The 110,994-nt window shown below is 67.4% G+C and carries 111 protein-coding genes, 1 tRNA gene and 1 riboswitch (2 of these 113 cut by a window edge); of the genes, 67 read left to right on the top strand and 45 right to left on the bottom strand.

Translation table 11 applies throughout. From position 1 onward, the window contains the following. The 7 genes from VVD47_RS10820 to VVD47_RS10850 form a co-directional block, all read right to left on the bottom strand. Positions 1–441, bottom strand: partial view of an SDR family NAD(P)-dependent oxidoreductase gene (locus VVD47_RS10820; protein ID WP_327603474.1) — the 5' portion only. 354 nt of this gene lie to the left of the window's left edge; only the first 441 of its 795 coding nucleotides appear in the window; its start codon is at positions 439–441; the stop codon falls past the left edge of the window. 15 nt (positions 442–456) lie between these two features. Next, on the bottom strand, positions 457–861 hold the full coding sequence (locus VVD47_RS10825) for a VOC family protein (protein ID WP_327603475.1): 405 nt from the start codon (positions 859–861) through the stop codon (positions 457–459). Positions 862–899: 38 nt separating this feature from the next. Then, positions 900–1,442, bottom strand: coding sequence for an SRPBCC family protein (locus VVD47_RS10830; protein ID WP_327603476.1), 543 nt, complete (start codon positions 1,440–1,442; stop codon positions 900–902). An 80-nt stretch (positions 1,443–1,522) separates the two neighbouring features. Continuing rightward, the gene (locus VVD47_RS10835) at positions 1,523–2,053 is read right to left on the bottom strand and encodes an SRPBCC family protein (protein ID WP_327603477.1); all 531 of its coding nucleotides are present in this window, start codon (positions 2,051–2,053) and stop codon (positions 1,523–1,525) included. A gap of 60 nt (positions 2,054–2,113) precedes the next feature. After that, positions 2,114–2,476: a GFA family protein gene (locus VVD47_RS10840; RefSeq protein ID WP_327603478.1), complete on the bottom strand. Its 363-nt coding sequence runs from the start codon at positions 2,474–2,476 to the stop codon at positions 2,114–2,116. A gap of 40 nt (positions 2,477–2,516) precedes the next feature. Then, positions 2,517–3,029, bottom strand: coding sequence for an SRPBCC domain-containing protein (locus tag VVD47_RS10845; protein ID WP_327603479.1), 513 nt, complete (start codon positions 3,027–3,029; stop codon positions 2,517–2,519). A gap of 67 nt (positions 3,030–3,096) precedes the next feature. Continuing rightward, positions 3,097–3,447 (bottom strand): ArsR/SmtB family transcription factor, encoded by a 351-nt coding sequence (locus VVD47_RS10850; protein WP_327603480.1) that lies wholly within the window; start codon positions 3,445–3,447, stop codon positions 3,097–3,099. Between the two features lie 140 nt (positions 3,448–3,587). Between VVD47_RS10850 and VVD47_RS10855 the strand changes: the two genes are divergently transcribed. The 4 genes from VVD47_RS10855 to VVD47_RS10870 are packed head-to-tail and all read left to right on the top strand — an operon-like array spanning position 3,588 to position 4,996. Then, positions 3,588–3,860 (top strand): DUF2277 domain-containing protein, encoded by a 273-nt coding sequence (locus tag VVD47_RS10855; RefSeq protein ID WP_327603481.1) that lies wholly within the window; start codon positions 3,588–3,590, stop codon positions 3,858–3,860. Positions 3,861–3,885: 25 nt separating this feature from the next. After that, positions 3,886–4,164, top strand: coding sequence for a DUF2164 domain-containing protein (locus tag VVD47_RS10860; protein WP_327603482.1), 279 nt, complete (start codon positions 3,886–3,888; stop codon positions 4,162–4,164). Positions 4,165–4,166: 2 nt separating this feature from the next. Continuing rightward, entirely contained in the window at positions 4,167–4,406 is a 240-nt protein-coding gene (locus VVD47_RS10865; RefSeq protein WP_327604640.1) for a DUF3820 family protein, read from the top strand. A 41-nt stretch (positions 4,407–4,447) separates the two neighbouring features. Further along, on the top strand, positions 4,448–4,996 hold the full coding sequence (locus VVD47_RS10870; protein WP_327603483.1) for a hypothetical protein: 549 nt from the start codon (positions 4,448–4,450) through the stop codon (positions 4,994–4,996). Between the two features lie 54 nt (positions 4,997–5,050). Here VVD47_RS10870 and VVD47_RS10875 read toward each other — a convergent pair whose 3' ends face one another. Next, positions 5,051–6,586 carry an NAD(P)-binding protein gene (locus tag VVD47_RS10875; RefSeq protein ID WP_327603484.1) on the bottom strand — a complete coding sequence of 512 codons (1,536 nt, stop codon included), beginning with the start codon at positions 6,584–6,586 and terminating at the stop codon, positions 5,051–5,053. A 111-nt stretch (positions 6,587–6,697) separates the two neighbouring features. Beyond that, a complete protein-coding gene (locus tag VVD47_RS10880; protein ID WP_327603485.1) occupies positions 6,698–8,209 on the bottom strand; it encodes a polyamine aminopropyltransferase in 1,512 nt (503 codons plus the stop codon). A gap of 180 nt (positions 8,210–8,389) precedes the next feature. On the opposite strand from VVD47_RS10880, the gene VVD47_RS10885 reads away from it, so the two are divergent. Genes VVD47_RS10885 through speD form a run of 5 tightly spaced genes read left to right on the top strand, consistent with a single transcriptional unit; the run spans position 8,390 to position 11,904 of the window. Continuing rightward, positions 8,390–8,782 carry a DUF350 domain-containing protein gene (locus VVD47_RS10885; RefSeq protein WP_327603486.1) on the top strand — a complete coding sequence of 131 codons (393 nt, stop codon included), beginning with the start codon at positions 8,390–8,392 and terminating at the stop codon, positions 8,780–8,782. Between the two features lie 57 nt (positions 8,783–8,839). Continuing rightward, positions 8,840–9,874: an SPFH domain-containing protein gene (locus tag VVD47_RS10890; protein ID WP_327603487.1), complete on the top strand. Its 1,035-nt coding sequence runs from the start codon at positions 8,840–8,842 to the stop codon at positions 9,872–9,874. 7 nt (positions 9,875–9,881) lie between these two features. Then, positions 9,882–11,378, top strand: coding sequence for a DUF4178 domain-containing protein (locus VVD47_RS10895; protein ID WP_327603488.1), 1,497 nt, complete (start codon positions 9,882–9,884; stop codon positions 11,376–11,378). Beyond that, positions 11,378–11,533, top strand: a complete 156-nt coding sequence (locus VVD47_RS10900) for a hypothetical protein (protein WP_327603489.1) — start codon at positions 11,378–11,380, stop codon at positions 11,531–11,533. The genes VVD47_RS10895 and VVD47_RS10900 overlap by 1 nt, the downstream gene beginning before the upstream one ends. Continuing rightward, positions 11,530–11,904, top strand: coding sequence for an adenosylmethionine decarboxylase (gene speD / locus VVD47_RS10905; protein WP_327603490.1), 375 nt, complete (start codon positions 11,530–11,532; stop codon positions 11,902–11,904). Before VVD47_RS10900 ends, speD begins: the two co-directional genes overlap by 4 nt. A gap of 12 nt (positions 11,905–11,916) precedes the next feature. Here the strand turns inward: speD and VVD47_RS10910 are convergent, their stop codons facing one another. Further along, positions 11,917–13,890, bottom strand: a complete 1,974-nt coding sequence (locus VVD47_RS10910; protein ID WP_327603491.1) for a TonB-dependent receptor plug domain-containing protein — start codon at positions 13,888–13,890, stop codon at positions 11,917–11,919. A 383-nt stretch (positions 13,891–14,273) separates the two neighbouring features. Here VVD47_RS10910 and VVD47_RS10915 point away from each other — a divergent pair, with 383 nt between their 5' ends. The 6 genes from VVD47_RS10915 to VVD47_RS10940 all read left to right on the top strand — a co-directional run bounded on the left by VVD47_RS10915 (position 14,274) and on the right by VVD47_RS10940 (position 18,250). After that, positions 14,274–15,104, top strand: a complete 831-nt coding sequence (locus tag VVD47_RS10915) for a BPSS1780 family membrane protein (protein ID WP_327603492.1) — start codon at positions 14,274–14,276, stop codon at positions 15,102–15,104. Positions 15,105–15,138: 34 nt separating this feature from the next. Next, complete coding sequence (locus tag VVD47_RS10920; protein WP_327603493.1) at positions 15,139–15,921, top strand: BPSS1780 family membrane protein; 783 nt, start codon at positions 15,139–15,141, stop codon at positions 15,919–15,921. Continuing rightward, positions 15,914–16,576, top strand: a complete 663-nt coding sequence (gene nadD / locus VVD47_RS10925) for a nicotinate-nucleotide adenylyltransferase (protein WP_327603494.1) — start codon at positions 15,914–15,916, stop codon at positions 16,574–16,576. The genes VVD47_RS10920 and nadD overlap by 8 nt, the downstream gene beginning before the upstream one ends. 15 nt (positions 16,577–16,591) lie before the next feature. Next, entirely contained in the window at positions 16,592–16,963 is a 372-nt protein-coding gene (gene rsfS, locus VVD47_RS10930; protein ID WP_327603495.1) for a ribosome silencing factor, read from the top strand. A 43-nt stretch (positions 16,964–17,006) separates the two neighbouring features. Then, on the top strand, positions 17,007–17,477 hold the full coding sequence (gene rlmH, locus VVD47_RS10935; protein ID WP_327603496.1) for a 23S rRNA (pseudouridine(1915)-N(3))-methyltransferase RlmH: 471 nt from the start codon (positions 17,007–17,009) through the stop codon (positions 17,475–17,477). Between the two features lie 149 nt (positions 17,478–17,626). Next, a complete protein-coding gene (locus tag VVD47_RS10940) occupies positions 17,627–18,250 on the top strand; it encodes a Maf family protein (protein ID WP_327603497.1) in 624 nt (207 codons plus the stop codon). Between the two features lie 115 nt (positions 18,251–18,365). Here VVD47_RS10940 and VVD47_RS10945 read toward each other — a convergent pair whose 3' ends face one another. From VVD47_RS10945 to VVD47_RS10960, 4 genes are all read right to left on the bottom strand, one after another. Further along, positions 18,366–18,824, bottom strand: a complete 459-nt coding sequence (locus tag VVD47_RS10945) for an Hsp20 family protein (RefSeq protein ID WP_327603498.1) — start codon at positions 18,822–18,824, stop codon at positions 18,366–18,368. Positions 18,825–19,042: 218 nt separating this feature from the next. Further along, complete coding sequence (gene prfA / locus VVD47_RS10950; RefSeq protein WP_327603499.1) at positions 19,043–20,125, bottom strand: peptide chain release factor 1; 1,083 nt, start codon at positions 20,123–20,125, stop codon at positions 19,043–19,045. Beyond that, the gene (gene hemA / locus VVD47_RS10955) at positions 20,122–21,414 is read right to left on the bottom strand and encodes a glutamyl-tRNA reductase (RefSeq protein ID WP_327603500.1); all 1,293 of its coding nucleotides are present in this window, start codon (positions 21,412–21,414) and stop codon (positions 20,122–20,124) included. The genes prfA and hemA overlap by 4 nt, the downstream gene beginning before the upstream one ends. Positions 21,415–21,549: 135 nt before the next feature. Continuing rightward, positions 21,550–21,625, bottom strand: a tRNA-Phe gene (locus VVD47_RS10960). A gap of 68 nt (positions 21,626–21,693) precedes the next feature. Between VVD47_RS10960 and pepN the strand changes: the two genes are divergently transcribed. Continuing rightward, on the top strand, positions 21,694–24,399 hold the full coding sequence (gene pepN / locus VVD47_RS10965; RefSeq protein WP_327603501.1) for an aminopeptidase N: 2,706 nt from the start codon (positions 21,694–21,696) through the stop codon (positions 24,397–24,399). Positions 24,400–24,484: 85 nt separating this feature from the next. Here the strand turns inward: pepN and VVD47_RS10970 are convergent, their stop codons facing one another. The 5 genes from VVD47_RS10970 to VVD47_RS10990 all read right to left on the bottom strand — a co-directional run bounded on the left by VVD47_RS10970 (position 24,485) and on the right by VVD47_RS10990 (position 28,455). Next, positions 24,485–25,411 (bottom strand): hypothetical protein, encoded by a 927-nt coding sequence (locus tag VVD47_RS10970; RefSeq protein ID WP_327603502.1) that lies wholly within the window; start codon positions 25,409–25,411, stop codon positions 24,485–24,487. A 71-nt stretch (positions 25,412–25,482) separates the two neighbouring features. Continuing rightward, positions 25,483–26,064, bottom strand: a complete 582-nt coding sequence (locus VVD47_RS10975; RefSeq protein WP_327603503.1) for a YqiA/YcfP family alpha/beta fold hydrolase — start codon at positions 26,062–26,064, stop codon at positions 25,483–25,485. A gap of 26 nt (positions 26,065–26,090) precedes the next feature. Continuing rightward, positions 26,091–26,975, bottom strand: a complete 885-nt coding sequence (locus VVD47_RS10980) for an undecaprenyl-diphosphate phosphatase (protein ID WP_327603504.1) — start codon at positions 26,973–26,975, stop codon at positions 26,091–26,093. 65 nt (positions 26,976–27,040) lie between these two features. Continuing rightward, positions 27,041–28,207 (bottom strand): benzoate/H(+) symporter BenE family transporter, encoded by a 1,167-nt coding sequence (locus tag VVD47_RS10985; RefSeq protein WP_327603505.1) that lies wholly within the window; start codon positions 28,205–28,207, stop codon positions 27,041–27,043. Continuing rightward, positions 28,204–28,455 (bottom strand): YkgJ family cysteine cluster protein, encoded by a 252-nt coding sequence (locus VVD47_RS10990; RefSeq protein ID WP_327603506.1) that lies wholly within the window; start codon positions 28,453–28,455, stop codon positions 28,204–28,206. Before VVD47_RS10990 ends, VVD47_RS10985 begins: the two co-directional genes overlap by 4 nt. Before the next feature lie 313 nt (positions 28,456–28,768). Between VVD47_RS10990 and ccmA the strand changes: the two genes are divergently transcribed. From ccmA to VVD47_RS11045, 11 genes are all read left to right on the top strand, one after another. Further along, a complete protein-coding gene (ccmA, locus tag VVD47_RS10995) occupies positions 28,769–29,395 on the top strand; it encodes a cytochrome c biogenesis heme-transporting ATPase CcmA (protein WP_327603507.1) in 627 nt (208 codons plus the stop codon). Then, positions 29,392–30,057 carry a heme exporter protein CcmB gene (ccmB, locus tag VVD47_RS11000; protein ID WP_327603508.1) on the top strand — a complete coding sequence of 222 codons (666 nt, stop codon included), beginning with the start codon at positions 29,392–29,394 and terminating at the stop codon, positions 30,055–30,057. Before ccmA ends, ccmB begins: the two co-directional genes overlap by 4 nt. 265 nt (positions 30,058–30,322) lie before the next feature. Beyond that, a complete protein-coding gene (locus VVD47_RS11005) occupies positions 30,323–31,090 on the top strand; it encodes a hypothetical protein (protein WP_327603509.1) in 768 nt (255 codons plus the stop codon). 97 nt (positions 31,091–31,187) lie between these two features. After that, positions 31,188–31,943 (top strand): heme ABC transporter permease CcmC, encoded by a 756-nt coding sequence (gene ccmC, locus VVD47_RS11010; RefSeq protein WP_327603510.1) that lies wholly within the window; start codon positions 31,188–31,190, stop codon positions 31,941–31,943. Continuing rightward, positions 31,940–32,149 (top strand): heme exporter protein CcmD, encoded by a 210-nt coding sequence (ccmD, locus tag VVD47_RS11015; protein WP_327603511.1) that lies wholly within the window; start codon positions 31,940–31,942, stop codon positions 32,147–32,149. The genes ccmC and ccmD overlap by 4 nt, the downstream gene beginning before the upstream one ends. Further along, positions 32,146–32,592, top strand: coding sequence for a cytochrome c maturation protein CcmE (gene ccmE, locus VVD47_RS11020; protein ID WP_327603512.1), 447 nt, complete (start codon positions 32,146–32,148; stop codon positions 32,590–32,592). The genes ccmD and ccmE overlap by 4 nt, the downstream gene beginning before the upstream one ends. A 49-nt stretch (positions 32,593–32,641) precedes the next feature. After that, positions 32,642–34,606 (top strand): heme lyase CcmF/NrfE family subunit, encoded by a 1,965-nt coding sequence (locus tag VVD47_RS11025; protein ID WP_327603513.1) that lies wholly within the window; start codon positions 32,642–32,644, stop codon positions 34,604–34,606. A gap of 19 nt (positions 34,607–34,625) precedes the next feature. Beyond that, positions 34,626–35,156 carry a DsbE family thiol:disulfide interchange protein gene (locus VVD47_RS11030; protein ID WP_327603514.1) on the top strand — a complete coding sequence of 177 codons (531 nt, stop codon included), beginning with the start codon at positions 34,626–34,628 and terminating at the stop codon, positions 35,154–35,156. A 7-nt stretch (positions 35,157–35,163) separates the two neighbouring features. Beyond that, positions 35,164–35,667, top strand: a complete 504-nt coding sequence (locus VVD47_RS11035; RefSeq protein WP_327603515.1) for a cytochrome c-type biogenesis protein — start codon at positions 35,164–35,166, stop codon at positions 35,665–35,667. Beyond that, positions 35,664–36,869 carry a c-type cytochrome biogenesis protein CcmI gene (ccmI, locus tag VVD47_RS11040; protein WP_327603516.1) on the top strand — a complete coding sequence of 402 codons (1,206 nt, stop codon included), beginning with the start codon at positions 35,664–35,666 and terminating at the stop codon, positions 36,867–36,869. Before VVD47_RS11035 ends, ccmI begins: the two co-directional genes overlap by 4 nt. A 342-nt stretch (positions 36,870–37,211) precedes the next feature. Next, complete coding sequence (locus tag VVD47_RS11045) at positions 37,212–38,810, top strand: hypothetical protein (protein ID WP_327603517.1); 1,599 nt, start codon at positions 37,212–37,214, stop codon at positions 38,808–38,810. A 97-nt stretch (positions 38,811–38,907) separates the two neighbouring features. Here VVD47_RS11045 and phoR read toward each other — a convergent pair whose 3' ends face one another. Then, positions 38,908–40,233, bottom strand: coding sequence for a phosphate regulon sensor histidine kinase PhoR (gene phoR, locus VVD47_RS11050; protein ID WP_327604641.1), 1,326 nt, complete (start codon positions 40,231–40,233; stop codon positions 38,908–38,910). Between the two features lie 49 nt (positions 40,234–40,282). Continuing rightward, positions 40,283–40,993: a phosphate regulon transcriptional regulator PhoB gene (gene phoB / locus VVD47_RS11055; protein WP_327603518.1), complete on the bottom strand. Its 711-nt coding sequence runs from the start codon at positions 40,991–40,993 to the stop codon at positions 40,283–40,285. A 165-nt stretch (positions 40,994–41,158) separates the two neighbouring features. Between phoB and VVD47_RS11060 the strand changes: the two genes are divergently transcribed. The 4 genes from VVD47_RS11060 to fba all read left to right on the top strand — a co-directional run bounded on the left by VVD47_RS11060 (position 41,159) and on the right by fba (position 43,795). Further along, positions 41,159–41,572 (top strand): DUF971 domain-containing protein, encoded by a 414-nt coding sequence (locus VVD47_RS11060; RefSeq protein WP_327603519.1) that lies wholly within the window; start codon positions 41,159–41,161, stop codon positions 41,570–41,572. Positions 41,573–41,582: 10 nt separating this feature from the next. Continuing rightward, positions 41,583–42,350: a bifunctional demethylmenaquinone methyltransferase/2-methoxy-6-polyprenyl-1,4-benzoquinol methylase UbiE gene (gene ubiE / locus VVD47_RS11065; RefSeq protein ID WP_327603520.1), complete on the top strand. Its 768-nt coding sequence runs from the start codon at positions 41,583–41,585 to the stop codon at positions 42,348–42,350. Positions 42,351–42,357: 7 nt separating this feature from the next. Next, positions 42,358–42,552: a hypothetical protein gene (locus tag VVD47_RS11070; RefSeq protein ID WP_327603521.1), complete on the top strand. Its 195-nt coding sequence runs from the start codon at positions 42,358–42,360 to the stop codon at positions 42,550–42,552. A 178-nt stretch (positions 42,553–42,730) separates the two neighbouring features. Then, positions 42,731–43,795 carry a class II fructose-bisphosphate aldolase gene (fba, locus tag VVD47_RS11075; protein WP_327603522.1) on the top strand — a complete coding sequence of 355 codons (1,065 nt, stop codon included), beginning with the start codon at positions 42,731–42,733 and terminating at the stop codon, positions 43,793–43,795. Between the two features lie 88 nt (positions 43,796–43,883). On the opposite strand, the gene VVD47_RS11080 is transcribed toward fba, so the two are convergent. Further along, the gene (locus VVD47_RS11080; protein WP_327603523.1) at positions 43,884–44,597 is read right to left on the bottom strand and encodes a DVUA0089 family protein; all 714 of its coding nucleotides are present in this window, start codon (positions 44,595–44,597) and stop codon (positions 43,884–43,886) included. Between the two features lie 220 nt (positions 44,598–44,817). Between VVD47_RS11080 and VVD47_RS11085 the strand changes: the two genes are divergently transcribed. Further along, on the top strand, positions 44,818–45,603 hold the full coding sequence (locus tag VVD47_RS11085; protein WP_327603524.1) for a 3-hydroxybutyrate dehydrogenase: 786 nt from the start codon (positions 44,818–44,820) through the stop codon (positions 45,601–45,603). Between the two features lie 40 nt (positions 45,604–45,643). Here VVD47_RS11085 and VVD47_RS11090 read toward each other — a convergent pair whose 3' ends face one another. Next, complete coding sequence (locus tag VVD47_RS11090) at positions 45,644–46,678, bottom strand: LacI family DNA-binding transcriptional regulator (RefSeq protein ID WP_327603525.1); 1,035 nt, start codon at positions 46,676–46,678, stop codon at positions 45,644–45,646. Between the two features lie 367 nt (positions 46,679–47,045). Between VVD47_RS11090 and VVD47_RS11095 the strand changes: the two genes are divergently transcribed. Then, positions 47,046–49,058, top strand: coding sequence for a hypothetical protein (locus tag VVD47_RS11095; protein ID WP_327603526.1), 2,013 nt, complete (start codon positions 47,046–47,048; stop codon positions 49,056–49,058). Positions 49,059–49,201: 143 nt separating this feature from the next. Further along, on the top strand, positions 49,202–51,082 hold the full coding sequence (locus VVD47_RS11100) for an ABC transporter substrate-binding protein (RefSeq protein ID WP_327603527.1): 1,881 nt from the start codon (positions 49,202–49,204) through the stop codon (positions 51,080–51,082). 91 nt (positions 51,083–51,173) lie between these two features. On the opposite strand, the gene VVD47_RS11105 is transcribed toward VVD47_RS11100, so the two are convergent. Both VVD47_RS11105 and ppk2 read right to left on the bottom strand, forming a co-directional pair. Then, positions 51,174–52,859: a SulP family inorganic anion transporter gene (locus VVD47_RS11105; RefSeq protein ID WP_327603528.1), complete on the bottom strand. Its 1,686-nt coding sequence runs from the start codon at positions 52,857–52,859 to the stop codon at positions 51,174–51,176. A gap of 33 nt (positions 52,860–52,892) precedes the next feature. Next, a complete protein-coding gene (gene ppk2, locus VVD47_RS11110; protein WP_327603529.1) occupies positions 52,893–53,750 on the bottom strand; it encodes a polyphosphate kinase 2 in 858 nt (285 codons plus the stop codon). Positions 53,751–54,014: 264 nt separating this feature from the next. Here ppk2 and VVD47_RS11115 point away from each other — a divergent pair, with 264 nt between their 5' ends. Together VVD47_RS11115 and VVD47_RS11120 are read left to right on the top strand one after the other, a co-directional pair. Further along, entirely contained in the window at positions 54,015–55,130 is a 1,116-nt protein-coding gene (locus VVD47_RS11115; protein WP_327603530.1) for an AIR synthase-related protein, read from the top strand. 51 nt (positions 55,131–55,181) lie between these two features. Continuing rightward, a complete protein-coding gene (locus VVD47_RS11120; RefSeq protein WP_327603531.1) occupies positions 55,182–55,454 on the top strand; it encodes an oxidative damage protection protein in 273 nt (90 codons plus the stop codon). An 86-nt stretch (positions 55,455–55,540) separates the two neighbouring features. Here the strand turns inward: VVD47_RS11120 and VVD47_RS11125 are convergent, their stop codons facing one another. After that, entirely contained in the window at positions 55,541–58,153 is a 2,613-nt protein-coding gene (locus VVD47_RS11125; RefSeq protein ID WP_327603532.1) for a beta-glucosidase family protein, read from the bottom strand. A 253-nt stretch (positions 58,154–58,406) separates the two neighbouring features. Between VVD47_RS11125 and VVD47_RS11130 the strand changes: the two genes are divergently transcribed. The 3 genes from VVD47_RS11130 to trhA all read left to right on the top strand — a co-directional run bounded on the left by VVD47_RS11130 (position 58,407) and on the right by trhA (position 61,415). Continuing rightward, a complete protein-coding gene (locus VVD47_RS11130) occupies positions 58,407–59,318 on the top strand; it encodes a LysR substrate-binding domain-containing protein (protein ID WP_327603533.1) in 912 nt (303 codons plus the stop codon). After that, the gene (locus VVD47_RS11135) at positions 59,315–60,691 is read left to right on the top strand and encodes a glycoside-pentoside-hexuronide (GPH):cation symporter (RefSeq protein ID WP_327603534.1); all 1,377 of its coding nucleotides are present in this window, start codon (positions 59,315–59,317) and stop codon (positions 60,689–60,691) included. Before VVD47_RS11130 ends, VVD47_RS11135 begins: the two co-directional genes overlap by 4 nt. Positions 60,692–60,770: 79 nt before the next feature. Continuing rightward, positions 60,771–61,415 carry a PAQR family membrane homeostasis protein TrhA gene (gene trhA / locus VVD47_RS11140; protein ID WP_327603535.1) on the top strand — a complete coding sequence of 215 codons (645 nt, stop codon included), beginning with the start codon at positions 60,771–60,773 and terminating at the stop codon, positions 61,413–61,415. 125 nt (positions 61,416–61,540) lie between these two features. On the opposite strand, the gene VVD47_RS11145 is transcribed toward trhA, so the two are convergent. Beyond that, positions 61,541–62,128 carry a PEP-CTERM sorting domain-containing protein gene (locus tag VVD47_RS11145; RefSeq protein ID WP_327603536.1) on the bottom strand — a complete coding sequence of 196 codons (588 nt, stop codon included), beginning with the start codon at positions 62,126–62,128 and terminating at the stop codon, positions 61,541–61,543. Between the two features lie 40 nt (positions 62,129–62,168). Then, positions 62,169–63,737 carry an alkaline phosphatase PhoX gene (locus VVD47_RS11150; protein ID WP_327603537.1) on the bottom strand — a complete coding sequence of 523 codons (1,569 nt, stop codon included), beginning with the start codon at positions 63,735–63,737 and terminating at the stop codon, positions 62,169–62,171. Positions 63,738–63,969: 232 nt separating this feature from the next. Here VVD47_RS11150 and VVD47_RS11155 point away from each other — a divergent pair, with 232 nt between their 5' ends. Next, entirely contained in the window at positions 63,970–64,608 is a 639-nt protein-coding gene (locus VVD47_RS11155; protein WP_327603538.1) for an acetate uptake transporter, read from the top strand. Positions 64,609–64,663: 55 nt separating this feature from the next. Next, positions 64,664–66,070: an amino acid permease gene (locus VVD47_RS11160; protein WP_327603539.1), complete on the top strand. Its 1,407-nt coding sequence runs from the start codon at positions 64,664–64,666 to the stop codon at positions 66,068–66,070. Positions 66,071–66,226: 156 nt separating this feature from the next. Here VVD47_RS11160 and kdgT read toward each other — a convergent pair whose 3' ends face one another. After that, on the bottom strand, positions 66,227–67,231 hold the full coding sequence (gene kdgT, locus VVD47_RS11165; RefSeq protein ID WP_327603540.1) for a 2-keto-3-deoxygluconate transporter: 1,005 nt from the start codon (positions 67,229–67,231) through the stop codon (positions 66,227–66,229). Between the two features lie 367 nt (positions 67,232–67,598). Here kdgT and VVD47_RS11170 point away from each other — a divergent pair, with 367 nt between their 5' ends. From VVD47_RS11170 to VVD47_RS11180, 3 genes are all read left to right on the top strand, one after another. After that, positions 67,599–68,159, top strand: a complete 561-nt coding sequence (locus VVD47_RS11170) for a cytochrome b (protein WP_327603541.1) — start codon at positions 67,599–67,601, stop codon at positions 68,157–68,159. A 17-nt stretch (positions 68,160–68,176) separates the two neighbouring features. Next, positions 68,177–68,755: a YceI family protein gene (locus VVD47_RS11175; protein ID WP_327603542.1), complete on the top strand. Its 579-nt coding sequence runs from the start codon at positions 68,177–68,179 to the stop codon at positions 68,753–68,755. 82 nt (positions 68,756–68,837) lie between these two features. Continuing rightward, positions 68,838–69,404, top strand: a complete 567-nt coding sequence (locus VVD47_RS11180) for a YceI family protein (RefSeq protein ID WP_327603543.1) — start codon at positions 68,838–68,840, stop codon at positions 69,402–69,404. 402 nt (positions 69,405–69,806) lie between these two features. On the opposite strand, the gene VVD47_RS11185 is transcribed toward VVD47_RS11180, so the two are convergent. Then, positions 69,807–71,018 carry an MFS transporter gene (locus tag VVD47_RS11185; protein WP_327603544.1) on the bottom strand — a complete coding sequence of 404 codons (1,212 nt, stop codon included), beginning with the start codon at positions 71,016–71,018 and terminating at the stop codon, positions 69,807–69,809. A gap of 127 nt (positions 71,019–71,145) precedes the next feature. Here VVD47_RS11185 and VVD47_RS11190 point away from each other — a divergent pair, with 127 nt between their 5' ends. Beyond that, entirely contained in the window at positions 71,146–72,081 is a 936-nt protein-coding gene (locus VVD47_RS11190) for a LysR family transcriptional regulator (protein WP_327603545.1), read from the top strand. Between the two features lie 12 nt (positions 72,082–72,093). On the opposite strand, the gene VVD47_RS11195 is transcribed toward VVD47_RS11190, so the two are convergent. Next, positions 72,094–72,948 carry a DUF3883 domain-containing protein gene (locus VVD47_RS11195; protein ID WP_327603546.1) on the bottom strand — a complete coding sequence of 285 codons (855 nt, stop codon included), beginning with the start codon at positions 72,946–72,948 and terminating at the stop codon, positions 72,094–72,096. A 102-nt stretch (positions 72,949–73,050) separates the two neighbouring features. Then, positions 73,051–74,964, bottom strand: a complete 1,914-nt coding sequence (thiC, locus tag VVD47_RS11200; protein ID WP_327603547.1) for a phosphomethylpyrimidine synthase ThiC — start codon at positions 74,962–74,964, stop codon at positions 73,051–73,053. Between the two features lie 52 nt (positions 74,965–75,016). Further along, a riboswitch (TPP riboswitch) is annotated at positions 75,017–75,140 on the bottom strand. A gap of 166 nt (positions 75,141–75,306) precedes the next feature. Between thiC and VVD47_RS11205 the strand changes: the two genes are divergently transcribed. Together VVD47_RS11205 and VVD47_RS11210 are read left to right on the top strand one after the other, a co-directional pair. Continuing rightward, positions 75,307–75,879, top strand: coding sequence for a hypothetical protein (locus VVD47_RS11205; RefSeq protein ID WP_327603548.1), 573 nt, complete (start codon positions 75,307–75,309; stop codon positions 75,877–75,879). Positions 75,880–76,016: 137 nt separating this feature from the next. Continuing rightward, complete coding sequence (locus VVD47_RS11210; protein ID WP_327603549.1) at positions 76,017–77,633, top strand: carbonic anhydrase; 1,617 nt, start codon at positions 76,017–76,019, stop codon at positions 77,631–77,633. A gap of 154 nt (positions 77,634–77,787) precedes the next feature. Here the strand turns inward: VVD47_RS11210 and VVD47_RS11215 are convergent, their stop codons facing one another. Both VVD47_RS11215 and VVD47_RS11220 read right to left on the bottom strand, forming a co-directional pair. After that, positions 77,788–78,261: a MarR family winged helix-turn-helix transcriptional regulator gene (locus VVD47_RS11215; RefSeq protein ID WP_327603550.1), complete on the bottom strand. Its 474-nt coding sequence runs from the start codon at positions 78,259–78,261 to the stop codon at positions 77,788–77,790. Between the two features lie 143 nt (positions 78,262–78,404). Then, positions 78,405–79,805 carry an aminotransferase-like domain-containing protein gene (locus VVD47_RS11220; RefSeq protein WP_327603551.1) on the bottom strand — a complete coding sequence of 467 codons (1,401 nt, stop codon included), beginning with the start codon at positions 79,803–79,805 and terminating at the stop codon, positions 78,405–78,407. Positions 79,806–79,966: 161 nt separating this feature from the next. Here VVD47_RS11220 and VVD47_RS11225 point away from each other — a divergent pair, with 161 nt between their 5' ends. From VVD47_RS11225 to VVD47_RS11240, 4 genes are all read left to right on the top strand, one after another. Then, positions 79,967–80,485 (top strand): hypothetical protein, encoded by a 519-nt coding sequence (locus VVD47_RS11225; RefSeq protein ID WP_327603552.1) that lies wholly within the window; start codon positions 79,967–79,969, stop codon positions 80,483–80,485. Between the two features lie 41 nt (positions 80,486–80,526). Continuing rightward, positions 80,527–80,943, top strand: a complete 417-nt coding sequence (locus VVD47_RS11230; RefSeq protein WP_327603553.1) for a tautomerase family protein — start codon at positions 80,527–80,529, stop codon at positions 80,941–80,943. 23 nt (positions 80,944–80,966) lie between these two features. After that, entirely contained in the window at positions 80,967–81,596 is a 630-nt protein-coding gene (locus VVD47_RS11235) for a LysE family translocator (protein ID WP_327603554.1), read from the top strand. A 203-nt stretch (positions 81,597–81,799) separates the two neighbouring features. Beyond that, positions 81,800–83,680, top strand: a complete 1,881-nt coding sequence (locus VVD47_RS11240; RefSeq protein WP_327604642.1) for a B12-binding domain-containing radical SAM protein — start codon at positions 81,800–81,802, stop codon at positions 83,678–83,680. A 28-nt stretch (positions 83,681–83,708) separates the two neighbouring features. Here VVD47_RS11240 and VVD47_RS11245 read toward each other — a convergent pair whose 3' ends face one another. Continuing rightward, complete coding sequence (locus tag VVD47_RS11245) at positions 83,709–84,560, bottom strand: GNAT family N-acetyltransferase (protein WP_327603555.1); 852 nt, start codon at positions 84,558–84,560, stop codon at positions 83,709–83,711. Between the two features lie 146 nt (positions 84,561–84,706). After that, a complete protein-coding gene (locus VVD47_RS11250; RefSeq protein ID WP_327603556.1) occupies positions 84,707–86,902 on the bottom strand; it encodes a patatin-like phospholipase family protein in 2,196 nt (731 codons plus the stop codon). A gap of 175 nt (positions 86,903–87,077) precedes the next feature. On the opposite strand from VVD47_RS11250, the gene VVD47_RS11255 reads away from it, so the two are divergent. Next, positions 87,078–87,491, top strand: coding sequence for a hypothetical protein (locus VVD47_RS11255; RefSeq protein WP_327603557.1), 414 nt, complete (start codon positions 87,078–87,080; stop codon positions 87,489–87,491). On the opposite strand, the gene VVD47_RS11260 is transcribed toward VVD47_RS11255, so the two are convergent. Further along, a complete protein-coding gene (locus VVD47_RS11260; RefSeq protein ID WP_327603558.1) occupies positions 87,471–88,313 on the bottom strand; it encodes a toll/interleukin-1 receptor domain-containing protein in 843 nt (280 codons plus the stop codon). The genes VVD47_RS11255 and VVD47_RS11260 overlap by 21 nt on opposite strands. A gap of 181 nt (positions 88,314–88,494) precedes the next feature. Beyond that, complete coding sequence (locus tag VVD47_RS11265; protein WP_327603559.1) at positions 88,495–89,958, bottom strand: cryptochrome/photolyase family protein; 1,464 nt, start codon at positions 89,956–89,958, stop codon at positions 88,495–88,497. Positions 89,959–90,074: 116 nt separating this feature from the next. Between VVD47_RS11265 and VVD47_RS11270 the strand changes: the two genes are divergently transcribed. Genes VVD47_RS11270 through pyrR form a run of 3 tightly spaced genes read left to right on the top strand, consistent with a single transcriptional unit; the run spans position 90,075 to position 91,582 of the window. Further along, positions 90,075–90,626, top strand: coding sequence for a YqgE/AlgH family protein (locus tag VVD47_RS11270; RefSeq protein WP_327603560.1), 552 nt, complete (start codon positions 90,075–90,077; stop codon positions 90,624–90,626). A gap of 6 nt (positions 90,627–90,632) precedes the next feature. Continuing rightward, a complete protein-coding gene (gene ruvX / locus VVD47_RS11275) occupies positions 90,633–91,073 on the top strand; it encodes a Holliday junction resolvase RuvX (RefSeq protein ID WP_327603561.1) in 441 nt (146 codons plus the stop codon). Then, positions 91,070–91,582 (top strand): bifunctional pyr operon transcriptional regulator/uracil phosphoribosyltransferase PyrR, encoded by a 513-nt coding sequence (pyrR, locus tag VVD47_RS11280; protein ID WP_327603562.1) that lies wholly within the window; start codon positions 91,070–91,072, stop codon positions 91,580–91,582. The genes ruvX and pyrR overlap by 4 nt, the downstream gene beginning before the upstream one ends. Before the next feature lie 40 nt (positions 91,583–91,622). On the opposite strand, the gene VVD47_RS11285 is transcribed toward pyrR, so the two are convergent. Further along, a complete protein-coding gene (locus tag VVD47_RS11285) occupies positions 91,623–92,984 on the bottom strand; it encodes a serine hydrolase domain-containing protein (RefSeq protein ID WP_327603563.1) in 1,362 nt (453 codons plus the stop codon). A 344-nt stretch (positions 92,985–93,328) separates the two neighbouring features. Between VVD47_RS11285 and VVD47_RS11290 the strand changes: the two genes are divergently transcribed. Both VVD47_RS11290 and VVD47_RS11295 read left to right on the top strand, forming a co-directional pair. Further along, positions 93,329–94,288 (top strand): aspartate carbamoyltransferase catalytic subunit, encoded by a 960-nt coding sequence (locus VVD47_RS11290; protein ID WP_327603564.1) that lies wholly within the window; start codon positions 93,329–93,331, stop codon positions 94,286–94,288. 5 nt (positions 94,289–94,293) lie between these two features. After that, positions 94,294–95,571, top strand: coding sequence for a dihydroorotase (locus VVD47_RS11295; protein ID WP_327603565.1), 1,278 nt, complete (start codon positions 94,294–94,296; stop codon positions 95,569–95,571). A gap of 135 nt (positions 95,572–95,706) precedes the next feature. Here VVD47_RS11295 and VVD47_RS11300 read toward each other — a convergent pair whose 3' ends face one another. After that, complete coding sequence (locus VVD47_RS11300; RefSeq protein ID WP_327603566.1) at positions 95,707–96,312, bottom strand: DUF922 domain-containing protein; 606 nt, start codon at positions 96,310–96,312, stop codon at positions 95,707–95,709. 203 nt (positions 96,313–96,515) lie between these two features. Between VVD47_RS11300 and VVD47_RS11305 the strand changes: the two genes are divergently transcribed. Then, positions 96,516–96,941: a hypothetical protein gene (locus tag VVD47_RS11305; protein WP_327603567.1), complete on the top strand. Its 426-nt coding sequence runs from the start codon at positions 96,516–96,518 to the stop codon at positions 96,939–96,941. Positions 96,942–97,036: 95 nt separating this feature from the next. On the opposite strand, the gene ahpF is transcribed toward VVD47_RS11305, so the two are convergent. Together ahpF and ahpC are read right to left on the bottom strand one after the other, a co-directional pair. Then, positions 97,037–98,614: an alkyl hydroperoxide reductase subunit F gene (gene ahpF, locus VVD47_RS11310; RefSeq protein ID WP_327604643.1), complete on the bottom strand. Its 1,578-nt coding sequence runs from the start codon at positions 98,612–98,614 to the stop codon at positions 97,037–97,039. A 250-nt stretch (positions 98,615–98,864) separates the two neighbouring features. Next, positions 98,865–99,428, bottom strand: coding sequence for an alkyl hydroperoxide reductase subunit C (gene ahpC, locus VVD47_RS11315; RefSeq protein ID WP_327603568.1), 564 nt, complete (start codon positions 99,426–99,428; stop codon positions 98,865–98,867). A 359-nt stretch (positions 99,429–99,787) separates the two neighbouring features. Here ahpC and VVD47_RS11320 point away from each other — a divergent pair, with 359 nt between their 5' ends. Further along, on the top strand, positions 99,788–100,006 hold the full coding sequence (locus VVD47_RS11320) for a hypothetical protein (RefSeq protein ID WP_443080982.1): 219 nt from the start codon (positions 99,788–99,790) through the stop codon (positions 100,004–100,006). A gap of 2 nt (positions 100,007–100,008) precedes the next feature. After that, complete coding sequence (locus tag VVD47_RS11325; RefSeq protein WP_327603569.1) at positions 100,009–100,638, top strand: class I SAM-dependent methyltransferase; 630 nt, start codon at positions 100,009–100,011, stop codon at positions 100,636–100,638. Positions 100,639–100,659: 21 nt separating this feature from the next. On the opposite strand, the gene VVD47_RS11330 is transcribed toward VVD47_RS11325, so the two are convergent. Then, positions 100,660–101,385: a trypsin-like peptidase domain-containing protein gene (locus tag VVD47_RS11330; protein ID WP_327603570.1), complete on the bottom strand. Its 726-nt coding sequence runs from the start codon at positions 101,383–101,385 to the stop codon at positions 100,660–100,662. 386 nt (positions 101,386–101,771) lie between these two features. On the opposite strand from VVD47_RS11330, the gene VVD47_RS11335 reads away from it, so the two are divergent. Beyond that, positions 101,772–102,146, top strand: a complete 375-nt coding sequence (locus VVD47_RS11335; RefSeq protein ID WP_327603571.1) for a hypothetical protein — start codon at positions 101,772–101,774, stop codon at positions 102,144–102,146. A 19-nt stretch (positions 102,147–102,165) separates the two neighbouring features. On the opposite strand, the gene VVD47_RS11340 is transcribed toward VVD47_RS11335, so the two are convergent. Continuing rightward, positions 102,166–103,155 carry an LLM class flavin-dependent oxidoreductase gene (locus VVD47_RS11340; RefSeq protein ID WP_327603572.1) on the bottom strand — a complete coding sequence of 330 codons (990 nt, stop codon included), beginning with the start codon at positions 103,153–103,155 and terminating at the stop codon, positions 102,166–102,168. A gap of 317 nt (positions 103,156–103,472) precedes the next feature. On the opposite strand from VVD47_RS11340, the gene VVD47_RS11345 reads away from it, so the two are divergent. The 6 genes from VVD47_RS11345 to VVD47_RS11370 all read left to right on the top strand — a co-directional run bounded on the left by VVD47_RS11345 (position 103,473) and on the right by VVD47_RS11370 (position 110,180). Beyond that, entirely contained in the window at positions 103,473–104,981 is a 1,509-nt protein-coding gene (locus VVD47_RS11345) for a TldD/PmbA family protein (RefSeq protein ID WP_327603573.1), read from the top strand. Between the two features lie 2 nt (positions 104,982–104,983). Next, the gene (locus VVD47_RS11350; RefSeq protein WP_327603574.1) at positions 104,984–106,330 is read left to right on the top strand and encodes a TldD/PmbA family protein; all 1,347 of its coding nucleotides are present in this window, start codon (positions 104,984–104,986) and stop codon (positions 106,328–106,330) included. Positions 106,331–106,414: 84 nt separating this feature from the next. Further along, complete coding sequence (locus tag VVD47_RS11355) at positions 106,415–107,806, top strand: ethanolamine ammonia-lyase subunit EutB (RefSeq protein WP_327603575.1); 1,392 nt, start codon at positions 106,415–106,417, stop codon at positions 107,804–107,806. A gap of 10 nt (positions 107,807–107,816) precedes the next feature. Beyond that, positions 107,817–108,641 carry an ethanolamine ammonia-lyase subunit EutC gene (eutC, locus tag VVD47_RS11360; RefSeq protein ID WP_327603576.1) on the top strand — a complete coding sequence of 275 codons (825 nt, stop codon included), beginning with the start codon at positions 107,817–107,819 and terminating at the stop codon, positions 108,639–108,641. Between the two features lie 141 nt (positions 108,642–108,782). After that, positions 108,783–109,265 (top strand): hypothetical protein, encoded by a 483-nt coding sequence (locus VVD47_RS11365; RefSeq protein WP_327603577.1) that lies wholly within the window; start codon positions 108,783–108,785, stop codon positions 109,263–109,265. Between the two features lie 81 nt (positions 109,266–109,346). Next, positions 109,347–110,180, top strand: a complete 834-nt coding sequence (locus VVD47_RS11370) for an aldo/keto reductase (protein WP_327603578.1) — start codon at positions 109,347–109,349, stop codon at positions 110,178–110,180. A 27-nt stretch (positions 110,181–110,207) separates the two neighbouring features. Here VVD47_RS11370 and VVD47_RS11375 read toward each other — a convergent pair whose 3' ends face one another. Further along, positions 110,208–110,994: the end of an ankyrin repeat domain-containing protein gene (locus VVD47_RS11375; protein ID WP_327603579.1), read on the bottom strand. 971 nt of this gene lie beyond the right edge of the window; 787 of the gene's 1,758 nt are visible here — the last part of the coding sequence; the start codon falls outside the window, past its right edge — the gene reads right to left on this strand; its stop codon occupies positions 110,208–110,210.

A 110,994-nucleotide genomic window follows, 5' to 3' on the forward strand; every position in this document is an offset into this window, starting at 1 on the left:
AGCCAGGCGCGCACCCGGCGTGGACAGCGACAACATGACACCGCCACGCGGCATGTAGCGGGCCGCCGCCTGCGCGGCGATGAAGTGGCTGCGCACGTAGCCCTCCACCGGGTGCATGAAGTCGGCCAGCGACAGGTCCGCGAAGGGCGTGCCCTGCACGTGCAGGATGCCCACGGCATTGACCAGCACATCGATGCGTCCGGCACGCGCTGCCAGCTCTTCCGCATGGGCCTGCACCCTGGCTTCGTCCAGCAGGTCGAGCTGTGCCCACGAAGCCTGGCCACCACCGGCCACGACGTCGGCGGCCACCGCCTCCAGCTTTGCCGGCGTACGGCCGGTGAGATGGACGCGTGCGCCTTCGCGGCCGAAGCAGCGCGCGATCGCCCCGCCGATGGCGCCGCCGCCACCGTGAATCACCGCCACCCTGTCACGCAGAAACATGCCGGCGCTCCTGGCTCACTGCACGTGGGACGGGTCCATGTACAGCGTCTCCCAGATGTGCCCGTCGAGGTCCTGGAAGGAGCGGTAGTACATGAAGCCGTAGTCCTGCGGTTCCTTGATCTCCTTGCCGCCGAGGCTCAGCGCCTTGTCCACCAGCTTGTCCACGTCGGCACGGCTGTCGGTGGACAGGGCGATCAGTACCTCGGTGCTGTCGTGTGCATCGACGATCTTCTTCGGCGTGAAGTCACGGAAGCGCGGCTCGGTGATCAGCATCGCGAAGATCTGCTCGGAGATGACCATGCAGGCCGCGTTGTCGTCGGTGAACTGGGCGTTGAAGCTGTAGCCGAGGCCGCTGAAGAAAGCCATGCTCTTCTTCAGGTCCTTGACCGGCAGGTTCACGAAAATCTGCTTGGATGACATGTGGGTTCCTTTCGCGTGATGTTTTGGTGGGGGCGCCGTCACTGTTCGGCGATCTGTTTCAGGGCGGCGAGCCCGGCTTCGAAATCGCGGCCGATCATGTGGTCGAAGTCCATGAACACCTGCATCACCTTGGCGATGTAGGGGTTAGACCCCTGCATGGCCCAGGACACGCGGGTGCCGCCCGCTTCCGGGCGGAAGCTGAACTCGGCGAGGTTGCGCGCCGCGAAGGGTTCGATGAACTGCAGGTCGATGGCGATGCGCGAGGCCGCCTGCGATTCGATGATCTCCATGCGTCCTTTGCCAGCTTGGTCGTTGCCTTCCCAGGCATAGGTCGCGCCCTTGCCGCGGTCCGCGCCGCCGAATTTGCGCTGCATGGCCGGGTCCAGCTTCTCGTAGGGCGACCACTTGCCCCATTGATGGAAGTCGTTGACCAGCGGAAAGATGCGTTCCGGCGCGGCCTGGATGAGCAGGCTGCGCTCCACGCGGAATGCGTCCGGCCGGGTGGCGGCGTAGGCAAGGATGACGACCAGCGCGGCGACGATCAGCGCACCGGCGATCTTCAGGGTTTTCACGACTCGCATGTGGGTTCTCTTTTTGTGTGGGCCAGGAATGAAATGGGGCAGGTTTCGCGGGACAGGCTTTGCGGAGCAGGCGCAGCGGTTCAACCGCCGGCGAGGTAGCTGTCGAGGCGCGCCGCGGCCTGGCTCCAGCCCGGCACGAAGCCGCCCTGCACCACCGCCTCGCACATTCCGGCGGAGTTCACGCGGGCATTGATGGTCAGGCGCGTCTTGCCGGCGCCGTGCTCCACGAAGTGCACCGTCACCAGGCTGTGGGGCGGAATGCCGCAGCCGCAGGGGTGACGGTCGTCGGTCATGCCGCTGTAGACGATGCGCTCGTTCGGCACGATCTCGTGGTAAGTGCCTTCGCAGGGATAGTCGATGCCGTCCGGGCCGCGCAGGTTGAGGTTGAAGCGGCCACCGACGCGCAGGTCCACTTCGCACACCATGCCCTGGAAGCCGTCCGGCCCCCACCAGCGCTTGATGTGCTCCGGCTGGGTCCAGGCCGCGAACACCAGTTCGCGCGGCGCGTTCAACACACGCGTGATGACGATTTCATGATGGCTGGGCGGCGTCAGGACGATGCGCGACTCGGTGAGGGCGTCACTGAACTGCGGGTCGAGGAAGGCGGACATGGCGGGCGTCTGTGTGGGTTGTCGTTACGGCTTGTCGTTGTGAGAGCGCTCTGTGGCGCGTCACATCGCACGGCCGTCGAAGTGCGTCACCGGCACGGCATCGAGGTCGATGCCTTCCAGGCAGCGGATGTTGATCGCCGCCCTTGACTGCCCGTCCGGATCGGTGGCCTCGCCGAAGACGTGGATGCCGCATTCCGGGCAGAAGCGGTGCGCGATGACATGCTTGTTGAAGGTATAGCGGGCGCAGTCGCCGGCATCCGTCAGCAGGCGCAGCTGCGGGCGTGGCACGAACCACAACAGCGAACCGCGGCGCTGGCACATGGAGCAGTTGCAGGCCATTGCGCTGTCGATGTCGCCGCTGACTTCGATGGCGACGCGTCCGCAGTGGCAACTGCCGCGATAGGTGGTGGAAGCTGCGTTCATGGCGATGGTCTCCGTATCGGGTTTGCGCGGGCCGCGTCGTTCAGCGTCGTCCGCCGAGGAAGTCGCCGAGGCGTTCGAAAGCCTCCGTCCAGCCACCCATGTGGCTGTCGCGCTCGCTGACCGACTGGAACGGTGCCTGCACGAAGTGCATGCGGGTACGGCCGCCCTGTTCGGTGAACTCCAGGCTCACCAGGTTTTCCATGCCGCGCTCGCCTTCTTCTTCCCACGCGAAGGTGAACACCAGTCGTGCGGGGGCTTCGATCTCGCGGTACTCACCCCGGAACCAGTATTCCTGGCCTTCCGGCGAGCGGATGCCGGTGCGGTAGCGCCCACCGACCCGCAGGTCGATCTGGCAATCGAGCACCGTGAAGTCCTTCGGGCCCATCCAGCGGAACTGGTGGCGGGCTTCGGTCCACGCTGCGAAGACGAGGTGTCGCGGTGCGTCGAACTCGCGGGTGATGCTCAGGGTGTCGTCGGGGCGCGCCTGTGCGCCGCCCAGCACTGCTGCAATCATCTTCTCGATCTCCTGCAGGGTCATTGCAGCCGTGACCACGCACGACTGCGCTTGCGGCGGGCACCGGTCCGCGGCCGCCTCCCGGGGTGTGGGTCCAGCCCGGCGCTCAGGGTGCGTCCGGGCCCTTCTTTTCCATCGCCTGCAGTTCGCGCAGGTATTCCTCCAGCCGGTCCAGGCGCTGCTCCCAGAACTGGCGGTACTGCTCGATCCACGCCGAGGCTTCCTGCAGCGGCTTCGCCTCCAGCTTGCAGGGGCGCCATTGCGCATGCCGGCCCTGGGTGATCAGGCCGGCGCGCTGCAGTACCTTGAGGTGCTTGGTCACCGCCGGCAGGCTGATCTCGAAGGGTTCGGCCAGTTCCTTCACCGAGGTCTCCCCCAGCGCCAGCCGGGCCAGGATGGCGCGACGGGTCGGGTCGGCAAGGGCGGAGAACGTTGCGCTGAGGCGGTCCGGGCTCATAAAACCAAAAAGTTAATTAACTTGTTGGTAAATTAGTTGGCGCCGTTTTGCCTGTCAACCCGTTTTTTGATCTCCCCGCTGGCTTGCCCCGACGGGCACGAGCCACTACCTTGCGCAGACCCCGCCAGCGGAGAGCCCCCATGTGCCGGAACATCAAGACGCTGTTCAACTTCGACCCACCCGCCACGGACGAGGAAATCCACGCCGCCGCACTGCAGTTCGTGCGCAAGCTGAGCGGCTTCAACAGCCCGTCGAAGGCGAACGAAGCTGTCTTCGCGCAGGCCATCGAACAGGTGGCGGCCAGCGCACGACAGTTGATCGACTCGCTGGTGACTGCCGCCGAACCGCGCTACCGCGAAGTCGAGGCTGCCAAGGCCCGCGCCCGCAACGCCCAGCGCTTCGCGCGCCACTGATCACCCACCCGCTGAACATCGAGCCATGAGTATCGAAATCTCCCGCGAAGCCCGCGCCGAAGCCATCGCCTCCATCGAGCGCTACTTTCGCGAGAACATGGAAGAGCCCATCGGCAACATCGCCGCCGGTGCGCTGCTCGGCTACTTCCTCGAAGAGATCGGCCCGCTGGTGTACAACCAGGCCGTCGCCGACGTACAGGCGCACCTGCGCACCCGCATCGACGAAGTGGACATCGAAGTCCAGCAGGACGCCTTCGGTTACTGGCGCAGGTTCGATCGTCCGGCGGCAAAGAAGGGCAAGTGACGATGGACGCCGGGCAACTGGAAAAGCTGGTCACCCTGCAGATGCCCTACGGCAAGTACAAGGGCCGCCTGCTCGCCGACCTGCCCGGCCACTACCTCGGCTGGTTCGCCCGCGAGGGCTTCCCGAAAGGCGAACTCGGCAGGCTGCTGGCGCTGATGTACGAACTGGATCACAACAACCTGAAGGGGCTGCTGGATCCGCTGCGCGGACAGCCTCCCGGCCGACCCGGCAAGCCATCGTGACGGACAGGAAAAGAAACTCGCTGCGGGCGACGTTCAGCCGCATGAGCATCGAGGAGATCGACCGGCGCATCGACGAAGGCCAGCTCACGCCGCTGGCCCGCGCGGTGGCAGAGGAGGAAATCCGCCATCGCACGGAGGATCCGGTGGGTTACGCAACCAGCGGATTGCCCCGTAGCGCACTGGGTCAGACCCTGCTGGTGTGCAGCCTGGGCGGCGCAACCGTTGCCGTGCTGCTGTACCTCGGACATCCGGTTGCTGCCTTGGCGGTGGCCGGTCTCGCTGTGACAGCCCTTGGCGCCCTGTTCCCGCTCATGGGCCGCTTCCTCGGCATTGGGCTGATGCTGGTGCCGGTCGGTGTCCTGCTGTGGCTCGCCATGCGCGGCGGGCTCGACCGGCCTCGCCACGACTGGGGCTCGCTGGAACTGCTGATCAACTACGGCGCACTGTTCCTATTGTCCATGCTGGCGCTGGGCCTCGGCGGCTTCCTGCTGAAAGGCGCGCAGACTGCGGAACGTACCGGACGCAGGGGTCTGGCAGCGATGGTCGCCGACGAAACAGGCAGCGACACCTCACCCGACGCCGGCAACTGAAACAGCCGCCGGTGCGCTGACGCTTCAACGCTGACACGTGCGCTCCGTCCTGCACTAGCTGCGCTTGCCCAGCACATCCAGCGCTGCACGCCAGCCCCACCACGCGGCCTCCTCGAATACCGAGTAGCCGGACAGGTCGCTGTGCGCGAAGCGGATGTGGCCGTCCAGCTCGCGCAGGGCCGCGAGCCCGGCATTGGACAGGAAGCCCGGCACCGGAATGCTAATTGCATGGGCGCGCACGGTGATCGCGACACGTTCGACCAGCGGCCATAACGCGTCGCCATAAGCCAGCAGCAGATCCTCGGACACTTCGTCCAGCAGTTCATCAGGACGGGCACTCGCCAGCCTGCGCCGCGTCGCATGCGTGGCGTCGAAGGGCAACGCCTTGTAGGCCGTGAACACGGTGTGCTCGGGTCTGGCCACACGGATCAGCTGGTGCGTGGCCACCACGTAGCCCAGGCCGCGGCCTTCGCGCAGCACATTGTCCCAGGCCAGCGGTGGCACATACTCGTGCTCGCTGCGCGGCAGGGGCTCGCGCGGAAAGCGCCGCAACTGGAAGTTGGCAACCAACCAAGAGGAATGCGGCAGGAGATCCCGGCGCACGTCGAAGCCGAAGTCCTGCATGCCTTCCACCACACGCGCGGCGACAAACAGCGGCATGGCAACGATGACGCGCCGCGCGCGGATGCGCAGGCTGCGCCCGCCCTCCTGCAAAGCGATCACTTCGCCACGCCCGCTGCGCTGGCGGACCTGCACCGCGGAGCCGGCCAGGCGACGCGGCCCGCCTGCCTCATCCGCGAAGGCAATCTGGCCAAGCATGGCCTGCACCGGCGTGTGGAGGCCATCGGGCCAGGTGAGCAGACTGCCGGTGTCGGCGTTCGCCGCTTCGCCTGTGCGGCTCACGAAGTAGTGCAGCCCGGCCCAGGCCGAGACGTGCTGCGAGCCGGCACCGTAGTCGTCGCGACAGCAGTAGTCGGCGTACCAGTGCAGGCGCGCATCACGATAGCCCTCGCGCTGCAACCATTCGCGGAAGCTGAGGGCGTCCAGTGCACGCCATTCACTGTCTTGCGAGGAGGATGCAGCAGGCATGGCGAAGAGCAGGCGGCCGTCGCGCCCCTTCCTGCCGCGTAGCCCGGCAACCGCTTGCTGGAAGCGAGTGCGCTCGGCAGCGTCCATGCCCTCGGCCGGCAGCAGCTCGTCATGCCAGCGACCGCCGTCGAACAGCCGCTCCTGCAGCGGGTGCACGAGACTCATTTCGTCGTAGTGCGGACGCGCGGCCTGCGGATCGCCCTGCAGGATGCCCAGCGCATGGAGTATCTCGCGCACATGCACCGACTCGCGCGACGGCAGCGGCAGGTAGTGCGCACCGGTCGGGTGGCGCAGATCCCCTTGGCCGCCACCCGCGGTATTGCCACCCGGCTCCGGCCCGCTCAACAGCACGAAGTTGCGATGCCCCTCACGCGCGAGCTTCCATGCGGCCGTCACGCCGGCGACTCCGCTGCCGAGGATCGCCACGTCGCAGTCGAGCTCACCGGACGGCTCCGGCCAGCTGCGCGCGCCCTGGTCGCGCAAGGCATGGCCGGCCTGCATGCCGGGATGGTGCACCGTGACCGGCGGACGCGCTGGCGACGGAAATGGCTCGCAAGCGGCCAGCGAAAGGCCGCCCAGGCCGGCGCCGAGAAAATCGCGCCGCCGCATCGTTCAGCGGATCACGCGCGCCCAGTCGCGCTCGAAGTAATGCACCAGCGCCTGGTTGTTGAGACGGTTGGGCTCCACCTCCGGCACCTGCATGTCGGCCGGGAAGCTGAACATCGCACGGGTGGTGTCGGCATCGAGGAAGCGGGTCGGCACACGGTAGGACTGCGGCGGCGTGAAGCGCATGTGCTTCGCAGCCAGCACGAAGCCCCATTCGCCGAAGGAGGGCACGTGGGCGTGGTACGGCCAGGTGTTGAAGCCGGCTTCTTTCAGCGTCGCGACCACGCACCAGTAGGCGTTGGGGGCAAACCACGGCGAAGTGGCCTGCACTGCAAGGTAGCCACCCTCCGCCATATGTCGGGCGATCTGGCGGTACATCGGCACCGAGTACAGCTTGCCGAGCGCGAAGTTGGACGGGTCGGGCAGGTCGACGATGACCAGGTCGAAGACCTCGCGGCTCTCTTCCAGCCATTGCGCCGCGTCGGCGTTGACGATGCGCACCCGCGGGTCGCGTAGCGCCCCGCCGTTGAGCGCAGTGAGGGCCGCGCTCTCGGCGAACAGCGTGGTCATCTCGGCGTCGAGGTCCACCAGCGTGATGCGCTCGATCTGCGGATAGCGCAGCAGCTCGCGCAAGGCCAGGCCATCGCCGCCGCCCAGCACCAGCGCCGAACGCGCCGCAGGCAACGACTCCGCTGCCGGATGCACCAGCGCTTCGTGGTAACGGTGCTCGTCGCGCGAGGAGAACTGCAGGTTGCCGTTCAGGTACAGGCGCAGGTCGTCCTGCCAGCGTGTGATGACGATACGTTGATAGGGGGTGGTTCGCGCATGCACGATCTGGTCGCCGAACAGCCCCTGCTCCGCCCACAACGTGAGACGGTCCGCCGTGAAGAACCCTGCCGTCAGCACCACGATGCTGACCATGCCTCGCAGCCACAGACCACGCAGCCCGCGGATCTGCGCGCGGAAGATGTGGGCGGTGAACAGTGCAATGCCGACGTTGAGCAGGCCGAACACGAAGGCGGTGCGCGCCAGCCCGAGCTTGGGCGCCAGCACCAGCGGGAACAGCAGCGACACCGCCAGCGCACCGAGGTAGTCGAAGGTCAGCACGCGGGCGACCATGTCACGGAACTCCGCATGGCGCGCGTTGAGCACCCGCATCACCAGCGGGATCTCCATGCCCACCAGGGTGCCGATGATCAGCACCAGCGCATACAGCACGCCACGGAAAGGTGCCGACAGCCAGGCGAAGACGATGAACAACAAGGTGGCCGAGATACCCCCGATGAGGCCCACCAGCAACTCGATGTCGATGAAGCGGTTGAGCACGTCTTCGTCGCGCACGTAGCGCGACAGGTGGGAGCCGATGCCCATCGCGAACAGGTAGGCGCCGATGATCGACGAATACTGCAGCACCGAGTCACCCAGCAGGTAGCTGGCCAGCGCACCTGCGATCAGCTCGTAGGCGAGGCCACACGAAGCGACGATGAAGACCGAGAGGATGAGGATGCGGTCGAGCATGGTTAGGAAGTGCGCGGAGACGCCAGAGCCCCTTCGGCATCGGGCCAGGCACCGACACTGACCAAATGGGCGACAAGCGGAGTGCTGCTGCAGAAGACCTTGTGATGCACGATGCTGCTTGCTAGGCTGCCCGGCCTGCATGACGAACAGAAATCGACAACACGGGGAGCACGCGGCGGCATGGTAATACAGTCGATCTACAACTACGCCATTCACCTGCTGTCGGGTCTCGCGATGGTTGGCGTCTTCGTGGCGCTCTACCTGCGCGTCACGCCCTTCTGCGAGCTGACCCTGATCCGCCGCGGTTGCGTGGCAGCCCTGTTGTCCCTGGGCGGCGCCACACTCGGCTTCTCGCTGACGGTGGCCTCCAGCATCCTGTTCAACACCAGCTTTGTGATGTTCCTCGTGTGGGGCATCAGCGCCATGCTGGTCCAGCTGCTGACCTACGTCATCGTGTCGCGTGCACTGCCGCACATGAACGAGGCGCTGGAGACCAACAACGTCGCGATGGGCGGGCTGATGGGCCTCATCGCCGTGGTGGTCGGCATCGTCAACGCCGCCTGCCTTTCCTGATCCGCTCCCGGGTCGACTGACCCGTTCTCCCTGCTCAACTCACGCGCGAGGATTGCCATGGGCCTGACCGATTTCATCAAGAAACAGTTTATCGACGTCCTGCAATGGACCGAGGACGAGGATGGCGTGCTGGCCTGGCGCTTTCCCATGGACGGCATGGAAATCCAGAACGGTGCCAGCCTGACGGTGCGCGAATCGCAGATGACGGTATTCGTGAACGAAGGCAAGATTGCCGACGTGTTCGGGCCGGGCATGTACAAACTGACTACCCAGACCCTGCCGGTGCTGACCTACCTGCAGAACTGGGACAAGCTCTTCGAATCCCCCTTCAAGAGCGACCTGTACTTCTTCAGCACCCGCATCCAGCTCGGCCGCAAATGGGGCACGCCGCAACCGCTGACGATCCGCGACAAGGACTTCGGCATGGTGCGCCTGCGCGCCTTCGGCATGTACTCCTATCGTCTCGCCGATCCGACGAAATTCCACACCGGCATCAGCGGCACGCGCGACACCTACACGGTGGACGAGCTGGAGCAGCAGCTGCGCAACCTGGTAGTGACCGCCCTGTCCAGCACCCTGGGGGGCTCGGACGTGCCCTTCCTCGACATGGCAGCCAACCAGCTGCTGCTGTCCGAAAAGATGAAAACCGGCATGCTGCCGGTATTCGAGCAGTACGGTCTGGCGCTGGACAACTTCGCGGTGGAGAGCATCTCGCTGCCGGAAGAACTGCAGAAGGCCATCGATACCCGCATCTCCATGGGCATGGTGGGCGACCTCGGCAAGTTCACCCAGTACCAGGTGGCCAACAGCATTCCACTGGCGGCGCAGAACGAGGGCGGCCTGGCCGGCATCGGCGCCGGGCTGGCGGCTGGCGTCGGCATGGGCCAGATGATGACCGACGCGATGCGCAGTTCGCTCGCGGGCAGCGCCGCCCCGGCAACACCGACAACGCCGGCCGAAGCGCCCGCTGCGCCACAGGAATCCGCCGAAGCCCGCCTCGGCCAGTTGAAGGGCCTGCTGGACAAGGGACTGATCTCGCAGGCCGACTACGATTCGGCGAAGGCCGAAGTCCTCAAGAAACTGATCGGCTGATTCCCGGATGTTCCAGTCTGCCTGCCCCGCCTGCGGGGCACCGGTCGCGTTCCGCTCCGCCACGTCGGTGATGGCGGTGTGCGCCTATTGCCAGAGCACGCTGCTGCGCGATGCGGACAGCGTGCGTGACGTCGGCAAGATGTCGGCCGTGCTGGAGGACTATTCACCGATCCAGATCACCAGCGAAGGGCGCTTCGAAGGCCAGCACTTCAGCGTGGTGGGACGCATCCAGTTGCGCTACGACGACGGCTTCTGGAACGAGTGGTACCTGTGGTTCGACGATGGCAGCACCGGCTGGCTGTCCGATGCATCCGGCCAGTACGTCGTCACCCGTGCGACCACGCAGGCGCCGGAACACATTCCGCAGTTCGACCGCAACCACCCCGGCGACCGCCTCGGCTTCGACCGCGCCACCTGGACCTGTGCCGATGTACGCGAAGCGCGTTGCACCGGCGGCGAAGGCGAGCTGCCGATGCGGGTCGGCGAAGGCTGGCTGGCGCGGGTGGCGGACTACCGCAGCGGCCATCGCTTCCTGACGCTGGATTATTCGGACGGCGACAAGCCGACGGTGTATGCCGGCAAGAGCATCACGGTGGACGCGCTGCAGAAGGAACGCCTGCGCAGACCGGAACAGATCGCCGAGAAGGCCGGCCGCCTGCCGGGCAGCCTCAACGCCGTGGCGTGCCCGAGCTGCGGCGCGCAGCTCAACTACCTGGCCGCAGCAGCGCAACACATGGTGTGCCCGCAATGCCAGGCGGAAGTGGCGGTGGAAGGCGACAAGGCCGCGGTCCTGGCCACCCATCGCAGCGTGGAGGCTGTCGAGACCACGCTGGAGCTCGGTGCGGTGGGCTCCATCAACGGCACCAAGTGGCAGCTCATCGGCCTGATGCGTTGCCGGGAAGACGCCTCCGACGGCGAGAGCTGGACCGAGTACCTGCTGCACCACGCCCACAAGGGCTTCAAGTGGCTCGTCGAGACCACGGACGAATGGCACATCGTCAGCGTGCTGGACAACTGGCCGGATGCCGCCACCTCGCAGGTAAGGGTGGACGGCCGCGTCTACACGAAGATGTACGACTACCGCCGCACCGTGACCTTCGCCGCCGGCGCCTTCAACTGGCGGGTGAAGGTGGGCGACCGGGCCAACGTCTCCGAGTACAAGAGCAGCAACCAGAACGTCACCGCGGAGCGCACCGCCAACGAACTGAGCTGGAGTTATGGCAGCCAGGTTTCATCGCAGACGGTTGCGCAGTGGTTCAAGGATCCGTCCATTGCGGCGGGCTTCGTGGACGGCACGGCCAGCACACTGGCTGCCACCCACCGTGCCCGGGTGAAGGCGGAAGGTGGCTGGACGTCGAGAGGCTTTGCCTGGATCTTCACGGTGCTGCTGCTGGTCCTGAATGTGCCGCTGCTGATCGCCGGTTACGGCGAGATGGGCGTCACCTTTCTGGGCCTGCTGGCGCTGTGGGCTCCGGTCGAAACCAGCCTTTGGGAGAGTGACTGATGGGGCGGGTGCTCTACGTCATCTGGGCCATCGTGGTCACTGCAGTCGTCACCGGTATCAACGCCAGCCAACCCACCGACAACAGCGGCAGTGGCAGCTATCGCTCCTGGGGCTCGGGCAGCGGCTACACCGGCGGCGGGGGCTCGCACAAATGACACGGGCAACCATGCTGGGCCAGCACATCCTGCTCGACCTGTCCGGCGTCGACACGACGCTCAGCTGCAACACGACCCTCATCGAACGCCTGCTGCGTGACGCTGCCGATGCCGCAGGAGCGACGCCGATCCACGCCCACTTCCATCCCTTCGGCGAAGGCCAGGGCGTCACCGGCGTACTGCTACTGAAGGAGTCGCACATCAGCATCCATACCTGGCCCGAGCATGGCTACGCTGCGGTGGATATCTTCATGTGCGGAACGGCGCAGGCCATGCTGGCGGCCCGGTGCATCACCGACGGGCTGCGCGCTGCACATGTGTGCCAGCGCAACCTGGGCCGCAGCGCCGAAAAGGTACAGCACCCCGCCTGAGCGGGGCGCGCCTCAGAACTCCAGCTGCGCCGAGAAATACACCATCGGCGACACCGGGTTGGCCGGCACGCCGGGCGGGTAGTTGGCCTGCTGGGAGCGGTCGGCGATTTCCTGGTGGTGCTCGCCGAGGTTGATGGCGTTCAGCGAGAACTCCGCCTGCTTGCCACCGATGCGCGTCAGGTAGGCGATGCGCGCATCGAAGGTGGTGTAGGCGCGTGCCTCGTAGGGGTACAGCGGAACGAATCCGTCACCGCCGGACATCGGCCCCATGCGGAAGGCGGTCAGCACCGTGCGCCAGGACGGCGCCCAGCGTTGCTGCCAGGACAGGGAGGCGGCGTAGGGGGCGGTCCGCGCTTCGATGTCTTCGTTGGCGGCATCGCGATCGATCAGCGTGTGGGTGAAGGTCCACTGGCTGCCGCCCCAGGGCACGAACTTCAGCTCGTACTCCAGCCCGCGCAGGCGTACCCGTTCGCCATAGTTGGTGTACTGCGCGGACCCCAGGGTGCCGCCCAGGATGGGCGCGGGATTCTGCGGCGTGGTGTAAGGGCGACGCACGATGTAGCCGTGGATGCGCTCGTCGAACAAGCGCACGTCGGCACTCAGGTTCCAGGGGCGGAAGCGGCCGATGTAGCCGATTTCGGCACTGTCGACGCGGGGTTGCTCGACATCCGGGTTGGGCACGTAGGGCCGTACCAGCAGCGTGCCGGTGGCCGGGTCGATGGCGCGGACGTCACCTTCTTTCTCGAAGGTCGGCCGTTGCGCCCAGCTGCGCGCGTAGCCGATGCGGAAGGTGTCCGTCGCCGTCGCCTTCCAGTTGGCGAAGGCCCGTGGGGCGAAGTTGAGCGGTTCGCCGGAATAGCGTTCGAAGGCGCCACCGAAGTTGAAACTCAGCGGTCGCAAAGGGCGCCACTCGACGTTGGCGAACAGGCGAGACATGTCGACGGGGCTGGTGCCACCGGCATACAGGAAGGGCGACTCGATCTCGTCGCGACGCAACTCGGCGCCCCACACCATCTGCGATGAGGTCGCGAAGCCGAAACGGTGCTGGAACTCCAGGTGGTCGCGGGTGCTTTCGCGGTTACGGTTCAGCGGCACCACCGGGTAGCCGGGTGCGCTGCCGTTCCACTCATCGGTCAGGCGCTCACGGTTGCGGTAATAGTTGAGCTTGAATTCGGTGCCGGCACTGGGCGCACGCGTCCACTGCAGGTTGAGCGTGTAGTACTGGCCACTGGCGTCGCGCTTGGCGTTGTTGCCGAAGGTCGAGCCGTCGTAGCCCTCGCCGCGGCGGAAGCTGCTGGCGCCGAGGCGGAACATCAGCTCGTCGATGTTGGTGAGGCGCAGGTCGCCGCGCAGCGAGCCGACGTTGACGTGGTGGGCGTCGTACATCTCCTCCCAGCCGGAGTCGTGCTTGGTGACGGCGGACAGGCGCATCGACAGCGGGCCGTTGACGAAATTGCCGCTGGCCATGCCATCGCCGATCTTCTGGTTGCCGGCGTTCACGCGTGCCACGCCGCCGGGTGCCTCGGCACTGTGACGGGTGATGATGTTGATGACGCCCAGGAAGGCATTGGCCCCATACGTGGCGGAGTTGGTGCCGCGCAGGATCTCGATGCGCTCGATCTCGTCCACCGACAGCGGCAGCGCGCTCCAGTCCATGCCGCCGAAGGCGCTGGGCGAATAGACGGAGCGACCGTCGATCAGCACCTGCATCTCGGACGGGTAGTTGTTGCCCATGCCGTGGTAGGTCACCCAGTGCGAATGGCCACGCTCCTGCCCTACCTGCATGCCGGGCACCAGGCGGAACAGGCGGGCGATGTCACGGTAGCCGGTGGCACGGATCAGTTCGCGGTCGATGATCGTCACCGCGCCTGGCGCCTCGTCGATGGGTTGCGGCAGGCGCGAAGCCGTCAGCACCGTGGGCAGCTCTTCGAGGAAAGGGTCCTCGGGACCATCGGCCGCCCGGGCCGGGCCCAGGGTGCCCAGCACGGCAACGCCAAGGACGGCCAGTCTGAGGGGGGCAAGCGGATGGATCAACGACATGTGCAGGGACGGACAGGTCTCACAAAACGCTCGGGGATCGGCAGCGAGATGCCACGCGGGCTGCGCCCGCCGGACATTGCTGGATGACAGCGCCGCCCGGCTGAAAAACGTGACATTTGCGCGCCGATTGCGCAAATCGGCAGCGATTCTCGCACCACTCGGGCACTTTCAGCGCAATTTCCCCGCCATATGGTCATGTCCTTCGCCCGTTGGGGCAGCAAGACCCTGCAGGGACATGATTTGAACTGGCCCGGCCCATCGGCTAGCATTGCCGCGCCGCGGCCGGTGCCCGCCAACCGTCCCGCCCTGCCTGCCACACCCCGTCCCGCATGAACCCCACGCCCCCCAACGCCCCTGCCGGCAGCCATCACCGCCCGCACTCCTTCCCGTTCCGCCGGGTGACTGCCGGGCGCTGCCTGCACTGGCTGGCCGAGGGCTGGCGCCTGTTCGCCGCCGCGCCGGTGCAATGGTTGTTGATGGCATTGCTGGCCTTCCTGCTGCTGTTCCTCGGCGCCCTGCTGGCGCCGATTCCGCTGCTCGGCCCGATGGTGGGGCCGGTGGTGATGGTGTTCGTGGTGGCGGGCATGCTGGAAGCGGCTGCACGCGTGCAACGCGGCGAAGCACCGCGGGCACGCGACCTGTTCGCCGGTTTCGACCGCCACCCCGCCCACCTGCTGCTGCTCGGCCTGTTCTTCAGCATTCCGCTGGTGCTGGTGTCGCTGCTCACCCTGCTGGCCATCGGCGGCGGCCTGCTGGTCGGCCTGCTCGGCGCGGCGCTGGGCGGCGCCCTGCATGGCTTGCTGAGCGGGCTGACCGCCTTCGCGGCCTTCCTGTTCGGCACCTGGACGGTGTTCCTGATCGTATGGGGCATCATGCTGCTGGCGCTGCTGTTCGCCCCGGCTCTGGTGATGTTCGACAGCGCCAGCCCGCTTGACGCCATGCGTGCTTCGCTGAAGGCCAGCCTCGCCAATCCGGGTGCTACCCTGCTGTGCGGCCTGCTGCTGTCCCTGCTGTTCGCCCTGGCGCTGATGCCAGCCGGGCTGGGCGTCCTGGTGCTGCTGCCCGTGGCGATCGGTGCGCTGTACACCGCCTGGCGCGAGGTGCTGGCAACCGACAGCATGACCGAGCCGACGGCCTTGCCGCCGCCCGCCCAGGATTGACCTGACCCACCCCGAAACTGCCGGAAACGATTCGATGCAAGCCAACAAGCTGCCTGCCGCCCGTGGCTGGGTATGGATCCAGGAGGGCGGACGCCTGTGGAAGCGCGACCCGCGCCTGCTCGTCGCCATCGGCTCGCTGATCCTCAGCACCGGCCTGTCCACCATGGTGTTCGGCACCATCGTGGGCGTGCTGCTGAGCATCACCGTGATGCCGGTACTGGGCCTGCTGATCTTCTTCGCCTGCGAGGCACTCGACCAGAAACAGCAGGCCAGCATTCCGGCGCTGTTCGCCCGCGTCACACCCTTCTTCCTGCGCATCGTGGGGCTGGGCGTGATCCGCACCGTGGCGCTGTTCGGCGTCACCCTGCTGGCGGTGCTGTTGTCCGGCATAGAGGGCGCTACCGGGCTGCAGCCCGGCCAGACGCCGACCAATGCGCAGATGCTCGACGTGCTGGGCCTTCTGATCTGGGCCTTCGCGCTGGCGACGCCGATCGAGATGGCCGCCTGGTTCGCGCCGGTGCTGATTGCCCGCCACGACCTGCCGGTGCTCAAGGCCATGCTGTTCAGCCTCGTCGCCACCTGGCGCAACCTGCGGCCGCTCACCGTCTTCATGTCCACCGGCCTGCTGCTGATCCTCGTCAGTGTGTCGCTGCTGAATGCGATCGCCAGCGCCATCCTGCCGCTGCTGGGGGTCGTGGTGACGGTGCTGGCCGGCGTCATCTGCGTATCGCTGTTCCACGCCGCCTTCTACATGTCAGTGACCGACGTCTTCGCGCCCGCCAGGGCGCCCGCGGAACCCGAGGCGGTTCGTGAGTGAAGCACGCGAGGCGCCGCTGGGCCTGCTCGGCGGCACCTTCGACCCGATCCACCACGCCCACCTGCGGCTGGCCCTGGAAGCGCAGCAAACCCTCGGCCTCCACACGGTCCGCCTGATACCGGCCGGCCAGCCGAAGCACCGCGACACGCCCGGCACCAGCCCGGAACACCGCCTGGCCATGGCCCGGCTGGCCGTCGCGGGCGTGCCGCAACTAGAGGTGGATGCCGCCGAGGTGCTGAGCGACGCCCCCAGCTACACCGTGCCGACGCTGGAACGGCTGCGTGCCGACCTGGGCGCCACCCGACCGCTGGTACTGTTGATGGGGGTGGACGCCTTCCAAGGCCTCGCCCGCTGGCATCGCTGGCAGGCGCTGCTGGACCTGGCGCACATCGGCGTGGCCACCCGTCCCGGCTACACGCTGGGCGAAGCCACGCTGGAGCCTGCCCTGGCGGCCCTGCTCAGGCGAAGCCGGACGGACGACGCAGCCGCATTGGCGACCACGCCCGCAGGAATGATCATTCCTTTTGACATCACCGCGCTTGATATTTCCGCCACCGCCATCCGTGCGCAATTTGCCCGCGGCGCCAGCCCCCGCTTTTTGCTGCCCGATGCGGTTGTCGACTATATTGACCTGCACCATCTCTACCAGAACTGACCACCCCGCCCACGCATGGATATCCGCAAGCTGCAGAAAATCGTTGTTTCGGCCCTCGAAGACATCAAGGCCAAAGACATCGAAGTCATCAACACCACCCGCCTTACCGCCCTGTTCGACCGCGTTGTCATTGCCAGTGCCGACTCCAACCGGCAGACGCGCGCGCTTGCCCGCAACGTGCAGGAAAAAGTGCGCGAAGCCGGCGGCGACGTGGTGAGTACCGAAGGCGAAGACAGCGGTGAATGGATCCTGGTGGACCTCGGCGACATCGTGGTCCATGTCATGCAGCCCGCCGTGCGCAGCTTCTACAACCTGGAAGAACTGTGGGCCACCACACCCTCCCAGCGCCGCAAGCTGATCGCCGCCAACGAGGCCGCCCAGGGTTGACCTGTCCCCCGGCCCGTCACGCCAGCCGGCGTGGCATCGCCCCATGAAGCTCTACATTGCCGCCGTCGGCACCCGCATGCCCGGCTGGGTGAGCGAGGGGTACGCCGAGTTCGCCAAGCGCTTTCCGCGCGAGCATCCGCTGGAACTGCTGGAGGTGCGCGCCGAACCGCGTACCACCGGCAAGACGCCCGCCGCCATGATGGCGCTGGAGGCCGATCGCCTGCGCAGCGCCATTCCGGCCCGCGCCCGCAAGGTGATCCTCGACGAGCGTGGCGACGCACCGACCACCAGGGAACTGGCGGAGCGCATGACGCGCTGGATGCAGGACGGTCGCGACGTCGCCTTCGTCATCGGTGGCCCGGACGGCCTGGACCCCGCGCTGAAACAGGAGGCCGACGAGCGCGTCCGCCTGTCCAGCCTGACGCTGCCGCACGCGCTGGTGCGCCCGCTGCTGGCGGAGGCGCTTTACCGCGCCTGGAGCCTGATGAACAATCATCCCTACCATCGGGAATGAACGGGCATCCAGGAGCAGCCGCGAGAAAACGGCGTGGCGCGCAGCGACACGGTTCTGGCCAGGCGAATCACCGCAGACGGTACGCGTAGTACGACAAGGCGATGCAACAACGCCAGAACCATTTTGTTGCAGCTTCCGAGAAAGCACTGATGATCCCCGGCACCCTTCCCACGCGAATCTACCTGGCATCGCGCAGCCCGCGCCGACGCGAACTGCTGCACCAGATCGGCATCGATTTCGACACCCTGATCTTCCGCACGCCGCCGCGCGACGACGCCGACGTGGCCGAGGACGTGCTGCCCGGCGAAGACCCGGTGAGCTACGTGCAACGTGTCGCCGTCGCCAAGGCCGAGGGCGGCGTGCGTCGCCTGGCCTGGCGCAACCTGCGTCGTCAGCCGGTGCTGTCGGCCGACACCACGCTGGACCTCGACGGCGAGATCATCGGCAAGCCGGAGAGCCCGGAGCACGCCACCGAAATCCTGCGCAAGCTGTCCGGTCGCCGCCACCGCGTGCTCACCGCCGTGGCGATCGGCGACGACAGCCGGCTGGAGCACCGCCTGTCCATCAGCACCGTGCAGATGCGCGAGCTGAGCGACGACGACATCCGCCGCTACCTCGCCACCGGCGAGCCCTTCGACAAGGCCGGCGCCTACGGCATCCAGGGACGCGCGGGTGCCTTCGTGTCGGAGATCCACGGCTCCTACACCGGCATCATGGGCCTGCCGCTATTCGAAACCAGCGAGCTGCTGCGCGAGTTCGGCGTCGTCGCCTGAGCCATCCTCCCCGATGAAAAAAGCCGCGGAGATCGCTGGCCGCGGCTTTTTTGTCTGAGGCGCTCACGCGCCCGTCATGCGTCCATCACGCCTGTGTCACCCGGGGTGGGCCGCTTCAGGCCGCCTTGCGCTCCTCGACCAGTTGCGGCGACACCACGCCACCGATGTTGATCTTGCGCGGCTTCAGGGCTTCCGGTACTTCGCGCACCAGCTCGATGTTCAGCAGGCCGTTGTCCAGGCTGGCGTCGACCACGCGGACATGGTCGGCAAGCTGGAAGCGGTGCTCGAAATCGCGCGCGGCGATGCCACGGTGCAGGTAGCTGCGCTGGCCTTGCTCGGTCTGCTTGCGGCCGGTGACCTTGAGGGTTTCGTTGGCGAACTCGATTTCCAGTTCGGTGCGTTCGAAACCGGCCACGGCCATCGTGATGCGGTATTTGTCTTCCGACACCAGTTCGATGTTGTAGGGCGGGTAGCTCGGGGTGCTGTCACTGCGCAGGGCGGTGTCGACGAGCTGGGCAAAGCGGTCGAAGCCGATGGCGGAGCGGTACAGCGGGCTGAGATCGAAAGTACGCATAAGTCATATCCTCCAGGATCAAGCGATACGTGGGTTGAGCGGGCCTCGACGTGAGCACCCGCACTCCCGATCTATGGCCGCTGGAGCCGCGTTTCAAGGCCTTGAAATTGCGGTGGCGTGCCCCAACTACGCGCGCCCGTCCACTGGAGCCAACGCAAATCAGGGCATGAAAAAGGGCCGCCGTGGCGACCCTGTTCCTGTGTCGATGCGCGTAACCCTCAGCTCTCGCCGGTCAGCGCCGCCAGCTGCTCCGCCTGGTGCTCGGCGATCAGGCCGTCCACCAGTTCGCCGATGTCGCCATCCATCGCCGCGTCCAGCTTGTACAGCGTGAGGTTGATGCGGTGGTCGGTGATACGTCCCTGCGGGAAGTTGTAGGTGCGGATGCGCTCGGAGCGGTCGCCGCTGCCGATCAGGCTCTTACGCGTCGCCGCCTCCTTCGCCTGCGCCTCGCGCAGTTGCCCGTCCTTGATGCGCGCCGCCAGCACGCTCAGCGCCTGCGCCTTGTTGCGATGCTGCGAGCGGTCGTCCTGGCATTCGACGACGATGCCGGTCGGGATATGCGTGATGCGTACCGCGGAGTCGGTCTTGTTGATGTGCTGGCCACCCGCGCCGCTGGCGCGGAAGGTGTCAATGCGCAGGTCGGCCGGGTTGATTTCCACCTCGCCGACTTCGTCGGCTTCCGGCATCACCGCCACCGTGCAGGCGGACGTGTGGATGCGGCCCTGCGTTTCGGTCACCGGCACGCGCTGCACGCGGTGGCCGCCGGACTCGAACTTCAGTTTGGAGTACGCGCCACTACCCACCACGCGGGCGATGACTTCCTTGTAGCCGCCGAGGTCGGACTCGTTGGCGGACACGATCTCCACCCGCCAGCCGCTGCGCTCCGCATAGCGGGTGTACATCCGCAACAGGTCGCCGGCGAACAGCGCGGCTTCGTCGCCGCCGGTGCCGGCGCGCACTTCCAGGAAGAGGTTGCGGTCGTCGTTCGGATCGCGTGGCAGCAGGGCGAACTGCAGTTCCTGCTCGGCGCGCGTCTGGGTGGCGCGTGCGGTCTCCAGCTCGCTCTGCGCCAGCTCCTTCATGTCGGGGTCGGCCAGCAGTTCCTGCGCGGTGGCCTCGTCGTCCTCGGCCTGGCGGAACTGGCGGAACAGCTCGACCACCGGCGTGATCTCGGCATGCTCGCGGGTGAGCTTGCGGTACTGGTCCATGTCGCTGGTGACCGCTTCGGTCGCCAGCAGGCGGTCGAGCTCTTCCAGGCGCTCGGTCAGTTGCACGAGCTTGCTGCGGATGCTGTCTTTCATGCGGGGTCGTCGTTGTGCGCGTCGCGGCTGGCGTCGTCCGCGCGGCCATCAAGCTGATCGAGCTGGAAGAGGCGCTGCACGGTGTCCACCGCCTGCACGCCTTCGGCGCTGCGCAGGAACTGGGTGGGGCCGTGCAGCAGCTTGTTGGTGAGGCCCTGGCTCAGCGCTTCGAGCACGGCCTGCGGATCGTCGCCACGCGACAGGGCACGCAGGGCGCGTTCCATCTCCGTCTGGCGCAGGGATTCCGCCTGTTCGCGCAGCGCGCGGATGGTCGGCACCGCGTCGCGGTTGGCGACCCACTGCAGGAAGCCGGAGACGCCGGTGTCGATGATCGCCTCGGCCTCTTGTACGGCGGCATGACGGGACTCGACGCCGGCGGAAACGATCTGGGCAAGGTCATCCACGGTGTAGAGGAATACGTCGGAAATCTGGGCGGCCTCGGGTTCGATGTCGCGCGGCACGGCCAGGTCCACCATCACCATGGGGCGGCGTCGGCGGGCCTTGATGGCGCGCTCCGCCATGCCACGGCCGATGATGGGCAAGGGGCTGGCGGTGCAGCTCACCACCACGTCGTAGTGCGACAGCCGCTCCGCCACCGCCTCCAGCGGCAGCACGTCGGCACGCACCCGCAGCGCCAGCGCCTCGGCACGCGCGACGGTGCGGTTGGCGATCGTCATGCGGCGCGGGTTGGCGCCGGCAAAATGCGCCGCGCACAGGTCGATCATCTCGCCGGCGCCGATGAACAGCACCGAGCAATCGTCAACGCGCTCGAAGATGCGCTCCGAGAGGTGCACCGCCGCTGCAGCCATCGACACGATGTTGGCGCCGATGGCGGTGGTGGAACGCACTTCCTTGGCCACCGCGAAGCTGTTCTGGAACAGCTTGTGCAGCAGGCTGCCGAGCGTACCGGCGGATTCGGCGTGACGCGCCGCCTCCTTCATCTGGCCGAGGATCTGCGGTTCGCCCAGCACCATCGAGTCCAGCCCGCTGGCGACCCGGAAGATGTGACGCACCGCCTCGCGGTCGGGGTAGGTGTAGAGGTAGGGGGCGATCTCGGCCAGCGACAGGCCGTGATAGCGCGCCAGCCAGGCCGCCGCATGTTCCGGCGCATCAGTCGCGCAGACCAGCTCGGTGCGGTTGCAGGTGGACACGATGGCCGCCTCCATCACCGCACCGCCGCCACTCAGATCCGCCAGCGCGGCGCGCAGGCGCTCCGGCTGGATGGCCACGCGCTCGCGGATAGCGACCGGGGCAGTCTGGTGGTTGAGGCCGAGGGCAAACAGCGGCATGGATCGGGCTTGTCTGGGAACCGCCCGGTTATGACACGAAGCCCGGAGCTTTGCAAAGTCTCCGGCCGCCGCGCAACCGGCGCCCAAAATGGAAACGGGCCGACGATTCGAAAGAAAAGTCGGCCCGCCGAAACTTGGTGGCCTGGGGCGGAATCGAACCACCGACACGCGGATTTTCAATCCGCTGCTCTACCAACTGAGCTACCAGGCCACAGAGCCGGCGATTATAGTCATAGAATCGTTCGATATCAAGCCACCGCGAACCTACAGGGGAAATCCATGGCCGACGCTTCCACCGCCAACACTACGCCCAACGCCACACCCAGCACGATCTACCTGCAGGACTACACGCCGCCGGCTTTCCTGGTCGAAACGGTGGATCTGGACATCGCCATCCTGGACGACAGCGCGCAGGTGAGCGCCCGCCTGGCGATGCACCGCAACCCGGCTGGCACCGGTGGCGCGCTGGAGTTGGACGGCGAGGAGCTGCAGCTGCTGGCCATCGCCATCGACGGCCGCGCACTGGTGGAGGGCGAGTACGAGATCACCCCGCAAGGCCTGCGCATCGCGCAGGTGCCGGAGCGCTTCGTGCTGGAGACGCGCGTCGCCATCAACCCGGACGGTAACACCCAGCTGTCCGGCCTGTACCGCTCCAAGGATGGCTACTTCACGCAGTGCGAGGCGCAGGGCTTCCGCCGCATCACCTTCTACCCGGACCGGCCGGACGTGATGGCGGTGTTCAGCTGCACGGTGCGCGCCGACAAGGCGCGCTTCCCGCAACTGCTGTCCAACGGCAACCCGGTCGCTCACGGCGATGATGAAGGTGGCCGCCACTGGGCGAAGTGGGAAGACCCCTTCCGCAAGCCAGCCTACCTGTTCGCGATGGTGGCGGCGAAGCTGGACATGGTGGAGGACTGGTTCACCACCGCCAGCGGCCGCCGCGTGCGCTGCGCGGTGTATGTGGAGCCGGGCAAGCTGGACCAGTGCGACCACGCCATGGCCGCCATCAAGAAGAGCATGAAGTGGGACGAGGACGTCTTCGGCCTGGAGATGGACCTGGACCACTACATGATCGTCGCGGTGGGCGACTTCAACATGGGGGCCATGGAGAACAAGGGCCTCAACATCTTCAACACCAAGTACGTGCTGGCCCGCCCGGACACCGCCACCGACATCGATTACCAGAACATCGACCGCGTGGTGGCGCACGAGTACTTCCACAACTGGACTGGCAACCGCGTGACCTGCCGCGACTGGTTCCAGCTGTCGCTGAAGGAAGGCCTCACCGTCTTCCGCGACCAGCAGTTCGGCATGGACATGCACTCGCGCGGCGTCACCCGCATCCAGGAGGTGCGCACCCTGCGTGCCGCGCAGTTCCCGGAGGACGCCGGCCCGATGGCCCACCCGATCCGCCCGGCCAGCTACGCGGAGATCAACAACTTCTACACTGCCACGGTGTACGAGAAGGGTGCGGAAGTGATCCGCATGATCCACACGCTGATCGGCGCCGAGGCCTTCCGCAAGGGCATGGACCTGTACTTCCAGCGCCATGATGGCCAGGCGGTGACCTGCGAGGATTTCGTTGCGGCCATGCAGGATGCCTCGGGCCTCGACCTCAGCCAGTTCAAGCGCTGGTACAACCAGGCCGGCACGCCGCGCCTGTCGGTGCAGGGCCACTACGACGTCGCCACGAAGCGCTTCACGCTGGACGTGCAGCAACGCTACCCGGCCACTGCCTACGAAGAGCGTCTCGCCCGCGAAGGCCGCCCGCAAGAGCGCGGCCCCTATCACCTGCCGCTGGTCATCGCCCTGCTGGATGCGGAAGGTCGCGAGATCCCGTTGCGCCTCGCCGGTGAAGCGGCTGCGTCCGGCACCGAACGCGTGCTGTCGGTGACGCAGGATGCACAGCAATTCGTCTTCGAGGACGTACCCTCGGCCCCGGTGCCCTCGCTGCTGCGCGGGCTGTCGGCCCCCGTGGTGCTGGACTACGACTACAGCGACGCAGCGCTCACCCTGTTGCTGGCCCATGACCGTGACGCCTTCAGCCGCTGGGAGGCCGGCCAGCGGCTGGCCTCCGGCATCCTCGCCCACGGCATCGCCGCGAAGGGCGCCGGCACCGACTGGATTCCGGCCAGCTACGCCAGCGCCGTGGAGAACCTGCTGGCGTCCGCCTTCACGCCCGGCGGTGACCCGGCACTGGTCGCCGAGGCGCTGGCCCTGCCGTCCGAATCCGTGCTGGCCGAGATGCAGGACGGCGACGTCGATCCCGATGTCATCCACGCCGCCCGCCTGCAACTGCGCCGCCACCTCGCGCAGCAGCTGCAACGCCCGTTGCGCGAAGCCTATGCCCGCCTGAAGGTGGAAGGAGCGTACTCGCCGGACGCGCAACAGGCCGGCGCACGCGCGCTGCGCAACACCTGCCTGGGCTACCTCGCCGAATTGCAGGACGACTCTGCCGCGCAACTCGTACAGCACCACTACCAGCGCGCCGGCAACATGACCGACGGCATCGCCGCGCTGTCGGCGGTCGCCCAGCTCGACATCCCGCAGCGCACGCAGATGCTCGACGCCTTCCATGACAAGTGGAAGAGCGAGGCGCTGGTGGTCGACAAGTGGCTGCAGGTGCAGGCCACCTCGCGCCTCACCGACGCCGCCGAGGTGCGCCGCCTGATGCAGCACAGCGCCTTCGACATCCGCAATCCGAACAAGGTGTATTCGCTGGTCCGCGCCTTCTGCGGTGCCAATCCCAAGCACTTCCATGCGGCGGATGGCAGCGGCTACGCGCTGGGTGCGGATGCCATCCTGCAACTGGATGCGCTCAATCCGCAGGTCGCGTCGCGGATCGCCCGTACCTTCGACCGCTGGCGGAAAGTGGACGCCGGCCGCCGCGCCTTGGCGCGTGCGCAACTGGAACGTGTCGCCGCCCACCCGGGGCTGTCGGGCGACGTGGCGGAAGTGGTGGGCAAGGCGCTGGAAGGCGCCTGAGCAAAAAAAGCCGCCCCTTGCGCTCACGCAGGGGCGGCCCTGTCACACGAGCAGCAAGCGCGCCGGTGAATGGCGCTTCGCTTCGTCAGAACTCCAGCGAGACGTTGCGCTTGATCTCGAAGAAGCTGTTGCCGTCCGCGTCGATTTCCAGGTCGGCGCTGTTACCCCCCAGTGCGGTAACACGCAGGCTGCTGTTGTTGCCGATAGCAAGCACGGCGCCGCCAGCGACTACGACACCCGACGCATTCCACTTCAGCGGCTTGCCGACCTCGGTACCGGTCTGCATACGGCCGATCAGACCACTGCTGGCCCACGTCCCGCGCACCACCTGATTGCTATCCAGCGTCATATCGCCCCCGCTGAGCAAGGTGCTGGCGCGTGTCGACCCGCTTTCCAGCGTGCCATCGGCAATGGCGGTCGAGCCCCGGGACACGCGGTAGCGGAGATTGTTCGGCGCGAGGATCACTTCCACAGCAGTGGCCGAGCGCAGCAAGGACAGCGCGCCGACACCATCTACCTGCAGCGTATCGCCTCCGGTGTAGGCGGCCCGGTAAGCAGTGAAGGTCAGGGCGAGGGCGCCGGAAGAAACGTTCTGACCCTGCATCTGGAGGGACGAAAAGTTCAGGCTCAGCGTTCCGCTCTGTACCGCGCCACCTTCGTTGCAACTGTTGAACAGCACGCTGGCGGTTTCGCCCTGGTCCAGCCTGACGTTGCCGTTGCGGTCATCGAGGGTGATCACGACAGTGCCGCCGCTGGAGCAACTCCTTGTTGTCTGCACCGCAGTGATGCCCGCGACGGCATTTGCCACGAGGCCCATTGCAACCGCACTGGCGCCGGAATAGCTGACCACGTCCACCGCCGCCTGCGCCACCGCGTTGCCATTATTGTTGCTCACCACAACCGGCGTCGTGGTCGGGTCCGGCGTGGAAGGTGCGGAGTCACCACCACCGCCGCCCCCGCATGCAGCAAGGCCAAACAGGAGCGACAGGGAAACAGCCGGCAAAGTACGCATGAGAACCTCTTCGGAAAAATCGTTACGGGCGCGATTATGGCCGCGCCCTGCGGCGCCACTGTTGTCCTTGATCAGGGCACGAGCCCCGCAAAGCGGCAGATGTCGTCGAGATAGTCCGTCCACCGCGTGAAACTGTGGTCGCCGCCCGGCAACACCGTCTGCCGGGCTCCGGCATAGCGCGCCACGGCATGGAGGGTGTCCAGCACCTCATCGTTCTCCTCTGCGAGCAGCCACAGGTTCTCCGGCCGTGTCGGGCGTGGCAGGTCCATCGCGGCGATCTGGGCCACGTGCTCGCGGGTGAAGTCGAAGACGCTGCCGTCGTAGAGATTGGTGTGCTGTCCGATGAACAGCTCGCCGTCGAAACCTTCGTGCGGCACGAAGGGATTCACCAGCACCGCGCGCAGTCCGTGCCGTTCGGCCAGCCAGGTGGCGTAGAAGCCGCCCAGCGAGCTGCCGACGAGCGTAGGCACTGCGCCGCGGGCAATCGCGGTGGCGATCTGCTGTTCGGCCAGCGCGATCGCCTCGGTCGGCACCGGCGGCAACTGGTCGCACCACAACCGGTCGCCCATGCCGCGCGCCTGCATGTGCGCCATCAACTGCTGTGCCTTGGCCGATTGCGGGCCGGAGCGGAAGCCGTGCAGGTAGATGATCATGCGGTGCTCGATGTCCTCGTCGTGCCTCAATGCGACACGTTGCCCCAGTCCACCCAGCCGAACTGCCAGCTGGCCAGCACGATGAGGCCGAACACGATGCGGTACCAGGCGAAGGGCACGAAGCTGTGGCGGGACACGAAACCGACCATGAAACGCACGGTGAAGAAGGCGACGATGAAAGCCGCGGCGAAGCCCACGGCGATGATGCCGAAGTCATCCATCGAGAGGATCGCGCGGTTCTTGTACACGTCGTAGACAGTCGCCGCCAGCATGGTGGGAATGGCGAGGAAGAACGAGAACTGCGTGGCCACCGGACGCGCCACGCCGAACAGCATGCCGCCGATGATGGTGGCACCGGAGCGCGAGGTGCCGGGGATCATCGCCACCGCCTGCGCGAGGCCCACCTTGAAGGCGTCGCGCGGGTGCAGCGCGTCCAGCTCCATCACCCGCGCCGTGTGCTGGCGACGCTCTGCCCACAGGATCACGAAGCCGCCGAGGACCAGCATGGTGGCCACGGTGATCGGGTTGAACAGCACGGTCTTGATGGTGCCGTGGAACATCACGCCCAGCACCATGGCCGGCACGAAGGCGCACATCAGGTTCAGCAGCAGGCGCGTGTCCGGCTGCGCCAGCAGGGCCGCGCCGCTGCCGCGCAGGCCGGCTCCGGCGACGATTCCGGGCACGGCGAACAGGCCGCGGATCAGGCCCGCCACGCGCTCGCGGTACAAGGTCATCACGGCGAGGATGGCGCCGAGCTGGATGACGATGGCAAACACCGTGGCGCTGTCGCCGGTGAAACCGAGCAGGGATTCCGCGATGATCAGGTGGCCGGTGGACGAGATCGGCAGGAATTCGGTCAGGCCTTCCACCACACCGAGGATGGCGGCCTTCAGCAACAGCAGGAAATCCATGGGAGATGCGACGCGCGGCGAATGGGGGAGGCCCGATTATACGGGCCGCTGATTTCGCGCCCGGGTCAGGCCTTGCGGAAGGTCAGCACCCCGCGCACCAGCACGCCGGCGAGCAGGCCCCAGAAGGCCGAGCCGATGCCCAGCAGGCTGAGGCCGGAAGCAGTGACCAGGAAGGTGATCAGCGCCGCTTCGCGCTCGCCCTCGTTGGCCAGTGCGGCGACCAACCCGTTGCCGATGGTGCCCAGCAGGGCCAGGCCGGCGAGGGTGACCACCAGCTCCATCGGGAAGGCCGCCATCACGCCGGCCACGGTGGCGCCGAAGATGCCCGCCAGCAGGTAGAAAAAACCGGCGGACACCGCCGCCACGTAGCGGCGCTGTGGGTCCTCGTGCGCCTCCGGGCTCATGCAGATGGCCGCGGTGATCGCCGCCAGCCCCAGCGAGAAAGCACCGAACGGTGCCAGCATCACGTTCACCGCGCCCACCCAGCCCAGCACCGGCGACAGCGGCGGCTGGTAGCCGGCCGCGCGCATCACCGCCACGCCGGTCATGTTCTGCGAGGCCATGGTCACCACGAACAGCGGCAGGGCAATGCCCAGCAGTGCGCCGAAGCTGAACTGCGGCATCACGAACTCCGGCACGGCGACGGCCAGTCGCACGTGCTCCGTGCGCAACAGGCCCTGCGCGGCGGCGATCGCCACCGCCACGACCAGCGTCACGACGACCGCATAGCGCGGCGAGAAGCGCCGCATCGCCAGGTAGGTGGCAAACATGCCGAAGCACAACCACCACTGCGTCTGCATGGAGCGGAAGGCGTCCAGCCCGAAGCGCAGCAACACGCCGGCCAGCATCGCGGACGCCACCGGCACCGGGATGTGACGGGTGACCCGCTCGAACAGGCCGGCGAAACCGCAGACGGCCATCAGCAAGGCGGCGACCACGAAGGCGCCGATCGCCTCGCCCATCGGCACGCCGGCCACCGCCGTGATCAGCATCGCCGAGCCCGGCGTCGACCACGCGGTGGCCACCGGCACCCGGTAACGCAAGGACAGGCCGATGCAGGTGACGCCCATGCCGATGCCCAGCGCCCACAGCCAGGACGTCACCTGCGCGGGCGTCGCGCCCAGCGCCTGGGTGGCCTGGAAGATCAACGCCACCGAACTGGTGTAGCCCACCAGCACGGTGACGAAGCCGGCAGCGATGGCGGACAGGGACGCGTCGCGCAGCAAGCTCATGCGGTGGCCCGCTCCAGATCGGTGATCCAGTGCAGCGCGTGCTGCCGGGTGCTGCCGCACATATCCAGCGAAGGCTGCAGGCCGCCGCACACCGCCGGCCGCCGCGGGTCGCCGAAGATGCGGCAGCCCAGCGCCTCGTCGAGCTGCACGCAGGCGACACCCGCCGGCTTGCCGTGTGGCATGCCGGGAATCGGCGAGGAGATGGAAGGCGCGATGCAGCAGGCAGCGCAGCCGGGGCGGCAATCCATGGAGTGAGGTGTATCGGGGGGCAGAGGCGCCGCGCATTTTACGCTGCGTCACCAGCGGCTCGGCGGTGGCGGATGCGGGAGCCGTTGGCTGAGCTTGTCGAAGCCAACCACGCACAGCAAAGCACCTCGGCAAGCTTGCCACGCCATGGAACAGCGCTTCGTTCATACGAGTACTCGCAACCCCGCGGCTCCGGCGAGTTGGCTTCGACGGGCTCAGCCAACGGCTTGCCCGGTTCTCACCGGTCGCCCCCGATCCGCAGACCTCGAAGCGAGCCCTAGCCCCTCGCGCCCATCCCCGCCACAATGCCGCCCCATGCTCGATGTGCGCCAACTCGCCTGCCTGCGCGGCGACCGCCTCCTCTTCCGCCGGCTCGACCTGCACTGCGCGCCCGGCAGCCTGACCCGCGTGGCCGGTGCCAACGGCATGGGCAAGACCAGCCTGCTGCGGCTGGTGGCAGGGCTGGCACGGCCGGAGGCCGGCGACATCCTGTGGCAGGGCACGCCCATCGGCGATGGCCGCGATGCCTGGCACGCCGCCTTGCTGTATCTCGGCCATGCGCCCGCCCTCAACGAATTGCTGACGCCGCTGGAGAACCTGCGCTTCGCCTGCGCGCTGGGCGGTGACGCCGCGGACGACGCGGCCTGCACGGAAGCGCTCACCCGCATCGGCCTGGCCCGCCAGATCGGCCTGCCCTGCAAGCTGCTGTCGCAGGGCCAGCGCCGCCGCGTCGGGCTGGCGCGCCTCTACCTCGGCCACACGCGGCCGCTGTGGGTGCTAGACGAGCCGTTCACCGCGCTCGATGCCGCCGCGGTGACAGCGCTGTCGGCCCATATCGACGGTCACGTCGCAGCGGGCGGCGCGGTGCTGTTCACCACCCACCAGGACGTGCCGTTCCGCCACGCGGTGCACACGCTGGACGTGGAGGCCTTTGCACGATGAACGGCTTTCTGGCCGTATTGCGGCGTGACCTGCTGGTGGCCTGGCGTGGCCGTGGCGACCTGCTGGTGGCGCTGGCCTTCTTCGTCATCGTCGCCAGCCTGTTTCCCTTCGGCGTCGGCGCCGAGCCCAACCAGCTGCGCGCCATCGGCCCCGGCGTGGTGTGGGTGGCGGCGCTGCTGGCCAGCCTGCTGGCGCTGCCACGCCTGTTCGCCCAGGACCACGAGTCCGGTGTGCTGGAACAGATGCTGCTGTCGCCGGAGCCGGCAGTGAGCTGGGTGCTGGCCAAGATCACCGCGCACTGGCTGGCCACCGGCCTGCCGCTGGTGCTGGTCGCACCGGTGCTGGGCCTGATGTACGACCTGGAGGGCGGCGCCATTGGGGTGTTGTGCCTGGCCCTGCTGCTGGGCACGCCGCTGCTGTCGCTGCTCGGTGCCATCGGCGCCGCCCTGACGCTCGGGCTGCGCGGCGCGGGCAGCCTGCTCGCGCTGCTGGTGCTGCCGCTGTGCGTGCCGGTGCTGGTGTTCGGCGCCGGTGCGGTGGACGCCTGGCTGGGCGGCATCGGCCTGCGCGCCCACCTGCTGCTGCTGGGTGGCGGGTCGCTGGCGGCGCTGGCGCTGGCGCCCTGGGCCTGCGCCGCGGCGCTGAAGCTGGCGGTGGAATGACCGCCGCCGGGGCAACCGGCGCAAATGAAGCAGCTGACTGCAGATGGCGCGAAGCGCTCCCTCACGGCGCCGGAACGTGCGCTATTTCTCGCCAAACCATTGGCGAAACAAGAGTTTTTTGCAATTCCCGGGCAAGCTGGCGTATATCTTAAGTAATAGCCCTGCAAGCGACCGGAGGCCACCCCTCGGGTACGACGCATGGTTGTGGGTCTGAAGCGCCGTTGCGATCGGCGCGGCGGCCCCTGTCCTGGTTCCAGCTCGCCCGATGTCCGTTCTCCTGTTCCTCGCCCGCCTTTGCCAGCTTGCGTCCTGTGCCCTGCTGGCCAGCCTCGCCGCGCCCCTGCACGCGCAGGAGCTGCTGATGCTCTACGACGAGCGCGTGCCGCTGCTGGAACAGCGCGACGGCCGCCTCACCGGCGCGATGGGCGAGCGCCTCCAGCAGGTGCTCGACGCCCTGAACACGCCGTACAAGCTGCAGGCGGTGTCGCTCGCCCGCCAGCTGGCCATCATCGAGCGCAGCAACCAGCCGATCTGCGCCCTCGGCCGCGTCCGCATCGCGGATCGCCAGGGCGGCTACTTCAGCGCCACCGTCTATCTTGCCCGCCCTTACGTGGCCCTGGTGCGCCGGGACGCGGCCTTTGCCGGCTCCACGGCACGCCTGCGGGACCTGGCGGCAAAGCCCAGCCTGCGCTGGGGCATGCGCGAGGGCTACGTGTACAGCAGCTACATCGCGGAACTGCTGGGCAACGCCCGCGCCTACAAGCACAGCTTCCCGCAGGAGCATGTGGCCGCAGTCGGCATGCTGCTGAACAAGCAGATCGACTTCGCCCTGTTCCACCGCGAAGAGGCCGAGTACGCCCTGGCCCGGGTGCCCGGTGCCGCCCGGGGCCTGCGCGTGCTGCGGCTGGACGACACCAGCGAAACCGTGCCGCGCTACATCCTGTGCAACCAGCGCGTGCCCGACGCGCTGCGCATGCGCATCGACCAGGCCATCGCCGCCCTGCCACCCCAGCCGGCGCCCGCAAGTCGTTGAGCGGGCGCAACAAGTCGCCGCCGGCCGCGGGTCGGGCGGGCGCTTTTTGCGTATCATCCGCTGCCGGTACGGCCTCGACGCCGCACCGGCAGCCACGATGAACCTATTCCACTACGCCTCGCCGCAGACCTTCTATCCGCTCGCCGGCCGCCTCGTGCCGGTGTTTGCCGTGCTGGCCGCGCTGCTGGCCGTGGCCGGGCTGTATCTCGGCTTCTTCGTGGCCCCCACCGACGCGCAGCAGGGCGAGGTGTACCGGATCATCTTCATCCACGTGCCGGCCGCCTGGATGAGCATGTTCATCTACCTCGTGATGGCCTTCTGGTCCGCCGTGGGACTGATCTTCAACACCCGCCTGTCGCACATGATGACGCGGGCACTGGCGCCCACCGGCGCGCTGTTCTGCTTCGTCGCGCTGTGGACCGGCGCACTGTGGGGCAAGCCCACCTGGGGCACCTACTGGGTGTGGGACGCACGCCTCACCTCGCAACTGCTGCTGCAGTTCCTGTACTTCGGCTACCTCGCGCTGGTGCATGCCATCGAGGACCCGCGCCGGGCCGACCGCGCCGGCGCCATCATCGCGCTGGTCGGGGCGGTGAACGTGCCGGTCATCTACTTCTCCGTGCAATGGTGGAACACCCTGCACCAGGGCGCTTCGGTCAGCCTCACCAAGGCGCCGAGTATGGCCAGCACCATGCTGCTGGGCATGCTGCTGATGGCGCTGGCCTCGTGGGCCTACACCATCGCCGTCTGCCTGACGCGGGTGCGCGGCATCATGCTGGAACGCGAGCGGCGTACCGACTGGGCGATGGCCGAGATCGCGCGTGCCGGCGCAGCCACCGGAGCGCACGCATGAACTGGGCTTCGCTCACCGAGTTTCTCGCCATGGGTGGTCGCGGCGCCTTCGTGTGGGGCAGCTACGGCATCACCCTGCTGTGCGTCCTGCTGGAACTCTGGTTTCTGAAACAGGGTCGCAGGCAGGGTCTGCGTGCGCTGTGGCGCCGCCAGCAAATCGATGTCGACGAGGCGGCCGCCATGCCAGCTTCGCAGGAAAGATCATGAAAACCCGTCACAAACGCCTGGCCTGGGTGCTGGGTGCGCTCACCCTGCTGGGGGCCGCCACCGCGCTGGTGCTCAACGCCTTCCAGGACAACCTGGTGTTCTTCCATACGCCCAGCGAAGTCGCCGACGGCAAGGTGCCGCAGGGCCGCAATTTCCGCGTTGGCGGCATGGTGGAGGCCGGCTCGCTGCAACGCTCGGCCGACGGCCTGTCGGTGACCTTCCGCATCACCGATACTGCCAAGGCCATCCCGGTGTCCTATCGCGGCCCGCTGCCGGACCTGTTCCGCGAGGGCAAGGGGGCGGTGGCGCAGGGCACGCTGAACGGCGATGGCAGGTTCGTCGCCACCGAGATCCTCGCCAAGCACGACGAGAACTACATGCCGCCGGAAGCGATCGACGCCATCGACCGCGCCCACAAGACGGCCACCACCGTGGCGCAGTAAGGCCCGCCGCAAGACCACCACGCGCCGACCGGCCGCCCAACGAGACGCCATGATCCCCGAACTCGGCCACTTCGCCCTCATCCTCGCCCTCGTCGTCACCACGCTGCAGGGGGTGCTGCCGCTGGTGGGCGCCCATCGCGGCCATGCCGGCCTGATGGCCTTCGCACGACCGGCCGCCGCCCTGCAGTTCGCGCTGGTGCTGCTGTCCTTCCTGTGCCTGATGCAGGCCTTCATCGTCCACGACTTCTCGGTGCAGTACGTGGCGATGCATTCCAATTCCGCCCTGCCGCTGATCTACCGCATCACCGCGGTGTGGGGCAGCCACGAAGGCTCGCTGCTGCTGTGGGCGCTGATGCTGGCGTTGTGGACGCTGGCGGTGGCGCTGACGAAGAGCCTGCCGGAAGAGTTCGTGGCCCGCGTGCTGGGCGTGCTCGGGCTGGTGAGCGTCGGCTTCCTGTCCTTCATGCTGTTCACCTCCAACCCCTTCGACCGCCTGATCCCCGGCGCGCCGGACGGCCGCGACCTCAACCCGCTACTGCAGGACCCGGGGATGATCATCCACCCGCCCCTGCTGTACATGGGCTACGTGGGCTTCTCGGTGGCCTTCGCCTTCGCCATCGCCGCGCTGCTGGGCGGGCGTCTCGATGCGGCCTGGGCGCGCTGGTCACGGCCGTGGACCACGGCGGCGTGGATCTTCCTCACCATCGGCATCGCGCTGGGTTCCGGCTGGGCCTACTACGAACTCGGCTGGGGCGGCTGGTGGTTCTGGGACCCGGTGGAAAATGCCAGCTTCATGCCCTGGCTGGTCGGCACCGCGCTGATCCACTCGCTGGCCGTCACCGAGAAACGCGGCGCTTTCAAGAGCTGGACGGTGCTGCTTGCCATCGCGGCCTTCTCGCTGTCGCTGCTCGGCACCTTCCTCGTGCGCTCCGGCGTGCTGACCAGCGTGCACGCCTTCGCCACCGACCCGCGCCGCGGCGTGTTCATCCTCTTCCTGCTCATCCTCGTCATCGGCGGCTCGCTGCTGCTGTATGCCATCCGCGCGCCGAAGCTGGCCGGTGGCGGCAGCTTCGATACGGTGTCGCGCGAGACCATGCTGCTCACCAACAACGTGCTGCTGTCGGTGGTCGCGGCCACCGTGCTGCTGGGCACGCTGTACCCGCTGTTCCTCGACGCGCTGAAGCTCAACAAGATTTCCGTCGGCCCGCCGTACTTCGAGGCGGTGTTCATGCCGCTGATGGTGCCGGTAGTGGTGCTGATGATGGTCGGCCCCTTCTTGCGCTGGAAGGGCCATGCGCTCACACCGCTGCTGAAGCAGTTGCTGCCGGGTTTCGGCGCCAGCATCCTGCTCGGCCTGCTGCTGGCCTTCATCGCCGGCCACATCACGCCGCGTACCGTCATCGGCCTGGCGATGGCCGCATGGGTGTTCATCGCCAGCGGCCACCTGCTGTGGGACCGTCTCGGCGGTCGCCGGGCGCGCATCGCGGACAAGCTCGGCGAGATTCCGCGCGCATGGTGGGGCATGTGGCTGGCCCACCTGGGCATCGGCGTGTTCATCGTCGGCGTGACGCTGGTGAACAGCCTGGAGAGCAATCTCGACGTGACCCTCAAGCCCGGCCAGTCGGCCGAGCTGGCCGGCTACAGCTTCCTGCTGAAGGACGTGCAGGACATCCAGGGGCCGAACTACACGGCGGGCCAGGCGGACATCGCGCTGTCGCGCAACGGCGTGCAGGTCGGCAGCCTGCACCCGGAGAAGCGTTTCTACACCGCGCAGCAGATGCCGATGACCGAGGCCGCGATCGACAACGGCCTGTTCCGCGACGTGTATGTGTCGCTGGGCGAGAAGCTGGAAGACGGCAGCTGGATCGTGCGCCTGTACTACAAGCCCTTCATCAGCTTCATCTGGTTCGGTTGCGTGCTGATGGCGCTGGGCGGCATCTTTGCCGCCACCGATGCGCGCTACCGCCGTCAGGCACGTCGCGAATCCACCGCGGCGGCCACGGCCGCAGCCTGACCCCGCAGGGCATCAAGACATGAAGACCAAGTTCGCCGTCCCGCTCGCCCTCTTCCTCGGCCTCGCCGTGTTCTTCGCCATCGGCCTGACCCACGATCCGCGCGAGATCCCCTCGCCGCTGATCGACAAGCCGGCGCCGGACTTCACGCTGCCCCAGCTGCACGCGCAGGACAGGACGCTGTCGCTGGCCGACATGAAGGGCAAGGTGTGGCTGCTCAACGTGTGGGCATCCTGGTGCGCGGCCTGCCGCGAGGAACACCCGCTGCTGGTGGCGATGAGCAAGGCGAAGCTGGTGCCCATCATCGGCCTCGACTACAAGGACCAGACCCCGGACGCGCTGGCCTGGCTGCAGGAACACGGCGATCCGTATGACGTATCGATTGTCGACGCCGAAGGCCGCGTCGGCATCAACTTCGGCGTGTATGGCGTGCCGGAGACCTTCCTCATCGACCAGCAAGGCCGCATCCGCTTCAAGCACATCGGCCCGCTGACGAGGAAAGTCGTGGACGAAACGCTGCTGCCGCAGATCAAGGCGCTGCAGAATGGCTGAGCGCGCAATGCCTGATCGTGTCATCCGCCGTCTCCTGCTGGCACTGGCCTGCGCAGGCATTGCGCACGTCGCGATCGCCGCATCCGCGCCACTCGCCGCCGATCCGGCACGCGAAGCGCAGGTGATGCACATCGCCGAGAAGCTGCGTTGCCTGGTGTGCCAGAACCAGTCGATCGCCGAGTCGAGCGCCGACCTCGCCAACGATCTCAAGCGTGAAGTGCGCGAGCAGCTGGCCGCCGGCAAGAGCGAACAGGACATCCTCGACTTCATGGTCGAACGCTACGGCGACTTCGTGCTGTACGAGCCGCCGGTGCGCAACAGCACCCTGCTGCTGTGGGGCGGACCGCTGACACTGCTGGTCGCGGCCGGCGCCGGTTTCGCGTGGACGCTGAAGCGCCGTCGCGCCACCCACGCAACGCCGCCCGCCGCGCAGGACGATGCCGACGCCCGGGCACGGGCCCGCGCCCTGCTGGAAGACCAGCCCGAGCGCCGGCCGGAGAACCACGCATGACCGCCTTCCTCTTTCTCGCCCTGGGCCTGATCGTCGCCTGCCTGATCCTGCTGCTGCCGCCGCTGTGGCGTGCCCGCGAAGGCAGTCATGCCGCCGAACCGGAAGGCCTGCTGGTGTTGCGCGAACAGCGCCGCGAACTGGCGGCCGACCGCGACGCCGGCCGCATCGACGAGGCCAGCTACCAGCGCAACCTCGACGAACTGGCCCAGCGCGCGCTCGACGAGGGCCTCACCGATGCGGAAGCCGCCCCGGCACCCATCCGTCATGCACGTCCCTGGGGCATCGCGGTGGCCGTGGCGCTGCCGGTCGCAGCGCTGGGCTTCTACCTGATACTCGGCAATCCCGAAGGCCTGGACCCGGCAAAGACCGCGGCCCACTCGCCGGAAGAAATGCAGATCGACGCCATGGTCGCCCAGCTGGCCGAGCGCGTACGCGCCAACCCGCAAGACCTCGAAGCCGCCCGCATGCTGGGTCGCAGCTACATGGTGCTGGGCCGCTTCAAGGACGCCGAAGCCGTCTTCGCGCCGCTGGCGAAGCAGCACCCCGACGACGCCCAGGCGCTGGTCGACCTCGCCGAGGCCATGGCCAGCGCGCAGGGCCGTCTGCACGGCGGCGAACCGGAAGCCCTGGTCGAACGTGCGCTGAAGCTCGATCCGCGCAACCCGAAGGCCCTGGTGCTGGGCGGGACGCTGGCCTACGGTCGTGGTGAATACGGCGTCGCGGCCGAACGCTGGGAGGCGATGATCGCCGCGCTGCCCGCGGACACCAGCGCCGAAGTGCTGGCACCCGTGCGCGAGCGGATCGCGCAGGCACGCGCCCAGGCAGGCATGCCAAAGGGCCCGGACAGCCCGGCGCCCGTGGCGGTCGAGGGCATCCCGGTGGCGGGCCGCATCGAGCTGGCAGCGGCATTGTCCGCACAGGCCCGCCCCGACGACACGCTGTTCATCTTCATCCGCCCGGCCAACGGGGGACCGCCGCTGGCCGGCCTCAAGCATCGCGTGGCCGAGCTGCCGCTGGCCTTCGATTTCAGCCAGGTACAGCGCATGAATCCCGGCCCGCTGCCGGAGCGCATCATCGTCGGCGCTCGCGTCACCCGCAGCGGCCAGCCGCGCGCACAGAAAGGCGACCTGGAAGGCCTGTCCAGCGAGATCGCCGTGGACACGCGCGACCTCAGGCTGGTGATCGACCGCGTGGTCGAGTAAGCCGCGCCCCGCCTGCCCGGAAGGACAGCAGCTCGCCCCGAGGCCGTCGATACCGGGGATTCAGGGGAACTGTCATACTCGGCGGTCTGACAAATCAGGGCGCCGGCCTCCACCACCGGCGCCTGCATGCAGGTACCGGCAGGGTTCTTGCGTTCCTGCCGACGGCCCCAGGACGACATTGACCAGCATGAGCCTTCACCCAGACCGTCTATCGCGGATTACCTGCCACATTTGCACGCCACCGCAGCAGGCGGAACGGGCAGCATGTGAGCGGGACGGACCCACGGTCGTCGGCGGCAACGACGCACCCACTGGCCTGGCCTCATTCGGAGACATCGCAGCATGAACAGCGTGAGCCCCCGCATCGCAGACTTCGCGGACACCAGCCAGTGCCTGGCCCTCATCCAGTCACTGAACCCGACCGACCTGGACGACACCCAGGCGGCGATCGCCGCGGTGCTGGAAGGCATGCTGAGCCGCCCGCCCGAGCCCGCCGGCCACCTGCAGGTGCTGGAGCAGATCCGCCCGACGCTGGATTTCGTGCAGTCGCAGGCCGCCCAGCGCTATGCCTCGCGCCCGCTACCTCCCGCCAGCGGCGAGGAGGACACCCTGCAGCGCGTGGTGCGCCTGTGGGAGCTGATGCAGCACAACTACGCCCAGGTCACCCAGCGCTCCGCGCTGGACCCCGGCTTCAACGAACGCCGCGCGCTGATCGCCCAGCGCCGCCTGCAGTACCACGCGCTGTGCATGATGGAGTTCTTCCGCGCCCGCCGCGAAATGCAGCCGGGCATGTGGCACACCCTGCACCAGGTGTACCTGAGCGCGGAACGTGCCGGCGCTGCCGACGTGCGCGTGGCCGACCCGCTCAACGAAGTGTGGGGCGCGCAGAGCGCCAACGAGTGCTACGTCGCCATGCTGCTGATCGACGCCGCCAGCCCCTACAGCCGTACCCCGCGCGAGTTCGCCTGGCTGGCGCGCTGGGCGCAGCGCTTCGCGCCCTACTGCCTGTTGCTGAAAGAGGTCGAGCCCGGCAAGGGGTCGCAATACGCGCTGGACCTGGAAGCCGACCACGGCCTGCGCCCGGTGGGCACGCTGTTGCCGGGTGCGCAGGCCCGCGGCCTCGACACCCGCAAGCTGGCCAGCCACATCCATGCCGTGGTCAGCCAGTTGAAGAAGGGCGTCGCCGCCGCATCGCTGGGCCTGGGCGACGACTGCGTGCAGCCGGCCTGCGCGCGCCTGCTGGTGTCGCTGTACCGCCCCTGGGGCCTGGCCTCGGCGGGCCGCAAGTTTCCGCGTCGCGCGCTGCGCGGCCAGGTGCAGATCGCCACCGACCCGATGGCGGTGGCCTTCTTCCTCGAAGGCCGCGAGTTCGCCCAGCCTTTCGACGCACGCCGCTCCAGCTTCACCGACACGATGGTGATCCGTACCTTCGGCGAGCGTGCCGAGCAGACCGACACCGAACTGATCCACCGCGCCATGCAGCTCGGTTTCGTGCAGGAATCCTGGGACGTCATGGACCAGTCGGTGGCCGGCTACCGCCTGACCCGCCACCAGGGCGACTCGCGCGTCGAACACCGCCAGCTGATCGGTCTGCGTGCCACCAGCAACGACAAGATGCTGCTGGCCGAAGTGAGCTGGCTGCAGTACCAGCAGGCCGGCGCGCTGTATGCCGGCGTCAGCCTGATGCCCGGCCCGCCGCAGGTCTCGGCCGTGCGCCTGCACCTGAACGAGCGCTCCGCCCGCGACCGTTACCGCCTGGGTTTCATCGTGCCCGGCGTGCCCGCCCTGAAGACGGATGCCACCCTGATCCTGCCCGCCGGCTGGTTCCTCGCCGGTCGCCGCGTCGAGGTGTACACCGACCAGAGCTGGTTCGCCCGCCTGGTGAAGCTGGTGGCCCGCGGCAGCAACTTCGACCGCGTCAGTTTCTCGCGCGAGTCCTGACAGACCGCGCGGCAGGCTTTACCCGCGCACATGACAAGGGCCGCGATCGCGGCCCTTGTCATGTGCGGAATCCCTCCGCGCAGATACTGCCCGTCGCTCAGGCGGCAACCGCCTGCCGCAACACCCGGCGCGCCGGAAAGCGCATGGTGAAGCGGCTGCCTTCGCCGGATTCGCTGCGCACGTCGAGCTGCGCCTGGTGGCGGGTCAGGATGTGCTTGACGATGGCCAGACCCAGCCCGGTGCCGCCGGTTTCGCGCGAGCGGCCGCGATCCACGCGGTAGAAGCGCTCGGTCAGGCGCGGGATGTGTTCGGCCGGAATGCCGATGCCGTTGTCCTCGACCCAGAACTCGCCGCCCTGTTCGTCGGCCAGCCAGCCGAGACGGATGGTGCCGCCGTCGGGCGTGTAGCGCACCGCGTTGCTGGCGAGGTTGCTGAGCGCCGAGTGCAGCTCCTTGTGCGCGCCCACCACGCTGGCCGCCGGCCCGGAATGCAGCTCGATGCGGTGACGGCCGCCAGAAAGCAGCTCGGCCTCCTGCAGCACGATGCGCAACAGGCTGTGCGCATCGATCGGCTCCTCGCCTTCCATGGGGCCGGCCGTCTCCAGGGCCGACAGGGCCAGCAGGTCGTCGATGAGGCGCTGCATGCGGCCCGACTGGTCGAGCGCGAGCCGCAGGTAGCGACGCGAATCTTCGGCGGAGAAGTCCTCCAGCCCGTCGTGCAGCATCTCGACGAAACCGCTGACGACCGTGAGCGGCGTCTTCAACTCGTGCGACACGTTGGCCACGAAATCGCGGCGCATGGTCTCCAGGCGATCGATCTGGGTGATGTCGCGGGACAGGATCATGTGCTGGTCCTCGCCGAAGGGCACGATCTGGATCTGCAGCGTGGTGCCGGTCTGGCGCAGGGACCGCAGGATCAGCGGCTCGCTGTAGTCAGCGGTCTCGATGTACCGCACGAAGTCGGGCTGGCGCACCAGGTTGGTCACCGGCTGTCCTTCGTCACGCTCGCCGTCGAGCTCGAAATGGGTCTCGGCCGCGATGTTGATCCACTCGATGGTGTTGTGGTGCGACAGGTACACCACGCCGTCCGGCATCGCCTGCGAGGCTTCGCGGAAGCGCGACAGCGCCTGCGACAGGCGCTCGCGCTGGTCGTAGCCGACGCGGGCACGGCGGCTCAGGTTGGCGAACACGTAGTCCCACAGGCCCAGCCCGTAAGGCGTCGGGGTGCCGATCGGATCGCGCGTCCAGTGCACCAGCGCCACCAGCTTGCGCAGGTGGTAGGCAAACACCAGCAACACGCTCGCCAGCAGGCAGAGCAGGCCCCATTTCAGGTCCGCCGCCGCCCACACGATGGCGGCAGGCAGCAACAGGGCAGCGAGCACCGCCAGCGCGGCGCTCCAGATATAGCGACTCGGATGAATGATGCTTACCTCCTGGGCGGCAGGCGTTCCAGAAACACGCGCCGCCCAGCGTTCAGCGTGCCAGCGCGACGGCCTGGGTATCGGTCGAGAAGCGGTAACCGCTGCCGCGCACGGTCTGGATCAGGCGTTCGTGGCCACCGGGCTCCAGCGCGCAGCGCAGGCGGCGGATATGCACATCCACCGTACGCTCCTCGACGAAGACGTGGTCGCCCCAGACCTGATCGAGCAACTGCGCCCGCGAGTGTACCCGCTCCGGGTGGGTCATCAGGAAATGCAGCAGGCGGAATTCGGTCGGCCCCAGCGCCAGCGCCTCGTTGCCGGCGGTGACGCGGTGGGTGGCCGGGTCCAGGCGCAGGCCGCCCAGCTCGACGGCATCTTCCGTCACTTGCGGCGCACGCCGGCGCAGCACCGCCTTGATGCGGGCCACCAGCTCACGCGGCGAGAAAGGCTTGGTGATGTAATCATCAGCACCTATCTCCAGGCCCAGGACCTTGTCCTGTTCCTCGGAACGGGCGGTGAGCATGATGAGAGGAATGCTGCGGGTACGTTCCTCGGCACGCAGGCGGCGGGCGAACTCGACACCGGAGATTCCCGGCAGCATCCAGTCCAGCAGCACGAGATCGGGCAGGGCGTCGCGCACGATGCGCTGGGCGGTTTCCGCATCGGCGGCACGGACCACGGTATGGCCGGCGCGCGTCAGATTGGCGGCGATCAGCTCCTGGATGGCGGGTTCGTCTTCGACGAGCAGGATATTGGCGGGCATGGCTCACCTCTTTGCAGGTAACGGCCGTAGTTTATTGCTGCGAGTTGAAGGATTTATGACACGTCATCGGCCTGCAATACAAGGACGTTGAACGGAGGCGGGTATCATGGCGGGCAGACTTCGCCCCTGCGGCGTCCCCGTTCCACGATCGCGACCAACTGCCTCATGTCCGGCCTTCGCCCCGACACTCCGCTGCCCACCGACATCGTCCTGCACCAGGCCTCGCGCTGCCTGGAAATCGCCTTCGACGACGGTACGCGCGCCAGGCTGGGCTGCGAGTTCCTGCGGGTGCATTCGCCCTCCGCCGAGGTCCGTGGCCACGGTGCCGGCCAGGAGGTCCTGCAGACCGGCAAGCGCGACGTGACGATCACCGCCGTGCAGCCGGTCGGCCACTATGCGCTGAAACTGGTGTTCTCCGACGGCCACGACAGCGGCCTGTACTCCTGGGACTATCTCTACGAACTCGCGCTGCATCACGAAGCGATGTGGGCGCAGTACCTCCAGCAACTCGAAGCCGCCGGCGCCAGCCGCGACATCGCCACGCCTGCCGCCGCCACGCATGGCTGTGGCAAACACTGAGAGCACGCACATGAGCAAGGAAATGCCCAACACCGGTTCCGGCGCGGAAGGAAGTACCCACTTCGGCTTCGAGCAGGTGCCGGAAAGCGAGAAGGCCCAGCGCGTGCGCGGCGTCTTCTCGTCGGTCGCGCAGAAATACGACGTCATGAACGACCTGATGTCCGGCGGCCTGCACCGGCTGTGGAAGCATTTCACCATCCAGCTCGCCGCGGTGCGCCCCGGCGAGCGCGTGCTGGACGTGGCCGGAGGCACGGCCGACCTGTCGCTGGCCTTTGCGAAGAAAGTCGGCCCGACCGGCCAGGTATGGCTGACCGACATCAACCACGCGATGCTCTCCGTCGGGCGCGACCGCACGGTGGACCACGGCCACCTGCTGCCCACCGCCCAGTGCGACGCCGAGAAACTGCCTTTCCCGGACAACCACTTCGACCTCGTCACCGTGGCCTTCGGCCTGCGCAACATGACCCACAAGGACGCCGCGCTGGCCGAGATGCGCCGCGTGCTGCGCCCGGGCGGCCGCCTGATGGTGCTGGAGTTCAGCAAGATCTGGCAGCCCCTGTCGAAGGCCTACGACCTGTACTCCTTCAAGGTTCTGCCCTGGCTGGGCAACAAGGTGGCGGGTGACGCCGACAGCTACCGCTATCTCGCCGAGTCGATCCGCATGCACCCCGACCAGGACACCCTGGCCGGCATGCTGCGCGCCGCCGGACTGGATCGCGTGGAGTACTTCAACCTCGCCGCTGGCGCGGTGGCCCTGCATCGCGGCTACAAGCTGTAAGCCTGCGATGAGGCTGCTGGGCCGCTTCCTGACCGGACTCGCCTACTTCGGCGACAAGCTCGGCAGCGTGGGCATGCTGTGGGGCGTCGGGGTGGGGGCCGCCATTGCGCTCTTCCACGGCAAGATGTTTGCCGGCCTGCTGCTGGCCGCGCTGGCGGCCGGCATCTTCATGCGCCTCAAGCGTGGACGGACCCGGCGCTAGCGCTGCATACCGCGCTGTACGAGGGGTGATGACGGTCATTCATGCGCATTTCGTGAAGAACCCCTGCCCATGTAGGACATGGACGACACTTTGCTGCACTGCAAAGCGGTAAACTCCGACCCAGCCAGAAGAACCCTGAATAACCCACCCCCCGTTCTGCCCAATCTCGGAGCCCAAAATGGCCCTCGTTTCCATGCGTCAGCTGCTGGACCATGCAGCAGAAAATGCCTACGGCCTGCCGGCCTTCAACGTGAACAACCTCGAACAGGTCACTGCCATCATGGAAGCGGCCAACGAGCTGGACAGCCCGGTGATCATGCAGGCCAGCGCCGGGGCACGTAAGTACGCCGGCGAAGCCTTCCTGCGCCACCTGATCTCGGCGGCCGTCGAGGCCTACCCGCACATCCCGGTGGTGATGCACCAGGACCACGGCCAGAGCCCGGCGGTGTGCATGGCCGCCATCAAGAGCGGTTTCTCGTCCGTGATGATGGACGGCTCCCTGCTGGAAGACGGCAAGACCCCCTCCGACTACGACTACAACGTGGCCGTGTCGCAGGAAGTGGTGAAGTTCTCGCACTCCATCGGCGTCACCGTGGAAGCCGAGCTGGGCTGCCTGGGTTCGCTGGAAACCGGCATGGCCGGCGAGGAAGACGGCATCGGTGCCGAGGGTGTGCTGGACCACAGCTCCCTGCTGACCGACCCGGAGCAGGCCGCCGACTTCGTGCGCCGCACGCAATGCGACGCGCTGGCGATCGCCATCGGCACCAGCCACGGCGCCTACAAGTTCACCCGCAAGCCCACCGGCGACATCCTGGCGATCAGCCGCATCAAGGAAATCCACGCCCGCCTGCCCAACACCCACTTGGTGATGCACGGCTCGTCCTCGGTGCCGCAGGAGCTGCTGGCCGAGATTCGCGAATTCGGCGGCGACATGAAGGAAACCTACGGCGTGCCGGTCGAGGAGATCGTCGAAGGCATCAAGTACGGCGTGCGCAAGATCAACATCGACACCGACATCCGCCTGGCGATGACCGCCGCGATCCGTCGCTACTTCGTCGAGCATCCCGCTGCCTTCGATCCGCGCGAGTACCTGAAGCCGGCCCGCGAGGCCGCCAAGAAGGTCGTCAAGGCCCGCTTCGAATCCTTCGGTTGCGCCGGCCAGGCCAGCAAGATCAAGCCGGTCGCGCTGGACAAGATCGCCGCGAAGTACAAGAGCGGCGAACTGGCGCAGACCGTCAAGTAAGCCGGCGCCCACCACGCAAAACAAAAGGCCCCTCACGGGGCCTTTGTTTTTTGCCGTTCTTTGCGGCGGCGGGGGCAGCGGCCGGCTGCTACGCCTTGCGCGCTCCCGCATGCCGTCCATACCGGCTGGCCAACACCAGCAAGCCGAGTCCCACCAGCGCGATGCTGCCCGGCGTCGGCACCGGAGAGGGTGTCGGATCCTCAGGCCCGACGGTGGGGCTGAAGCTCACGACATACGAGCCCGGCTGCACACCCGAGTCTTCCGCCGCAGGGCCGACGGACCAGCCGGCCAGGGGCTGGCCACCGCCCGGCCAGGTCGGGAAGTCCACCGGTTGAAAGCAGCAGTGCGTGTAGTCCGGGAAGATGAAGCCGTCGGCGCTGAACGGGTCCATGGAGTAGACCGAGACCGCCAGGAAGTAGACGCCGGGGGTCAGCAGCGCCTGGATGAACGACTTCTGCGTGCCACCGAAGGGCTCGTCATCGTTGGCCACGATACCCATGCCCGCCTCGTTGAACAGGAACAACTGCGTGTCTGATCCAAGGCCGCAACAGGCGGGGCCCGGCAAAGTCGTCGCACTGAACAAACCACCACCCAGCACCAGGCGGTACAGGTCGACGTCGAAGCCGTTGTCAAGATTTCCGACAATGCTGTCGACACCGCCAGCGATGCTCTGGGCGCTGCCCGGGAGCTGGCCCGCATCGCCGATCTCGAACACCGGCGCGGCTTGCGCGGTCGACAGCGTGACCACCGCAAACAACGCAGCAAGGCCGTTCCACAGGCTGCGGGTGTATCTGGAATCCACTTCTCGTCTCCTTTTTCTTGTCGTATCGCCCGCGTTTCGTCGCACCTGGGGGAGGCACGCGCAGCGAATGCCGGAGGCATCATTGCCCGGGCAAAAGCTGATGGCAGGGTGATCAAGCAAGCTCCCTGCCAACGCCTCGCTTCGGTGATCGTCATGGACACTGTTGCAGTCGCTGGCTAAGCTCATTCGGACCGGAATGACTCTCGACCAGACGGAGGACATGATGCTTCAAGGCAGGAATGCAATCGTTACCGGATCCACCAGCGGCATCGGGCTGGGCATAGCGGAGGCGCTGGCGAAACAGGGTGCCAACATCCTGATCAACGGCTTCGGCGACGCGGCGCAGATCGAGGCGACGCGCGCGAAGCTGGCGGCGGATCACGGAGTGAAGGTGATCTACTCCGGCGCCGACATGAGCAAGCCGGACCAGATCGTCGGCATGGTGGAGCAGGCCACCAAGGAACTGGGCAGCGTGGACATCCTGGTGAACAACGCCGGGATCCAGCATGTGTCGCCGATCGAGGAATTCCCGGTGGAGAAGTGGGACGCCATCATCGCCATCAACCTGTCGGCGAGTTTCCACGCCATCCGCGCCGTGGTGCCGCAGATGAAGGCACGCAAGAGCGGTCGCATCATCAACCTGGCCTCCGCCCACGCGCTGGTGGCCTCGCCCTTCAAGAGCGCCTACGTGGCTGCCAAGCACGGCGTGGCAGGGCTCACCAAGACGGTGGCGCTGGAGCTGGCGGAGTTCGGCATCACGGTGAACGCCATCTGCCCTGGCTACGTGCTGACGCCGCTGGTGGAAAAGCAGATCCCCGACACCATGAAGGCACGCAACATGACGCACGACCAGGTGGTGCGCGACGTGCTGCTGCATGCGCAGCCCACCAAGCGCTTCGTGACGGTGGAGGAGATCGGTGCCCTGGCGGTGTTCATGGCCAGCGAAGGCGGTGCGTCGATGACGGGCGCCATCGTGCCCATGGACGGCGGCTGGGTGGCCCAGTAGCCCTTCCGCGCGCTCGAACGCCCGCGCAATCCTGCCCGGATCAGGTCGCGGAGCTTTCGCGCACGATCAGGGTGTGGCCCAGCTCCTCAGCCGTGCGCTGCGCGGGCGGCTTGCCGGACAGGCGCGCCTCCACTTCGCGCGCCAGCGTGGCGATGGCGATCTCGCCGTGATGCCGCTTGTCCTGCAGCACCGTCGTCAGCGGTGGATGGAAGCAGGCGCTTTCGATGATGTTGTCGAAGCCGATCAACGCCAGTTGTTGCGGCACCCTGATGCCGCGGCGGTGCGCCGCCAGCAGTGCGCCGAGCGCCATGCGGTCGTTGGCGACAAACACCGCGTCGATGTCGCGGCGGGCATCGAGCAGGCGTCCCATGGCCTGCTCGCCGGCGGCGGGTGACCAGTCGCCTTCCACGATCAGTCCGTCGTCGGCCGGCAGGCCCGCCCCGGCCAGAGCAGCGCGCCAGCCGCGCACCCGCTCGCGCGCCACCCACCAGTCCAGCGGACCGCTGAGGTGGGCAATGCGCGTGTGGCCGCTGTCGATCAGGTGCTGCGTGGCCAGCCGCGCGCCGGCCTGGTTGTCGAAGCTCACCGTGACGATGCCCTCGCGCGGCTCGCTGGACATGAACACCAGCGGCAGCGGGACGCGTGACAACAGGCCGCTGTCCAGCCAGGCACGGTTGCCGCCGACGTCCGGAATCGCCCACAGCACCCCGTCCACCTGCAGGTCCAGCAGCGACAGCAGCAGTGCTTCCACCTGCTCCAGGCTGGAATCGGCGAGCGTGCGCAACAGCAGGCCGTAGCCCATGCCTTCGGCCTGCGCGGCCGCGCCCTGGTAGAGGTCGGTGGCCAGGAAGCCGAGGTTGGATCCCACCACCGCCAGCGTGTAGCTGCGGCCCTGGCTGAGGTTGCGGGCGGTCGCGCTGGGGCGGAAGCCGAGCCGGGCGATGGCCTCCATGACCCGCTCGCGGGTTTCCTTCGCGACGCTGGGGCTGGCGTTCACGACCCGCGACACGGTCTGCTTGGAGACGCCGGCGAGCGCTGCGACCTGGCTGATGTTGACGCGCTTTTCCGGCAGCACGTGCTTGTCCTTGTTGTCGGTGCAGGCACCGGAATGGCGCCTGTCGCCATCGTACCGGCATATCCCGCGGCTTGTTCGACGCCGACGGATGCTGCGAGGCATCGACCCCTGCACGGCACCACTGCGACCGGCCTGCGTTGCAGTGCAGTACATCTTGTCCTTGCTTTGGCGTGCATCGCTGCTTAGTATTACAACTTGTTACCGGTAACAATCGATTTGCAGGACGATGTTGCCGCATCGTCAGCTTGCCGGGCGCCGCTCTTCCCCCGTCCTCCAAACGCATGCCGGGGCGGCGTTTCGATCGGAAATGTTACCGGTAACATTTTTTCTTCCACGTCTTGCACCGGCAATGGCAACAGGTCGCTCCATGATTCAGATCTTCTCCGACAGCTTCAGCCAGTTCTCCATTGGCCCCTTTCCCTACGACCCGAAGCACTCGGCCATCGGCGAGTACCACTACTGGCCCGTGCAGGGTTTCAAGGGCGCCTGGCATGACCCGATCGTCTATTACGGGTGGCTGGGGCCGAGCTGGATCGTCACCGAGGACGAAGGCCGCAAGTTCATGGAGCAGACGCGGCCGCAGGTGGCGATCACCGACCACTGGCCGCTGATGGTGGCCGGCGACACGAGCTGGCGCGACTACCGTTTCGCCGCCAGCGTGCGGCCGCTGTCCACCGCCTCGCACGTCGGCATCGTGTTCCGCTACACCCACGGCCGCCGCTACTACTTCCTCGGCTTCGAAGGCGGCCACCTGCGCCTGCTCAAGCGCGACCAGGAAGACATCGTCGAACTGGCCGCCGTGCCCTTTCCCTGCGATTGCGACCGCCACTATGTGCTTGGCATCGACTGCATTGGCGACAGTCTGCGCGCCAGCGTCGACGGCAAACCGGTGCTGGAAGTGCGCGACGGCAGTTACCTCGACGGCAAGGTCGGCCTGTCCGCACGCATGCCGGCGCAGTTCACCGACGTATCGGTAGAAATGAACAAGGCTGCGCACGTGGCCTGGATCAAGCAGCGCGACGGCGCCGCCATCGATCTCGCCGCCGAACGCGCCCTGTACCCGCAGCCACGCCTGTGTAAGACCATCGACCTCAAGAACTTCGGCACCGGCCGCCAGATCCGCTTCGGCCACCTCACTGGCGGCGACACGATGCACATCGTGCTGGCCCAGCACCAGAAGCGCGGCTACAAGGATGCCTACGCGCACATCAGCTGCCTGACCGCCATCGATCTCGACGGCAATGTGCTGTGGCAGCGCGGCGAGCCCAGCAGCGAGCCGGACCACGCCATCGTGTCCTGCGACATGCCGCTGCAGCTCTACGACATCGATGGCGACGGTGCCGACGAAGTCATCGTCGCCCGCGACTTCAAGCTGATGATCCTCGACGGCGCCACCGGCGCAGTGCGCAGGAGCATCCCGACGCCGCTGTCCACCGCCGAGGACAGCAGCCTGTGGAGCCTGCCGCACAAGAAGCACGCCTTCGACCGCGTGAACGTCGATGCCATCCGCATCGCCAACTTCCGCGGCCTGCCGCAGCCGCGCGACATCCTCATCAAGGACCGCTACAGCCGGTTGTGGGCGTATGACGACCAGCTGAACCTGCTGTGGCACTTCCACGAGGGCATCACCGGGCACTTTCCCTACACCGCCGACGTGAATGGCGACGGCCGCGACGAGACCTTCGTTGGCTATCACCTGGTCGATGCCAACGGCAAATTGCTGTGGACGCTGCCGGTGCCCACCGACCACACCGACGAGATCCTGATCGGCCGCTGGAACCCGGAAGTGCGCGCGCAGCAGATCGGCATCGCCTCCGGCGACGAAGGCTTCATGATCGCCAGCCTGGAAGGCGAGATTCTCAAGAAGCACATGATCGGCCACGTGCAGCGCATGAGCGTGGGCAACTACCGGCCGGACCTGCCGGGGCTGGAGATCAGCGTCACGACCTACTGGGGCTACCAGGGGATCGTGTACCTCTTCGACTGCAAGGGCGAGCTGCTGGATGCCTTCGAGCCCACCAGCAACGGCCATCTCATCACGCCGGTGAACTGGAGCGGCGACGGCCACGACCTGCGCCTGCTCAACGGCAGCGTGAAGGACGGCGGCCTCGTCGACGGCCACGGCCGCGTCGTCGTGCGGTTTCCGGACGACGGCCACCCGGCGCTGTGCGCCGAGGTGCTGGACCTCACCGGCGACGCCCGCGACGAGATCGTCCTGTGGGACACGCAGCGCATGTACATCTACACGCAGGACCGCCCGGCCAGCGTGGCCGAGGCCAGCCGCCCCCTGAAATACCCCCATTACAACGCGTCCAACTACCGCGGCGAGTTCCACTATCCGGCAGACGGAAGCCTGCCGGCAGGACAGCCACGGAGATAGGACGCAGGACAGGAACGACGCTCGCCCATGCGCGCGTTCCCGGTGCGTGCGTCTCTCATGCACGCATTCCCGTTCCACATCCACGCTTCGCTCAACGAGGAGACATGATGAACAGGTATCCACGACCAGGACGTCGTTCCACTGTGCCAGCCGTCCTGTGCGGTCTGCTGCTGGCCGCCACGCCGCTCGGCGCATCCGCCTACAACCAGGCGCCGGCACTCGCCAGCGCCGGCCTGCCGCCGGTCGACAAGCGCCTGCCGGACAAGCCGGAAGTCATCAAGCCGCTGCAGCGCGTCGGCAGCTACGGCGGCACGCTGCGCACCGCCATCCGCGCCAGCGGCGACCACAACGCCATCCTGCGCCTGGTCGGCAACCAGGGGCTGGTGCGCTGGTCGATGGACTTCAATGACGTGGTGCCCAACGTCGCCGAGAGCTTCAGCCTCAACCACGACGCCAGCGAGTACACCTTCAGGCTGCGCAAGGGCATGAAGTGGAGCGACGGCTCGCCCTTCACCGCCGACGATGTGCTGTTCTCGATGAACGATGTGGTGGGCAACAGGGAGTTCCTGTCCAACCCGCCGGCCGCCTACGTCACCAACGGCAAGTTCGCCGAGGTGACGAAGATCGACGATCACACCGTGCGCTTCAGGTTCGCCGGCCCCTACCTCGGCTTCGGCGAAGCCCTGGCGCTGCCGATCAACCAGCACGCCACGCTGTACCAGAAGAAGTACTGCGGCCAATTCCACCCCAAGTACAACCCGAAGGTGACCGAGCAGTTCGGCAACGCCAACGTCAAGGACTGGGCCTCGCTGATGCGCATCAAGTGCGGGGACATCGAGGTGCCAACGCGTTGGGGCAACCCGGACAAGCCGACGGTGGATCCGTGGATCATCAAGGAACCCTACGGTGGCGGCGTCACCCGCGTGGTGATGGAACGCAACCCGTACTTCTGGCAGGTCGACACCGCCGGCAACCAGCTGCCCTACATCGACCGCCTGCAGATCAACATCATTTCGGAAGTGGAGTCCATCGTGCTGGCGTCGATCAACGGCCAGCTCGACTTCCAGCACCGCCACATCTACGCCATCCAGAACCGGCCGGTGCTCGCCGAGAACCAGCAGAAGGGTGGCTACAAGCTGATGTCCTTCACGCCGCTGGGCGCGAATTCCGTCGGCATGTACCTCAACTACAGCACCAAGAACGCCACGCTGCGCAAGTACATCCGCCAGCGTGACTTCCGCGTCGCGCTGTCGCTGGCCACCGACCGCAAGGAGGTGAACGACATCGTCTTCCTCGGCCAGGGCACGCCGTGGCAGATCGGGCCGGCCAAGGAGTCGAAGTGGTACAACGAGAAACTGGGCACGCAGTACACCCAGTACGACCTGAAGACCGCCAACGAGCTGCTCGACAAGCTGGGCCTGAACAAGCGTGACGGCAATGGCTACCGCCTCTACCCGGAAGGCGGGCGCGTGTCGATCAACGCCATCGCGTCCATCCAGCTCGCGCAACAGGTGGAGTCGCTGGAGCTGGTGCGCAAGCAATGGGCGAAGGCGGGCGTCGAGCTGGTGATCCAGGCCTCCGAGCGCTCGCTGTTCTACGACCGCGCGATGAACAACGACTACGACCTGAGTGCGGACCTCGTCGCCGGTGGCCTGGACATCACGCAGAACCCGCGCGCCATCCTCGCCGTACATCCGCAGGAGTCGCGCCAGAGCCTGCCCTGGGTGCAGTGGTACACCTCCGGTGGCAAGAGCGGTGAAGAACCCAGCGACAACATGAAGAAGCGCCTCGCGTTGTACGACCGCTGGAAGGCCGCCGGCAACGCTGCGGAAGCCGACCGCCTGTTCAAGGAGATCCTGCAGCTGGCGGCCGACGAGTTCGAAGTACTGGGCCTCGTCAAGCCACCGCGCGATCCGGCCATCCGCAACGCGAAGTTGGTGAACGTGTTCGAGTCCATGCCGGCGGGCTGGTCCTGGCCGACGCCGGGGCCGTCCCTGCTGCAGCAGTGGGCCTTCACGAAGTAGGCCGCCACAACGCAGTTTTGCGACCGGGCGGCGCCATCCCCTTTCCTGGCCCGCCCTTTCGAAGCCACCCGGCGCTGCCGGGTGGCTTTTTTCATTGCGTGGGTGTCGACGCGGCGGCGTCGTCGCGCGCCAGCAGCGCCTGGTAGCGCTCGATCACAGCGCGCGCATTGAACAGCAGTCGCTCCGGGCCGAGCCGGTCGGCCAGGCCAGACGCACGCACCATCTCCAGCACCGCCGGGTTGAGCGCCGCCAGCCACAGGATGCGGCCGGCAGCGGTCGCGTTCTTTTCACCCTCGATCAGCATCTGCAGGGCCGAGTACTCGATGTCCGGCACGCGGCTCATGTCCAGCGCGACCACGCGCGGATCATGTTCGGCGACCAGGGCCTGCATCTGCTCGGCAATGTTCTGCGCGTTGACGAAGAAGATGCGCCCTACCGGACGCATGATCAGCAGCCCCGGGAAGGTCTCGTCGTCCGGGTGCAGTGGCGACACCGGCCGCAACACGTCGGCATCGCGCTTGCGGCCAACCACCAGCACCGGCGGATTGGCCGTCTGGCTCGCCAGCGCGATCAGCGACACGATGATGGCGATGACGATGCCATCCAGCGTGCCGAACACCAGCACGCCCAGGCAGGCCACCAGCGCCCAGGCGAACTCCATGACGCGCACCTTGCGGATGGCGCGGAATTCAGCGGGCTGGATGAGCCCCACGGAGTACACGATCACCACCGCCGCCAGCGTGGCGTTCGGCAACAGGCCCAGGACCGGCGCCAGCACCAGCATGGTGGCCAGCGCCACGGCAGCGGTCACCAGCGAGGCCTTCTGCGTGCGCCCGCCAGCCGCGCGCACCAGCGCGGTCTGCGAGGTGCCGCCGCCGGCCGGCATGGCGCCCAGCAACGCGCCGCCGATGTTGGCGACGCCGGTGGCCAGCAGCTCGCGGTTGGGCTGGATGCGCGGATCGTCGCTGGCCGCGAAGGCACGGCCAGCCGCGATCGTCTCGGTGAAGCTCATCAGTGCGATGCCGACCGCGCCGGGCAGCAGCACCGCCACCATGTCGGCGTCCGGCAGGCTCAGCGAGGGCAGGCCCTGGGGAATGCTGCCGACGATGGACACGCCCATCGCCTGCAGGTCCAGCCCCCAGGACGCGAGGATGGCCAGCCCCATGGCCACCAGTGGCGGCGCGGCCTGCGGCCACCAGCGCTCCATCGCCACCAGTACCAGCAGGGTCAGCACGCCGATCGCGAGGATCAGCAACGAGGTCTGTGACAAGTGCTGCACCAGGCTCAGCAGGTCGGGAAAGAAGCCGGTCTTCTCGATCTTCACGCCGAGGAACTTGGGCAGCTGGTCGAGCACGATCACCAGGCCGATGCCCGCCTTGAAGCCCGTCAGCACCGGCGCGGAGATGAAGTTGGCGACGAAGCCCAGGCGCAGCGCCCCGGCCAGCAACAGGATGGCGCCGACCAGCAGGCCCAGCGTGGCCGCCGCGACGATCAACTGCGCCGGATCGCCGTCCGGCACCGCCAGCGCGAGGTCGGTACCGGCGAGGATGGCGATGGTGGTCGTCGAGCTGACGCTGAGCACCCGCGAGCTGCCGAGCAGGGCATAGATGATCATCGGCACCAGCGCGGTGTACAGGCCGACGGCGACCGGCAGGCCGGCCACCGTCGCGTAGGCCATGGCCTTCGGCAGCACCACCGCCGCGGCGGTCAGGCCGGCGATCAGGTCAGGGCGCCAGCCTGCCCGCCCCGGCTGAAGATCTTTCGCGACTTCGCTCAAGGCTGGCCCCTCCGGTGGGTGCGCCGACGTGTTTCAGAAGCGTTCCGGCACGTAGTTGTAGGTGTGCGTGCTGGCCGACTTGTAGGTCTTGCCGATCTTGCGCTTGGGGAACCTGACCCGCGGAACCGGCAGGTCTTCGTAGGGCACGTGTTCCAGGACGTGCTGAAGCACGTTGAGCCGCACCCGTCGCTTGTCCTCGGAGCGCGCCACGAACCACGGCGCCCAGGGTGTGTCGGTGGCGGCGAACATCTCGTCGCGCACCCGGGTGTATTCGTCCCACATCGTGAAGGAGCGGATGTCCATCGGCGACAGCTTCCAGGTCTTGCGGCCGTCGTCGACGCGGTCGCGCAGGCGGCGCTCCTGTTCTTCCGGGCTCACCTCCAGCCAGTACTTCAGCAGGATGATGCCGGACTCGACCATGGACTTCTCGAACACCGGCGTCTGGTCCAGGAAGCGCTGTGCCTGCTCCTCGGTGCAGAAGCCCATCACGCGCTCCACGCCGGCGCGGTTGTACCAGCTGCGGTCGAAGATCACGATCTCGCCCGCCGCCGGAAAGTGGGCGAGGTAGCGCTGCAGGTACATCTGGCTGCGCTCACGGTCATTGGGAGCGGGCAGCGCCACGACCCGGAAGATCCGCGGGCTCACCCGCTCGGTCAGGGCCTTGATGGTGCCGCCCTTGCCGGCGCCGTCGCGCCCCTCGAAGACGATGCATACCTTGAGCCCCTGGTGCACCACCCAGCGCTGCAGCTTCACCAGTTCGACATGCAGCTTGCGCAGTTCCTTGAGGTAGGCCTTGTTGCTGAGCTCCTCCAGCGGGGCGCCGTCTGCCGCCGCGGTTTCCTCGCTGTGGCTGGCGGTACGCGAGACGCTTTTCTGTTTCTTCTTGGTCATACGCAAACTCCTGTCGTGGTGGGATAGCGCAAATACCTTGGTGGCCGCGGGAATACCTTCGTCATGTCCGGTGGTGCATTTCCCATGGTAGGGCCGCGACGCCGCGGGCTCCAGCAGTTTCTGTGCGAGGGGCCGATTAGCGGGCTCTTGAAGGGCTCCTGGCGGGCATGCGGCCCAGCGGCGGCAGGCGGGGTAAAATGCCGGCTTTTCCCGCCCGCCCGACCGCGCGCCCCGCGGCCGGCAGCATTCGCCCCGAATCCGCCGATGTCCTCCCAGAACACCCCGCTCGACTACACCGCCGCCGGCGTCGATTACAGCAAGATCGACCCGCTCAAGATCCTCGCCCAGCAGGCCGCCAGCGCCACCCGCGGCAACCTGGCCGGCCACGGCGTCAGCGAGATTGCCGCCTCGCGCGGCGAATCCGCCTACGTCATGGACATCGGCGGCACGCTGATCGCATCCATCACCGAATGCCTGGGCACCAAGGCCCTGGTCGCCGACGCAGTGCGCCCGCTGACCGGCCGCACCCACTACGACAGCATCGCGCAGGACACCATCGCCATGGCAGTGAACGACCTGGTGACCGTGGGCGCCACGCCGCTGTCGGTGCACGCCTACTGGTCGGCCGGCGGTAGCGACTGGTTTGCCGACGAGCAGCGCATGCGCGACCTGGTGGCCGGCTGGCAGAAGGCCTGCGACGTGTGCAAGGTGAGTTGGGGCGGCGGCGAGACACCGGCGCTGGCCGGCGTGGTGGAAGCCGGCCGCATCGACCTGGCGGCGTCGTCGGTCGGCGTGATTCCCTCGCGTGATCGCCTCACGCTCGGCGACAAGCTGGCGGATGGCGACGCCATCGTGCTGCTGGCCTCCAGCGGCATCCACGCCAACGGCGTGAGCCTCGCCCGCAAACTGGCCGAGCGCCTGCCCGAGGGCTACGCCACGAAGATTTCCGACGGCCGCCTGTACGGCGAGGCGGTGCTGGACCCGACCGTGCTGTACGTGCCGGTCACCGAGGCGCTGTTCGCCGCCGGCATCGTGCCGCACTACAGCGCCAACATCACCGGCCACGGCTGGCGCAAGGTGATGCGTCATCCGGGCAGCTTCACCTACCGCTTCAACATGGTGCCGCCGGTTCCGCCGGTGCTGGGCTTCATCCAGCAGCACGCCGGCATCGACGACCGTGAAGCCTATGGCAGCCTGAACATGGGTGCCGGCTTCGCGCTGTTCGTCGCCGCCGGGCAGGCCGAGGAAACCGCGCGCATCGCCCGCGCCGCCGGCGTGGACGCCTGGGTGGCCGGCCGCGTCGAAGCCGGGCCGAAGCAGGTCGTCATCGAACCGCTGTCGCTGACTTTCGCGGCAGACGAACTCCATCTGCGCGCCTGACCCTCGTGGCCACGCACGCACACCGCATCATCAGGTAACAGGGACACAGACATGGCACGTACCGTCAAATGCATCAAGCTCGGCGTCGAAGCCGAAGGCCTGGACTTCCCGCCGGTTCCCGGCGAAATGGGCAAGAAGGTCTATGAGAACGTTTCCAAGGAAGCCTGGGCACAGTGGCTGCGCCACCAGACCATGCTGATCAACGAGAACCGCCTGAACCTGATGGACGCCCGCGCCCGCAAGTACCTCATGGAACAGATGGAGCGCCACTTCTTCGGCGGCGGCGCGGATGCCGCTGCCGGCTACGTACCGCCCAGCCAGTAAGCTGGCCCATGTAATGAGAAAAAGGCCGCGCTGCGTGAGCAGCGCGGCCTTTTTGTGGTCCGTAGGAATCGCTTCCCCGGCCCTGCCTAGAGGGTGCCCGCCAGCTGCAGATCCTTCGGCGAAGAAGAGTTGCCCAGCCACACCTTGAAGGTGCCGCTCGGCCTTTCCCACTTCTTGCTGGACTGGTTCCACACGCTCAGCGGGTGATTGGACGCATTCGGGTCAATGGTGATCGTGCCCGACACCGTGCCATTGGCAGCCACCGTCACCTTCTTGAAGCCGACCAGACGCCGGGGGGGCTGGGTGATCGTGGCGCCGGTCTGCTCGCCCACCGACGAAGCCACGGCCGGCAACTCCACATACACCTGAACGACTTCTTCACCCGCCCTGGCGGTCTGGTTCGTGACCTGGAAGCTGACGTCATATTTGCCGCTGCTGCTGGCAAGTGCGGACGGCGTAACGCCGAAGCTGGTGTAGGACAGGCCGTGGCCGAAGGGGAAGGCCACGCAGGGGTTGGCCGCCGAGGCGCTGCCGGTGTAACAGGCGCTCGACGCGTCCTTCTGCTCGGCGTCGTACCAGCGATAACCGATGTGCAGCCCTTCGGTATAGGCGACCTTCGACTTGGGCTTGGCCGTGGTGCCGGTAGATACGCCGGGGAATTGCAGCGCAGTGACGTCATCCAGGAAGCTCCTGCCCGCAAACGGGAAGGTGACCGGAAGCTTGCCCGACGGGCTCCTCTTGCCGAACAGCAGGTCGGCGACGATGTTGCCGTCCTCCTGGCCCGGGAACCACGCCTCCAGAATCGCCGGGCCGCCGGCTCCCACGAGGGCGGCATCCAGCGCGACGCCAGCATTGTCCTTCAGTACCAGCGCAGTCTTCTGCACCATGGTTCTGGCGGTGGTCGAAGTCAGCCCCATGATCGAGCTGATCATCGCAACGGTGTTGCTGTTGGCCGGCGCGTTGCTGGCGGCATAGGAGTTCGCACTGGGCTTGGCTACGTACCAGTCCAGACTCATGCCCGCCGCTTTGTCCGCCACACCCGGCACGATGCTCGTTGCCGGACTCAGCAAGGTGTTGTCGGTGAATGAAGCGCGATCCGCACCCTCTTCGGAGATGGTGCCGGCCATGACGATGACGGCATCCGCGGCAGCGATGGCGGCCTGCGCAGCGGCGAAACTCGTGGAGGCACCGTCGATCGTGGCTGTAGCGTTGGCGTCATCCACGAGGATGAGCCTGACGTTGGCGGAGGCATTGCCAAGGCTGCTCAGCGCATTCTTGATGCCCGCCAGCGGCGTCACGCTGTAGCTGGGCACCACGTCGGAGCTGCCACCACCGCCGCCGAAGGCCACGCCCACCATCGCACCGCCGGCCACGGCCTGCTGCGCATAAACCTGCGTAGCCTTACCCACCAGCACGACGTTCTGCACACTCGTGCCATCGAACGGCAACGCGCCGTTGTTCTGCAGCAGCACGGCGGACTTCACGCCGATGTCGCGCGCCTTCACGCCACCCGCCGCGAAGTCGATGCCGGTCTGCACCAGCTTGCGGTCGAAGATGCCGTACTTGAAGGCCTGGGTGTAACGACGCTCGAGCGCGAGGTTGACCGCATCGACCGAGATCGCGCCACTGCTCAGCGCAGTATTCAGGGCGCTCGCCGACCAGCTGATCGGGATCGGCATCTCGTGATCCAGCCCGGCGTTCAGGAGAACGCCAGCGCCGACGCCGAAAGTGGCATAGAAGTCGGACTGGACATAGCCGGTGAAGCCCCAGTCCGTGCGCAGGACGTCGGTGAGCATCTCCTTGCTGCCACACGACTGTTCGCCGTTGATGTGGTTGTAGGCGCACATGATCGAAGCGACCTTGCCATCCTTGACCGACATCTCGAACGGGATCATGTAGATCTCGCGCAGCACCTGCCTGTCGACCAGGGTATCGACACCCAGGTTGGTCAATGCCATGCGGTTGGTTTCCTGCTCGTTGGCCACGAAGTGCTTGGCCATGCCGATCAGGCCCCTGGCCTGGATCGCCTTGATCTCCGCCACCGCCATCGTGCCCGTGAGGTACGGGTCCTCACCGAAGTATTCGAAGTTGCGGCCGAGGGTCGGCAGGCGCGCCATGTTCACGCCCGGCGCTTCGAACACGTGCAGCGCCAGGTTGTTCATCTCGTCGCCGATCACTTCGCCATACGTTCCCGCCACGGCAGGATCGAACGAGGCCGCCGCGGCAATAGCCGACGGCAAGGCTGTCGCCTTGGCGGAGCTGGCATCGGTATAGGGGCTTGAGGAGCCCGGGGCCACGCAGTCGTTCTGACCCAGACCCACCGGGCCGTTGGTAATGCGGAAGGTCGGGATGTCCAGCTCCCGAATGGCCGACACGTGGCGCGCGCCATAGCACTCCGGCAGTTCGGGGATGACTTCCGGGCCTTTGCCGACCAGTTGTGCCAGCTTCTGGTCCAGCGTCATCGCGGCCAGCAGCAGCTTCGCGCGCTGGTTGGCGACCGCTTCCTTCGCGCTGTCGGTGGTCGCCGCGGCCTGCCGGGCGATGATGGCCTGGGTCATCCACGGGTTGACGCTGGCGGCCGGCGGCGTGGTGGTGGTCGGGGGCGGGCTGTCGTCACCGCCGCCGCCACAGGCGACGAGGCCGACACTCAGCACGAGACTGACCGCCAGGGCGAGGCGGTGCTTCCTGAAAACCTGCATGTGTTTGCTCCTCTGTTCTTGTCGATGACCGGCTCGTCCCCCGGCAAGTGATGGCGAGGGTGCTGAGGACATTTTTCGTAGAGGAGCAGGGCAGCGTCCAATGCCGAGTACTCATCACGGCGATGCCGGACGCTGATAGGGGTTTACCGGGTGGCCGGCTTTCCGGGGTGATCAGGGGAGGCCCGGACAGGCGCGGCGCAGATGGCGCGCTAAACTTGTATGGCAGTTACCGACCCGCCTCCAGGAGCCTTCGTTGGATACCCGTTCGCTCATGTACTTCATTGCCGTCGCCGAGGAGCGGAACATCGGGCGCGCGGCGGCCCGCCTGCACATCACGCAGCCTGCGCTGACGCGCCAGATCCATTCGCTGGAGGAGGAGATCGGCGTCCCGCTGTTCACCCGCACCGTCAGCGGCATGGAGATCACCGCGGCAGGGTCGGCCCTGCTGAACCACGCGCGCATCATCAAGGCCGAACTGGCGCAGGCGAAGCTCGCGGCGCAACAGGCCGAGCAACTCGCCCACCAGACGCTGAGCATCGGCGTGTACGGCTCGGCCATCTTCAGCATCGTGCCCCTGGTGCTCAAGCGCTTCGCGGAGAGCCATCCGCGGGTGGACTTCGTGCTGCACAACGCGCGCAAGGACCAGCAGGTCGAACTGCTGCGGCAGGGGACCATCCTCGCCGCCTTCGACCGCTTTCCGCTGCAGCAGCCGGACCTCGCCTACGAGATGGTCTATCGCGAGACGCTGCAGGTCGCGCTGCACAAGGACCACCCGCTGGCCGCACGCAGCACCGTCACCGCGGCCGACCTGGAAGGCGAGCCGCGCATCGGTGCCAGCTTCGATACCAGCATGGCCGCCGGGCTGGCGCAGGCACACGGCTCGACGAGCCGCGTGCGTCACCGTGCCGACGACATGCTGACCTCGCTGGCACTGGTCAGCCAGGGCTTCGGCATCGCCTTCGCACCGCCGTCCATCCACGCATTGCAGATTCCCGACGTGGTGTTCCGCCCCTATGCCGACGGGCCGGCGATACCCTTCAACGTGCAGTGCATCTACCGGCAGAACGAAAGTTCTCCGCTGCTCCACGCGCTGCTCGCCACGGTACGGGCCTTCTGTGCCGAACAGTCCGCCGGCAAGCCCACCGCACTACCGGTCGCGGCGTGACCGTAGCATCGCCGCCCCTGCGCTGGCGGCAGGTCCTGGGATACGGGCTGGGCGACGCGGCCAACAACTTCAGCTTCGCGCTGGGCCTGCTGTTCCTGCTGCACTACTACACCGACATCGCGGGCATTCCGGCCGCCGCGGCCGGTACGCTGCTGCTGGCCGTCCGCATCTATGACGCATTCATGGACCTGCTGGCGGGCCGGATCATCGACCGCTGGCGCGGCCACGGCCGCTGGGGACGGCTACGGCCCTGGCTGCTGTTCGGTGGCGTGCCGGTACTGGCGCTGAACGTCGCCGTCTTCTCCGTCCCCGCCGGCCTGAGCGTCGGCCAGAAGATCGCCTACGCCACGCTCACCTACGCCCTGCTCGGCACCGCCTACGCCTTCGTCAGCATCGCCTACGGCTCGCTCGCCGGCGCCATGACGCAATCGCCCACGGCGCGGGCGCGACTGGGCGCGGCCCGCAGCTGGATGAGCGGGGCCACGTTCTTCGTGCTGGCCATCGTCGTCTCCCGCGGCGTGCTGGGTGGCGACATCGACACCATGCAGGCACGGCTGACGACGCTGACCCTGGTGCTGTTCGTCGCCGGAGTGCTGCTCTACGGAAGCTGCTTCCTCACCGCACGCGAGGCCGTCCCGCGCCGCGCCGAGGCCCTGCACTGGCGGGACTGCGTGCCGGTGCTGCGCGACAACCTCCCGCTGCAACGCCTGTGCCTGACCACCTTCGCCACCCTCGCCAGCAGCGGCTGTGCGAGCGCCAGCGGCATCTTCTTCGCGCAGTACGTGCTGGGCAACGCCAGCCTGTTCCCGTCGATGGTCATCGCCAGCAGTCTTGCCGGACTTGGCGTCGCGGTACCGCTCGCCCCCTGGGTCGCCGCCCGCCTCGGCCGGGCGCGCGCCTTCCAGGCCGGCATGCTGCTGGCCGCCGCGGGTCATGCTGCGCTGTGGTGGGTGCCGGCTGGCAACGTCGCTGCCGTGCTGGCCTGCATGGCGACCGCCGCGGCGGGCTCGTCGCTGGGCATGGCCCTGCTGTGGGCCCTCGAAGCAGACACCGTGGAGTACGGCGAGTGGCGGCATGGCCTGCGCCTGGAAGGGCTGAACTACGCGCTGTTCTCGCTCACCCGCAAATGCGGGCTGGCCATCGGTGCCGCCCTGCCCGCCTTCCTGCTCGCCGGCAGCGACTACGTGCCCAATCTTGCCGAGCAGGGCGCCCTCGCGCGCCAGGTCCTCCGGCAAGCCATGAGCGTGCTGCCGGCATCCGGCTTCGGCCTGGCCGCCCTGCTGATGCTGCGCTACCCGCTGACCGACCGGCATTACCTCGCGGCACTGGGCGACATGCGCACACGCGGCGCGACAGATAGCGGCGGGAGCTGACCCAGCGCAAGGCAGGCCAACCGGGCCTGCGCCATCCTCTCCGGGTGGAGCGCGCACCTGTCGCGCGGAAGGATCCAGGATGAAGCCGCACAAACGCCCGCAGACCCGTGGCGAGGAGATCGCCAACAGCCTCAGCCACGGCGCCGGGCTGGTGTTCGCGCTCGCCGCGGCGCCGGTGCTGATCGTCGCCACCGCCCGCGACGGCGGGCTGGGCAACATCGTGGGCGCCTGCGTGTTCGCGCTGGCGATGGTGCTCACCTACCTGAACTCGACGATCTATCACGCGGTGCGGCCGGGCCGCGCCAAGCAGGTGCTGCGCAAGTTGGACCACGCAGCCATCTTCCTGCTCATCGCCGGCACCTACACGCCGTTCACGCTGGGCGTGCTGAGCGGGGGCTGGGGCTGGACCCTGTTCGGCCTGGTGTGGGGCATGGCAGGACTGGGCCTGCTGCTGATGTTCAGCAACCGGCTGGCCAACCCCTGGTTGTCGAACGGCCTCTACCTGTCGATGGGCTGGCTGATCGTGGTGGCGCTGGTGCCGATGCTCACGCGCATGGACGCGGCCGGACTGCTGTGGCTGCTGGCAGGCGGGCTGTTCTACAGCGGGGGCGTGGTGTTCTACGCGCTCGATGCGCGGCTGCGCTACGGCCACTTCGTGTGGCATCTGTTCGTGCTGGCCGGCACGGTGTGCCATTTCTTCGCGGTGCTGTGGCACGCGGGTTGAAGAGGCGGGTGGGCACAGGAAAAAAAGAAACGGGCCGCAGGAGCGGCCCGTTTCATTTGCGGTCGTGCGGCCGTCGGGCGCGGCAGGCGCACTCGACGACCGACGAGGTACAGCTCAGCCGCGCCTCATTTGCCCGACTGCTTGCGACGTGCCAGCCCCAGCATGCCCAGCGCGCCCAGCATCAGCGCCAGCTGGCCGGGTTCCGGCACGGCCTGCACGCTGAAGTCGTAGGCATTGCCGGCCACCAGACCCGCGGTGCTGATCTGCCAGTCGCTCAGGCCGCCGAGGAACGGGTCGCCCACCAGCAGGCCGAAGTGTTCGACGACGAACGCCGGGTGGCTGGCGGAGAACTCGCTGCCGTCACCGTTCACCTTGTAGGCACCGCTGGCGCTGCCGTTGAAGGCGGACTGCACGGTCCCGGCGGTCACCAGCAGGTTGCCGAAATCCAGGCGCAGGCCGGGGATGCCGGCGGCGATGAAGTTGTTGATGACGGCGTTGAAGCTGACCGAACCGGCAGCGATCTCCGCAGCGCTGAAGCTGACGCTGAAGTTCATCACCGCGTTGTTCACGGCGTTGATGTCCAGTGCCACCAGGCCATCGGCCGAGTAGTCGAGGTAGTCGTTACCGTTGAGTTGGCTGGCGGACAGCACGGCGCTCATGGCCGGCAGCGAGGCGGAGGCCGACAGCAGGGCTGCGACGAGAAGTTTCTTCATGATCTTTCCTTGATGGTTTGAGTGATTCGCGCCGCGACGCTTACAGCGTGCCGCTGCCCCAGGGGCCGGTGATGGCCACGGTGAGGCCGGGCGACTGCAGGTTGGCGAACAGCACGCGGCCATCCGGGCTGAAACAGGCGCCGCACCATTCGGTGTTGCGCAGGTTGCCGGTGGCAGCGCCGGCCTTGCCGGCAGCGGCCAGTTGCACCGCGTTGAAGTTGTAGTTGTTGGCGGCGAAGACATAGGAGCTGCCGTCCGCCCGCAGGGCCATCATGCGTTGCGCCGGCACCGAGATGGTCTCGCCATTGGCGTTGCGACCGGTGCCCGAGCCGTCCTCGTTGAACAGCAGGCCGCCGCGCGGGCTCACGCAGATGTTGTCCGGCGAGTTGCCGACGGTGATGTCGTTGCTGACGAAGATCGCCTTCAGCGTGCCGGTGGCGACGTCCAGCGCCCAGATGCGACCCGCGCGCAGCGGGCTGGAGCTCACTTGCTTGTCAGTGAAGTACACCACGCCGTTGGCGACCCAGCAGCCTTCGTTGGCGCCGAAGATCGCCGCGCCGCGTGCGTAGGCCTGGCGGTACGGGCCGCTGGCGGTGACGTTGCCCAGCACGGTGGTCAGCGAGCCGCCGTCCATGTCCGGGTTGGCGATGTCCACCCACTCGGTGGCGTACTCCTGGCACAGCGTCGGGTTGCGCAGGTCGGCGTTCATCACGCCACGCACCTTCAGGCCCTGCATGCGGCCACCGGCGTGCAGCGAGTTCAGGCCGCCGTTGGCGTTATTCGGCAGGAAGCGGTACAGCGTGTTGGCGTTGCCCTGGTCTTCGGTCAGGTACCAGATGCCGGTCTGCGTATCCAGCGCGCTGGCTTCGTGCGCCATGCGGCCCATGTCGACGATGGGGTTGGCGTTGGTCGGCGTCGCGGTGGGATCGGCCGGCACCTCGAAGATGTAGCCGTGCTTCTTGCCGGTGTTGCTGACGCTGTTGGAGAGGATCTCCTCGTTGGTCAGCCAGGAACCCCAGTTGGACGAGCCGCCGGCGCAGTTGCGGTAGGTGCCGCCGAAGGAGGCGAAACTCTCCACCCAGTTGCCGTCGCGCCACACCAGGTTGGTGGTGCCGCCGATCTGGTAAGCACCGTTGGTGGCGCCCACGTCGTGCTTGGCCACGTTGGCGCGGCTGGCGCCGATGATGTTGTTGGCGTTGCTGGAGGTGGACTGCTCGTGGTTGCGCACCAGCACCACTTCGCTGCTGCGGCCGACCTTGCGGGTCAGCACCACGCCCATGCCGTCGTGGGTGCCCGGCGTGGGCAGGCCGTCGCTCATGATGTCGCCGCGCCAGCCGTAGGACTTGTAGCTGAATCCCGGCGGCAGCGAGATGAGCGGCAGGCCGGTGGTCAGGTCGTTAACCGGACGGATCTCGCCGTAGGGGCTGATGCCCTGCAGCGAGGCGCCGGCCGGCTGGCAAGCGGCTTCCGCAACGCGGCTGGCCATCGCGGCGATGGGGCCGGCGAAGGCCGCGGCGATGGCGGCGGAGCCGCCCTTGAGGAGACCCCGGCGGGTCTGGGACACGTCAGTGGCGGACGCGTCGTCGAAATCGTGTTCGTGGGATTGCATCGTTTTCTCTCCGTTTTTTAGGCTGCCTTGTTCGGCGGCAGAGAGGATGGCGACGCAGGGTTACGGGCGTGTGTGGGTCCGGTTACACGGCCGGCGCGGCCGCGGACTTCGGCCACTTTGGTTGACGTGGATGAAAACGCCGATTCCGGAACTCCCGCAGCATGCGCACTGTGCCGGCAACCGTCGGCCAGTATCTACAACCTGCCCACTGACCTGCCCACTGGAGTCCCTGATGGCGAACCATGCCCTGCCGGCTCACCCCGCCGCCCACCAAGATCGCACCGCCAACCCCGCGCCGCTCGGCCTGCTGGGCTTCGGCATGACCACCATCCTGCTCAACCTGCACAACGCCGGCCTGTTCGAACTCGGCGCCATGGTGCTGGCGATGGGCATCTTCTACGGCGGCATGGCGCAGGTCTGCGCCGGCCTGATGGAGTGGGTGAAGGGCAACACCTTCGGCACCGTGGCCTTCACCTCCTACGGCTTCTTCTGGCTGACCCTGGCCGCGCTGATCATGCTGCCCGCCACCGGGCTGGCCGCCGCGAACTCCGCCGGCGCGATGACCGCCTTCCTCGCCATGTGGGGCCTGCTCACCGCCGTGCTGTTCGTCGGCACGCTGAAGCTCAACCGCGCCACGCAGATCGTCTTCGCCTCGCTCACCGTGCTGTTCTTCATGCTTGCGCTGGCCGACGCCACCGGCAACCATGCGCTGAAGGTGCTGGCAGGGTGGGAAGGGCTGTTCTGCGGTTTCGCCGCGGTGTACGTCGCGGCTGCGCAGATCCTCAACGAGATGTATGGTCGCGTCATACTGCCGCTGGGCGAGCAGGTGCGCAGCGCACCCGCCGCGGTGCTGACGCGCAAGGCGGCCTGACGAAGCACACTCCGCGCCCGCGGAGACGGGCCGGTTACAACAGGAGGAGGCAGGGATGGACACGACGCGGCACGAGAACGCCCACGACACCGGCCTGCAGCGCGGCCTGAAGAACCGCCACATCCAGCTCATCGCGCTGGGCGGGGCGGTCGGCACCGGCTTGTTCCTCGGCTCGGCCGGGGTGCTGCAGCTGGCGGGGCCGTCGATGATCCTGGGCTACGCCATCGGCGGCTTCATCGCCTTCCTGATCATGCGCCAGCTCGGCGAGATGATCGTGGAAGAGCCAGTGGCCGGCTCCTTCAGCCACTTCGCGCACGCCTACTGGGGCCGCTTCGCCGGCTTCCTGTCCGGCTGGAACTACTGGGTGCTGTACGTGCTGGTCGGCATGGCGGAGCTGACGGCGGTGGGCAAGTACGTGCACTTCTGGTGGCCGGAGATCCCGACCTGGGCCACCGCGGCGGTCTTCTTCCTGTTCATCAACGCCATCAACCTCGCCAACGTGAAGATGTTCGGCGAGGCGGAGTTCTGGTTCGCCATCATCAAGGTGGTGGCCATCATCGGCATGATCCTGCTCGGCCTGTACCTGCTGTTCTCCGGCCGTGGCGGCGAGCAGGCCGCGGTAAGCAACCTGTGGTCGCACGGCGGCTTCTTCCCGAAAGGCATAGGCGGGCTGGTGATGGCGATGGCCTTCATCATGTTCGCCTTCGGCGGGCTGGAGCTGGTGGGCATCGCCGCCGCGGAGACCAGCGAGCCGCGCACGGTGATTCCGCGCGCGATCAACCAGGTGGTGTACCGCATCCTGATCTTCTACATCGGTGCACTGGCCGTACTGCTGGCGCTGTACCCGTGGGACGCGCTGCTCACCTCGCTGAACGCGGCGGGCGATGCCTACAGCGGCAGCCCCTTCGTGCGCATCTTCTCGCTGCTGGGCAGCGACATCGCGGCGCATGTACTGAACTTCGTGGTGCTCACCGCCGCGCTGTCGGTCTACAACAGCGGCGTGTATTGCAACAGCCGCATGCTCTACGGCCTGGCGAAGCAGGGCGACGCGCCCGCCGCGCTGGCGCACACCGACAAACGCGGCGTGCCGGTCGCGGCCATCGCCGCGTCCGCGCTGGTCACCTTGCTGTGCGTGCTGGTGAACTACCTGCTGCCGCAGCAGGCGCTGGAGATCCTGATGTCGCTGGTGGTGTCCGCGCTGGTCATCAACTGGGCGATGATCAGCCTGGCGCACCTGAAATTCCGCAAGGCCATGAGCGCGCGCGGGGTGACGACCGGCTTCCCGGCCATCTGGCATCCGCTCGGCAACTACCTGTGCCTGGCCTTCCTCGCGCTCATCCTCGTGGTGCTGGCGCTGACGCCGGGCATCCGCATCGCGGTGTGGCTGATTCCCCCCTGGCTGCTGCTGATCTGGGCAGGCTACCGGTTGCGGATGCGCGGCCGGACGGCGGCAGCGGCCTGAGACGGTCTTCCATCACCGACTGAAGACCGCGGCGGCGCAAGCATGATCGCGCGTGTTCCATCGTTCCGGCGAAGGCAGGCATGAGGAAACGGATGAAGAAATGAACAAGGGCCGCATATGCGGCCCTTGGTCATGGGATCTACCGCCGAGGCGGGATCAGAGGCTGGTCGCCACCGGCCCCTCGTCCGGATGCGCCTTCTTGTAGGCCGGCGACAGGATGCCCCACTTGTGCGCCCACCACGAGGTGAGGATGGGCGTGATGATGGCCGTCACCACCACCGAGGTTGCGATCAGCGCGGTGGCGCTGGCGGCAACCGGCGCGAACTGCGGCTCGATGCTCGCCACCACGCTCGGCACCGTGACCGCCGCCCCCGCCGTCGACGCCGCGGCGATCCCCGCCGTGCCATTGCCCTTGGCCAGGAAGATGTCGGCGATGACCAGCACGGTGCCCGTCACCACGATGACGAACAGGCCCAGCAGGATGCCCAGCGCGCCGGTGTGCGCGATGACCTTGAAGTCGATGGTGTTGCCCAGCGCGAAGGCGAAGAAGGGCACCATCGCCGGCACCGCCGCGGTGAACAGCTTGCGGAAGTCGGGGTCGAGGTTGCCCAGCGCGAAGCCGGCCAGGAAGGGCAGCAGCGCGCCGACCATGGTCTGGAACGGGAACACCGCGAGGCCGGCGACGCCCAGCGTCACCATGGTCATGAAGGGGCCCGACTCCAGGCTCATCAGGCAGAAGGCCGCCGCTTCCTCCTTGGTGCCGTACTGCTGCATCAGCGCCATGTAAAGGCCGCCGTTGGTGTCGTTCATCGACGCGATGATCGCCAGCACCGACAGGCCGGCGAGCAGGCCGGCAGTGACGCCTTCCGGCGGGATGAAGTGCGAGGCGATGATGCCTACGGTGGCCGCGGTGGCGATCTTGGTCAGCACCAGCACGCCGCTCTTGCGCAGCACCGTGGGCGTGGCCTGGATGCTGATGCTCGCGCCCATGCAGAAGAACCACACCGACAGGATGGGCAGGGTGCCGGTGATCAGGCCATTGGTGAAGGAGCCGAAGTAGGCGCCGGCGCCGGGCGCCAGGGTGTGCAGCAGGGCGCCGAGGAACAGCGGCACGATCATGATGCCGCCGGGGATGCGTTCGATCGTCTTCTTGATTTGCATGATCAATCTCGTAGTGGGCGATGGCGCGATCCGGGCGGTCCGGCTGGACTGCCTGCGGAATCGACCCAAGGCTCGGTCGAAGCGCCGCAAGCACAGGTATACCACCGGGATAGGGCCGGAAGAAGACATTCATCAAGTCCGGCCACGCACCCGGATCGTTTGTCGGCATGCCTGCATTCGCGCGGCTTATCGCCCGCGGCAATGCCGGATTGTGCCGGAAGCCGGAAAAGTTCCGCCTTTATTGTTGCGTATCCTGCAATTGTCATTTGCGCCCGGGCGCCTTACGGGCTGGCGGGTCGCTCCGCTAGATTGCGCGGCTGGATTCCCGCCCCCGCCTTCACGACGCCGTCTCGCCACGCGCCGCGCCATGGTTCCTCCCCACCCGCTCCACCGTTCCCCATACACCCGCACTGCGATCAGCCTGCACTGGCTGGTCGGGCTCGGCCTCGTCGGCACCTTCGCGCTCGGCTTCTACATGACCGGCATGCCGTTCTCGCCGGCCAAGCTGCAGTACTTCTCCTGGCACAAGTGGGCCGGCGTCACGCTGTGGCTGCTGATCGTCGCCCGCCTCAGCTGGCGTCTCGCCAAGGGCGCGCCCGCCGCACCGGCCGGCATGCCCGGCTGGCAACGCGCCGCCTCCGAATGGACCCACCGGCTGCTGTACCTGCTGATGCTGACGATTCCGGTCAGCGGCTGGCTGATGAGCTCCGCCAAGGGCGTGCCCACCATCTACTTCGGCGTGCTGCCGCTGCCCGACCTGCTGGCGCGTGACAACGAGCTGGGCAACAGCCTGGCCAGCCTGCACCTCGCCCTCAACTACGGCATGGCGGGGCTCGTCGTGCTGCACGTGGCCGCCGCACTGAAGCATCACGTCATCGACCGCGACGAGGTGCTCGCCCGCATGCTGCCCTTCCTCAGAAGAACCTGATCTCCCGGAGACACCCGATGACTTCCACGTCCCTGCGCAGCGCGTTTGCCGCGCTCGCCCTGCTCGCCGCCACCCTCGCCAGCCACACCGCGAGCGCCGTCGACTACACCCGCCTCGTCACCGACAAGAGCGCGCTGAGCTTCACCTACAAGCAGATGAACGCGCCCATGGAAGGCAGCTTCAAACGCTTCAAGGGCACCATCGCCTTCGACCCCGCGCAGCCGGCCAAGGGCAGCGCGTCCTTCGACATCGAAGTCGCCAGCATCGACGTGGGCTCTCCCGACGGCAACGGGGAGATCGGTGGCAAGCAATGGTTCAACGCCGCCCAGCACCCGACTGCGCGCTTCGTGTCGTCCAGCATCAAGCCGCTGGGCAACAACCGCTTCGAAGTGGCCGGCAAGCTGACCATCAAGGGCAAGACGCTGGATGTCAGCACCCCGGTGACCTACCGCGCCGACGGTGCCAACGGCGTGTTCGAAGGCGCCTTCGCCATCAAGCGCAACGACTTCGCCATCGGCGAAGGCCCGTGGGTCGACACCAGCATCGTCGCCAACGAGGTGCAGATCAAATTCCGCCTCGTCGCGGCCCCGAAGTGAACGTACCCGTTCGGCATACCTTAATTTCCAGCAATTTCGTCCCGCTCTCCCCTTGTACATCCCTAGCTTGAGGAACACCCGCATGAAGAAGTTCATCATCGCCCTGGCCCTGGCCGGCACCTCCGCCGCGAGCTTCGCTGCCGCTGACACCTACGTCATCGACACCACGCACACCGTGCCGCGCTTCGAGTACAACCACTTCGGCCTGAGCAACCAGGCGCATCGCTTCGACAAGACCAGCGGCAAGATCACGCTGGACCGCGCTGCAAAGACCGGTTCGGTGGACGTCGTCATCGACGCCAAGTCGGTAAACACCGGCTACGAAGTGTTCGACGGCCACCTGCGCGGCGACGGCTTCTTCGACACCGACAAGTTCGCGACCATCACCTTCAAGTCCACCGGCGTGAAGTTCGACGGCGACAAGGTGGTTTCCGTCGACGGCAACCTCACCATCAAGGGCGTGACCAAGCCGGTGACCCTGGCCGTCACCAACTTCGTCACCCAGCCGCACCCGATGATGAAGAAGGACGCCGTGGGCGCCAACGCCACCGCGAAGATCAAGCGCAGCGAATTCGGCCTCGGCAAGTTCGCGCCGAACGTGTCGGACGAAGTCACGCTGAGCATCGCCGTCGAAGCGATCAAGGAGTGATGCTTGCGGCATCGCGCATCTTGAGGATCGTCGTGCCCACGTGATCCCACCTGCCCCTGCCGCGATGCGATGCATGGCAGTAACGAAGAGAAAGCCCGCGCAACCCGCGGGCTTTCTCTTGTGTGTTTGCGGGATCAGGCATCGGCGCGCCATCTCCATTCGCGCCGCAGGTGCAGGTGCAGTTGCAAGCGCAGGGCCTCGGACCTCTCCCCGCTACGTCGTTCCCGCGGAAGCGGGAACCCAGCGACTTTGCTTTTTGAGCGTCTGTTGAGCACCGCCATATTCCGCCTTGCGAGCTTCCGGCATTTGCCGAGATGCCTGCTTGCCCCACTGCGCGAGGACGACGAGCAAAGAAAAGCCCGCGCCATGCGCGGGCCTTTCTTTTGCGCACTCACCCTGGCCTCAACGACGGCCCGGCAGCAACCGCAACACAAGCGCCACCACGCCGAAGCCCGCCGCCAGCAGGCTCAGACCGCGCCAGCCCGCCGACTCCAGCACCACGCTGCCGAGTGCCGAGCCCACCGCCATGCCGATGAACATGGCGGTGATGAGCAGCGCGGTGAGGCGACTACGCGCACCCGCATCCAGCCCGTAGATGATGCTCTGGTGCGCGATCAACCCGGCCTGCACGCCCAGGTCGAACAGCAGCGTGCCCAGTACGAGGATCCACAGGTTGTGCGGCGCCAGCGCAAAGGCGCCGAAGCTTACGATCACCAGCCCCGCGCTCAGGCGGATCACCAACTCCGGCCCCTTGCGGTCGGCCATCGCACCCGCCAGCGGCGCGCACAAGGCACCCAGCGCACCGGCCAGCCCGAACAGCCCTGCCACCGAGCTGCCGTAACCGAAGGGCGGCTGACTCAACATCACCGCCAGCGTGGACCAGAAGGCACTGAAGGCCGCGCTCAGGAAAGCCTGCGTGAGCGCCGCACGACGCAGCGCCGGATGCTTGCGCCACAAGGTCAGCAGCGAGCCGATCAAAGCCGGGTAGGACAGCGTGGTGGTCGGCGGGAAATCCGGCAGGCGACGCCAGGCCACCACGCCGAACACCGCCAGCGCGATGCCGGCAGCCACGAACATCGCGCGCCAGCCCAGCCAGTCGCTGAACACACCGCTCACCACGCGCGACAGCAGGATGCCCAGCAGCAGGCCGGTCATCACCGTGCCGACGATCCGGCCGCGCTGGGCCTCCGGCGCGATCGCCGCCGCGGCCGGCACGCAGTCCTGCGCCAGGCTCGCGCTTACGCCGATCACGATGCTCAGCGCGCACAGCTGCCACAGCGCATGCGTGCCCGCCACCGCCAGCAAGGCCAGCGCCAGCACGCCCAGCTTGGCGAGGATGATGTGGCGCCGGTTGAAGCGGTCGCCCACCGGCGCCAGCAGCAGGATGCCCAGCGCATAGCCGATCTGCGTGAAGGTCGGCACCCGGCCCACCTCGCCCGGCGTCACGCCGAAGTCCGCCGCCAGCATGCTGAGGATCGGCTGGTTGTAGTACAGCGAGGCCACGCTCAGCCCCGCCGCGCAGGCCAGCAGGAAGACCAGCGCATTACTGAAGGCGGGCTGGGCCGCGATGTTCGGAGCAGGTGGGGTGCCCGGTCGCATGGTGTCCGTGGTCATGGGGGTTCTCGTGGTGTCGGGGAGTGTGCGCAGTCTGGGCAAACCCGGCCACCCACGGAAGACGCATGCACCGCAGAACTGCCATACACTCAGCGCATCACCGACCAGCGCCACGAAGGGCCCGCGCGTGACCCCCAACGAATCCACCCGCCAGCCGCTGGACCGCCTGATACTGATGCAGACCTTCATCCGCATCGTGGAGGCCGGCAGCCTGTCCGCCGCCGCCGCCCAGCTCGCCACCACCCAGCCCACCGTCAGCCGCCGCCTGCAGACGCTGGAACGCTCGCTGGGCGTCACCCTGATGCACCGCTCCACCCACGGCATGACGCTGACCGAGGCCGGCCAGCGCTACTACGGCCGCGCCCGCGAACTCATCGCACAGTGGAGCGAATTCGAATCCGACCTGCGCGGCACGGTGGACGAACCGCAAGGTCTGTTGCGCGTCGTCGCCCCGCACGCCTTCGGTCAGCAACAACTGGTCGGCCCGCTGGCTGACTACCTGGCGCGCTACCCGCGCGTGTCGGTGGAGTGGCTGCTGCACGACGCACCGCTCAACTTCGTGGAGCAGGGCGTGGACTGCGCGATCCGCGTCGGCGCCGTCACCGACCCCTCGGTCATCGCCATCCGCATCGCCGAAGTGCCGCGCATCGTCGTCGCCTCGCCCGCCTTGCTCGGCCCCCGCCGCCGCCCGCGTCAACCCGACTGGCTCAAGGACCTCCCCTGGCTCGCCCTCGGCCCCTACTACCGCAACGAGATCGTCCTGCACGACCGCCACGGCAACACCCACACCGTGCCCATGCAACCCCGCATCGTCACCGACAGTCTCTACGCCCTGCGCAGTGCGGCGCTCCGCGGCGTCGGCGCCGCCGCGCTGTCGCACTGGGTGGTGGAAGACGACATCCGGCGCGGTGATCTCGTACGCCTGACGCCCGACTGGCAAGCGGCAGCGCTGCCGGTATACGTGGTGTATCCGCATGCGGCGTTCTATCCGGCAAAGCTAAGGAGTTTTGTGGAGGTGATGCGGGGGGCGCTCACCGGAGACAGCTGGAAAGACGCGACCTAACTGCGCCGAGGCTTACTGGAATCGGCAGAGATAGCTGGCGGGGTCTAGTACGCAGTGCGACGCAATATCGCCTTGCAATGCAAACAGCTTGGGCGTCTTGCGGAAATCGAAGAGGCGATACAGATGAAACTGATCAGTCATCTCGCGTGCAAAGTCGACTTCGTTCCTGGAGGCGAAGAACGGCGTCTCCTTCGCAAATGCAGTGGTCTTGACCTCGACGAAGCGCTCCTTGCCGTTCAGTTCGAACGACAAGATATCGAAACCCAGGCCATCCCCACGCGTTTCAGATACGTGTTCGATGCGCTCAGCCAACTTCTTCTTGCCTGCTACGCGCAGACGAAACTCCTCGTACGCCAATGCCAGTTGCTCACCGGCTTTGCCAAGTGCGGTGTTCCTCGACTCTCGCGCAAGGTAATCGCGCTTGACCGCGGAGCGCGCCTGAACGCGATACGTCCCAGCCGGTTCTGCTATGCCTTGCGAGGCTGAAGGAGCCTGTACAACGAATCGGTCAAAATCGACCGCGCTCGGAACGACTGCGGGTTGTTCGGCTGCGGCTTGCGAAACGAGATCGAACTCTGGATGAACCGAGATCCAACTCTCCACGCACTCGGCAAGCGCTCGCTGATAGTTTCCGCGCGGCTTGTAGCCGGGAATCCAGTGGCAATCCAGATCACGCAGCACCGCACTGATGTTCTGGTGCTTGAGTTCGACCGCTCCATCGCTGCGACCATCCAGAAGACGAAGCAATGCTCGCCGGTGCTCCGTCTTGCTGTACTTCTGTCCCGACAGCTCCAGCGTCAGCATGCGCATGTAGTCGGCAACCGTCGCCTCGATTTCGAACTTGCTCCAATCTTCTCCGGTCGCCACGCGTCGCTCTCCTGATCAGAGTCTGCATCGTAAAGCCAAGCGGAGGACGACACAAAGAATGAGGGCCGCATCGGCGGCCCTCATTCTTTGCTCAGCTGCGAACTACACCTTGTGATAGACCTTCGCCCCCGTCTTCACGAACTCCACCGACTTCACTTCCATCCCCTTCTTCAGCGCTTCCTCTTCGGCGATGCCTTGCGCAGCGGCAAAGTCGCGCACGTCCTGGGTGATCTTCATCGAGCAGAAGTGCGGGCCGCACATGGAGCAGAAGTGGGCGACCTTGGCGCCTTCCTGCGGGAGGGTTTCGTCGTGGTAGCTGCGCGCGGTGTCGGGGTCGAGACCGAGGTTGAACTGGTCTTCCCAGCGAAACTCGAAGCGCGCCTTGCTCATGGCGTTGTCGCGGATCTGTGAAGCGGGGTGACCCTTGGCGAGGTCGCTGGCGTGGGCGGCGATCTTGTAGGCGATGATGCCGGCCTTGACGTCGTCCTTGTTGGGCAGGCCCAGGTGCTCCTTGGGCGTGACGTAGCAGAGCATGGCGCAGCCGTACCAGCCGATCTGCGCGGCGCCGATCGCTGACGTGATGTGGTCGTAGCCGGGCGCGATGTCGGTGGTCAGCGGGCCCAGCGTGTAGAAGGGCGCCTCACTGCACCACTCCAGTTGCAGGTCCATGTTCTCCTTGATCAACTGCTGCGGCACGTGGCCGGGGCCTTCGATCATGACCTGCACGTCGTGCTTCCATGCGATCTGGGTCAGCTCGCCGAGCGTCTTCAGTTCGCCGAGTTGCGCTTCGTCGTTGGCGTCCCAGATGGAGCCGGGGCGCAGGCCGTCGCCCAGCGAGAAGCTGACGTCGTAGGCCTTCATGATCTCGCAGATTTCTTCGAAGTGCGTGTAGGTGAAGTTCTCCTTGTGATGCGCGAGGCACCACTTGGCCATGATGGAGCCGCCGCGCGAGACGATGCCGGTCATGCGGTTGGCGGTCATCGGCACGTAGCGCAGCAGCACGCCGGCGTGGATGGTGAAGTAGTCGACGCCTTGTTCGGCCTGCTCGATCAGCGTGTCCTTGAAGATTTCCCAGGTGAGGTCTTCGGCCTTGCCGTTCACTTTTTCCAGCGCCTGGTAGATCGGCACGGTGCCGATGGGCACGGGGCTGTTGCGCAGGATCCATTCGCGCGTCTCGTGGATGTTCTTGCCGGTGGAGAGATCCATCACCGTGTCGCCGCCCCAACGAATCGACCAGGTGAGCTTGTCGACTTCTTCCTGGATGCTGGACGTGACGGCGCTGTTGCCGATGTTGGCGTTGATCTTGGTGAGGAAGTTGCGGCCGATGATCATCGGCTCGCTTTCCGGGTGGTTGATGTTGGCCGGGATGATGGCGCGGCCACGGGCGACTTCGTCACGCACGAACTCGGGCGTGATCACTTCCGGGATGCTGGCGCCGAAGCTCTGGCCCGGGTGGATGCGGCCCATGAACTTCGCCATCTTCTCGCCGTTGGGGCCGGTCGCCTTCAGCGACTCGATGTAGGCGGCGCGGTTGAGGTTCTCGCGGATGGCGATGTATTCCATCTCCGGCGTGATGATGCCTTTGCGCGCGTAGTGCATCTGGCTGACGTTGCCGCCGGCCTTCGCGCGACGCGGCTTACGCTGCAGGTTGAAGCGCAGCTCGTCGAGCTTCTTGTCGGCTTCGCGCGCACGACCGTATTCGCTGGTCATGCCGGCCAGCTGCTCGGTGTCGTTGCGCTCCTCGATCCACCTGGCGCGCAGTGCGGCCAGACCGTCGCGCACGTCGATCTTCACGGCCGGGTCGGTATAGGGGCCGGAGCAGTCGTAGACGTAGATCGGCGGGTTCTTTTCGCCACCGAAGGCGGTGGGCGTGTCGCTCTGGGTGATCTCGCGCATCGGCACGCGGATGTCATCCCGGGAGCCAGACAGGTAGACCTTGCGCGAATTGGGCAGGGGGGCGATGGCGGCTTCGTCGACATGGGCGGACGAGGCGAGGAATTTTTCGTTGGCGTTCATGGTGGCGACCTCCGTGGGGGCAAGCGGGTAGGAGGCAGCCGGCGCACCCGGGGCGGGTGTGCAGTCGCGTTCCCTACGCCGGAATTACCCGGATCAGGTTCGAAGGGTATTTCTCACCGCCAATCCCGTTTAAACACTTGTTCAAACAGGCGTTTGGCAGACCCCCCGCGAATGGCTGGCACCTTACCGAAAAGCCCTGCCCGACACAACCGCGCCGCAAACGCCGCAAGGGCTGAGATCACAACCCTTCGTCGTGCAGTGCAGAAGACCGGCGCGCGGCGGTCGATAACATGGGTTCCACCCTGTCATCAGGAGCGCCGGCCACCTGGCTGGCGGAGACCCATGACCCATTACATCCGTCGTATCGCCGCGCCCCTGGGGCTTTGCTGCTTGCTGGGCGCTTGCTCGACAGCACCGGAAGCGCCGCCCGCACCTGCGCCACAGCCCGAAGTGGTGATGCCGCGGGTGGAGGCCGCCCCCGAGCCGGTGCCGGTCGTGGCCCCGCTGGCCGTGGTGCCTAGCAAGCCGGCCGCGAAGCCGGCGCGCAGCGCCGCCAAGCCCGGCCGCGCGAATGCCGCAGCGGCCGGCGCGACGACCACCACCGCGGCTCCGCAAGCCGCGGCCGACAGGATCGAACAGCCGAAGGGCAGCCCCGTGAAGGCAGTGCCCGCCAAACCGGCCACCCCGGTGGCGGCAGCGAAGCCGGCTCCCGGCCCGGAATGGCTGCAGCGCTGCTCGCGGCGCCAGCAGAGCGGCAGCGCGGTGTTGTGCGACGCCGACAGCCTGCTGGCTCCGCCGTCGGAACGCGTGCAGGTCTATGTGCGCGACCCGAAACTGGCGCGCAGCACCCCCAGCGGCGCCATCCAGGTGAACGAAGGCCTGCCGCGGCTGTACCGCTTCTTCGTCCTGCACTGACGATTCATCCCGGGCTGAGGCACCACGGCATCTGCCCGCTGACACACAGCTTCACCGGGCCGCCGGTCGGCCTTGCTCAAGTCCTTGCCCGGCAAGGCCGAAAACACCGGTAATCCCCTGCGACACCGGTGTCCTTCATGGCCCTTCCCATGACTCTTCCTGCGGGCGTTCCGACGAGCGCCCTCCTGCGCGGCCTGGTTGCCGGCAGTCTGCTGGCCGCACTCGCCCTGCCCGCCAACGCGGCCGACTGGCTGACCGTTGCGCGCGACCGCCTGCGCGTGGTGGAACTGGACACCGCCAGCATCACCGCCGCCGAGAACGACACCAAGGTGGCCTGGGGCCGCATCGTGCTGTCCGACGCCGAGGCCCGCAACGCGGGCTACAAGATGGTGCGGGCGATGAACCGTTACGACTGCCGCAACAGCAGCTTCGTCATCGTAAAGCGGGTGTACCTCGCCGATGACAGCACCACCCTGCGCGAAGAGCAGGTGGATGCCAAGGAGTCGCTGCGCGTACGTCCCGGCACCGTGGACGACCGCTTCTTCAACGAGGTCTGCAAACCCGCCACGGCCAAGGCGGCCGGCAAGCAGCCCACCGTGGCGGACCTGCAGAAGGTGGCGCGCGAAGCCGCCGGCCGCGTACAGGCGCTGGACACGGTGAAGACGCAGCCGGACGCGGCCATCCGCCGCGCCGACATCCAGCTGGCGCGAGACGAGGCGCCCGCCGCCCCGGCCACACCTCCCGCGCACCCGTCGACAAAGCCGGCACCGCCAGCGCCTGCCACACCGCCCGTGCACGCCCTGCCCACCCTGCCGAAAACCATGCAGCCCGCGGCCCGGCCTGCGGAAAAGGCAGACAAGACAGAGGCCGCCGCGGCGGCAGCCGCCAGCAAGATCGAGATCGGTCCCGACGGCACCGTGCGCGCGGCACCGCGCCCGCCACGGCCGACGCCGGTCCCCACCTCCGCCCGCGCCGCCGAGGCGCGCGCCGCCCAGATGCCCTACACCGCGCCCGCCCGTCCCGCCGCCCTGGCGATGAGCGCGCCTGCGGTGAAGCCGGCCGAGCCCGCCCGGCTGCCGGAACGCTGGAGCTACGAAGGTGAAGGCAGCCCGGAGAACTGGGGTCGCCTGTCGCCGCAGAACGCGCTGTGCATGAACGGCCAGCGCCAGTCCCCCATCGACGTGCGCGACAGCATCAAGGTGGAGCAGGAGCCGCTGCAGTTCGATTACCAGCCCTCCTACTTCCGCATCGTGGACAACGGCCACACCATCCAGGTGAGCTATGGCGCCGGCTCGTCGCTGAGCGTGATGGGGCGTCGCTACGAACTGCAGTCCCTGCACTTCAACCATCCGGGCGAAGGCCGCATCAACGGCCAGTCGTTCGAGATGACGGCACAGCTGGTCCACCGCGACGCCGAAGGACGCCAGGCCGTCGTGCTCCTGCCGATCCAGCGCGGCGACACGCCGCAGTCCTTCGTGCAGACCCTGTGGAACAACCTGCCGCTGGAGAAGAACGAGGCCTACCAGCCGGCCGTATCCATCAACGCGAACGACCTGCTGCCGGCACGGCGCGGCTATATCTCCTTCATGGGCTCGCTCACCACGCCGCCGTGCAGCGAGGGTGTGCTGTGGATCGTGATGAAGCAACCGGTCGTGCTGACGGCGGACCAGATCGGCGTGTTCGCGCGCTTCTACCCGAACAACGCGCGGCCGTTGCAGCCGCTGGCGGGGCGGACGATCAAGGAGTCGCGCTGAGGCGTGTGGGCCGGGTGTCGGGCTGAGCGCAGCGAAGCCCGACACGGCGAGCGACAAACCCGAAAACCCGCGCCGGCTCTTCCAGTACGGCACCAAAAGCAAAGGGCCCGCCTGCGCGAGCCCTTTGCTTTTTGGGTACCGCCGGACGATCCGCTCAGCTCAGCAGACCACCGTCCACGTCCAGCCGGTTCACCAGCGCCTGCAGGCCGGCGTGCACCTGCATGAGATCCGCTACCGGCATGGCGCCCAGCACTTCGGGCAGCAGGCCGCGACGCGGCATCGGTGAGCGGCTGACCAGTTGCAGACCGGCATCGGTCGGTTGCAGCTTCACCACGCGCTGGTCGGTCGCGTTGCGCAGCTTGGTGATGTAGCCCCCGGTTTCCAGTCTCTCCACCAGGTTGCTGGTGGTGGAAGGGTGAAGGCTCATGCGGACGGCGAGATCCCCAACCCGCAGTCCCGGTGTATCCACAATCTCCTGCAGCGCCCACATCTGCGCCCCCGGCAGCCCCGCTTGCTTCTCCATCTGCGCCGAGTAGCGTTGTGCAGCGCGCAGAACGACGCGCAACTGCTGCAACACTGCCTGCGGCGTGGGCGGATGCGCCTGCTCGCGCTCCGTCGTTATCGTCATATCCTTCCTCCGTCAGGCGCAGCCGGTTAACGCTTACTGCTGTTGGCTACGCCCTGCCGAATCTAGGCGTTTCATGACGAAGCACGCGCGACGCATTTCACGGAAAACCCCCGGTGCACGGGGCAAATGACGCCAAATGGCAACTATTTGGCACTCATGAAATTTGACAGGAAACGGCCGAAGCGCAGGTCGTGCCCGTAGGCCACGTTGAAGCGCAGGTAAGGGGTCGGCTGCAGTTGCGGGCGGAACAGCCGGCCCGGCGCCAGCACGATGTTGGCGGCCTCGGCGGCTTCGGCCACCGGCGTGGCGTCTTCCATGCCCGGCATCGCCGCCCACAGGAACAGGCCGCCATCCGGCTGGCAGAACGCCAGGCCGTGTGCGTCCAGCACCTTGGCCGCGCGCGCGCTGGCCTCGGCCAGGCGGTTCTGGATGCGCTCCACATGCTTGCGGTAGTGGCCCTCGATCAGCATGCGGTGCACCACCTGTTCCACCAGCTCCGAGGTGCCGACCGAGGTCAGCAGCTTGATGTCGGCCAGCTCCGCGGCGAGGTCCGGCGAGGCGGCGAGATAACCCACCCGCAAGTTGGCGGACAGCGTCTTGGAGAAGCTGCCCACGTAGAGGACGCGGCGCAGCTGGTCCAGCGAAGCCAGGCGGGTCGTGGTGCCGGGGTAGAAATCGGCGTAGGTGTCGTCCTCCACCACCACGAAATCGTGCCGCGTCGCCGCCTGCAGCACGCGGTAGGCGCTGGCCGCGCTGAGGTTGTAGCCGGTGGGGTTGTGCAACACCGACTGGGTGAAGAACAGCTTGGGCTTGTGCTCGGCGGCCAACCGCTCCAGTGCCTCGGGGTCGGGGCCGTCCTCGCGCCGCGGCACGCCGATGAGCCGCGCACCGAGCAGGCGCAGCGCACCGAACAGGGTGTAGTAGCCGGGGTCGTCGACCAGCACCGCGTCGCCGGGGTGGATGAAGTGACGGGCGATGATGTCCAGCGCCTGCGAGGCGCCCCAGGTCAGCACGATCTGTTCCGGATGCGTCTCGATGTCGATCGCGGCCATGCGCCGCGACAACTGCTCGCGCAGCGGCGCGAAGCCCAGCGGCTCGCCATAGCAACCGAAGCGCGTGCCGTCGCCGCGGGCCACCGTGCGCAGCGCGCGCTGCACGCCTTCCTGGTCCATCCATGACGGTGGCAGCCAGCCTGCCGACAGCTTGAGCACCCCGGGTGTGTCGGCGAGGCCACGGCGCATCAGCCAGGCGACGTCGAAAGCACGTTGCCGCTGTGCCGCCGGCAGGGCCGGAGCCACCCGCTCCTCGCGCGGCGCCACGAAGAAGCCGGCGCCCCGCCGTGACTGCAGGTAGCCCTGCGCCACCAGCCGGTCGTAGGCCTCCACCACCGTGAAGCGGCTGATGCCGTGCCGCTCGGCCAACTGACGGATCGCCGGCACGCGCGCGCCGGGGCGCAGCAGGCGGTCCTCGATCTGGGTGCGCACGCCGTCGACGATCTGTTCGACGAGGGGCAGGGCGTGTTCGGCATTCAGGCTCAGCAGCATGGAAAGCTTCTCTTGTTCGACGTCGGACTGCGGTGTCCGGTGGACTGGCCCGGTCGCGCGACCAGTACAGATTCAGGAATCGTTCGGGCAACTGTACCGGTGCATCCCGGAAAGTGTCCGTTATTGTCCGCTGCCACGAACCTTAGTCGATGGAGGCCGTCATGTCATCCCGTGAAGCATCCGACAGCGAACAACGCAGCGCACAACAAAGCCGGTTCCTGCTGCAACAGGCCGAGGCCATCGACGCCCGCGCCCTGGTGGCCCCCACGGCCCTCATGGCTCTCATGGCCGGCGTCTGCCTGATCGCGCTGGCCACCTGGCTGGGCAGCGCCTGGCGCAGCCACGCGGACCTGCCGGCGGGGCTGCCGCAGGTGCTGGACGTCCAGCGGAAGGTGCTGTTCAAGGCCACCGCCGACGGCGGCGTACAGGTGCTGTCGCTGCGCAACGGCATCAGCGAGCTGGCCGTGCTGCGTGACCCGTCGCGACTGGCCGTGCATGACATCGCCCTGGATGCCGGGGGCCACACCCTGTGGGTGCTGGGCGAGCACAGCGCCTGGCGCTACGACGCGCATAGCCTGCGCCCGCTGTCACGCGTGCAGGTGCTGGCCTCGAACGGCGGCGCCCGCTTCGAACGGGTCGGCACGGAATCGGTGTCGGTCGGCCCGCGCAATCTCAATTGAACCCACCGAATCAACCGAAAGCACGCACAGGGAGACTCGCCATGCCCTACCTGACCGTCCGGCATACCGGCAACCTGACTGACGAAGCGCGCGACGCGCTCTTCCATGAACTCACGGCGCTCACCGCCCGCGTGCTGCGCAAGCAGGATTCGCTGACCGCCGTCAGCATCGAGAGCATCCCGCGCAGCCACTGGGCCGTGGGGGGACGCAGCCTTGCCGAGCAGGGCCAGCACACCGCCTATCTCGACATCAAGGTCACCGCCGGCACCAACACGGTGGACGAGAAGGCCTCCTTCGTCGCGCAGGCGCACGCGCTGCTCACCCATGCGCTCGGGCCGCTGCATCTGGCGAGCTACGTGGTGATCAGCGAAGTGCCCGCGCAGGACTGGGGCTACGGCGGCCGCACCCAGGCGGCACGCCGGCAGGACAGCCAGGGTGTCGCGCTGACCGCCGCCTGATCGGCGCTACGCAGACGATGTTCATGATGTCCGGCAGCAGCCTGTTCGCCTTCGTACTGTTCGTGTTCGCCACCTCGGCCACCCCGGGGCCCAACAACGTGATGTTGCTGGCCTCCGGCGTGAACTTCGGGGTGCGCGCCACGCTGCCGCACCTGCTCGGCATCAGCAGCGGGGTGGCGATGATGCTGGTGGCGGTGGCGCTCGGCCTGTCGCAGGTGTTCGCCGACGCGCCACATGCACACGGCATCCTGCGCTGGGTGGGTGCTGCCTACCTGCTGTACCTCGCCCTGCGTCTGGCCTTGTCCACCAGTGCCGCCGACCACGACGCAGGCAAACGCAGCCAGCCGATGGGCTTCTGGTCGGCGGTCGCCTTCCAGTGGGTGAACCCCAAGGCCTGGATCATGGTGCTGGGCGCCTGCAGCAGCTACCTGCCCAGCGACAGCAGCCTCGCCATGGTCGCCGGCTTCAGCTTGTTGTTCGCGCTGATCAACATGCCCTCGGCGGGAATGTGGGCCGTGTTCGGCCAGCATCTGCGCCAGTTCCTTGGCGAATCGCGTCGGCGTCGCCGGTTCAACCTCGGCATGGCAGCGCTGCTGGTGCTGTCGCTGTGGCCTGTCCTCGGCGCGTCCGCGCCGGCAGGCGCCCTGCACTGAGCTGCCGGCTGCGCGGGGGCAGCACGATCAGCCCGTAGAATGCGGGCTTCGCTCCTGCCTGCCCGGTCCTGCTGCATGACCCCGAGTTGTCCCCGCCCCGTCGGTCACGGCCTGTCGTCGTGAGTACGACAGCCCCGATCCGCATCGTCCGGCGCGCCGCCGACACGGCCGCGCCCCTGCGCCTGCTGTCGCTCATTCCGCCGATGACGCAGCTGAACACGCCCTACCCGTCGGCGGCCTACCTCACCGGCTTCCTGCGCTCGCGCGGCGAGGACGCGGTGCAGGAGGACCTGGCGCTGGCGCTGGTGCTGCGCCTGTTCTCGCGCGACGGACTGGCGCAGATCCGCACCGCCGTCGATGCGCTGCCGCTGCACGAGCAGTCGCCGCAGGTGCAGGGCTTCGTCGCGCAGTACGAGCGCTACCTCGCGACAGTGGACGTGGTGATCGCCTTCCTGCAAGGTCGCGACCCGACCATCGGCCATCGCATCTGCAGCCGCAACTTCCTGCCGGAAGGCGCGCGCTTCGCGACGCTGGACGAGTACATCGACCCGGAGGGTGGCGATCCGCTGGCCTGGGCCTTCGGCGCGCTGGGCATGCAGGATCGCGCCCGCCATCTCGCCACGCTGTACCTCAACGACCTGGCCGACGTGCTGCGCGACGCGGTGGATCCGCGCTTCGAGTTCGTGCGCTACGCCGAATCGCTGGCAATGAGCCAGCCGAGCTTCGACCCGCTGGCCGAGGCATTGGCCGCGCCGCACACGCTGGTGGACGGCACGCTGCACGCACTGACGCTGGAGGCGATCGCGAAGCACGCGCCGCAGGTGGTGTTGCTATCGGTGCCCTTCCCCGGCTCGGTGTATGCCGCCTTCCGCATCGCGCAGAGCATCAAGGCGCAGGACCCGTCCATCGTCACCATCCTCGGGGGCGGCTACGTGAACACCGAGCTGCGCGAGCTGGCCGAACCGCGCGTGTTCGATCACTTCGACTACGTGACGCTGGACGACGGCGAGCGCCCGCTGCTGGCGCTGCTGGAACACCTGCGCGGTGCGCGCGGACGCGACGCGCTGGTGCGCAGCTTCGTGCGTGACGGGAAGGGCGACAACGAAGGCAGCGTGCGCTACATCAACGCCAAGGAGGCCGACGTCGCCTTCGCCGAGATCGGCACGCCGACCTGGGACGGCCTGCCGCTGGACCGCTACCTGTCGCTACTGGACATGCTCAACCCCATGCACCGGCTGTGGTCCGACGGGCGCTGGAACAAGCTGACGGTGGCGCACGGCTGCTACTGGAAGAAGTGCAGCTTCTGCGACGTGAGCCTGGACTACATCGCGCGCTACGAAGGCGCTTCGTCACAGGTGCTGGTGGACCGCATCGAGGCGATCATCGCCGAGACCGGGCAGACCGGCTTCCACTTCGTCGACGAAGCGGCACCGCCGAAGGCGCTGCGTGGCCTCGCCGAGGAGCTGCTGCGTCGTGGCGTGTCGATCTCCTGGTGGGGCAACATCCGCTTCGAGAAATCCTTCTCGCCGGAGCTGTGCCAGTTGCTGGCGGAAAGTGGCTGCATCGCGATTTCCGGCGGGCTGGAAGTGGCCTCTGACCGCCTGCTGCAACTGATGAAGAAAGGCGTGTCGGTCGACCAGGTGGCGCGGGTGACGAGTGCCTTCACCGAAGCCGGCATCCTGGTGCATGCCTACCTGATGTACGGTTTTCCGACGCAGACGGTGCAGGACACGGTGGATGCGCTGGAGTACGTGCGGCAGTTGTTCGAGGCCGGCTGCATCCAGTCCGGTTTCTTCCACCGCTTCGCGTGCACCGTGCATTCACCGGTGGGCATGAACCCGGAGGAATACGGCGTGAAGCTCGTGCCGTTGCCGCCGGGGAGTTTCGCGAAGAACGACGTCGGCTTCATCGACCCCACCGGCGTGGACCACGACAGCATGGGCCGCGCGCTCAACAAGGCGCTGTACAACTACATGCACGGCATCGGCCTGGACAAGGACGTGCGCCGCTGGTTCAGCGAGCATGTGCCGAAGCCGCGGGTACGACGCGATTTCATCGCGCAGGCGCTGGCAGCACGTCGCTGAACCCGGGGCGGTGGCTTGACCGATACGGCTACCCCAATTCGAAGGTGGTGATGCCGAACACACGCTGCAGCTCGCATGCTGGCGGCGGCCCCTTGTACATCCTCGCCGTCTCGAACACCACGCGCATGCCGTGCGCCTCGGCCAGTGCCACCGCACTGGCGTTCGGCAGGGGCACATCCAGGAAGACTGCGTCGCCCTCTCCTGCGTCACCCTCTCCTGTATCGCCCTCGCCGGCCCGCGCACACAAGGCGTCGAACAGCCCCTCGGCCACGGAGGGTGCATCAGCATTCAGCGGACCGATCTTCCAGCCCTCCATGCAGCGGCGGATGACACCCCAGCCGCGCAGTACGCCATCCTCCAGCCAGCCGAGTGCGGCGGCGTCAGGCTGCGCGATCCATGCGCGAAGAAAGTCCTCGCGTGGCGCAGGGAACACCCGCGCATCGTCGCTCGCCAGTTGCCCGAAGCCCAGCTCCGTCAATGGCAGGACATGGGGTGTCTTCGTCGCCACACGCCCCAACCGGCCGGCATAGCGCGCGTTCCGCCAGGCCAGCACGAAGCCCGACTTGCGGTAGTTGTCCTGCTGGGCCGGCACGCCGTCGAGGCCGACGACCTGCCCCTGCAGCCGCGCCATGCCTTGCGTCCACAACTGCCAGCCGATGCCTCGCCCACGGAAGGCCGGCTGCACGATGTACAGGCCGATGAAGCCGAAGCGGCCCGCGCAGGACACCGCGCTGATGCAACCCGCGAACCCGCCTTCCACCTCGGCGATCAGGAAGCCATCGGGGTCGGCTACAGGAAAGGTCCGTGCGTCGTGCAGGCCGGGGTTCCAGCCCTCGCGCGCGGCGGCGGCGATGGCCAGCGCCACCTCGTCGGCGTGCATGGATCGGATGGTGCATGCGGCCACTGCGATGCTCCCGGCGTGGAAAGCGCCAACCTTAGCGGATGCCCGGTGCTACGCAACCGGCCCGGAGCGATATCCGGCATACGACACGCAGCGCCCCTCGCGACGAGGCGGGCCGGCCAGCCTCAGTTGGCGTAGCCGAGATAGAAGTAGGCCGCCCAGTTGCCGCCGTTGAAGTTCGTCCAGCCGGTGCCGAGATACAGCGGCCCCAGCAGGGTGTCGACGCCGACGAAAGCCGACGCGCCCGGCAGCCAGGCCGTGTCGCTGCGGGTCAGCGCCTGGTTCCAGACCTTGCCCATTTCCAGTGAGCCACCGAGGTAGGTGCCGCTGCCCAGGATGGGCAGCAGGGGCGCGATCTGGCGGTAGGCCATGACGCGGCCGAGCAGGCTGCGGTCGCCCAGCAACTGGTCGCTGGTAAGACCGGACAACTGCAGGAAGCCGCCCAGGGTGGCGATGGGGATTCCGACGTCGTCCTCGTTGCCCACGTTGCCCTTCAGCCGGACGGAGCCACGCACCGACCAGCGATCGAAGGTTTCCGCGACATCGCCGCTGACGTTCATGGTGCTGAGCCAGCCGGAGGCACGTTCGTCCTCGGTGAGGTAGGCATGCTGCAGGTGGCCGCCGAGGTAGTAGCCGCGACGGGGAAAGCGCGGGTTGTCCAGCTGGTCGAGCACGCCGCTGAAGCGCATGCCCCGGCTGGTGATGTCGATGTTGTCGTAGGTCAGGATGCCGATCTGCTGCTCGCTGATCGAGCGCTCCAGGAACGCCCCGGCGCGCAACTCGCCGTAGCGACCGAGCGACAGACCGAAGTCCTGCGACACGCCCACGCTGCTGACGCGGAACTCCAGCACGCGGCGCCCTTCATTGTTGTACACCTTGAGCAACTCGGAGCCGAGATAGCCGCCGGTGGCGCTGAACCAGGGCGAGTAGCCGAGGGGCTGGTAGAACTCGGTGTCGAGGCGGCTGTTCTGGCCCAGCCGCACGTCGTTGCGCCACTGCGCGCCCCAGCGGTTGAGCCAGGTCATCTGCAGGTTGCCGAGCAGGGCGAAGCTGGACGTGCCGTGCGAGTCCATGTCGAGCTCGAGGCCGAAGCGCAGGTAGTTGGGGCCGACGCTGCGCTCCACCGGCATCACGTCGGCCACGCGATGACCATCGTCGCCGCGCAGGAAGTAGTTGATGCGGTCGAAGTCGCCGCTGTCATACAGGCGGTCGAAACGCTTGAGCAACTCCTCCTGCGTCTTCGGCGGGTTGTCGCCTTCCAGCACTTCGCGCACGCGGTCGACCGGCACGAAACGCGTGCGCGCGATCTGGATCGCATCGTATTCGCGCGACACCGGCACCCGGGCGGCAATCTGCTCGCGCCAGCGGGCGTAGGCGCCGTCGTCGAGCGCCAGCTCCCGCAGCCGCGACTCCAGGGGCGCCACCGATTTGCGGCCGACCTCGACGATCGCTTTCGCTTCGCGGAAGCTGGCCGGCGAGTAGTCCTGCAGCGCCGGCTCGATCAGCACATCCTGCGGTCGCAGCAGCGCGCGCTGCTCGCGCACGTTGTGCCCGGTCGCGATCTGCATCGCCTGGGCGGCGACGTCGATCAGGGTCTTGATGTCCTCGGCCTTCAGCATCGGCGTACCGACATCCACCGCGATGATGACGTCGGCGCACTCCTTCAGATTGGCCACCGGCAGGTTGCGCACGAACATGCCGTCGATGTACTGGTGACCACCATCCTCCACCACGTCGAAGACGCCGGGCACGGCCATGCTGGCACGCAGTGCGACGGCCAGGTCGCCGCGCTTGAAGACATGCATCTCGCCGGTGATGAGGTCGGTCGCGACCGCCTCGAAGGGAATCGGCAGCTTGCTGAAGGAAGCGACGTCCACGTCGCGGGTGAGCTGGCGAAGGAAGCGGTCGATCTCCTGCGAGCCGATCACGCTGCGTGGCGCGCGTATGCCGTCCTCGTCCACGCCGAGGGTCATGTTGGCGAGGTTCTTGAAGTCGTCCCGCTTGTTGAGATAAGGCAGGTGCGTACGGTCCGGCGCGCCGGTCAGCATGCGGTTCCAGTCGGCGTCCTCGACCTGTCGCGCGATGTCGGGCACGGGCATGCCGGCCGCGTAGATGCCACCCACCAGTGCCCCCGCGCTGGTGCCTGCGATGCAGTCCACCGGCACGCGCAGGCGCTCCAGTTCGGAAAGCACGCCGATGTGCGCCAGCCCGCGGGCGCCGCCCCCGCCCAGCACCAGCCCGACACGCTGCCGGTCGGCCGCGGTCGCGGCGGTGGAAGCGAGGCTCAGCGCAAGCAGGCTGGCAGCGACGAAGCGTTTCATGGCGGCGCGGGCAGGGCGGGGATGATGTGGCGCTTATAGCATGGCGGCATGGTCTTTACATCGCAGGGGCCGGACTTACGGGCAGGGTAGGTAGTAGCCGCCGTCTGCGCGCCTCAAGGAACCGTCACCTCCACCGTTCTCAGGTCCGGTGAGCGCCGATCCTCCGGGAGAGACCATGCGCAGCCTGATCGCCCTCGTCCTGCTTGTTGTCGCCCTGCCGCTGGCGGCACTGGAACTCAGCGTGCCTGTCGGCAGCTATCACTTCGACCGCAGCCGGGACTGGCAGGAACAGAACTACGGCATCGGCATGGAGTACCGATCCTGGGTGGCCGGCTACTACCGCAACAGCTATGACAAGGACACGGTGTATGCCGGCTACGTGTGGCGGCCGCTGCAATGGGGCTGGCTGCGCGCCGGGCTGACCACCCTGCTGGCGAGCGGCTACGACAGCCCGGTGCTGGTGGTGCCCACCGTCAGCGTGGACGGCAAGTGGCTGGCAGCGGACTTCCTGATGGCACCGACGCTGGGCAAGGCCTCGGGTTTCGTCGGCATGCAGCTGCGGATCCCGCTACCCTTCCTTGCGGACTAGGCGCACCGGGACGGCGAGGTTGGCCCGCATGAGACTGCCGCGCATATCCGTGCGGTCGTCCCTTGCCGGCTGGTCTGGATGCGCGATGGATGGAATTGCCTGATGGGCCTGATGGGCCCGCATCACCATCGCCCGACTGTCGCCTGCGCCGCGCCAGGCACCGGATACGTCGCGCGGCTTGGCAGGCGGGTTGCCGGCGGCCGGCGGAAACTGCTCAATGAGGCGTTCGGCCAGGCTGCTGCGGTCCGCGGCGCGCTCCGCGCCGATCAGCACGGCCGCCACGGCAGCCACCAGCGCAAACGCCACCACCGGCCAGTGCCGGGTTGATCGCGCCGATTCGATCAACGGCGCATAGCCGGGATCCTGCGCCAGGCGCGGCTCGCGCCCGATGGCGGTCACCAGGTACTGCAGCTCCATGTCGAAACGTGCGCCGGACAACTCCACCGGCTGCAGGTCGGCCAGCGGCTTGAGGGGCACGGGCAACTCGAAGCGCGAGGGCATCGGCGTGCCATCGAGCAGCACCGGAATGACGTGCAGGCGATGCATCAGGCCGGCGAGAATTTCCTGCCGCACCGGGTCGTGGGGGTCGTCCACGCGACGCAGGCCGTAGCCGTTGCGACCCGCCAGCCAGCGCGGCCCGATCAGCACCAGCATGACGGCACAGTCGGCCAGGTGACGATGCAGCGCCGTGTGGCCGACGCCGGGCGACAGGTCGGGCGCCACGCGGTCGTCACCGATGGCGAAAGCCAGGGCCTCGGCCAGGCGGGCGGCCGGCCAGCGGGCATCCTCGCGACGGTAGTTGATGAAGATCTTGCCGGGCATGGCATGCCTCCCGGGGTGAGCGGAATGAAGGGACAGGACGGCCACCTTGCCGTCCGTGGACACACGATTTGATCTTAGGCGGCCATTCGCGAGGGCGCTTCTGCCCTGTAGGGCTGCCCCGCCTGCCCCGAAAGAAATAGCTTCCCGATCAGCCATTCCACTGATTGGGGAGATCGGCCTGTCAGCTCCGCTTGAAGCGCGCCAGGGTGAGCTCGCGCGCCACGGCGTGATCTACCAGCGGCGCGGGGTAGTCACGCCCGATGACGCAGCCGCATGCGCTTTGCTCCGAGGCCGGCATCTGCCACGGCGCATGGAGGTAGCGGTCCGGCACGCGGGCGAGTTCCGGCAGGTAGCGACGGATGAAGCGGCCCTGCGGGTCGAATTTCTCCGACTGGCTGAACGGATTGAAGATGCGGAAGTACGGTTGCGCGTCGCAGCCGGTGGACGCCGCCCACTGCCAGCCGCCGTTGTTGGCGGCCAGGTCGTAGTCGTTGAGATGCAGCGCGAAATAGCGCTCGCCACGCAGCCAGTGGATGCCGAGATCCTTGGTGAGGAAGCTGGCGACGATCATGCGCAGGCGGTTGTGCATGTAGCCGGTCTGGTTGATCTGGCGCATCGCCGCGTCGACGATCGGGTAGCCGGTGCGGGCCTCGCACCACGCGGCGAACAGGGCGTCGGCGTCACGGCCGGTTTCCCACGGGATGGCGTCGTACTCCGGCTTGAAGGCGTGATCCACCACCTGCGGGTGATGCCACAGGATCTGCTGGTAGAAGTCGCGCCACACCAGTTCGGACAGCCAGGTCTCGGCGCCTTCACCACCGACACGCCAGGCGTGGCCGGCCAGCTTGCGGATCGACAGCGTTCCGAAGCGCAGATGCACCGACAGGTAGGACACGCCTTTCACGGCCGGGAAATCGCGCGTGCGCTTGTAGTCGTCCATGCGGTGCACGAATTCGTCCCACAGCGCGAGGCCACCGCTCATGCCGGTGGGAATCTTCAGCTCACCCAGGTTGCTCGGCTCGAAGCCGAGTTCGGCCAGCGACGGCAGGCGTTCTGCGCCGGGCGGCGGTGCCAGCGCGGCGGCATGGGCCGCCACAGGATAGGGCCTGATGAAGAATTCCGACCCCGCCAGCTTGCGCAGCCAGGCATTCTTGTACGGCGTGAACACGCTGAAGGGTTTGCCCGCCTGGGTCAGCACTTCGTCGCGCTCGAAGATCACCTGGTCCTTGAAGCTGCGCAGGCTGCGCCCCATGTCCTTCAGGCGACCGGCGACCGCCTCGTCGCGCCGGATGGCCGCCGGTTCGTAATCGTGGTTGGCGTAGACCGCCTCCGCACCGAGCGCCTCGGCCAGCGCCGGGATTTCCGTCAGCGGATCGCCATGACGGACGAGCACCCCCCCACCCTGTTTGCGCAACGCCCGGTCCAGCTCGACCACGCTGGCGTGGATGAAATCCACCCGCCGGTCCCGGCGCGGCAGCTCGTCGAGAATCGTGCTGTCGAAGACGAACACGCAGAACACGCGTTCGTGCGCCTTGAGCGCGTGGTACAGCGCCGCATGGTCGTCGTTGCGCAGGTCGCGACGGAACCACACGAGGGCGGTGGAATCGGAGTGATCGGAGGCGCGGGTGTCGGAGCCAGGGGTCATTGCGATGGCCGACGCGGCAGCCGGCTGGACGAAACGGAGTGGGGCGCATTGCTGCGCAGCGTGCAGAAATATCGAATCGGGGGCCGCGGCCCCGCTAGAATCCTAACGTGCAGAACATGAACCTGACCCATCATTTCCTGATCGCCATGCCCGCCATGGCGGACCCGAACTTCGCCCGCAGCCTGATCTACCTGGCCGAGCACAATGACGACGGGGCGCTGGGCATCATCGTCAACCGCCCGATCGACATGACGCTGAAAGGCCTGTTCGACAGGGTGGAAGTCCCCATGGAAACGCCCCGCTTCGCCGACCTGCCGGTGTACTTCGGCGGCCCGGTGCAGACCGACCGCGGCTTCGTGCTGCATCGCCCGGCGGGCGAATGGCAGTCCAGCCTGAAGGTGAACGAGCAGATCGCCCTGACCAGCTCCAAGGACGTGCTGCACGCCATCGGCAGCGACGGCAAGCCGGAGGAGGTCATCATCACCCTCGGCTATTCCGGCTGGAGTGCCGGCCAGCTGGAGGACGAGCTGGCGCAGAACGCCTGGCTGACCGTGCAGGCAGACCCCGAGATCATCTTCCGCGAGGCCCCGGAGGACCGCCTGGCCGCCGCCATGCACCTGCTGGGCGTGGACTTCGCCAACCTGTCCGAAGTCGCCGGCCACGCCTGAGCGGTCGTGAGTACGACCACTCCGCTGCCGTCGCGCGGCACCGTTCTCGGTTTCGATTTCGGCACGGCGCGCATCGGCGTGGCCACCGGCGAGCTGGAAACCCGGCTGGCGCAGCCGCTGACGACGATCCAGGGTGAGGCGAACGAGCTGCGCTTCACGGCCATCGGCAAGCTGATCGCCGAATGGCGGCCGGTGGCCTTTGTGGTGGGCCTGCCCACCACGCTGGACGGCGCGGAGACCGACATGACGGCGCGCTGCCGGCGCTTCGCCAACCAGTTGCAGGGTCGTCTCAGCCTGCCGGTACACTTGTTCGACGAACGCCTCAGCTCCGCCGAGGCCGATGAAATGCTGCGCGAACTCAAGCACGACTGGCGCGCGCGCAAGCAGAATCTGGATGCACTGGCCGCACAGCGCATCCTGCAGAATTTCCTGGACTCCCTGCCATGACGACGACCACTTCCCTGCCCGACGGCGACCTCCTCTGCGACCAGCTGGCCGAGCAGATCCGCCCGCAACTGCAGCCCGGCACCGCGCTGGTGGGCATCCACACCGGCGGCGCCTGGCTGGCCGAGCGTCTTCATGCCGCGCTGGGCATCACGGTGCCGCTGGGCAGCATCGACGTGGCCTTCTACCGGGACGACTATGGCTCGCGCGGCCTGCACACCCGGCCGCAGAAGAGCGACATTCCCTTCGACGTCGAGGCGCACCCCATCATCCTGGTGGACGACGTGCTCTACACCGGCCGCACCACGCGTGCCGCGCTGAACGAGCTGTTCGACTACGGCCGCCCGCTACGCGTGGACCTCGCGGTGCTGATCGACCGCGGCGAACGCGAACTGCCCATCGCGCCGCGCTACTGTGCGCTCACGCTGACCGAGCCGCTCGCAGCCGGCCAGCACCTGCGCCTGCACAAGGGCGAGGACGGCGCGCTGGACCTCAGCATCGTCAGCCGCTGAAGCCGGGGTTCAACCCGGCTCCACCCTCACTCCGGCCGCGTCAGGGCTGATGCCCTGACGGCGCCTTCGTCGGCCAGCTCGTCACCTTGGCCAGGGCCACGTCCAGCGCGTCGCGCACCGGCCCGTAGCGCTCGCCCCAGGGGTCGTTTGCGTCGTCGCGCTGGTCGAAGAACAACGCGATGTCCACGTCCGGATTCGGCTGGTAGGCCACCACGAAGCTGCCCGGGATGCTGCCGTAGAACAGGTACAGGCAATGGCACGGGAAATCGCTCTTGCGCACGCCGCTGATCCAGTACGCCGACAGGAACTTCGAGTAGGCGCGCGCGGTGGCCTGCAACATGCCGGCCCCGCCGCCGCTCTCGATGTGGAAACCGCCGTAGGCCAGTGGCACGTTGAGCGGGCCGTTGTCATAGACGTTGCGGTACTGCCCCGGCTCGTTCGGCGTCGAATACCAGGGCTCGCGCGTGTCGAGGTCGGCCGTGCGGGTGCCGGCAAGCTTGATGTCGCTGGCGGCGATGCCCAGCGGCTGCAACACTGATTGCTGCAGGTAGGCGACATACGACTTGCCCGCCGCCTTCTCGATGACGGCGCCGAGCACCACGTAGCCGAAGTTGGAGTAGTGCTGCTGGCTGCCGGGCTCGAAGTCCAGGGTGCGGTTGCCGAGATGGTGGCGGAGGATGTCGTTGCGCGACGGCGGCGACGGCACGCCGAGGTTGGTGGCGACCAGTCGCACGTCGTCGGTCGGGTTGCCGGAGATCGATGCATTCAGGCCACCGGCGTGGTCCAGCAGGTGCTGCACGGTCACCTTTGCCAGGCGCGGATCGGGATTCACCAGCCCGGTGACGGTCAGGATGCAACGGCTCTGCCCGCTGATGCAGAACACCGGATCGCTGAGCCGCAGCCTGCCCTCGCGCTCCAGGGCGTAGACCTGCGCGTTGGTCAGCATCTTGGTCAGGCTCGCCAGGCGGAAACTGCCGCCGTAGCCCATCCTGGTCTTGCAGGCGTTGTCCTGCCAGCCGTAGCCGCGCTCCAGCACCACCGTGCCCTTGTAGCGCACCACCAGGTTGGCAGCGGGGATCTGGCGGTCGCGGATGAAGGTCTTCACCGCGCCGTCGATGGATTTCAGCGCGTCCACGTAGGTACCGGTCGCCGCCAGCGACTTGCTGACCCAGCACGGCGTCGTGGCGGCGGCCGTCGCGGACAGCGCAGTGTCCGTGCCGGCCACCATCGGGGCGACGCGGGCGGTGGCGGCCGGAGGCGCGGATGAGGCCGCCGGCGCCGGTGGCACCCGCCAGGGGGCGGGGCCGCTGAGGCTGCCGCGCGGGGTGACGATCACGTCGGCGGCCCAGGCCGGGGACGCCGCCACGAAGGCGACGAGGGCGAACGCTGAGAGGTGCTGCATGGTGCTGCTCCTTGCTGCGGGGGGAAACCTGCTCCCCACCCTCCCCGCAGGCGCCGCCTGAAGCGGTCTCTGTCCGGCTTTGACTACACGTTTACCCTTATTTTGTGCAACGCAGCATGCGCGTCGATGAATTTTGCTTTGCGACCACTCGTTCTGCCCGACAGTACAGTCAGGCCCGTCGCGTTGTCTGACAGCGACAGCGGCCGCGACGACAGGGAGACAGACAAAAGCAGGCGCAACCGGGGTGCGGCGAGGGGGTGCTTGTGGGACAATTCGCGCCGCGCAGCGGCCGGCGTTGCGCGACCGCCCGGGGTGCCGGTCCGGGCGCTCCGACAGGGACATCCATGCACAACCCGCAGTTGAACAAGCACGGCGAGCTGCAGCACCTGCTCACGCTCGACGGCCTGCCCAAGGCCATCCTTTCCCAGATCCTCGACATCGCGGCGCCGTTCACCGAAGTGGCCGAGCGCGAAGTCAAGAAACTCCCCCTCCTTCGCGGCAAGAGCGTGTTCAACCTGTTCTTCGAGAACAGCACGCGTACCCGCACCACCTTCGAGATCGCGGCCAAACGCCTGTCGGCCGACGTGATCAACCTCAACGTGTCGACCAGCTCCACCGCCAAGGGCGAGACCCTGCTGGACACGGTGGACAACCTGTGTGCGATGCAGGCCGACATGTTCGTGGTGCGCCACGCTTCGAGCGGCGCGCCCTACCTGATCGCCGAGCACCTGCAGCGCACCGGCCGCGACCACATCCACGTGGTGAACGCCGGCGATGGCCGCCATGCCCACCCCACGCAGGGGCTGCTGGACATGTACACCATCCGCCACTACAAGCGCGACTTCACCAACCTCACGGTGGCGGTGGTGGGCGACGTGCTGCACTCCCGCGTGGCGCGCAGCGAGATCGCCGCGCTGACGACGCTGGGCGTGCCGGAGATCCGCGTCATCGGCCCCAAGACCCTGCTGCCCACCGACATCCACCGCATGGGCGTGCAGGTCTATCACGACATGCGTGAAGGGCTGAAAGGCGTGGATGTGGTGATGATGCTGCGCCTGCAGAACGAGCGCATGAACGGCGCCCTGCTGCCGTCCAGCCAGGAGTACTTCAAGTTCTACGGCCTCACCCAGGACAAGCTGGCGCTGGCCAAGCCGGATGCCATCGTGCTGCACCCCGGCCCGATGAACCGCGGCGTCGAGATCGACTCCGCCGTGGCCGACGGCGGTAATGCCGTGATCCTGCCGCAGGTGACCTTCGGCATCGCCGTTCGCATGGCGGTCATGTCGATGCTGGCGGGGAGCTGAACAGAATGCACATCCATATCCAGAACGGCCGCGTCATCGACCCGGCGAACAATGTCGACGCGAAGCAGGACGTCTTCATCGTCGACGACAAGATCGCCGCACTCGGTCAGGCGCCCTCGGGCTTCAAGGCAGACAAGGTGATCGATGCCAGCGGCCTCGTCGTGGCACCCGGCCTCATCGACCTCGCCGCGCGCCTGCGTGAGCCCGGCTTCGAATACCGCGCCACGCTGGAATCCGAGATGCAGGCGGCGATGGCCGGCGGCATCACCAGCCTGGCCTGCCCGCCGGACACCGATCCGGTGCTGGACGAGCCCGGCCTGGTCGAGATGCTGTGCTTCCGCGCCAAGAACCTGAACTGCGCGCACGTCTACCCCGTGGGCGCGCTGACCACCAAGCTGGAAGGCAAGCGCATCACCGAGATGGCCGAGCTGGTCGAGGCAGGTTGCGTGGCCTTCAGCCAGGCCAACACGCCCATCGTCGACACCCAGGTGCTGATGCGCGCCATGCAGTACGCCGCCACCTTCGGCTTCCGCGTCTGGCTGCAGGCCATCGACCCCTACCTGTCGCGCGGCGGCATGGCGCACGACGGCGAAGTGGCTTCGCGCATGGGCCTGGCCGGCATCCCGGTGGAAGCCGAGACCGTCGCGCTGGATGCCTACCTGCGCCTGGCGAAGAACACCGGCGTGAAACTGCACGTCACCCGCCTGTCATCCGCCGCCGGGCTGGAGGCGATCGACCGTGCCCGTGCCGAAGGGCTGGACGTCACCTGTGACGTCGGCGTGCATTACCTGCACCTGTCCGACATGGACATCGGCTACTTCAACCCGCAGTGCTACGTGGTGCCGCCACTGCGCAGCCAGCGCGACCGCGACGCCCTGCGCCGCGGCCTCGCCGACGGTCGCGTCAATGCCGTGTGTTCCGACCACACGCCGGTGGACGACGACGCCAAGCAGGCGCCCTTCGCCGAGAGCGAGCCGGGCATGACCGGGCTGGAACTGCTGCTGCCGCTGACGCTGAAGTGGGCGAAGGAGCAGGGCGTGTCGCTGCCGCAGGCGCTGTCGCGGGTGACCGCGGATGCCGCCCGCATCATGGGCATCACCAAGGCCGGCCACCTGCAGCCCGGTGCCCGCGCCGACGTGTGCATCTTCGACCCCGACACGCTGCAGACGGTCAGCCGCGAGCAGCTGCGCAGCCAGGGCAAGAACACGCCCTTCCTCGGCTTCGAGCTGCCGGGCATCGTGCGTTACACGCTGGTCGAAGGCCGCGTGATGTTCGGCGGCTGAGCCGGCGTCATCGCATCGGGTGCGGACCAACACGGCGGCCGGAGTGACGACTGGCCGCAGAGAATGAAACCGGCCGGTTCCATCCGGCCGTTTTTCATGGGCGAGAACGCCAGGGGTCCGCGGATTGGCGATTGCTCAGCCCGGCTCTGCGAACACCGCACCCTGGGTGCGGCCGTGTTCCGTCGTGGCGTCATAACGGCGGTCGCGCTCGGCGTACTCCGCGATCGTCTTCTTGCCCGTCTCGTTGGCCCGGGCTTCCAGTTGCTTGCAGTCGTCCATCTCCGGCAGCGCTGCGAGACGCCAGTCGAGCGTCAACCCGGCCTCCTTGCCGATCGCCTGGTGGCCGCGCTCGTGGGTCTTCAATGCGGGCAGGAAACGGTCGAAGGCCTGCTGCTGCGCCGACGTTCCACCGACCAGCCTGGGCAAGGTGATGAGGGTCGTGACCATCACCGTGCGCTTGGTGATGCGGCAACGTCCGCTGGCCTGCACGGCGGTGGCGATCCGCCACTCGATGGTCCATTTGGTGTTGCCATGGAATACCTTGCCGTCGCGCTTCACCGGCGAGGCCGCGTTGAGCGCCGCCAGCGCCGTGCTGCCCGGCGTCACCGTGGCGGTGTAGAAATCCTCGTCGACGAACTCGGTGAGGTCGGCGCGGGCCACGCGTGGCAGGCTGGCCAGGACGAGCACGGCCATCACCGCGCGCATCTTCTGCCGGACGTGTTTCGGGAAAGGGGACAGCATGGGTCGTTTCCGTTTTTCAGGGCCACCGGGCGGAGGTTGATGCGTCAGTCGCAGCCGAGGGGCTGATCAGCATCGTCCGACACAGCTCCGGGTTGCGCATGTTGCATGCTGGAAGCGCGAGCCGTCCATCGCCGACTTGCGGTGTCAGCCTGCCGCCTGCCACGGCCGTTGTCATCGGCGCTACCGCCATCCAGGAGAAAACCATGATTACAAAAATCCTGTGCGCTGCCAGCCTGGCAGCCCTCACCTTACAGGCCTCCGCCGCCGACGTGGGCGTGTCGATCAGTGTCGGCGAGCCGGGTTTCTACGGCCGCATCGACATCGGCGATTATCCCCGTCCGCGCGTCATCTACGCCGAGCCCGTCATCATCCAGCCAGTGCCGGCCGGCGTGGTGTACCGGCCGGTCTACCTCCACGTCCCGCCCGGTCACGCCAAGAACTGGCGCAAGCACTGCAAGCACTACGACGCCTGTGGCCGCCCGGTCTACTTCGTGGAGGAGCGCTGGTACAGCGACGTCTACGTGCCGGCCTACCATGAGAAACACCACGGCCCCAAGGGACACGGCAAGCCGCACCCGCACGAGAAAGGCCACGGCAAGGGCGAGAAGGGCAAGGGTCACAAGGACTGAGCCGCAACCTTGGGCACACGCCCGCCGGGCCAGCCGTAAATGATGAAGGCCCGCTACCTCGGTAGCGGGCCTTCCGTTCGTGCAAACGGCTATCGTCAGGCTGCGGCGGCCACCGGCTCCGGCGTGCGGATCAGGTAGTCGAACGCGGACAGCGCGGCCTTGGCCCCTTCACCCGTGGCGATGATGATCTGCTTGTACGGCACCGTCGTCACGTCACCCGCGGCGAACACACCGGGAATGTTGGTGTGGCACTTGTCGTCGATGATGATCTCGCCGAAGCGGGACAGCTCCACCGTGCCCTTCAGGAAGTCGGTGTTGGGCACCAGGCCGATCTGCACGAACACACCTTCCAGTTCCACGTGCTTCGCCTCGCCGTTGGTACGGTCGGTGAAGCGGATGCCGTTGAGCTTCGTACCGTCGCCGGTCAGCTCGGTGGTCTGCGCCATGGTGTGGATCGTGACGTTGGGCAGGCTCTTCAGCTTGCTCACCAGCACCGCATCGGCCTTCAGTTGCTCGCCGAATTCCAGCAAGGTCACGTGGGCGACGATGCCGGCGAGGTCGATCGCCGCCTCGACGCCGGAGTTGCCGCCGCCGATCACCGCCACGCGCTTGCCTTTGAACAACGGGCCGTCGCAGTGCGGGCAGTAGGCCACGCCCTTGTTCTTGTACTCCTGCTCGCCGGGCACGCCGACGTTCCTCCAGCGCGCGCCGGTACTCAGGATGACGCTGCGGCTCTTCAGGGTGCCGCCGTTTTCCAGTTCAACGGTGATGAAGCCGCCTTCCTCGCTGGCCGGAACGATCTTCTTCGCGCGCTGCAGGTTCATGATGTCCACGTCGTAGGCACGCACGTGCGACTCCAGCGCAGCGGCGAACTTCGGCCCTTCGGTTTCCATGACGGAGACGAAGTTCTCGATCGCCAGCGTGTCGTTCACCTGGCCACCGAAGCGCTCGGCGGCGATGCCGGTGCGGATGCCCTTGCGTGCGGCATACACCGCGGCCGCGGCACCGGCCGGGCCACCGCCGACGATCAGCACGTCGAAGGCGTCACGGGCAGACAGCTTGGCGGCGTCACGCGCAGCCGCACCGGTATCCAGCTTGGCGATCAGTTCTTCCACCGTCACGCGGCCGGAATTGAAGTGCTGGCCATTCAGGAACACGCTGGGCACGGCCATCACGTCGCGCTCGGTCACCTCCGCCTGGAACAGGCCACCGTCGATGATGGTGGTCTTCACCTTCGGGTTGTAGATGGCCATCAGCGACAGGGCCTGCACCACGTCCGGACAGTTGTGGCAGGACAGCGACATGTAGACCTCGAAGTTGTAGTCACCGTCGAGCGACTTGATCTGCTCGATGACCTCGGGCTCCACCTTGGGCGGATGACCGCCGGTCCACAACAGCGCCAGCACCAGCGAGGTGAACTCGTGGCCGAGCGGAATCGCCGCAAAGCGCAGGCTGTTCGTCGCGCCGGCACGTTGCAGGGTGAAGGACGGACGGCGCGCATCCTGGCCATCGGTGCGCAGCGTGATCTTGTCGCTCATCGCATCGATGTCCTGCAGCAGGCCCAGCAGCTCGCGCGAGGATTCGCCGTCATCCAGCGAAGCGACGATCTCGAAGGGCAGGGTCACGCGCTGCAGATAGGCGGCGAGTTGTTCCTTGAGGGCTGCGTCCAGCATGGTGCTTCCTTTCATGTGTCACACCACCTCGTGAGCGGTGCGTTGAAAAAACGAACGGGGCTTCGTTGAAAGCGCTCCAGGTCCGGCGCACTTTCAGCGAAACCCCGAGGGGTTCGCCGTACTGCGGTGATTCGATGCCAGAGACCGTCGCGAGCGGCCCGAGGTCGAAACGAGGAGCGGAAGCGTACAAGTCGTACGCTGAGCACCGCAGTTTCGAGATCGGGTCGCGCAGTAGGTCTATGGCGTCGAATCAGATCTTGCCGACCAGGTCGAGCGACGGAGCGATCGTCTTCGCGCCATCGTTCCACTTGGCCGGGCAGACTTCACCCGGGTGAGCGGCGGTGTACTGGGCAGCCTTCAGCTTGCGCAGGGTTTCCTTCACGTCACGGGCGATTTCGTTGGAGTGGATTTCCAGGGTCTTGATGACGCCGTCCGGGTTCACCACGAAGGTGCCGCGCAGGGACAGGCCTTCTTCCGGAATGTGCACGCCGAAGGCGTTGGTCAGCACGTGCGTGGGGTCGCCCACCAGCGGGAACTTGGCCTTGCCGACAGCCGGCGAGGTCTCGTGCCACACCTTGTGCGAGAAATGCGTGTCGGTGGTGACGATGTACACCTCGGCACCCAGCTTCTGGAACTCGGCGTAGTTCTCGGCAGCGTCTTCGACTTCGGTCGGGCAGTTGAAGGTGAAGGCGGCCGGCATGAAGATCAGCACGGACCACTTGCCCTTCAGCGTCTGCTCGGTGACTTCGACGAACTTGCCGTTGTGGAAGGCCTGGGTCTTGAACGCGGGGACTTGGGTGTTGATCAAGGACATTTCACTTCTCCTGTTTGAAAGGGTGGGGTCGTAAGACGGATTGAATGCTACCCGCCGGTGCTTGATAGCTCCAATTGATTGATGGCATTCACTGGATTGACTTTGGCTATTGACGGCCACGTCGCCGCAAAGCCCGCCGCACCCGGGCTTCCCGCCGGGTCCGCCGGCCCGGTCGGGGCTGCCAGCCTGACATAAAAGCGTTGAAGGAGTGCGACGGCGCCAGGCGTTGAAGCACAACGAGCCCGGCCGGGCTCTCAGTGTTTATAGGCCGCGTCACAGCTTTCCGCCCCGGGTTTGCACCCCCGCCCGCCTGCGCGACAATCCGTTTCCCTGTCGCCCACCGCGTTGCCGCTCCCGCCATGAAGAAGATGACCTACGAGGCCTACCTCGACGAAGTGACCACCCTGATCGTCGAGAAGTACGACCTGCCGGACAACGAAGCGATCCGCATCGTGATGGCCGCGCAGGCAGCCGAGTACTTCAGCCCGCACGACGACGACCCGGCCCTGCGCACGCTGGACCGCGCCCACGAAGACGCCCGCGCCGTCTACAAGCAGTACGGCAAGGGCAAGGCCTGAGCTTGGCGAACGCCGACGACCCGCTGCGCGCCCTCAGCCGGACCACGCTGGCGCACTACGACCAGAACGCCGAGGGCTTCTGGGAAGGCACGCGCGACCACGATGTCAGCCAGAACATCGCCGCCCTGCTGGACGCCATCGGCCAGCCGGCACCCTGCACCATCCTCGATTTCGGCTGTGGCCCCGGCCGCGACCTCAAGGCCTTCCGCGACGCTGGCCACATCGCCGTGGGGCTGGACGGCGCCCGCCACTTCGTCGACATGGCCCGCGCGCACAGTGGCTGCGAAGTGCTGCACCAGGACTTCCTCGCGCTGGACCTGCCGAGCGCGCGCTTCGACGGCGTGTTCGCCAATGCCTCGCTGTTCCACGTGCCCTCACAGGCACTGCCGGATGTACTGCGGGCCTTGTACGCCACGCTGAAACCCGGCGGCGTGCTGTTCAGCTCCAACCCGCGCGGCGACAACCGCGAAGGCTGGTCGGGCGAACGCTACGGCGTATGGCACGACCTCGCCGGGTGGACGCGCTACATGGAAACGGCGGGCTTCGTGGCGCTCTCCCACTACTACCGGCCGGATGGCCTGCCACGCGCGCAGCAGCCCTGGCTGGCCAGCCTGTGGCGCCGGCCGTCGTGATGCGCCGGGGCCGACGACACCTCAGTCCTTGGTCAGCGTCCGCAGGATGTCCGCATACCAGGCGCAATTGAGGCCCAGGGCCTCGTCCTGCAGCAGGTCGCGGCCCACGTCCAGGCGGGCGGAATGCACCCCGAGCAAGAGCCAAGGAAAACCCTCCTCCCCGCACGGGCGACGGCCGCGCATGACCACCGGCGCACCGCTGGTGCCGCGATGGGTGCGCGCATCGGTCAGGAAGTAGCCCTTGCCCTGGAAGCGCAGGCCGAAGGAGGAGGCGTTGACCGCGTGGCGCACCACCGGCAGGTGGTGCAGGGTGTCGTGGAAGCCCAGGGGGAAGCCCACCACCAGCAGGGATGAGCCCAGCTCCACCTCCTGCGGCAGGCACTCCAGCTGCGCCATGCCGAAGGCACGATAGGCCGCTGTCGCCGGCAGCGCGCCGCGTTCCAGTTCGATGACGGCCACGTCGATGTCGCCCCCGCCATCACCCCCTTGCCGCCAGATGCTGCGGCCGTGCCGGTACAGCGGGATGGAAAAGCCGGTGGATGCCGCCATGTTGTGGGCGCTGGTGTGCATCTCGATCTCGATCCGGTCCGGGTGGTGGCCACTGGCTTCATCCACCAGCACGTGACGGCTGGTCACCAGGAACAGGCGTGTGTCGCGCTCGAAGAAGAAGCCGCTGGCGCAGGTCAGCAGGGACCCGCCGGCAAAGGTGGATACGCGTGCTGCGGCCAGCAGCAGGGGATCGATCATGGGGCGTTACCGCGGGGATGCCGCGCGGACGCGCAGCAGGAGGGCAGGGGAGGACGTGCCGGGGCACCGCCGCATTGTCCCCCCGGGCGGGCGCCCTGTCGAAGGAAACAGCGGGCCGGCGGCATCACCCGCAGCGCCGGCTTGCGATTTGCCTTGCCATTGTCACGGGCAGCGCGCAGCATGGGTCGTCCGTCGTTGTCCGGCCAGCCCTGCCAATTCTCCCTGGCCCTGGCGGATGTCTTCCCCGCAGTCCCTGCGCGCCTCGCACGGCCTCGCCTCCGGGCTTCCGACCCGGGGAAAAGGCTCTTCCCGTTCTCATCATCGCCCTCGCGGGCGACGGTCTCCCGGTCAGGCGCGGCTCCATCACCGACCAGGACCAGCTGACCATGAACCAGAGCTACAAGGGTTTCCTCATCCAGCCGCTCGTTTTCCCGCGCACCAGCTCCGAGCGACGCTGCCGTGAGAAACAGTACGACGTGGCCGTCCGCATCACCCGCGACGACGACAGCAATGACGTCGGCGACGTCTTCCAGGTGCCGCTGAGTGCCTCGTTCGAATACCTCGGCGATGCCCGCCGCGCCGGCGCCGCCTATGCCCTGCGCGTCATCGACGGCAAGGTGCCCGGCGCGCGCATCACGCCCGCCAGCGAGCGCCCGGTCGTCGTTCCGCCCCCGGCCGCCGTGGAAGAGGCCGCACCGCCACCCGCCAAACCCAAGCGGCGCAGCAAGGTGGCCGCCGCCGACAAGGTCGAAGCGCTCTGATCCGGGGCCGGCCCCGACCTCAGCGGAACACCTCCGCCGCGATCTCGTAGGAGCGCAGCCGCGCGGCGTGCTCATGGATCTGCGAGGTGATCATCAGCTCGTTGGCACCGGTGCGATCGACGAAGGCCTGCAGCGACTGGCGCACCGTGTCCGGTGCGCCGACCGCGGCGCAGGACAGCACCTGTTCCAGCATCGCGCGGTGGTGCGGCAGGCAGCGCTCCAGGTAACCCGCCACCGGCGGCTGCAACTTGGTGGGCGCGCCACTGCGCAGGTTCACGAAAGCCTGCTGCATCGAGGTGGCGAGGAACTCGCCTTCCTCGTCGGTATCCGCCGCGAACACGTTGAAACCCAGCATGACGTACGGCTTGCCCAGGTAGCGCGACGGCCGGAACTCGGCGCGGTAGATCGCGATGGCCTGCATCATCATCGCCGGTGCGAAATGCGAGGCGAAGGCGAACGGCAGGCCCAGCGCGGCGGCGAGCTGCGCACCGAACAGGCTGGAGCCGAGGATCCACACCGGCACCTCCAGCCCTTCTCCCGGCACTGCACGCACCGCCTGCCCCGGTTGTACGGGCAGGAAATAATCCATCAGCTCCACCACGTCCTGCGGAAACTCGTCGCCGGCCGAAGGCGGCCTGCGCATCGCGCGTGCGGCGGCCTGGTCGGACCCCGGCGCGCGTCCCAGCCCCAGGTCGATGCGGCCGGGGTACAGCGAGGCCAGCGTGCCGAACTGTTCCGCGATCACCAGCGGTGAGTGGTTGGGCAACATCACCCCGCCCGCACCGACACGGATCTTCTTTGTGCCCGCCGCAACGTGGGCGATGACCACCGCCGTGGCCGCGCTGGCGATGCCCGGCATGCTGTGGTGTTCCGCCAGCCAGTAGCGCCGGTAGCCGAGCCGCTCGGCGTGCTGCGCCAGTTCCAGCGTGTTGCGGAAGGACTGCGCGGCATCGCTGCCTTCGATGATCGGTGACAGGTCGAGGACGGAGAGGGAGGGGGCGTTACTCATGGGATCAGACGGGACTTCCGGAAAAAGCGAAGACAACAACGGCACGACATAGAACGGCACGCCGATGGCATGTGCCCGATGATGGGCGCCGCCGCCAGGGACGACAAGGCGGCGAAAACACTTGTCGAGGAATCTGGACAATCGCAGCGGAGCGAAGTGCCCGCCGACACAGCGATTCACTGTCCACGCTGTTCACATGCTGGCGGCCAGCGCCGGATTCAAGTGCGCCGGGCGGCGAAGCCGGCACCACGGTGCAACCGCAGGCCGTAACATCGGGTCTCACTCCCGTCGTTCCACCTCGTGCCGGAGCCGCCCCCTTGTTCCCCGCCTCTCCCACCTCCCCTGCCTCCTCCGTGCCCTCGGCCTCCGCGGCCGACCTGCACCCGACCGCCGCCCTGTTCCGCTCGCTGGCGCCAGCGGTCGACTTCTGCTCGCTGCGCATCGTCGATGAGCGGAGCGACCACCTCGGCGTGCGGCAGGACGTGCTGCAACCGCCTTCCACCAGCCAGAGCCGGGGCGCGATGGTGAGCGTCGTGCACCAGGGCGGCTACGGCTACGCCGCCACCAGCGACCTGAGTGCCGCCGGCCTGCGCGAGGCCATCGGCCGCGCGGTGGACTGGGCTGCGCGCAGCGCCGGCCATTCGGTGGTCGACTTCACCCGCATCACCCTGCCGCGACCGCAGGGCCGCTACGTCAGCCCCGGCGTGGAGGCACCGCTGCAACGCTCCCGACGCGACATCATCGACCTTCTGATGGCGGAGTCGAAGGCCTGCAGGACGGATGCACGCATCGTCGACTGGTCCGCCTCGCTGTGGACCACCGCGACCGACCAGCTCTACGTCACCGCCGACGGCGCCGAGGCCTTCCAGCGGTTCCGCCAGGTGATGCCCGGTCTGTCGGTGTCCGCCAACGCGGGTGCCGACACCCAGACGCGCAGCTTCGCCGGTGGCGGCTTGTGCCGGCAGGGCGACCTGTCGGTGTTGCTGGACAGCGGCTTCGTCGGCAGCGGCCCGCGCCTGGCAGCGGAGGCCATCGCATTGCTGGAGGCGCCCAACTGCCCCACCGGGCGCATGGACCTGTTGCTGATGCCTTCGCAGATGATGCTGCAGATCCACGAATCCATCGGCCACCCGCTGGAGCTGGACCGCATCCTCGGCGACGAGCGCAACTTCGCCGGCACCAGCTTCGTCACCCTCGACATGTTCGGTCACTACCAGTACGGCTCGCCGCTGCTCAACGTGAGCTTCGACCCGACCCGCGCGGAAGAACTCGCCAGCTACGGCTGGGACGACGAAGGCACGCTTGCCAGCAAGGTCTTCGTCATCCGCGACGGCGTGCTGCAACACCCGCTGGGCGGCAGCATCTCGCAGGCACGCGCCGCGATGGCCGGGCACACGGTAGGTGGTGCGGCCAGCGCACGCGCCAGCAGCTGGAACCGCCCGCCGCTGGACCGCATGTCCAACCTCAACGTGGAGCCGGGCGACAGCACGCTGGAGGAAATGATCGCCTCGGTGGAACGCGGCGTGCTGATGGACGGCAACATCTCCTGGTCCATCGACGATTCGCGCAACAAGTTCCAGTTCGGCTGCGAATACGGCCGCCTCATCGAAGGCGGAGAGCTGAAAGGCGTGGTGCGCAACCCGAATTACCGCGGCATATCCGCCAGCTTCTGGCGATCGCTGCGCGCGGTGGGCAATGCCGCCACGCTGGAGGTGATGGGCACGCCCTTCTGCGGCAAGGCCGAGCCTTCGCAGATCATCCGCGTCGGCCACGCCTCGCCGGCCTGCCTGTTCAGCGACGTCGAAGTCTTCGGCGCGGAGGCCTGAACATGAATATGAGCACGAGCAAGGCAACGAGCGACATGCAGCAGCAGTTCCACGCGCTGGCCGATTTCATCGCCACCCGCCTGCAAGGTAGCGAGCGCTTCACCTGCTGGTTCTCCGGCGAATCCACCGATTTCGTGCGCTTCAACCGCGGCCTGATCCGCCAGCCCGGCCATGTGCAGCAGGCCAACCTCAGCCTGAGCCTCATCGACGGCCAGCGCCAGGCGCGTGGCGAGTTCAGCCTCAGCGGCGTGGCGGACATCGATCGGGAACGGCTCACTCGCCTCGTCGAAGAACTGCGCGTGCAACTGCCGGACCTGCCCGACGACCCCTACCTGCTGATCGCCACCGAGGTGCAGGACAGCACGCGCGTCGTCGCCTCCGCGCTGCCGCCGGCCGGCGACATGGTGGAAGAGATCCTCGCCGCCGCACACGCCCACGATTTCGTCGGCATCCTCGCTAGCGGGCCGCTGTTCCGCGGCTTCGCCAACAGCTACGGCCAGCGCAACTGGCACGAGATCGCCAGCTTCAACCTCGATTTCAGCCTCTACCTCGCCGGCGACAAGGCGGTGAAGAGCAGCTACGCCGGCTTCGACTGGCAGGGCGACGCTTTCCGGGCACGCTACGCCGACGCGGCGGCGCAACTCGAACTGCTGCGCCGTCCCGCGCAACGCATCGCCCCCGGCCCCTGCCGCGCCTACCTGACGCCCACCGCACTCAGCGAAGTCATCGGCATGCTCGGCTGGGGCGGCGTGTCGGAGAAATCGCTGCGCACCAAGTACAGCTCGCTGCGCCGCATGCGCGACGAAGGCCTGCGTCTGCACCCGTCCATCCAGCTCGCCGAGCACACCGCCGCCGGCCTCGGCCCCGCCTTCCAGCCGCAGGGTTTCATCAAGGCCCCGCGCGTGGAGCTGATCCGCGACGGTGCGCTGGTGGGCTCGTTGATCTCGCCGCGCACCGCCCGCGAGTTCGACCTGCAGCCGAACGGCGACGAGGGCATGGACGCGGTGGAACTCGCCGCCGGCACGCTGCCGCAAGCCGATGTGCTGCAAGCGCTGGGCGACGGCGTCTACATCGGCAACCTCTGGTACCTCAACTACTCCGACCGCGCCAGCTGCCGCATGACCGGCATGACCCGCTTCGCCAGCTTCAAGGTGGAAGGCGGCGAGATCGTCGCTCCGCTGGAAGTGATGCGCTTCGACGAGTCGCTGTACCGCATGCTCGGCGACAAGCTGCTGGGCCTCACCCGAGAACGCGAGCTGCTGATCGACAGTCAGAGCTACGAGCAACGCGGCACCGGCAGCATGCTGCTGCCCGGCACGCTGGTGGAGGACTTCAGCTTCGTGCTGTAACGACGCGCGCGTAGCTTTCGGCCATCGGCACGTCGCTTGCTACATCCGCAGCGACACCACGTCCGGTGCATCAACGGAGGGCACATGAGCTACCGCCATGTCATCGACAGCCACGCCTGGGTCTTCGCGGACCTGCGCGAAGTCATGGCCAGGGCCAGCCCGTTGCGTTCCGGCGACTTGCTGGCCGGCGTCGCCGCCAGCTCGGCGGTCGAACGCATGGCGGCGCGCATGTGCCTGGCGGAGGTGCCGCTGCAGCGCTTCCTCGACGAGGCGCTGATTCCCTACGAGGCGGACGAGGTCACGCGGCTGATCCTCGACACGCACGACAAGGCGGCCTTCGCGCCCATCGCGCACCTCACCGTCGGCGGCTTCCGCGACTGGCTGTTGTCGGCGCAGGCGGACGAAGCGGCACTGGCTGGCATCCGCGCCGGCGTCACGCCGGAGATGGCGGCGGCGGTCAGCAAGCTGATGCGCAACCAGGACCTCGTGCTGGTGGCCCGCAAATGCCGCGTCGTCACCCGCTTCCGCAACACCGTCGGCCTGCCGGGCAGGCTGTCGGTGCGCCTGCAGCCCAACCACCCGACCGACGACCTGCGCGGCATTGCCGCCTCCATCGTCGATGGCCTGCTGTACGGCGCGGGGGACGCGGTGATCGGCGTGAACCCGGCCACCGACAGCATCGCCGGCCTGACGCGGCTGGTGCATGTGCTGGACGAGGTGATCGCGCGGCTCGACATCCCGACGCAATCCTGCGTGCTGACCCATGTGACCAACACCGTGCAGATGCTCGAGCAGGGCGCGCCGGTGGACCTCGTGTTCCAGTCGGTCGCCGGCACGCAGGCCGCCAACGCGGCTTTCGGCATCGACCTCGCGATGCTGCGCGAGGCACGCGACGCGGCGCTGTCGCTGAAGCGCGGCACCGTGGGTGACAACGTCATGTACTTCGAGACAGGACAGGGCAGCGCGCTGTCGGCCAACGCGCATCACGGCGTGGACCAGCAGACCTGCGAGGCGCGCGCCTACGCGGTGGCCCGCGCCTTCGACCCGCTGCTGACCAATACGGTGGTCGGCTTCATCGGCCCGGAGTACCTGTACGACGGCAAGCAGATCATCCGCGCCGGGCTGGAGGACCACTTCTGCGGCAAGCTGCTGGGCCTGCCACTGGGCTGCGACGTCTGCTACACCAACCACGCCGAGGCCGACCAGGACGACATGGACACCCTGCTCACGCTGCTGGGCGTGGCCGGCATCAGCTTCATCATGGGCGTGCCGGGGGCGGACGACATCATGCTCAACTACCAGAGCACCAGCTTCCACGACGGCCTCTACCTGCAGGCCGCGCTGGGCCTGCGCCGCGCGCCGGAGTTCGAGGACTGGCTGCGCCGCATGCAGATCGCCGATGATGACGGCCGCATCCGCCCGGTGACGCCGCAGCATCCGGCACTGGGTGCGCTGCGCCAGTTGAAGCTGGCCTGAGGAGACAGGGATGAGCCAACCCGCATCCATCGACGTCGCCGTGCACGCCGACCCCTGGGACGACCTGCGCCGCCACACCGCCGCCCGCCTCGCGCTCGGCCGCGCTGGCGACAGCCTGCCGACCGCCGAGGTGTTGCGCTTCGGTCTTGCCCATGCGCAGGCGCGCGATGCGGTTCACGTCGCGCTCGATACCGATGCGCTGCAGGCGGCATTCGTCGAGGACGGCAACGAGGTGCTGTGCGTGCGCAGCGCGGCTGGTGATCGCGCCACCTATCTTGCGCGCCCCGACCTCGGCCGGCGCCTGCATGCCGACAGTGCCGCGGTGCTTCGCCAGCGTGCGGCTGCCGACGATCACGCCCCCTGCGACCTGCTGCTGGTCATCGCCGACGGCCTGTCCTCGCTGGCCATCGCCCGCAATGCACCGGCGCTGGTGGCGGCGATCCGTTCCGCTGCGCCCACGGGCTGGCAGCTCGGCCCCCTGGTGATCGCCAGCCAGGCGCGCGTGGCCCTTGCCGACGAAGTCGGCGAGCTGCTGGGCGCGCGCATGGTGGCGATGCTGATCGGCGAACGCCCCGGCCTCAGCTCGCCCGACAGCCTGGGCATCTACCTCACCTGGGCACCGCGTGTCGGCCGCAGCGACGCCGAGCGCAACTGCATCTCCAACGTCCGCCCCGAAGGCCTCGGCTATGAGGCGGCGGCACGCAAGCTGTGGTGGCTGTGTGGCGCCGCGCGGCAACTGCAGCTCACCGGCGTGGGGCTGAAGGACCGCAGCGACGAGGATCGGCTTGGTGTGGATGATCCGTTCGCACCGATTTCGAAGCCGGAGGGTACATGACCAGGTATGCAGCTATCGACTTGCTTGCCACGCTCATGCACCCTATTCCTTCGACTTCAACCGAAGACGACACCGATGCGTCCGATTGGCTACATGTACAAGAGAGTGGTTTGTTGTCCGGATTGGATCAAGGCCACGGGAGTGAGCGACGTCTATTCGCTGAGCGGATGCGTTTCCCCCCAATTTGATGACTACGTGAACTACTGGCGGCACAACGGTTTCTGGCTATTCGATTCGCCCCGGATCATTGAACTTTTGGCGCAAGAGCACGATGTGTCCTTGGACGGAATGAAACTCTTCTACTACGAGGCACACGAGGAAGAGTTCGATGACGAGCGGAACAGGTGGGTACCTTTCGGTTCCGAGGAGGCCTTTGGTACCGCAATCGACGTACCTGCCGAGAAGACGCTTGAGGGGTTTGACGTAACGGGCTTCATGCAACACACGACTCCGGAATGCTCTCCGCTTTCCTGTAATTCCCTTGCTGAATCAATTCCGACCAACGCCCACTGTCTGCTCTCTACCTTCGACGAGGCGGTCAAGGCACTTGAGAGCGGGGCTTTTCGGAACGCCGAGCCCGGCCCGTACAGGATCATCGCGGTTTACTCGGTGAAGGCTGCTTAAGCTGAGCAGCGCCACCGACGAACTCTCGGCACTTGTTGGTCACTTGCTTGTCGGACTCATTCCTTTCCTATCGGAGCACTCATGCACACCATCACGCTGCCATCCGGCGAGGCCGTTCCCGCGCTGGGCATGGGCACCTGGTGCATGGGCGAATCACGCGCCGCCCGCGCCGAGGAAATCGCCACCCTGCGCGCCGGCCTGGACCAGGGCCTGCGCCTGATCGACACCGCCGAGATGTACGGCGACGGCAAATCCGAGGAGATGATCGCCGAGGCCATCGCCGGTCGCCGCGACGAGGCCTTCCTCGTCAGCAAGGTGTACCCGCACAACGCCGGCCGCAAGACCGCCATCGAGGCCTGCGAACGCAGCCTGCAACGCCTGGGCACCGACCGCATCGACCTGTACCTGCTGCACTGGCGCGGCAGCGTGCCGCTGGAGCAGACCCTCGAAGCCTTCGAGAGCCTGCAGGCCGCCGGCAAGATCCGTCACTGGGGTGTCAGCAACCTGGACATCGACGACATGCGCGAGCTGTACGGCATCACCGGCGGCGAGCGCGTCGCCACCAACCAGGTGCTCTACAACCTCGGCCGTCGCGGCATCGAATGGGACCTGCAGCCCTGGTGCCGCGAGCGCGACATCCCGCTGATGGCCTACTCGCCCATCGAGCGCGGCGAGTTGCTGGAGGATGGCACCCTGGTGGACTTCGCCAGGCGCCACGGCATCACCCCGGCCCATGCGGCGCTAGGCTGGGTGCTGGCGAAGAAGGATGTGATCGTCATTCCGAAGACCAGCCACCGAACACGCCTGCAGGAGAACCTGGCAGCGTTGAACACGCCGCTGACACCGTCGCAGGTTGCGGAGCTGGATGGCCTGTTTCCCGCGCCGACAGGGCCGGAGCCTCTGGCCATGCTTTGAGTTCGAGCTGTCGCGGCAACCCGCCCGTCAGCGCTTCGCGCCGTGGGCGCGCAGCAGTGCAACCGCATCGTCCTGCTCCGACTGCTGGGCGATGGCGAGCAGGGTCTGGCCTTCACGCGTCGTCAGGTTGGGGTCGGCGCCGGCCTTGAGCAGGAGTTTCATCGCGGGTACGTTGCGGAACTCCAGCGCCAGCTGCAATGGCCGCTTGTAGTCGCCGGCATTGGGGTCGGCCCCCGCGTCGAGCAGGAGCCGCGCGGCTTCCAGGCGCTCGTTCTTGATGAGCGACACGTACAGCGGCGAGTCGCAGGGCGTATGGCGCGGGCATTCCAGCGGGACGCGTCGCGAGACCAGGTAGCGCATCACCTCCAGGTGCACGTTCTCGGCGGCCAGGCGCAACAGCCCGATGGCGCCGTTCTGGCCGCCATCCAGCGGGGCCCTGGCCTGGTCGAGCAGCCTGACCATGCCGACATGCCCCGCCGCCACGGCGCAGGCCATCGGTGCGTGATCCCACCAGCGTGACTTCAGCGGCGCACCGGCAGTGATCAGCACGCGCGCCTCCTCGATCTGGTTGTTGCGCGCGGCGGCACACAGCGGTGTGCCGGTGCCACCGGACACCCCTTCGCCCTCGCTCATGGATGCGCCCGCCCGGATCAGCAGGCGCATCGCCTCGTGCTGGCCGGTGCGCGTCGCCAGGTACAGCGGTGTCGCCGGAAACTCCCGGGAGTGGAAGTCGTGATGCGGCGCCCGGATCGACGTGTTCTTCTTCGCGCCCATCTGCAACAGCAGCTTCATGACCTCGACCTGACCGAGCCCG

This window comes from Uliginosibacterium sp. H1, from assembly GCF_036017065.1.
Taxonomy (GTDB): Bacteria; Pseudomonadota; Gammaproteobacteria; order Burkholderiales; family Rhodocyclaceae; genus Uliginosibacterium.

What these genes read in the sequence shown, in the direction of transcription:
- VVD47_RS10825 (WP_327603475.1), bottom strand. Translation starts at nt 861, where the DNA reads ATGTCATCCAAGCAGATTTTCGTGAACCTGCCGGTCAAGGACCTGAAG.
- VVD47_RS10830 (WP_327603476.1), bottom strand. Translation starts at nt 1,442, where the DNA reads ATGCGAGTCGTGAAAACCCTGAAGATCGCCGGTGCGCTGATCGTCGCC.
- VVD47_RS10835 (WP_327603477.1), bottom strand. Translation starts at nt 2,053, where the DNA reads ATGTCCGCCTTCCTCGACCCGCAGTTCAGTGACGCCCTCACCGAGTCG.
- VVD47_RS10840 (WP_327603478.1), bottom strand. Translation starts at nt 2,476, where the DNA reads ATGAACGCAGCTTCCACCACCTATCGCGGCAGTTGCCACTGCGGACGC.
- VVD47_RS10850 (WP_327603480.1), bottom strand. Translation starts at nt 3,447, where the DNA reads ATGAGCCCGGACCGCCTCAGCGCAACGTTCTCCGCCCTTGCCGACCCG.
- VVD47_RS10855 (WP_327603481.1), top strand. Translation starts at nt 3,588, where the DNA reads ATGTGCCGGAACATCAAGACGCTGTTCAACTTCGACCCACCCGCCACG.
- VVD47_RS10860 (WP_327603482.1), top strand. Translation starts at nt 3,886, where the DNA reads ATGAGTATCGAAATCTCCCGCGAAGCCCGCGCCGAAGCCATCGCCTCC.
- VVD47_RS10865 (WP_327604640.1), top strand. Translation starts at nt 4,167, where the DNA reads ATGGACGCCGGGCAACTGGAAAAGCTGGTCACCCTGCAGATGCCCTAC.
- VVD47_RS10870 (WP_327603483.1), top strand. Translation starts at nt 4,448, where the DNA reads ATGAGCATCGAGGAGATCGACCGGCGCATCGACGAAGGCCAGCTCACG.
- VVD47_RS10875 (WP_327603484.1), bottom strand. Translation starts at nt 6,586, where the DNA reads ATGCAGGCCGGCCATGCCTTGCGCGACCAGGGCGCGCGCAGCTGGCCG.
- VVD47_RS10880 (WP_327603485.1), bottom strand. Translation starts at nt 8,209, where the DNA reads ATGCTCGACCGCATCCTCATCCTCTCGGTCTTCATCGTCGCTTCGTGT.
- VVD47_RS10885 (WP_327603486.1), top strand. Translation starts at nt 8,390, where the DNA reads ATGGTAATACAGTCGATCTACAACTACGCCATTCACCTGCTGTCGGGT.
- VVD47_RS10890 (WP_327603487.1), top strand. Translation starts at nt 8,840, where the DNA reads ATGGGCCTGACCGATTTCATCAAGAAACAGTTTATCGACGTCCTGCAA.
- VVD47_RS10895 (WP_327603488.1), top strand. Translation starts at nt 9,882, where the DNA reads ATGTTCCAGTCTGCCTGCCCCGCCTGCGGGGCACCGGTCGCGTTCCGC.
- VVD47_RS10900 (WP_327603489.1), top strand. Translation starts at nt 11,378, where the DNA reads ATGGGGCGGGTGCTCTACGTCATCTGGGCCATCGTGGTCACTGCAGTC.
- speD (WP_327603490.1), top strand. Translation starts at nt 11,530, where the DNA reads ATGACACGGGCAACCATGCTGGGCCAGCACATCCTGCTCGACCTGTCC.
- VVD47_RS10915 (WP_327603492.1), top strand. Translation starts at nt 14,274, where the DNA reads ATGAACCCCACGCCCCCCAACGCCCCTGCCGGCAGCCATCACCGCCCG.
- VVD47_RS10920 (WP_327603493.1), top strand. Translation starts at nt 15,139, where the DNA reads ATGCAAGCCAACAAGCTGCCTGCCGCCCGTGGCTGGGTATGGATCCAG.
- rsfS (WP_327603495.1), top strand. Translation starts at nt 16,592, where the DNA reads ATGGATATCCGCAAGCTGCAGAAAATCGTTGTTTCGGCCCTCGAAGAC.
- rlmH (WP_327603496.1), top strand. Translation starts at nt 17,007, where the DNA reads ATGAAGCTCTACATTGCCGCCGTCGGCACCCGCATGCCCGGCTGGGTG.
- VVD47_RS10940 (WP_327603497.1), top strand. Translation starts at nt 17,627, where the DNA reads ATGATCCCCGGCACCCTTCCCACGCGAATCTACCTGGCATCGCGCAGC.
- VVD47_RS10945 (WP_327603498.1), bottom strand. Translation starts at nt 18,824, where the DNA reads ATGCGTACTTTCGATCTCAGCCCGCTGTACCGCTCCGCCATCGGCTTC.
- prfA (WP_327603499.1), bottom strand. Translation starts at nt 20,125, where the DNA reads ATGAAAGACAGCATCCGCAGCAAGCTCGTGCAACTGACCGAGCGCCTG.
- hemA (WP_327603500.1), bottom strand. Translation starts at nt 21,414, where the DNA reads ATGCCGCTGTTTGCCCTCGGCCTCAACCACCAGACTGCCCCGGTCGCT.
- pepN (WP_327603501.1), top strand. Translation starts at nt 21,694, where the DNA reads ATGGCCGACGCTTCCACCGCCAACACTACGCCCAACGCCACACCCAGC.
- VVD47_RS10970 (WP_327603502.1), bottom strand. Translation starts at nt 25,411, where the DNA reads ATGCGTACTTTGCCGGCTGTTTCCCTGTCGCTCCTGTTTGGCCTTGCT.
- VVD47_RS10975 (WP_327603503.1), bottom strand. Translation starts at nt 26,064, where the DNA reads ATGATCATCTACCTGCACGGCTTCCGCTCCGGCCCGCAATCGGCCAAG.
- VVD47_RS10980 (WP_327603504.1), bottom strand. Translation starts at nt 26,975, where the DNA reads ATGGATTTCCTGCTGTTGCTGAAGGCCGCCATCCTCGGTGTGGTGGAA.
- VVD47_RS10985 (WP_327603505.1), bottom strand. Translation starts at nt 28,207, where the DNA reads ATGAGCTTGCTGCGCGACGCGTCCCTGTCCGCCATCGCTGCCGGCTTC.
- VVD47_RS10990 (WP_327603506.1), bottom strand. Translation starts at nt 28,455, where the DNA reads ATGGATTGCCGCCCCGGCTGCGCTGCCTGCTGCATCGCGCCTTCCATC.
- ccmA (WP_327603507.1), top strand. Translation starts at nt 28,769, where the DNA reads ATGCTCGATGTGCGCCAACTCGCCTGCCTGCGCGGCGACCGCCTCCTC.
- ccmB (WP_327603508.1), top strand. Translation starts at nt 29,392, where the DNA reads ATGAACGGCTTTCTGGCCGTATTGCGGCGTGACCTGCTGGTGGCCTGG.
- VVD47_RS11005 (WP_327603509.1), top strand. Translation starts at nt 30,323, where the DNA reads ATGTCCGTTCTCCTGTTCCTCGCCCGCCTTTGCCAGCTTGCGTCCTGT.
- ccmC (WP_327603510.1), top strand. Translation starts at nt 31,188, where the DNA reads ATGAACCTATTCCACTACGCCTCGCCGCAGACCTTCTATCCGCTCGCC.
- ccmD (WP_327603511.1), top strand. Translation starts at nt 31,940, where the DNA reads ATGAACTGGGCTTCGCTCACCGAGTTTCTCGCCATGGGTGGTCGCGGC.
- ccmE (WP_327603512.1), top strand. Translation starts at nt 32,146, where the DNA reads ATGAAAACCCGTCACAAACGCCTGGCCTGGGTGCTGGGTGCGCTCACC.
- VVD47_RS11025 (WP_327603513.1), top strand. Translation starts at nt 32,642, where the DNA reads ATGATCCCCGAACTCGGCCACTTCGCCCTCATCCTCGCCCTCGTCGTC.
- VVD47_RS11030 (WP_327603514.1), top strand. Translation starts at nt 34,626, where the DNA reads ATGAAGACCAAGTTCGCCGTCCCGCTCGCCCTCTTCCTCGGCCTCGCC.
- VVD47_RS11035 (WP_327603515.1), top strand. Translation starts at nt 35,164, where the DNA reads ATGCCTGATCGTGTCATCCGCCGTCTCCTGCTGGCACTGGCCTGCGCA.
- ccmI (WP_327603516.1), top strand. Translation starts at nt 35,664, where the DNA reads ATGACCGCCTTCCTCTTTCTCGCCCTGGGCCTGATCGTCGCCTGCCTG.
- VVD47_RS11045 (WP_327603517.1), top strand. Translation starts at nt 37,212, where the DNA reads ATGAACAGCGTGAGCCCCCGCATCGCAGACTTCGCGGACACCAGCCAG.
- phoB (WP_327603518.1), bottom strand. Translation starts at nt 40,993, where the DNA reads ATGCCCGCCAATATCCTGCTCGTCGAAGACGAACCCGCCATCCAGGAG.
- VVD47_RS11060 (WP_327603519.1), top strand. Translation starts at nt 41,159, where the DNA reads ATGTCCGGCCTTCGCCCCGACACTCCGCTGCCCACCGACATCGTCCTG.
- ubiE (WP_327603520.1), top strand. Translation starts at nt 41,583, where the DNA reads ATGAGCAAGGAAATGCCCAACACCGGTTCCGGCGCGGAAGGAAGTACC.
- VVD47_RS11070 (WP_327603521.1), top strand. Translation starts at nt 42,358, where the DNA reads ATGAGGCTGCTGGGCCGCTTCCTGACCGGACTCGCCTACTTCGGCGAC.
- fba (WP_327603522.1), top strand. Translation starts at nt 42,731, where the DNA reads ATGGCCCTCGTTTCCATGCGTCAGCTGCTGGACCATGCAGCAGAAAAT.
- VVD47_RS11085 (WP_327603524.1), top strand. Translation starts at nt 44,818, where the DNA reads ATGATGCTTCAAGGCAGGAATGCAATCGTTACCGGATCCACCAGCGGC.
- VVD47_RS11095 (WP_327603526.1), top strand. Translation starts at nt 47,046, where the DNA reads ATGATTCAGATCTTCTCCGACAGCTTCAGCCAGTTCTCCATTGGCCCC.
- ppk2 (WP_327603529.1), bottom strand. Translation starts at nt 53,750, where the DNA reads ATGACCAAGAAGAAACAGAAAAGCGTCTCGCGTACCGCCAGCCACAGC.
- VVD47_RS11115 (WP_327603530.1), top strand. Translation starts at nt 54,015, where the DNA reads ATGTCCTCCCAGAACACCCCGCTCGACTACACCGCCGCCGGCGTCGAT.
- VVD47_RS11120 (WP_327603531.1), top strand. Translation starts at nt 55,182, where the DNA reads ATGGCACGTACCGTCAAATGCATCAAGCTCGGCGTCGAAGCCGAAGGC.
- VVD47_RS11125 (WP_327603532.1), bottom strand. Translation starts at nt 58,153, where the DNA reads ATGCAGGTTTTCAGGAAGCACCGCCTCGCCCTGGCGGTCAGTCTCGTG.
- trhA (WP_327603535.1), top strand. Translation starts at nt 60,771, where the DNA reads ATGAAGCCGCACAAACGCCCGCAGACCCGTGGCGAGGAGATCGCCAAC.
- VVD47_RS11145 (WP_327603536.1), bottom strand. Translation starts at nt 62,128, where the DNA reads ATGAAGAAACTTCTCGTCGCAGCCCTGCTGTCGGCCTCCGCCTCGCTG.
- VVD47_RS11150 (WP_327603537.1), bottom strand. Translation starts at nt 63,737, where the DNA reads ATGCAATCCCACGAACACGATTTCGACGACGCGTCCGCCACTGACGTG.
- VVD47_RS11155 (WP_327603538.1), top strand. Translation starts at nt 63,970, where the DNA reads ATGGCGAACCATGCCCTGCCGGCTCACCCCGCCGCCCACCAAGATCGC.
- VVD47_RS11160 (WP_327603539.1), top strand. Translation starts at nt 64,664, where the DNA reads ATGGACACGACGCGGCACGAGAACGCCCACGACACCGGCCTGCAGCGC.
- kdgT (WP_327603540.1), bottom strand. Translation starts at nt 67,231, where the DNA reads ATGCAAATCAAGAAGACGATCGAACGCATCCCCGGCGGCATCATGATC.
- VVD47_RS11170 (WP_327603541.1), top strand. Translation starts at nt 67,599, where the DNA reads ATGGTTCCTCCCCACCCGCTCCACCGTTCCCCATACACCCGCACTGCG.
- VVD47_RS11175 (WP_327603542.1), top strand. Translation starts at nt 68,177, where the DNA reads ATGACTTCCACGTCCCTGCGCAGCGCGTTTGCCGCGCTCGCCCTGCTC.
- VVD47_RS11180 (WP_327603543.1), top strand. Translation starts at nt 68,838, where the DNA reads ATGAAGAAGTTCATCATCGCCCTGGCCCTGGCCGGCACCTCCGCCGCG.
- VVD47_RS11185 (WP_327603544.1), bottom strand. Translation starts at nt 71,018, where the DNA reads ATGACCACGGACACCATGCGACCGGGCACCCCACCTGCTCCGAACATC.
- thiC (WP_327603547.1), bottom strand. Translation starts at nt 74,964, where the DNA reads ATGAACGCCAACGAAAAATTCCTCGCCTCGTCCGCCCATGTCGACGAA.
- VVD47_RS11205 (WP_327603548.1), top strand. Translation starts at nt 75,307, where the DNA reads ATGACCCATTACATCCGTCGTATCGCCGCGCCCCTGGGGCTTTGCTGC.
- VVD47_RS11210 (WP_327603549.1), top strand. Translation starts at nt 76,017, where the DNA reads ATGGCCCTTCCCATGACTCTTCCTGCGGGCGTTCCGACGAGCGCCCTC.
- VVD47_RS11215 (WP_327603550.1), bottom strand. Translation starts at nt 78,261, where the DNA reads ATGACGATAACGACGGAGCGCGAGCAGGCGCATCCGCCCACGCCGCAG.
- VVD47_RS11220 (WP_327603551.1), bottom strand. Translation starts at nt 79,805, where the DNA reads ATGCTGCTGAGCCTGAATGCCGAACACGCCCTGCCCCTCGTCGAACAG.
- VVD47_RS11225 (WP_327603552.1), top strand. Translation starts at nt 79,967, where the DNA reads ATGTCATCCCGTGAAGCATCCGACAGCGAACAACGCAGCGCACAACAA.
- VVD47_RS11230 (WP_327603553.1), top strand. Translation starts at nt 80,527, where the DNA reads ATGCCCTACCTGACCGTCCGGCATACCGGCAACCTGACTGACGAAGCG.
- VVD47_RS11235 (WP_327603554.1), top strand. Translation starts at nt 80,967, where the DNA reads ATGATGTCCGGCAGCAGCCTGTTCGCCTTCGTACTGTTCGTGTTCGCC.
- VVD47_RS11240 (WP_327604642.1), top strand. Translation starts at nt 81,800, where the DNA reads ATGACGCAGCTGAACACGCCCTACCCGTCGGCGGCCTACCTCACCGGC.
- VVD47_RS11245 (WP_327603555.1), bottom strand. Translation starts at nt 84,560, where the DNA reads ATGCACGCCGACGAGGTGGCGCTGGCCATCGCCGCCGCCGCGCGCGAG.
- VVD47_RS11250 (WP_327603556.1), bottom strand. Translation starts at nt 86,902, where the DNA reads ATGAAACGCTTCGTCGCTGCCAGCCTGCTTGCGCTGAGCCTCGCTTCC.
- VVD47_RS11255 (WP_327603557.1), top strand. Translation starts at nt 87,078, where the DNA reads ATGCGCAGCCTGATCGCCCTCGTCCTGCTTGTTGTCGCCCTGCCGCTG.
- VVD47_RS11260 (WP_327603558.1), bottom strand. Translation starts at nt 88,313, where the DNA reads ATGCCCGGCAAGATCTTCATCAACTACCGTCGCGAGGATGCCCGCTGG.
- VVD47_RS11265 (WP_327603559.1), bottom strand. Translation starts at nt 89,958, where the DNA reads ATGACCCCTGGCTCCGACACCCGCGCCTCCGATCACTCCGATTCCACC.
- VVD47_RS11270 (WP_327603560.1), top strand. Translation starts at nt 90,075, where the DNA reads ATGAACCTGACCCATCATTTCCTGATCGCCATGCCCGCCATGGCGGAC.
- pyrR (WP_327603562.1), top strand. Translation starts at nt 91,070, where the DNA reads ATGACGACGACCACTTCCCTGCCCGACGGCGACCTCCTCTGCGACCAG.
- VVD47_RS11285 (WP_327603563.1), bottom strand. Translation starts at nt 92,984, where the DNA reads ATGCAGCACCTCTCAGCGTTCGCCCTCGTCGCCTTCGTGGCGGCGTCC.
- VVD47_RS11290 (WP_327603564.1), top strand. Translation starts at nt 93,329, where the DNA reads ATGCACAACCCGCAGTTGAACAAGCACGGCGAGCTGCAGCACCTGCTC.
- VVD47_RS11295 (WP_327603565.1), top strand. Translation starts at nt 94,294, where the DNA reads ATGCACATCCATATCCAGAACGGCCGCGTCATCGACCCGGCGAACAAT.
- VVD47_RS11300 (WP_327603566.1), bottom strand. Translation starts at nt 96,312, where the DNA reads ATGCTGTCCCCTTTCCCGAAACACGTCCGGCAGAAGATGCGCGCGGTG.
- VVD47_RS11305 (WP_327603567.1), top strand. Translation starts at nt 96,516, where the DNA reads ATGATTACAAAAATCCTGTGCGCTGCCAGCCTGGCAGCCCTCACCTTA.
- ahpF (WP_327604643.1), bottom strand. Translation starts at nt 98,614, where the DNA reads ATGCTGGACGCAGCCCTCAAGGAACAACTCGCCGCCTATCTGCAGCGC.
- ahpC (WP_327603568.1), bottom strand. Translation starts at nt 99,428, where the DNA reads ATGTCCTTGATCAACACCCAAGTCCCCGCGTTCAAGACCCAGGCCTTC.
- VVD47_RS11320 (WP_443080982.1), top strand. Translation starts at nt 99,788, where the DNA reads ATGAAGAAGATGACCTACGAGGCCTACCTCGACGAAGTGACCACCCTG.
- VVD47_RS11330 (WP_327603570.1), bottom strand. Translation starts at nt 101,385, where the DNA reads ATGATCGATCCCCTGCTGCTGGCCGCAGCACGCGTATCCACCTTTGCC.
- VVD47_RS11335 (WP_327603571.1), top strand. Translation starts at nt 101,772, where the DNA reads ATGAACCAGAGCTACAAGGGTTTCCTCATCCAGCCGCTCGTTTTCCCG.
- VVD47_RS11340 (WP_327603572.1), bottom strand. Translation starts at nt 103,155, where the DNA reads ATGAGTAACGCCCCCTCCCTCTCCGTCCTCGACCTGTCACCGATCATC.
- VVD47_RS11350 (WP_327603574.1), top strand. Translation starts at nt 104,984, where the DNA reads ATGAATATGAGCACGAGCAAGGCAACGAGCGACATGCAGCAGCAGTTC.
- VVD47_RS11355 (WP_327603575.1), top strand. Translation starts at nt 106,415, where the DNA reads ATGAGCTACCGCCATGTCATCGACAGCCACGCCTGGGTCTTCGCGGAC.
- eutC (WP_327603576.1), top strand. Translation starts at nt 107,817, where the DNA reads ATGAGCCAACCCGCATCCATCGACGTCGCCGTGCACGCCGACCCCTGG.
- VVD47_RS11370 (WP_327603578.1), top strand. Translation starts at nt 109,347, where the DNA reads ATGCACACCATCACGCTGCCATCCGGCGAGGCCGTTCCCGCGCTGGGC.